Origin of the sequence: Tomitella cavernea (genome assembly GCF_016599145.1) — a bacterium.
Taxonomy (GTDB): Bacteria; Actinomycetota; Actinomycetes; order Mycobacteriales; family Mycobacteriaceae; genus Tomitella; species Tomitella cavernae.
In genome coordinates this window covers 166,684-273,029 of sequence record NZ_JAENKO010000001.1, presented here as the reverse complement: position 1 = coordinate 273,029, position 106,346 = coordinate 166,684, and the positions used below count along the sequence as shown (strand labels likewise).

The following is a 106,346-nucleotide window of genomic DNA, read 5'->3' as shown; positions in this document are numbered from 1 at the left end:
CGGTGCGGGCGCTGCGGTTGCGCACGGGCGCACGCGATTCGGTGGGCCTCGGTGCGGCCGCCCGGCAGCGGAATCTGGCGGGTCGCGTGACGGTGCGGCGGGGCGCCGTCGAGCGCTTGGCAGGGGCGCCGGGAGGCGGCCCGCCCGACGCAGCGCCGCGCGTGCCCGCGGTCGTGTTCGTCGACGACGTCGTCACGACCGGGGCCACCGCCGCGGAGTCCGTGCGGGTGCTTGCGAACGTCGGTATCAGGGTGCGTGCGGTGCTCGTCCTGGGGCACGCGTGAACGACCGCGAAGACCGGCGCGCGGGTGTGCCGAAAGGTGTGGCACAACCGGCCGCGGAGCGATAGCGTCGCAGGTAGCACCGGGTGAAAACGCTGGTGCACGGTAAGTCCATGCGGGTTGTCGACGCAGCAGGCTCCGCGTATCCGTCGCGGACGCGCACCATCCCAGGGGTGGGCGTGGACGGGCACCGCGCGAGGCGCACGCGCGGGGCACGCTGGGTCGTCCGGTCCGTGAAGCTGCTGCCGCTGCCACACCGAGCGGCAGCCGAAGCTGGGAGGTAAGACGTGTCCACCGGTTCAGAAGCAGCCATGGAGTACTTGCCCGATGAACGCGACGCGTCCGAGGAGGGCGGCCTGTCCGCGGACCTCGTCATCAAGGGGCGCAACGTCACGGTCCCCGACCACTTCCGGGTGCATGTGGCGGACAAGCTCGCCCGTCTCGAGCGCTTCGATCTGAAGGTCCAGCTCTTCGACGTCGAACTCCAGCACGAGCGCAACCGTCGGCAGTCCAAGTCCGCCAGCCGCGTCGAGATCACCGCGCGGGGGAAGGGGCCGGTGGTGCGCGCCGAGGCACGCGGCGACAGCTTCTATGCGGCACTCGAATCCGCCATCGACAAGCTCGAGAGCCGCCTGCGCAAATCGAAGGACCGCCGCACGGTCAGCTACGGCGAGAAGACGCCGATGTCGGTGGCCAGCGCAACGGCGGAACTGGCCCGCAACGCGGACTTCGGCATCCCCCCGGGCTCGCTCGAGGAGGACGACTACCCGGTGGGTCCGGGCCAGATCGTCCGCACCAAGGAGCACTCGTCCACGCCCATGTCGGTCGACGACGCCCTCTACGAGATGGAACTGGTGGGACACGATTTCTACCTGTTCCAGGATGCCGCCACCGACAGGCCGTCCGTCGTCTATCGGCGCCACGCATTCGACTACGGATTGATCCGGCTCGCCTGAACCGGCCCGGTTGCGCATACCATGGTTCCGGTCGGGGCGTTTGCGCCCCGGCCGGAACCGGCGTTTGCGCGTCGACCGGCCGGGAACCTGGACCGCGGACCGCCGCGGGCCGCCCCGGGACATGAGCTCACACAGGATTGAGGAAACGAACGCCCGTGCTGTCGAAACTGCTGCGTATCGGCGAAGGCCGCAAGGTCAAGCAACTCAAGAAGGTCGCAGACCACATCATGGCGCTGGAGGGGGACTACGAGGGCCTCACGGACGCGCAGCTGCGGGCGAAGACCGACGAGTTCAAGAAGCGCTTCGAGCAAGGCGAGTCGCTGGACGACCTGCTTCCGGAGGCGTTCTCCGTGGCGCGCGAGGCCTCGTTCCGCGTCCTGGGGCAGAAGCACTACCCGGTGCAGATCATGGGCGGTGCGGCCCTGCACTTCGGCAACATCGCCGAAATGAAGACCGGTGAGGGCAAGACGCTCACCTGCGTGCTCCCTGCGTACCTCAACGCCATCTCCGGCAAGGGCGTGCACGTGGTCACGGTCAACGACTACCTGGCCAAGCGCGACGCGGAGTGGATGGGCCGGGTGCACCACTTCCTGGGGCTCGAGGTGGGCTCGATCCTCAGCGGGCTCACCCCGGAGCAGCGACGCGCCGCATACGGGGCCGACATCACCTACGGGACCAACAACGAGTTCGGGTTCGACTACCTGCGCGACAACATGACGCACAACCTCGACGACCTGGTGCAGCGCGGGCACGCGTACGCCATCGTCGACGAGGTCGATTCGATCCTCATCGACGAGGCCCGCACGCCGCTGATCATCTCCGGCCCCGCGGACGGCTCGTCCAACTGGTACACCGAGTTCGCACGCATCGCCCCGCTGCTCACGCTCGACGAGCACTACGAGATCGACATCAAGAAGCGCACGGTGGGCGTGCACGAGGCCGGCGTCGAGTTCGTCGAGGACCAGCTGGGCATCGAGAATCTCTACGAGGCTGCGAACTCGCCGCTGGTGAGCTATCTCAACAATGCGATCAAGGCCAAGGAGCTCTACACGCGCGACAAGGACTACATCGTGCGTAACGGTGAGGTCATCATCGTCGACGAGTTCACGGGCCGCGTGCTGCACGGCCGCCGCTACAACGAGGGCATGCACCAGGCGATCGAGGCGAAGGAAGGCGTCGAGATCAAGGCCGAGAACCAGACGCTGGCCACGATCACACTGCAGAACTACTTCCGCCTCTACGACAAGCTCGCGGGGATGACCGGCACCGCCGAGACCGAGGCCGCCGAGCTGCACGAGATCTACAAGCTCGGCGTCATCCCGATCCCCACCAACAAGCCGATGATCCGCGCGGACGAGCGCGACCTGATCTACAAGACCGAGATCGCCAAGTTCGACGCTGTCGTCGACGACATCGCCGAGCGGCACGACAAGGGCCAGCCGGTGCTCATCGGCACCACCAGCGTGGAGCGGTCCGAGTACCTGTCCAAGGAACTCACCAAGCGCGGCGTGCCGCACAACGTCCTCAACGCCAAGCACCATGAGCAGGAGGCCACGATCATCGCCCAGGCCGGGCGCAAGGGGGCCATCACCGTGGCCACCAACATGGCCGGCCGCGGCACCGACATCGTCCTGGGAGGCAACCCGGACATCATCGCCGACCTTGAAATCCGTGCGACGGGCCTGGACCCGGTCGAATCCCCTGAGGACTACGAGAAGGCCTGGGACGACGCGATCGTCCGCGTGAAGGACGACGTCCGCGGGGAGGCGGAGAAGGTCAAGGAAGCGGGCGGTCTCTACGTGCTCGGCACGGAGCGCCACGAGTCGCGGCGTATCGACAACCAGCTTCGCGGTCGCTCGGGCCGTCAGGGCGACCCCGGCGAGTCGCGGTTCTACCTGTCGCTCGGTGACGAGCTGATGCGGCGCTTCAACAGCGCGGCCGTCGAATCGATCATGACCCGGCTGAACATGCCCGAGGACATGCCGTTGGACTCGAGCATGGTGGCCAAGGCGGTGCAGACGGCGCAGACGCAGGTCGAACAACAGAACTTCGAGATGCGCAAGAACGTCCTCAAGTACGACGAGGTCATGAATCAGCAGCGCACGGTGATCTACGAGGAGCGCCGCCGCATCCTCGAAGGAGAGGACCTCGAGGGGCAGATCGAGCACATGATCAGCGACGTGGTGTCGGCCTACGCGGACGGGGCCACCGCCGACGGATACGTCGAGGACTGGGACCTGGACGCGCTGTGGGCGGCGCTGAAATCCCTGTACCCGGTGGGCATCGACCACAAGGACCTCACCGGCGAGGCCACCGCCGGTGAGCGTGACGACCTGACGGCCAAGGAGCTCAAGGACGCGCTGCTGACCGACGCGCGGAACGCGTACAAGAACCGCGAGGCCGAGATCGAAGCGATGGGCGGCGAGGGCGCCATGCGGCAGATCGAACGCAGCGTGCTGCTGCAGGTGCTGGACCGCAAGTGGCGCGAGCACCTCTACGAGATGGACTACTTGAAGGAGGGCATCGGCCTGCGCGCCATGGCGCAGCGCGACCCTCTCGTCGAGTACCAGCGCGAGGGCTTCGACATGTTCGGCGGGATGCTCGAGGGGCTCAAGGAGGAGTCCGTCGGCTTCCTGTTCAACGTCTCGGTGGAGCCGACGCAGTCGGCTTCGGTCGCCGCAGGCCAGGCCGCCGGGGCGCCGGCGGCGGTCCCGGCGGCCGCGGGCGCGGGCGCGGCCGGAGGGGCAGGTGCAGACGGGGAAACCGGTGTGGCCGGGGAGGCCGGTGCGGACGACGGGTCCGGTGCGCACAAGGAGCCCGCCAGGGCAGCGCAGGCGAAGGAACCGACGGTCCGCGCCAAGGGGCTGGGCGATGAGCAGGCCCAGGCGTTGAGCTACTCGGGCCCCTCGGAGTCCGGCGACGCCGAGGTCCAGCGTGCGAAGCCGGCCGGCGGAGCCCAACCCGCGAGCCGTCGCGAGCGCCGGGCCGAAGAACGCGCACAGGCCAAGAAGAAGGCGAAGGGCGCCAAGTCCAAGAAGTCCCGCCGTTGAGCCGGTCTGCCGCGCGCCGGTCGTGAGCACCCCGCCGGCGTACGGCGGCGCCGGCCGCTACGCGAGGTGCAGAGCGGTGCAGACCCAGGCGCCGCGTTTGCGCTCGAAGCGCCCGGCGATCGCCAGCGTGCGGCGGCCGCGGACGTAGGTGGCGCAGATCTCGGCGGCCCCGGCGCCGGCCGAGGTGATGTGGATGCGGCGCAGCACGGCGCTTCCCAGCTGCCGCCCCGGCGGGGACGTGCGGGCGAGCTTCCGGACCATGCCGAGCACCGACGCGTCGACGAACCCCTCCAGGTGCTCCGGCCGGCGCCGCAGGTCCAGGACCTCGAGCACCAGCCGCAGCGTCACCTCGACTCTGCGGCGGACCTCGACGGCGGCCGCGTCCCGGGTGCCCGGTGCGCGGGTGCGCACCGGCGCGGTGGCCCTGTTCGAGGAGACGTCCTGTGCCGACGACGGCGCCTGGGCCGTCGCGGTCGGCGGGACGTCGGCCGCCGGGACCGGCCGGTTCGGCGGGCGGGAAAGGTAGCGCATCGTCGAATCGAGAACGGGCACGGCGCCGTACTCGACGAACGGCGGGTTGTGCAGGCTCGCGTGCCGGGGGGTTTCCGTCGGCGCCGCCACCGGGGGAAGTGCGACTGCGCGCCGGGCAGCGGGTGTCGTAGCAGCGCCGCCGGGCGGTGCTTCCGCGGGCGTGTCGTCGACGGTGATTTTGTGCGCGCAGCTTGGCATGTGCCCCCCTGACTCGACCCGGGGCGCGCCGACCGGCCCGTCCCGTGGGTGTGTTCTTGTCGAGTCCGCGGGGGAGGCGCGGACGAAAACCATCATGGCAGAATGTGTCTGCGGCCACCACCGGGGGTGGGCACGTCGAAAGCACGTGTACGCGGGCTGCCTGAGCAAAGGTGGGGAAACGCGCAGATGGTCACACGCCTCAGCAGTCAGGACGCCGCGTTCTTCTACATGGAGGAGGCGGCGGTCCCGTCGCATCTGTGCACGATGGCGGTGTTCGACCGCGCGGACGCCCGTCTGGGGTACGAGCAGGTACTGGAGAAGGTCGAGCAGCAGCTGCAGCGCGTCCCGCGGTATCGGCAGCGTGTCCGCGAGGTCGCCGGCGGTTTCATGCGCCCGGTATGGGTGGACGACGCCGATTTCGACATCACTTATCACGTGCGGCGTTCGGCGTTGCCGCGTCCGGGCACCCGGGACCAGCTCAACGATCTGCTGGCCCGCCTGGTCTCCCGCCCGCTCGATCTGGGCCGCCCGCTATGGGAGCTCTACGTCATCGAGGGGATCGAAGGCGACCGGTTCGCGGTGTTCACCAAGTCGCACCGCGCCATGGTCGATCCGCGCGGCGGTGCCCTCGACATCTGGCAGGTGATCCTCGACGACTCACCCGAGCCGCCGCTGCCGCGGGAGGACCTCTGGATGCCGCGTCCGGAGCCGGGGCGGCTGGGCGTGATGGTCGAGGGCCTCGCGGGCGTGGTCTCGCGTCCGGCGTCCGGGGTGGACTTGATCAAGTACGCCTTCGGCGACGTGGCCGACGTCGCCGGAAAGGTGGGCAGGACCGTCGCGGACGTCGCGTCGATAGTGCGGGGCGCCACCACGAACGGCACTGTCGATCCGCTCAGCGGCGGCCGGTCGGCCACCCGGAGATTCTGTGTGGCACAGGCCGAGCTCGCGCACTTCAAGAAGGTGCGTTCCCGCTTCGGCGGGACGATCAACGACGTGGCGTTGGCCGCCGTCGCCGGCGTCCTGCGCAGCTGGCTCGTCTCACGCGGACACCCGGTGGCGGCGTCCACCACGGTCCGCGCCCTCGTGCCGCTGTCGGTGTACCCGGGCGACCGCGCGGCGCCGGGCTCCCCGCCCGCGGTGGGCGTCAAGGAGCCGTCGTCGGACACGTATCCCGTGGGGCCCACATACGGCGAGACCACGGTGGAGCTGGCGTTGGTGGACCTGCCGGTGGGCGAGCCCAACGCCATCGTGCGGCTCTCGCAGATCTCGCACGCCATGACCGCGCGGCCCGGCGCGGCACGCGCGGTGGCCGCGCGCAACCTCATGCGCCTGTCGGGCTTCACGCCGCCTACGCTGCACGCGATGGGGTCGAGGGTGACGGGCTCGATTTCCCGGCGGGCGTTCCACCTGGTCGTGGCCAACGCGCCGGGGCCGCAGACGCCGATGTACTTCGCGGGGGCGCGGATGCGGGAAATGTACCCGGTGCTGCCGCTGGTGCCCGGCCAGGCGTTGAGCATCGGCATCACGTCGTACGACGGGATGCTGTTCTTCGGATTCGACGTGGAGCGCGACGCGGTGCCGGACGTGGACGTGTTCCCGGCGCTTGTCCGCGAGGCCGTCGATGAACTGCTCGAATCGCTGTGACAACCGACCGGATGGAGTGTGCAGATGCGGGTATACGTCCCGATGACCGTGCCGATGCTGGAACAGCTTTCCCAGGACAGGCTGTTCATGCCGCTGAGCGGGACGGTGTTCACGGTCACGCCGGCGCTGCGCGAGGCGTACACGGCGGACGGCGACGACGAGCTCGCCGAGGTGGCGATGGCGGAGGCGGCGCGGGCCTCGCTGCGTCTGCTGTCGGCGCAGCCCGGCGCCCGGACGCGCAGGGTCGTCGTCAGCGCGGATGTCGCCGCGGCCGAGCACCGTCCGGACCTCGACGCGGCGGTCGCGCGCGTGCACGAGCCGATCACGCTCAAGCAGGTCGCGTCCGTGCACGTCGATCTCGAGGATGCGGAGGAAGACGTCCGGCGTGCGGCGGAAGTGGTGGACGCGGCGGATCTCGGTGACGAGGACGCGGAGTTCGCGCTGGGCGACGCGGAGGACCATTCCCTGGCCTGGTACGCCACCCAGGAGTTGCCGTTCCTCCTCGAACTCATGTGACGGTGCGGTCGGACTTCATGGACCGGCGCCGGCGGGGGCGGCCCGGTCCGTCGGAAGGCGCGTTTCCCTGGCGCCGCGCATGCGGTAACCTACGGTAGCGTAGGTTACGTGGCGGAGTGGATTGCCGGACGAGACGGATTGCGGGACGAGGGGACGGGCTGTGGGATTCGAGCTGGGACACAGGGTCGCGCAGATGCGGCAATGGCTGGAGGAGCCGGCCAAGGACGTTGCGACCACCGGGTCACCGCGGAGGAACATGCTGCGCGGTGCGGTCGCGCGTGTGACGACGCCGCTGCTGCCGGACGACTACCTGCACCTGGTCAACCCACTCTGGTCGGCTCGCGAGCTGCGGGGGCGGATTGTCGAGGTCCGTCCCGAGACGGCCGACTCGGCCACCCTGGTGATCAAGCCGGGCTGGGGCTTCCGCTTCGACTACCGCCCCGGGCAGTACATCGGTATCGGGCTGCTCGTGGACGGTCGCTGGCACTGGCGCTCGTACTCGCTGACGTCGAGCCCCGTCGTCGGCGCCCGGCTCATCACGATCACCGTCAAGGCCATGCCGGAAGGATTCCTGTCCTCGCACATCGTCGGCGGCGTGGAGCCCGGCACCGTGGTCCGGTTGGCCGCGCCGCAGGGGAACTTCGCGCTGCCGGAGCCGCTGCCGGACCGGATGCTCTTCGTCACCGCGGGCAGCGGCGTCACGCCGATCATGTCGATGCTGCGCACCATGGACCGCCGTGGGCGCGTGCCCGACATCGTCCACATCCATTCCGCTCCCACCGAGGACTCCGCGATGTTCCGCGGGGAGTTGGCCGCGTTGGCGGACGCGCACGAGGGGCTGCAGTTGCACCTGCAGCTCACGCGTTCGATGGGCCAGTTCGACCTTGCCCGGCTGGACGAGTTGTGCCCGGACTGGCGCGAGCGTCAGGCATGGGCCTGCGGTCCGGCCGGGATGCTGGCGGCCGCGGAGGAGCGGTGGCGGGTGGCGGGGCTCGAGGACAACCTGCACCTGGAGCGGTTCGCGGTGGACCGTACCGGGCAGGACGGCGACGGCGGCACCGTGACCTTCGCCCGGTCCGGAAATAGCCTGGAGATCGACGGCGCGACAACGCTGCTCGAAGCCGGGGAGAAGTCGGGCGTCCAGATGCCGTTCGGCTGCCGGATGGGCATCTGCCAGACCTGTGTGGTGCCGCTCGAGGCCGGTGCCGTGAGAGATCTACGCAACGGTAAGGTCCATGAGGAAGGGAGCCGGATTCAGACGTGCATCAGCACCGCGGCCGGCGACTGCACGCTCGACCTCTGACCGGGCCGTCATGACCGGGGGCCGGTGCCGCACAGGCCGTCGGAGCGGGTGTAGCAGACCTGGGAGGCGGATCGTTCCCGGTACGGGGCGGGAGGTACCGGGGGCGAGCCGCTCGTCAACGAGAATTGCAGGTGACAAGCATGGCGATCACAGACGTCGGCGTCTACGCCCATCTCACGGCCGACGACATCGAGAGCCTGCGCATAGAGTTGGACGGGATCCGTGAGGACGTCGAACGCGCGCGCGGCGTCCGGGATGCCCGCTACGTGCGGCGCACCATCCTCGGCCAGCGAGTCCTCGAAGTCGCGGCGCGTGCCGTGATCGTCGGCGCACGGACGCGGCCCGGGCTGTATCTGGGGGTGCTGGGGCTCGGGGTTGCCAAGAGCATCGAGAACATGGAGCTGGGCCACAACGTCAGCCACGGCCAGTGGGACTGGATGAACGAGCCGGAGATCCACTCCACCACCTGGGAGTGGGACATGGCTTGCGTCTCCGCCCAGTGGAAGCACTACCACAACTATTTGCACCACAAGTACACCAACGTCCTGGGCATGGATGACGACATCGGCTTCGGCATCATGCGCGTGTCCCGGGATCAGCAGTGGCGCCCCATCTACCTGATCCAGCCGGTGCAGAACCTACTGCTGGCGATCGGTTTCGAGTGGGGGATCGGCATGCACGACATCAAGCTGGGCAGGCTCCGCGGCACCCCGGAGGAGCGTGCGCACACTCAGTCCCAGCTCCGCGCCTTCGGCCGCAAGATCCGCCGCCAGGTGGTCAAGGACTACGTCCTGCTGCCGTCGCTGAGCGGCCCGCGCTGGCGGCGCACCCTCGCGGCGAACGCCGCTGCGAACGTGCTGCGCAACCTCTGGGCCTACCTGGTCATCTTCTGCGGGCACTTTCCGGACGGCGCAGAGAAGTTCCATCCCGACGACATCGCCGACGAGACGCGCGGCGAGTGGTATCTGCGTCAGATGCTCGGCACCGCCAACTTCGACGCGGGCCCGGTACTGGCGTTCATGTCCGGCAACCTGTGCTACCAGATCGAACACCACCTGTATCCCGACCTGCCCAGCAACCGCTACGCGGAGATCGCCGAGCGGGTGCGGGCCGTCTGCGACAAGTACGACCTGCCCTACACCACCGGTCCGCTGGCCAAGCAGTATCTGCTGACCCTGCGGACCATCGTCAAGCTCTCGGTGCCGGACCGGTATCTGCGGGGCACTGCGGACGACGCCCCGGAGACGGGGTCGGAGCGGCGGTTCACCGCGCCCATGGTCTCCACGATCAGCCCGCTGACGGGGCGCCGCAGGGGCCTGCGCACCGCGCTGCGGGACCTGCGTTCGTCGCGGCGCCGGGCGGGCCGCGGCGCAGCGGCCGCCGGCGGGGGCGGCGCGGGGCATTCGGCGTACGCGCGCACGGCATGAGCGCGCCCGTACTCACGGTCGCGCCGGCGGGTGTCGAGATCGCGTACCGCCGCACCCGGTCCGGAACGTCTCCGAGTGCGGATCCGGTGCTGTTCATCCACGGGATGGGTGGCGATGGCCGGACGTGGGACGCGGCGGCCCGCACCGTCCGGTCCGCCGGGCGCGACGTGCTCACGGTGGACCTGCGCGGCCACGGGCGCAGCGCGCGGGCGTCGTCGTACCGATTCGTCGACATCGCGCAGGACGTCATCGGGGTGTGCGACCACCTGGGGCTCCGGCGCGTCGACATCGTCGGGCATTCGCTGGGCGCGCTCACCGCGACGCTGATGGCCCAGCGCCGGCCGGGCCTGGCGCGCAGGCTCGTGCTCGAGGAGATGCCGATGCCGCTGCGCGCCGGCGATCCCGCGCCGCAGGTGCCCGCGCACCGTCCCAGGCCCGCCGAGCTGTGGCATGCGCTGGGCGCGATGGTCCGCAGTCCCCGCGGCCTCGTGGCCTTCGACCGGGGGCTGACGGAGCCGGCGATGACCCAGTTCCGGGCGCCCAACCCCGGGTGGTGGGCCGCGCTGCCCGCGCTGCGCGGCGTGCCGGTGCTGTTCCTGCGGGGCACCCGCCCCGGCAGCATGGTCGACCCGGCTCTGCTGGCCGAGATGGCGCGGGCGCTGCCGGGGATGGACGTGTGTGGGGTGCCGTGCGGGCACAGCATCCACCGGGACCGGAAGGCCCGGTTCGACGCCGCGGTGATGCCGTTCCTCGGCGCGCCGGTGGAGCCGCCGGACGGGGGGAAGGTCGGGCGGTCGGTGCGGCAGGACTAGGCTTCTCCCGTTCGATCACTGAATTCCACGCCGGACGGGAGCGTGGAGGCTGGAGGTAACGTGGCAGGCCGGGGGCAACCGCCGCGCGATTTGCGACATCTCGCGGACTTCACGGCGCATCGCCGGATCCTGCTGATCACCGCGCTGGCGGTGCCGGTCGGACTGCTGGGCGCCTGCGCGGCGTGGGTGCTGCTCAAGCTGATCGGGCTCATCACCAACCTGGTGTTCTACCAGCGCGTCGCCACGGAGCTGGTGGCTCCGGGCGCAGGTGACCACAGCCCCTTCCTCATCATCGGGGCGCCGGTGGCCGGCGGACTCATCGTAGGCCTGATGGCACGGTACGGTTCGGAGAAGATCCGCGGCCACGGCATGCCGGAGGCGATCGAGTCGATCCTGCTGGGCGGCAGCAAGATCCAACCGCGTGTGGCCGTGCTCAAGCCCACCTCCTCAGCAGTGGCCATCGGCACGGGTGGGCCGTTCGGAGCCGAGGGGCCCATCATCATGACCGGCGGCGCGCTGGGATCGCTGCTGGCCCAATTCCTGCAGCTCACCGCCGACGAACGCAAGACGCTGCTGGTCGCCGGCTCGGCGGCGGGTATGGCAGCCACGTTCAACACGCCGTTCGCCGCCATCATCCTGGCTGTCGAACTGCTGCTGTTCGAATGGCGCCCGCGCAGCTTCATCCCAGTGGTCGCCGCGGTCACCGTCGCGACGCTTCTGCGTCACGTGATCCTGGGGACCGGCCCACTGTTCCCCAGCACCGGGGAGTTCCACATGAGCGCGGTGGCCTGGGTGCTGTGCGCGGTCACCGGCGTGGTCTCGGGCCTGCTGGCGGTGGTGGCGACGACGCTCGTTTACGCCTCGGAGGACCTGTTCCGCAAACTGCCCGTGCACTGGATGTGGTGGCCGGCGATCGGCGGCGTGATCATCGGCGTCGGCGGGCTGTTCGTACCCCAGGCGCTGGGCGTGGGGTACGACGTGATCGGCGCGGAACTCGACGGTTCCATCGGCCTGAGCCTCGTCGTAGGGATCCTCGTCGTCAAGACCCTCATCTGGTCGCTGTCGCTCGGTTCAGGGACCTCCGGCGGCGTCCTGGCGCCGATGTTCATGATCGGCGGCGCGCTGGGTGCACTGGAAGCCCAGGTGTTTCCGGACGTGGGGCCCGGGTTCTGGGCGCTGGTGGCGCTGGCCGGGGTGGTCGGCGGCGTGATGCGCTCGCCGATCACCGGTGTGGTGTTCGCCGCCGAGCTCACCCACCGCTTCGACGCGCTGCTGCCGCTGGTCATCGGGGCGACGGCGGCTTATGCGGTGTCGGTGCTCACGCTCAAACGCTCGGTGCTCACCGAGAAGATCGCCCGCCGCGGATTCCACGTCTCCCGCGAATACGACGTGGACCCCCTCGAGATCCTCTTCGTCGGGGAGGTCATGAACAGCACCATCGTGAGCTTCGCCCACGACATCACCGTCGACGACGCCTCCGCCACGATCTCCGGCAACGATCCGGCGACCCGCGCGGACCGGCGCCAGATGCTCTACCCGGTGGTCGACGGGCGCGACAACCTGGTCGGCGTGGTCACCTCCGGCATGCTGGAGAACGCGGCGTACCGGGGCGAGTCGGATGAGCTGCTCTCGGAGCTGGCGGTCACGCCCATCGTCACCTACCCGGAAGAGACCCTGCGGTCGGCGGCGATGAGCATGACCGAGCACGAGGTGACCAGGATGCCGGTGGTCGACCGGGAGCGGCCGCAGCGGGTGCTGGGCATCGTGACCCTGCCGATGCTGCTCGCCGGCCGGCAGAAGGACCTCGACGAGGCGCGCACCACCGAGCGGGTGCTGCGGATCCGGGTGGTGCGGCCGAGGTGGCTCGGCGGGCCGGACGGTGGCGGGAACACCGACGCCGGGAGCGACACCGGCAGCGGGAGCGCGGGGGACGGCGGGAGCGCGGGGGACCAGGCGGCCGGGGCGGCGATGGGCACCGGTTCCGCCGGCTGACAGCCGCTCGTCCGTGGACGCGTTCGGTGGACTTCCGGCCGGATTCCCACCGGAAAACGACCAGAAGTCCACCGAACGCGCAGTGGCGTATGGGGTGCGTATGGGGTTGGGGCCTGGGGCCGCGCGACGGCTATTCGGCCGGGCGCGCCGTCTTCATCGCGCGGTCGAGCTCCCAGAACGCGCGCAGCGACTGCAGGTCGCCGGCGCCGTCGACGCGGTAGATGAACACGCCCTCCGCGTCGATCACGTGGCCGCCCATCGTGGTGCGGATGCGCCCGATGTTGGCTACCTCGTCGCCGCATGCCACCGAGTCGTCGATGAGGAACTCGATCGAGTCGGTCTTGGCGATGGCCATGTCCCAGAAGCGGCCGATGGCCTCCCGGCCGTGATGTCCGGCGCCCTCGGGATCGAAGCCCGACTTGCCGACGGGGTCCTCCACCCACCCGTCGTCGGCGAAGATGCCCAGCCAGGCCTGCTTGTCCTTGGCGCGCACGGCCGCCATCGACCGCCGCGACGCCGTGCGGGCAGGGTGTTCGTTCTCTGCGGCAGCGGGGCCGCCGGCTTCAGGGGTGTCCGTTGTGTTCATGCCGCTGTCTTTCCGGTGGGCTTCGCGTCGCCCACCACCCACATCGAGAAGTACTGGGATCCGCCGCCGTAGGCGTGGCCGAGCGCCTTGTGCGCGCCCTGTACCTGGTGGGAGCCGCCCTTGCCGGTGACCTGGATGGCGGCCTCGGCGAACCGGATCATGCCCGATGCCCCGATCGGGTTGGACGAGAGCACGCCGCCGGACGCGTTGACGGGCAGCTTGCCGTCGAGCGCCGTCGCACCCGATTCGGTGAGCTTCCAACCCTGGCCCTCCTCGGCGAACCCGAGGTTCTCCAACCACATCGGCTCGAACCAGGAGAACGGCACGTAGATCTCCGCCGCGTCGATCTCCTCGAGGGGGTTCGTGATGCCCGCCTGCTTCCACAGCGCTGCCGCCGCGTCCCGCCCTGCCTGCGGCGAGACCTGGTTGCGCCCGGAGAACCATGTGGGCTCGGTGCGCATCGCGGTGGCGTGGATCCAGGCGACGGGGCGTCCCGCCGCGGCGGACGCGTCGGCGCTCGCCTCGTCGCCGATCACCATCGCGCAGGCTCCGTCGGAGGACGGGCAGGTCTCGTCGTAGCGGATCGGATCCCACAGCATCTGCGACTTCTGCACGGATTCGACCGTCATGTCCGGCTGGTGCAGGTGGGCGAGCGGATTGAGCGCGCCGTTGCGCCGGTCCTTCGCGGCCACGATTGCCCCGACGTGCTCGGGGGCGCCGGATTCGCGGATGTAGGAGCGCACGTGCGGGGCGAAGTACCCGCCCGCGCCGGCGCCGACGGGCTTGTTGAACGGGATGGGGATCGACAGCGCCCACATCGCGTTGGACTCGGACTGCTTCTCCCACGCCACCACCAGGACCCTGCGGTGGATCCCGGACTGCACCATCTTGGCGCCGACGATGGACGTGGACCCGCCGACGGATCCGGCGGTGTGCACGCGGAAGAGCGGTTTGCCCACGGCACCGAGCGCGTCGGCGGTGGGAAGTTCCGGCATCATGACGCCCTCGAACAGGTCGGGGGCCTTGCCGATGACGATGGCGTCGATCTCGTCGAGGGTGACGGAGGCGTCGGCCAGCGCGCGGTCGATGGCCTCGCGGCACAGCGCCCCCATCGTCACGTCGTGGCGCTTGGCGACGTACTTGGTCTGCCCGGTGCCGAGCACTGCGGCCAGGTTTTTACTCATGGTGTGGTTCTCCTCCTGGCTGGTCAGCGTCGTCCGTCGAGGACGCACACGAGGTTCTGCTGCAGCAGCGGTCCGCTGGTGGCGTGCCCCAGTGCACGCTCGGCGCCGCCGTCGATCACGGTCCGTGCGGCGTTGCCGATGCGCTGCAGACCGGCCGCGAACATCGGGTTGCCGGTGAGCGGGCCGCCGGACGGGTTGATCGCGATCGTGTCTGCCGAACCCGTGAGGCCCAGGGCGGAACGCAGGATCAGCTCCTGGTGGGTGAACGGCGCGTGCAGCTCGGCCACCGTGATGCCCGCGGTGTCGCCGCCTGTCGCGTGCTCGCCCGCCGTGGCGGCGGACGGTGCGGTCGTCAGGTCGCGCCCGCCCAGCTCGGCCGAGTCGATGATGTGCTCGAATCCGGTGATCCACGCGGGGTTGTCGCACAGCTCGAAGGCCCTGCGCCCGCTGGCCAGGATGATGGCCGCCGCGCCGTCGGTGACCGGGGCGATGTCGTGCCGCCGCAGCGGGTCGGCGAGCATCGGCTGCGCCAGGAGCTGCTCGGCGGTGACGTCTTTCGCGACGTTGCCGTCCGCGCCGCGGAATCCGGAGAACTGCGCCGCCGGGTTGCCTGCCGCGTCGCGCCGCGAACGCGCCGCCACCTCGGCCATCGCCGCCTCGTCCCACAGACCGGCGTCGAGGCACAGGCGGGCCTGCATGCCGGCGAGGGCGAGCGAATCCGGCCACAGCGGTGCGACCACGTACGGGTCGGTCTGCAGGGCCAGGGTGCGGCGCAGGTTCCCGGCGGACGACTTGCCGAAGCCGTAGGCCAGGGCGGTGTCGGTCTCCCCGGTCTTGAGCTTGACGTAGGCCTCGTACATGGCCCACGCGCCGTCCATCTCCACGTGGGACTCGTCGATGGGCGGCACGGCGCCGATCGCGTCCACCGAGGAGATGAACGAGAACGCGCGGCCGGACATGTAGTCCGACGAGCCGGAGCACCAGAAGCCGATGTCGCGGCGGGTGATGCCCAGGTCCTTGTAGAGCTGCTGGAAGATCGGCACCAGCATCTCGGTGCCGTTGGTGGTGCTGTAGCTGCGGCGCACCGACGGCGACTGGCAGAAGCCGACCACGGCGACGTCGTCGTCGGTGACGGTCTCGGGTGTCAGCGCGCCCGGCCGGGCGGCGGTCTGCGGTGATGTCATGTGTGCGTGCTCCCCGTTCACAGGTGCTCGGCGTAGTACTCGTACGGCGCGTCGGGCTCACCGGTGGGCGCGAAGTGCTCGATGTTGCCCGTCGACGGGACCCATTCCTCGCGCGGTTTCCACACCGCCCGCACGCGCATGCCCATGCGCACCTCGGACGGGTCGCAGCCCAGGACCAGGTGCAGCAGCGGGATGTCCGCGCCGTCGAGGAGGATGTAGGCGCCCACGTAGGGGGGCTTGATCTTCTGCCCGATGAACGGCACGTTGACGATGCAGAAGGTCGTCACGGTGCCCGTGTCGGACACCTCGACCTCCTCGTTGGTGGGCACGCCGTGGGTGGGGCTCGCGCCGCGCGGCGGCACGTACACCTTGCCGGTCTCGGGGCACCGCTGTCCCACCACGCGGCCCTCGGCGATGGCGCGCAGGTAGCTGCTCTCCTCCACCGAGGCCGAGTGCTGCACCGTCATCTCGAACGGGGTGACGAGGATCTGCAGCGGGTCCTGGTCGAGGAACGCGGTGAGCGCCGCGCCGGCGAGCGGCTCCGGATCCGTGCCGTTTCCGGCGTCCGCGCCGGTCTCCGGCACGAAATGGACGATGTCCCCGATGGCGGCCGTCGTGGTCTCCGCCCACACGGCGCGGACGCGCATGCCGGTGGACATCTGAGCGGGTCCGTCGACCTTGACCGCGTGCACCATGGCGGTGTCGGCGCCGTCGAGGCGGATGAGAGCGAAGGCGAACGGCTCGGTCAGCGGATTGCCGTCCACCGGGTCTGCCACCCACGACCAGGTGACGACCTGGCCGGACCGGCCAACTTCGACGAAATCCTCGAGCGGATCGGCGGTGTCCGGGTCGAACTCGACGGGGGGCACATGCACCCGGCCGTCGGAGCCGCGGACGCCGACTATGCGCCGGCGGGCTAGGGCTCCGAGGAATCGGCCGATCACCGGTCCGACGGAGCGTGTGTAATCGAACTGCAGCTCGATCGGCGCACTCAGCGGCTCGAGATCGGGGATAGGCATTGCCACAATAGAGGTTTGCGTGCTCACATGGTGAAGTAGAACACGTTCCTGTTTGTGGGGCAAGGGTTTTTGACAGATTGACTGAAACCAGGTGGAGAGGGGATCGCACATGAAGCTCGGCCTGCAACTGGGGTACTGGGGCGCGCGGCCGCCGGAGGGCGTCGCCACGCTGCTCGCCGTCGCGGAGGAGTGCGGATTCGACTCGGCGTTCACCGCCGAGTCCTGGGGATCCGACGCGCTGACGCCGCTCGCGTGGTGGGGGTCGAACACCCGTCGGCTGCGGCTCGGCACGTCGGTGGCGCAGCTCTCCGCGCGCACGCCGACCGCCGCCGCGATGGCCGCACTCACCATGGACCACCTCACCGGGGGCCGGTTCATCCTGGGGCTCGGCGTTTCCGGGCCCCAGGTGGTGGAGGGATGGTACGGGCAGCCCTTCGCCAAGCCTCTCGCCCGCACGCGCGAATACGTGCAGGTTATCCGGGACGTGCTGGCGCGCGAGGCGCCAGTGACGCAGGACGGCACGCACTACCCGCTCCCGTACGCGGGGGAGGCGGCGACGGGTCTGGGCAAGCCGCTCAAGCCCATCACCCACCCGCTGCGCGCCGACGTGCCGATCTGGCTGGGCGCCGAGGGTCCCAAGAACGTGGCCCAGACGGCTGAGATCGCGGACGGGTGGCTGGCCATCTACTACTCGCCGCGCCTGGCGCCGATGTACGACGAGTGGCTGGACGAGGGGTTCGCCCGGCCGGGCGCGCGGCGCAGCCGGGAGGACTTCGAGATCGCGGCCACGTGCCAGATCACCGTCACCGACGACCCGGGCGCGGTGCGCGACGGCGTGCGGCCCACGGTGGCGCTCTACGTGGGCGGCATGGGCGCGCCCGAGCTCAACTTCCACGCGCAGGTCTACCGCCGGATGGGCTACGGCGCGGTGGTCGACGAGGTGACGGCGCTGTTCCGGTCCGGGCGCAAGGACGAGGCCGCGGCCGCGATCCCCGACGAGATGATCGACGAGACCATGATCATCGGGAACGCGGAGCACGTGCGCCGCGAGGTGGCCCGGTGGGAGGCGGCGGGCGTCACCACGATGCTCGTGACCTGCCGCGACGAGGACCAGGTGCGCAGCCTCGCCGAGGTGGTGCTGCAGGGGGCGTGATCGCGGTGGTTCGGTGTGCAGGGCCGGTCCCGCGGCTGGGTAAGGTGAGATGACACTCGCCCGCATCGGCGTGAAGGGGCCCGCGCTTGTTGGATTCGATCAACGACTTCATCATCAGTGAGTCGGACGCGCTGTGGCTCTATCCGCTGTTGTTCTCGGTGTGCATCATCGACGGCTTCTTCCCGCCGGTGCCCAGCGAGACGGTGCTCGTCACCCTCGGGTCGCTGGGCGGGGCCACCGGCGAGCCGTACCTGTGGGCGGTGATCCCGGTGGCGGCCCTGGGTGCGGTGATCGGCGACAACATCGCCTACTCCATCGGCAAGCTAGTCGGCACCGATCGGTGGGCGTGGATGCGCAAACCGAAGACGGCCGCGGCCTTCGCCTGGGCCCGTCGCGCGCTGGACGAGCGCGGGCCGGTGATCATCGTGACGGCGCGCTTCATCCCGGTGGGGCGCATCGCCGTGAACATCACCGCCGGGGCCACCGGATACCCGCGGCGCGTGTTCTTCCCGCTGACCGTCGTCGCCGGGCTCATCTGGGCGTCGTACTCGGCGCTGATGGGGCACTTCGTCGGCAGCTGGTTCGAGTCGCAGCCGCTGCTGGGAGCGGTCATCTCGATCTGCGTCGCCGTGGTCGTGGGCTTCATCGTGGACAAGCTCATGCAGCGGTTCCAGGCGCGCAAGCGGCCGGCCGCCGACGCCGATGCGCAGTCGGAGGAATCGACGCACTGAGCGGGGATCCCGGCCAGCGTCCGTTCTCAACCTGGGTGCCTGGCCGTCGGGCTCACACGCGGCGCTTGCGCCAGGCCCACGCCGACAGCACCGCGCCCACTGCCGCAGCCGCCGGCAGCACCCGTCGCAGCCGGCGCTGGTCCTGCATCTGCTGGAACTGCTCGTTGCTGAGGAACTGCTGTCCCTCGGGCGCCGACGTGAACGCGTCCCAGAAGAAGCGCGCCGAGCCGCCGAGGTTGCCGACCCAGCCGATAGACGCGCCCACCCACCAGGCGGCGACGAGGCAGGTCGCCGGGAACACAAGCCAGAACCACGGCAGCCCCTTCGGCGTGAACCGGGCGCGCCGGGGCAGGACTGCGCCGGCCACCGCCGCGACGACGGCGCACGCTGCGAGCATTGACCAGATCATGGGGGCAGCGTACGAGGTCGCGGGGGTGACGCGGGCTTCTGGTCGAGGTATCCCCTGGGCCACCGGGCGTGAGCGCCGGATGCGTCGGTGGGCGGGGATAGGGTGATCGGCGTGATCACAGGGCAGCTCAAGAGCAAGATCGACCGCGTGTGGGATGCGTTCTGGTCGGGAGGCATCTCCAATCCCCTCGAGGTGATCGAGCAGATCACCAACCTGCTGTTCCTGCGCAGGCTGGACGAGTTGCAGACGCTCGCCGAGCGCAAGGCACGCGTCACCGGGAAGGGGATCGAGGATCCGAAGTTCCTGCCCGGCCAGGAGCACCTGCGCTGGAGCCGGTTCCGCAATGACGACCCGGAGACGATGTACGCCACTGTCTCGCGCGAGGTGTTCCCGTTCCTGCAGCAGTACGGCGCGCAGGCGGGCGGGGAGGATTCCACGCTGGCCGAGCACATGCGGGACGTGCGCTTCACCATCCCCACGCCCGCGCTACTGAGCAAGGTCGTCGACATGCTCGACGACATCCCCATGGATGACCGTGACACCAACGGGGACCTGTACGAGTACATGCTCGGCAAGATCGCCTCGGCCGGCACCAACGGCCAGTTCCGCACGCCGCGGCACATCATCGCGGCGATGGTGGCGATGATGGCCCCGGGACCAGAGGACGAGATCTGCGACCCGGCATGCGGCACCGCGGGGTTCCTGGTGGCGGCGTCGGAGCACATCCGCAGCGAGCACCCCTCCGCGCTGACCAACGCGACGCAGAGGGCGCACTTCCACCGGTCGATGTTCCACGGGTTCGACTTCGATTCCACCATGCTGCGCATAGGCAGCATGAACATGCTGTTGCACGGCGTGGAAGCGCCGGATATCCAGTACCGCGACTCTCTTTCCGAGGGGGCGTCGGGGGACGGTTCGCGGTATTCGCTGATCCTGGCGAACCCGCCGTTCGCCGGCTCGCTCGACTACGAGGCCACCGCCAAGGACCTGCAGCGCGTGGTGAAGACGAAGAAAACCGAGCTGCTGTTCCTGGCCCTGTTTCTCAAGCTGCTCAAGCCCGGTGGGCGGGCGGCGGTGATCGTGCCCGACGGGGTGCTGTTCGGCTCGACCAAGGCGCATAAGGCGCTGCGCGAGGCGCTGGTGGAGGACCAGAAGCTCGACGGGGTGGTGAAGCTGCCCTCCGGCGTGTTCAAGCCGTACGCGGGGGTGTCGACGGCGATCCTGCTGTTCACCAAGACCGACTCGGGCGGCACTGACGACGTGTGGTTCTACGACGTGCGCGCCGACGGGTTCTCGCTGGACGACAAGCGGAACCCGATTGACGACAACGACCTGCCCGATGCTGTGACGCGCTGGGCGGAGCGCGCGGGCAGCGAGCGGGAGCGCGCGCGGACGGAGCAGTCGTTCTGCGTGCCCAAGGACGAGATCGCGGCGCAGGGCTACGACCTGTCGATCAACCGCTACAAGGAGATCGTCTTCGAGGAGGAGGAACACCGCCCGCCGCTGGAGATCATCGCCGAGATCGAGGAGCTGGGCGAGGAGATCGCGACGGGTATCGCTGAGCTGAAGGGGATGCTCGGGTGAAGATGGCGCGGGTTCCCTTTTTCGATGCCGTCCAGGACGTTTCGGCCGGAAATGTCAAAATTCCACAATCAGCGTTTCAGCCCTCCGGCGCATTGGCAATAGTCGATCAGGGCCAGCAACTCGTCGCGGGTTACACCGACGACACCACAACAGCGGTCAAAGCTGAATCTCCTGTCATCGTCTTCGGCGATCACACCCGAGCCCTGAAGTTCGTGGACTTTCCGTTCGCGATGGGCGCCGATGGTGTCAAGGTGTTGCAGACACGTGATAGTTTCGACGCGAAATTCGTCTACTGGTATCTGCGTTCACGGCCGATTTCTAGCGTCGGATATTCACGTCACTTCAAGTTTCTTAAAGAGACTCAGATCCCGGTCCCTCCCCTTGACGAGCAGCGCCGCATCTCCGCGATCCTCGGCCAGGCCGATGCGATCCGCGCGAAGCGCCGCCTGATGCTCGATCACCTCGACGCGCTAACGCAGTCGGTATTCCGTGACATGTTTGAAAGCGGGGGGTGCTCGCGTGTCCGGATTGGGGCGTTCGCGGAAGTGAAGTCCGGATCGACTCCATCGCGAAAGATTATCGAGAATTATGGCGGGGGAATTCCTTGGGTCAAGACTGGCGAGGTTTCTGGCAAGATTACTGAAACTTCCGAATCGGTATCACAGCTTGGCGTGCGGTCTGCACGCCTTCGAATCTTTCCGGTTGGCTCGATAATTATTGCGATGTACGGGCAGGGCGCGACTCGCGGCCGGTCTGCAATACTTGGCGTTGAGGCAACGGTCAATCAAGCTTGTGCCGTAATTGTGCCAAATGGTTTTTTCGATTCAACGTTTATGGACGTCCAGTTGAAGCTTAACTACGATCGATTGCGGAATTATGCCGAAGGTGGGAGTCAGCCAAACTTGAGCTTGGACCGTGTAGCGAAGTTTGAAGTCTATAACCCTCCGATAGATTTTCAGAGAGAGTTCGCCTATTACGTGAAAGGCGTGACTCGGATAAGGGACCGTGTCGAACGCGCTCTCGCTGCAGGCGACGAATTGTTCGCCTCGCTGCAGTACCGCGCGTTCCGGGGTGAGCTCTGATGGCGATGCCCACGTGGGACGAGACGATGGCGCCGGTGCTCCGCGAGCTGGTCGGCGGTGAAACGGTGCGGGCGCGCGACATGTACGTACGGGTGGCCGACGCCGTCGGGCTCACCGACGAGGAGCGGATGGAGGCACTCGCCTCCGGTCAGCTCCGCCTGCACAACCGTGTCGGCTGGGCCACGTCCTACCTCGCGCGCGTCGGTGCGGTCGAGCGCCCCGTGCGCGGCGCATACGCGATCACCGACGTCGGCCGGAAGCTGCTCGCCGACCATCCCGACGGCATCACCGAGAAGGATCTGCGGGTTCTCGCCGGCGATGCGAACGCGCCTCACACGTACTACGCGCTCAAAGCGATGGAGCAGGGCGGGTCGAGCGCGGAAGCCAATGGAGCCTCAGTGAGCACGGGCGGAGGGGAAGCAGCGGTGCCTCCAGTGGCGCCGGCGCAACTCGATCCGGTCGAACAGGTCGAGGACGGCGTCGCGCGCCTTCACGCCGACGTCGCCGCAGACCTGCTCACCCGCCTGCACGCCAGCGACCCGGCGTTCTTCGAACAGGCGGTGCTCGACCTCATCGTGGCGATGGGCTACGGCGGCGCCGAGGGCACGGCCACCCGCACTCAACTGTCCAACGACGGCGGCATCGACGGCATCGTCGACCAGGACGCGCTCGGTCTCAGCCGCATCTACGTGCAGGCCAAGCGGTATGCGCTGGACGGCACGGTTGGCCGTCCTGAGATCCAGGCGTTCGTCGGCGCGCTGCACGGCAACCAGGCGAACCAGGGCGTCTTCATCACCACGGCCTCGTACTCCAAGGGCGCGCGCGAGTATGCCGGGTCCGTCCCCACCCGCGTCGTGCTCATCGACGGGCGGCGCATGGCAGCGCTGATGATCCGCTACGGAGTCGGTGTGCAGGCCAAGCGCACCGTGCAGATCGTCGAGGTGGACGAGGACTTCTTCGAGTAGCCGGCCCCGTCGCCGCCCCGTCGCGGCGGAAACATGTCGGTGCGTAGGGGCATACTCCGGCAGCGACGCGACGGGAACGGCCCGCGAGGCGGCGATCGTCGCCAAGGCAGCAGTTACGACAAGGGGGAGGGGTTATGAGCACCACCGACGAGGAGCCGGACGAGCGCAAGGGGCTCGACGCTCTATGGGAATCCGCCCTTGCACACGGCCGCGCGCCGCTTTCCGCCGACCTGCTCCAATTCGTGCGCGGGATGCCGTCCATCGCGCCCTACAACGCCGCCCTGATCGGTGTCCAGCGCCCCGGCAGCAGATTCGTGCTCACAGCGCGGGCCTGGCGCAAGAGGTTCGGACGACGGGTCGCCCCCGGAGCCAATCCGCTGGTGATCCTCAAGCCCTTCGGCCCGGTGCAGTTCGTCTATGACGTAGCCGACGTCGAAGGCGAACCGCTGCCCGACGAGATCATCAGCCCCTTTGCCGCCAGCGGTCCAGTCACCGAGGACGGGTTCGCGCGGTTCACCCGCGCACTGCCCTCCGCCGGCATCGCCTACGCGGAATCGCAGCACGGACCCGCCTCCGCGGGCGCGCTCGCGCGGCTAGGGACGCCCCGTCGGCGGCGGGTGGGCGATACAGACACGGAGCTGGCCTACGAGATGGTGGTCAACCGCGCTCTTGACGTCAACGCGAAGTTCGCGACAGTCGCCCACGAGCTCGGCCACCTGTATTGCGGCCATCTCGGAGCCGTCGCGCCACCCGTCACGGTCGACCGCCGCGGCATCCGGACCCGCCCCAAGGACGTGGTCAAGGACAGGTCTCACCTGGGGCATGCCGCCATGGAATACGAGGCCGAGAGCGTCTCGTGGCTCGTGTGCGGGCGGGTGGGTGTCGATACCCCGTCAGCGGAGTATCTCGGCGGGCTGCCGCAGGACGGTTCGGAATCGAAGGTGTCGCTCGAGGCGATCCTGGGTGCCGTGCACCGGGTGGAATCGCTGGGCGGGGGAGCGGAGAAGCTCGGTGCGATGATCCGTGTGGACGCCCCGGCTCTGTTTTCGGCACTGGCCACCGAGGTTCGGTGAAAGCATAGAGCCGGTTCTGTTATCAATCGCTGTGGGCGGCATGAACGAGCCGTTGGTAGCGCACAATCCGGTGGGAGAGTGAGTCCCCTGTGGTGGTGTGAATCGGGTCCTGGATCGTTCGGCGTATCGAAGCCGGAGGTGCAGTGGCCGCCGCGTGATGTTCTGTGCGCGAACCGCTGGACCTGGCGTGATCATCCTCGACACCAATGTGCTGTCCGAGCCGCTGCGCCGCTCACCGGACGCGAACATGGTCCGGTGACTCGATGCGCAGTCGGTGGCGGCCGCGTCACGTGCTGCGGGGGCTGCCGTCAGCGACGTGGACCCGATGATCGCCGCCGTCGCCGTAACTCGGTCCGCCTCGTCCGCCACACGGGACACCGCGCCGTTCCTGGCCGGCGGCATTCCGCATCGAGAGCGGGGAGCCGCTCGAGTTTTTGTCGGTGCCGTGCGGCAGAGTGGACCCGTTGGACTCGCCGGAATGTGTGCATGCTCGGTGACCGTGAGGCAGACTTGAGCCGTAGCCAGGGAGGCATGAGATGACCACCGCCACACCTTCGCGACGCATGGTGCGGACGCTCACCATGGACGAGGCCCACGCCGAGATCACGAAGCTTCTCGATGAGGCTGGCATGACGCGCGAGGAGCTGCAGCGTCTGGGCGACGAGTGGGAGCTCGACGCCGGTCATCGCGGGATCCTGTCCGAGATCGAGGGGCTGGAGTTTCTTCTCGACCGCGCAGCGCGTTGAGCCGTTCACTCGAACAGCAGGCTCAAGGTTTCGCAGAGAATCTCACACGGACCGTGCAGGCCGTGGTGGGCGACGATTGTCCCAGGTTCTGCGCCTCCACACTAGAAGGCGGCGACGCGTGCGTTGTGCGGCAAGAACCGCGCGACGGCGTCATTCTGCAGATCAACGGCGCTCCTGCGTTCAGGCTGGAAGTCGAGTTCACCTGCGTCCTTGACGGACATGCCGACTATCTGGCCGTGCAGAAGTCGTCGATCAAGGTGTTCGTGGCTCCCGCGGGCAAGCAGCCGCTGTTTCGGTACGAGTACGAACGGACAGTCAGGTCGGCCATTGCCGGGGCCCACATCCAGTTCCACGGTCAGCATCCGGAGCTGGAATCCGCAATGCAGAACACGGGGAGCAGTACCACTCGCTCGCGAAGACGGGCGGACGGGAAGAAGCCGATGGAGCTCAGCGCGCTTCACTTCCCCGTTGGCGGCCCCCGGTTCCGGCCGTGCCTCGAGGACGTCATGGAGATGCTCATCGACGAGTTCGGGGTTCAACCCGTCGGTTCCATCAGCGCCGCGAGGGCGACACTGGCTTCCGGCAGGGAAACCTGGCGGCGAAAGCAAGTTGCGACGGTGGTTCGTGACGCGCCGGATGTGGCGGTTCAGGCGCTGAAGAAGCTCGGGTTCCACGTTGAGCCTCCTGCAGGAGGTCATCCGCCAGGGAAGTCCGTTGTACTGCAGTCGCTCTGACTCTGCGGCGGATAGGATGGCTGTCGATGGGGAATTCATGGGAGGCGCGAATGTCCGCCATCACGATCCGAGACCTGTCTGCAGAGACGCACCGCGCGCTCAAAGCTCGCGCCGCATTGCATAATCGAAGCACAGAGGCGGAGGTGCGTGCGATTCTGGATGCGGCAGTGCTGCCCGAGGACCGTGTCCGGCTCGGCAGCCTCCTCGCGGGAATCGGCGGCGAGGTGGGTGGTGCGGATCTGGACAGCGAGCGGGATCGTTCCGCGCGCGAACCGGTGGACCTGGCGTGATCATCCGCGACGCCATTGTGCAGTCGGAGCCGCTGCTTCGCTCACCCGACGCGACGTGGTCCGATGGCTCGATGCGCAGTCGGTGAGGGCCGTGTCACGTGCTGCGGGGGCTGCCGTCGGCGACCTGGACGCGATGATCGCAGCCATCGCCGTCACACGGTCCGCCTCGATCGCCACCCGGGACACCGCGCCGTTCCTGGCTGCCGGCATTCCGGTGACCGATCCGTTTGTCGCTGTGGATTGATAGATTCCGGACGAGGCTCGGGAACAGTCCCGACGGACGGAATCCAGTGGAGGTCACGGCGTGGGCAACTTCGACTTCCTCGCCGCGCCGTGGCCCGCGATCCACGAGGATTGCGCCCGCGCCGAGTCGTACCTGACCACCGACCCGCGGTCCGCCTGCATCTACAGCCGCCGTGCCGCGGAACTCCTCGTCGGATACCTGTACGACCTGCGCGGACTCGCCGCGCCCTACAAGGACGACCTGGCGGCCCGCATCAACCAGCCGGAGTTCAAGGCGCTCACCGGCAACGGCATCAACCAGAAGCTCAACCTGCTCCGCAAACTCGGCAACACGGCCGTGCACGCGGAGACGCCCATACCGCCCCGCGCCGCCGCGCACGCGCTCACCGAGCTGCACCACGTGATGGTGTGGGCAGCGTTTCGAAACACCACCGACCCGCAGTCGGTGCCCACCGGATCGCGGTTCGACCCCGCGCTCGCGGCGCGCTCCGCGCCGCTGAGCCGCGCGCAGGCCGCCGCCCTCGTCGCCGAATTCCGGGCCCGCGACGAGGCGCACGCGCAGGCGCTCGCCGCCAAGGACGAGACTCTGGCCGCGCACGAGGCCGAGATCGCGCGCCTGCGTGGCCAGATCGAGGCCGCTCAGGCCGCCGCCACCGCGGCGGACGACCACGACTATTCCGAGGCGGACACCCGCGACGCCTTCATCGACGTGCTCCTGCGCGAGGCCGGCTGGCCGCTGACGGGGCCCGACGACCTGGAGTACCCCGTCACCGGCATGCCCAATGGCGCCGGCGTCGGCTACGTCGACTATGTGCTGTGGGGCGAGGACGGGCTACCGCTGGCCGTGGTCGAGGCCAAACGCACCCGTACGAGCCCGATGGTCGGCCAGCAGCAGGCCAAGCTGTACGCGGACTGCCTTGAAGACAAGTTCGGACGCCGGCCCATCGTCTTCTGCACCAACGGCTACGAGCACTGGCTGTGGGACGACGCGGCCGGGTACCCGCCGCGCGAGGTCCAGGGCTTCTACACCCGCGACGAGCTCGAGCTGCTCATCCAGCGCCGCACCACGCGTCGGCTGCTCGCGGAGGCCGCCGTCGACTCGGCGATCGCCGGCCGGCCGTACCAGGTGCGCGCCATCAAGGCCGTCGGCGACGTCTTCGACCGCAAACAACGTGAGGCGCTGCTGGTGATGGCCACCGGCGCGGGAAAGACCCGCACGGTCATCGCGCTGGTGGATCAGTTGATGAAGGCGCACTGGGCCAAGCGTGTGCTGTTCCTGGCCGACCGCACCGCCCTGGTGAACCAGGCCGTGGGCGCCTTCAAAGCGCATCTACCGGCGGCGACCACCGTGAATCTGCTGACCGACAAGAACGCCGAGGGGCGCGTCTACGCGTCCACCTACCCGACGATGATGGGGCTCATCAACGACGCCGGGGAATCCGGCCGCCGATTCGGCGTCGGCCACTTCGACCTCGTCGTCATCGACGAGGCGCACCGTTCCGTCTACGCCAAGTACGGGGCCATCTTCGACTACTTCGACGCGATGCTGGTGGGCCTCACCGCCACTCCCAAGGACGAGGTCGACCACAACACCTACCGTCTGTTCCACCTGGAAGACGGCGTGCCCACCGACTCCTACGGGCTCGACGAGGCCGTGCGGGACGGCTGGCTGGTGCCGCCGAAGGGGGTGTCCGTCGGAACGAAGTTCCTGCGCGGCGGTATCCGCTACGACGACCTCTCCGCCGAGGAGAGGGACCAGTGGGACGCTCTCGACTGGGGCGAGGACGACCCGCCGGACGAGGTCGGCGCCGAGGAGATCAACCGGTTCCTGTTCAACGAGGACACCGTCGACAAGGTCCTCGGCACGCTGATGGCCGACGGCATCACGGTCGATGACGGCGAACGTCTGGGCAAATCGATCATCTTCGCGAAGAACCAGGACCATGCCGACTTCATCGCCCGGCGCTTCGACATCGGCTGGCCCCAGTACGGCGGGCACTTCGCCCGCGTCATCACGCACGCCACGCCGTACGCGCAGAGCCTCATCGACGACTTCTCCGTGCCGGACAAGCCCCCGCACATCGCGATCAGCGTCGACATGCTCGACACGGGCATCGACGTGCCGGAGATCGTCAACCTCGTCTTCTTCAAAGCCGTCCGGTCCAAGTCCAAGTTCTGGCAGATGATCGGCCGGGGCACCCGGCTGCGGCCGGACCTGTTCGGGCCCGGGCGCGACAAGACGCACTTCTCCGTGTTCGACTTCTGCGGCAACCTCGAGTACTTCGGCCAGGACCTGCCCGGGGCCGAAGGATCACTGCAGAAGTCGATGACCCAGCGGATCTACGAGACCCGGCTGGGCCTGGTCACCGCCCTCGACAGCGGGCCGGACGCAGACGTCGACGGCCGCGACCTGCGCGCCGCCGCGGCGCAGTGGCTGCACGAACAGGTCGCCGGCATGACACTCGACAACGTGCTGGTGCGCCCGCACCGCCGCGCCGTGGAGCGCTTCGCCGAGCCCGCGGCCTGGAACGCCCTCACCGAGTCCGACGCCGCGGACGCCGCCACGCTCGCGGGCCTGCCCAGCGCGGCCACGCACTCCGACCCACTGCACAAGGACGTCGACGCCAAGCGGTTCGACCTGCTCATGCTGCGCCGGCAACTCGCGCAGCTGCAGGGCGACGCCGCGACGTGCGAGCGGGTGCGTGAAACGGTGCAGGCCATCGCCGCCGACCTTCTGGGCCGCACCGCCATCCCCACGGTGGCGGAACAGGCCGTGCTGCTGGAGTCCGTCGCCGGGGACGAGTGGTGGACCGACGTCACGCTGGCGATGCTCGAGACGGCGCGTCTGCGCATCCGCGGACTGGCCCGGTTCGTCCAGCGCACCCGGCGTGCGCCGGTGTACACCGACTTCGAAGACGCGCTCGGTGAGGCTGCCGCGGTGGACCTGCCGCACATCACCCCCGGCACCGACCGCGAGAGGTTCCGCGCCAAGGCCGTCGCCTATCTGCGCCGCCACGAGGACAACATCGTCCTGCAACGCTTGCGCCGCAACAAGCAGCTCACCGGCGACGACCTGGACGCGCTCGAGGCGATGCTGCGCGAGTCGGGCTCGCAGCGAGCCGACATCGTCTGGGCCACCGAGAGCAGCGGCGGGCTGGGCCTGTTCGTCCGGTCGCTCGTGGGCCTCGACAGGGCCGCGGCGGTGGAAGCGTTCGCCGACTACCTCGACGACGCCCGCTTCAACGTCGCCCAGATCCGGTTCGTCGAGCTCATCATCGACGAACTCACCGCCAACGGGGTGGTCGAGCCGTCGCGACTGTTCGAATCGCCCTACACCGACCACGCACCCACGGGACCTGACGACGTCTTCACCAGCACCGACGTCGACGGCATCGTCTCGGTGCTCGGCCGCATCAGGGCGCGCGCCGAGGCGGTGGGCGCGGCCTGAGCGCCCCTCATACCCCGCAGTAGCAGGTGTACCCGTACCGCTCGCTGCACCAGAAAAACCCTGGTCGCGGTCGGCGTTAGTTGTCGGACCGCCGGGGCACTATGTGGTCGTGCCCACTACGATCAACGCACTCGTGATCCTCGTCGTCTCGGTGTTGCCGGGCATCCTGTTCACGCTGGGGTATGAACGCGAGTACACACGTATCGCGTCCATCGGCTTCCACGAGCGAGCAGCGATCTTCGTAGGCATGTCGGCGCTTTTCGGCGTGGTCTCGCTCCCGGCGATCTACCAGGGGTACCGCGTATACGTGCACACCGGGGAAGTGCGCAATGGAGCGCCGTTGCCCTGGTGGCTGTGGTTCGTCGTCATCGGATACGTGTTCGTTCCGTTGGCTGCCGGCTTCGGAATGGGGGTGGCGGCAAGTCGGCAGTCGAGATTGGCGCGGCCCCTCACCGGGCCGCATCCGCACCCACGCGCCTGGGACGCGCTCTTCCAAGGGGCTCATACCGGGGGGTACCTCAAGCTGTTGCTCAAAGACCCTGCGCTCGAGAACAGGTGGGTGATGGGCGCCTGGGCGTTGAAGCCTCGGAACGGCGGTCGGGGAGCGCGATCGGGAAGTTACGCGGCCGCGTACCCGTACGAGTAAGATCTCTACCTCTCCGAGACCTACCTGATCGACGCTGATGGCATTCACTGGGAGGATGAAGGCAACCCAGGTGTTCCCATTCCACGCGGAAACGCGCTCCTGATCAGGTGGGATGAGGTCCTGTACGCTGAGTTCATCGAAGCATGAGGAGCAGCCATGGCGTCGACGCACACTGCGAAGCCCAAGAGGGCTCGCGGCACACGTGCGGGCGGGGGGAACTTCGGCTACACCCCCGGCAAGGCATTGGACGAACTGCGTCCTATCCCGTCGTCTGTCCGCTCACACACGCGCTCCACGCAGCCCGATGGTGAAGCGCACGAGCGGTCGAGCAAAGGCGGATCGGAGCCCTGCTCCACCCGGTGACCGCAGCCTCAGCGGCATGCGCGAGGCTGACTGGAGCAGGCCGCGTGCCTACGCGCCCCTCACGCCCCGCAGTAGCGGGTGTAGCCGTACCTGTCGCTGCACCAGAAGAAGCCCTGGTCGCGGTCGCCCATGTCCTCGCCAGGCCGCACAAAGTGCAGGGCGGTGACCTCCCCGTCGGGCCGCATCAGCGCGCCGGTGAACGTGTACCCCTGCGTCAGATCGCCGAGCCCGCCGCCTGTGGATTCGAGCTGGTCGACCAGGGTGACGGTGATCGTGTCTCCCGCCGGGTCCCAGTGCACCGACCACGTCTCACCGGTGCAGCAGCCGCTGAACAGCGAGATCATGCCGGTGCCGTCGGCGGCGAGATCCATCGAGCGGGTGTGTCCGGCCCACTCGCCGGCGACGGCCGCGGCGATGCCCGAGCCGCTGCTGGGCGTGGTGGCCGGGGCGGCGACCGTGGAGCTCGTGGTGGTGGGCACGGTGGTGACCGCTGGGGGAGCGATGCTCGTCGTCGCGCTGGTGTCAGCTGACGTGGAGGAGACGGTGGTGACGGCGGGCGCGGGCGTGGTGGTGACAGCGGGAAGCGCGTCGCCGCCGGTGGACGACGAGCACGCGGCCAGAGCCAGTGCGGCGGCGGCGAGCACCGTTGAGAGGCGTGCACCACGATGAAGTGCCGTCATGTGCTGAGGTTAACGCCGATGGACACTGTCCACCGGGCGATGGCGCCCGTGCATGCAGGCCACGAACGGCAGTCGTGTAGCACTTCTGGTGCTACCGTGGGTGTGTGAAGGTCATCGGCGTGCGTGAACTGCGGTAGTACGCGTCGCGATACATCGCCGAGGTGGCAGCGGGGGAGGAGATCACGGTGACCAACCGGGGGCGGGTAGTGGCGAGGATCGTGCCGGTGTCGGGGGCGGAGCAGGTTCGGGCCGACATGATCAAGTCGGGCACGGTGATACCGGCGCGTGCGGCGGGCGGAATCGCGGAGATCGGGCTCGAGGAGCTGCCCCGCGCCGATATGCCCGCCGTCCTCGAAGAGGAGCGTGCCGACCGGTCATCCACCTCGACACCTCGGCATTGGTCAAGCTCGTGGTGTTCGAGCCGGAAACGGAGGCCCTGTTCGCGTGGTTGCGCGACCGGCGGAAGATCCCGCCGGCATCGAGTTCCCTGGCGCGGGTGGAACTCATGCGTACGGCCCGGCGCATGGCAGTGCCCAGGCTGATCGACCGGACATCGAGTGTGCTTGCAGCGATGGACACGATGCCGATCTCCGACAAGGTCATCGACGGTGCGTGCTCACTCGGGCAGTCGGCGTTGCGTTCATTGGACGCGATTCATCTGGCATCGGCGCTGCAGCTGGCCGGAGCGCTCACAGCTTTCGTGGCGTATGACCTGCGCTTGCCCGACGCCGCGGAATCCGTGGGGCTCGAGGTGGCCGCACCGGCCTGACGGTGCGATCGGCGGCCGGCACCCAGCGGAAAGGGGCCGCTAGCGGCCCGTGAACTCCGGCTTCTGCTTCTGCGCGAACGCCCGCGGCCCGATCTTCGCATCGTCGCTGCGGAACACCGCGACGCCGATCTTCGACTCGATGCGGAACGCGTCCTCCTCGTGCATTCCCTCGGTCTCGCGGAGGGTGCGCAGGATCGCTTGCACCGCGACGGGGCCATTGCCGGCGATGGTCTCCGCCAGCTTGAGGGCCTTGTCCAGCGCGGCGCCGTCGTCCACCACGTAGCCGATCAGCCCGTACTCGCGGGCCTCGTCGGCGTTGATGAGCCGCCCGGTGAGCAGCAGGTCCGCGGCGAGGGTGTACGGGATCTGGCGGGCCAGGCGCACCGCCGAGCCGCCCAGCGGGAACAAACCCCACTTGGCTTCCGCGACGCCGAACCGGGCGCTGCGCCCGGCCACGCGGATGTCGGTGCCCTGCAGGATCTCGGTGCCCCCGGCCACGGCCGCCCCCTCGACGGCCGCGATCAGGGGTTTGGTCAGCCGGCGGCCCTTGAGCAGGGCCGGCAGCCGCGTGACGTCCAGACCGCCCGAGGACGAGGACCCTGCGCCCCCGCCTTCCTCGTGGCCTGAGCGCATCGACTCGCCGGGGGGAGTGCTGTTCATCGCTTTGAGGTCCATGCCCGCGCAGAACGCGCCGCCCGCCCCGGTGAGGATCGCGACGCGGATGTCCGGGTCCTCGTCGACGAGGTCCCACGCGGCCTGCATCGTCGCCATCATGTCCGCGGACAGCGCGTTGCGGGCCTCGGGGCGGTGCATGGTGACGATGAGCGTGTGTCCGCGCTTGTCGACCAGGCAGTGCTCGCTGCTGATGTCCATCCGTTCTGCGGTGTCGGTCATCTGTCCTCCGGGTCGGTGCTGCGGATGGTGATGGGCGCCCCGCGACTCCCGCGAAACCAGGGTCGTGTGTGGCGCACGGCGGCATCGCTGCTGCTCGTGACGTGGATCTCGGAAAGCTCTTGCCTTGAACCGTAACACGTTCTAGTTTGGGTCGTGTGGCCCTGAATATCGCTGACCTCATCGAGCACTGTGTAGACCTCGTGCCGGATCGGATCGCCATCGAGTCCGGCGACCGCAGCCGCACCTACGCGCAGATGGACGAGCGCGCCAACCGGCTCGCGCACCATCTCATCGCGCAGGGTGTGCGGCCGGGCGACCGCGTCGGGCTCTACAGCCGGAACACCATCGAATGCATCGAAGCCATGATCGCCATCTTCAAGGCGCGCGCGGTCATGGTGAACGTGAACTTCCGGTACGTGGAGAAGGAGCTCACCCACATTCTCGACGACTCCGATGCGGTGGCGCTGATCTACGAGCGCCAGTACTCGGACAAGGTCGCAGCGATCCTGCCGGGCCTGCCGAAGATCACCGCCACGGTGGTCATCGAGGACGGCACGGACGCCCAGTACGGCGCCCATGGCGCCGCGCTGTACGAGGACGCACTGGCCGCGCAGCCGGGCGAGCGGAACTTCGGCGAGCGTTCCGGCGACGACCTCTACTTCCTCTACACCGGCGGCACCACCGGCATGCCCAAGGGTGTGATGTGGCGCCAGGAGGACGTGTGGCGTGTGCTCGGCGGCGGCATCAACTTCGTCACCGGCGAGTACGTGGCCGACGAGTGGCAGCTGGCCAACGAGGGCGCCGGCAACCCGCAGATGGTGCGCTACCCCATCCCGCCGTTCATTCACGGCGGATCGCAGTGGGCGGTGTTCCAGAGCCTGTTCACCGCGGGCAAGGCCGTCGTCTACCCGGAGTTCGACGGCGACTTCGCCTGGCAGGTCATCGAGAAGCACGGGGTCAACGTGTTGTTCATCGTCGGTGACGCGATGGCCCGGCCCATGATCGACGGGCTGCTGTCCGGCAAGCACGACACCTCCACGCTCTACGCCATCGCCTCGAGCGCCGCGTTGTTCTCGCCGTCGGTCAAGCGCCAGTACCTGGACGCGCTGCCGAACACCGTGCTCACCGACTCGATCGGGTCATCGGAGACGGGGTTCTCCGGCATGGGCCTGATCACCAAGGACACGAAGCTGGACTCGGGTCCGCGCGTGAAGATCGACGAGTCCACGAAAGTTCTCGGCGAGGACGGCGAACCGGTCGAGCCGGGCTCGGGCCAGGTGGGCCTGCTCGCTCGGTGCGGCATCCTGCCAATCGGCTACCACAAGGACGAGGCGAAGACGGCCAAGACGTTCCAGACGATCAACGGCGTCCGTTACTCGATCCCCGGCGACTACGCGACCGTCGACGCCGACGGCACCGTGACGATGCTGGGCCGCGGCTCGGTGTCGATCAACACCGGCGGCGAGAAGGTCTTCCCCGAGGAGGTTGAGGGCGCGCTCAAGGCGCACCCGGACGTCTTCGACGCGCTCGTGGTCGGCATCCCCGACGACAGGATGGGCAGCGCCGTCGCCGCGGTGGTCGCCGTGCGCGACGACGCGGTGCCGAGCTTCGACTCGGTCGACGCCGCCGCTCGCGAGCACATCGCCGGGTACAAGACGCCGCGCGCGCTGTGGTTCGTCGACGAGATCAAGCGTTCGCCCGCCGGCAAGCCCGACTACAAGTGGGCCGCATCCATCACCGAATCCCGCCCCGCAGACGCCCGCAAGGCCGCTGCGGCCACCAACTCCTGAGGACACACATGCGCACCCCTCTCTGCGAGAAGCTCGGCATCGAACGGCCGGTCTTCGGCTTCACCCCTTCCGAGCACGTCGCCGCCGCCATCAGCCGGGCGGGCGGCCTGGGCGTTCTCGGCTGCGTCCGGTTCAACGACCCCGACGAGCTCGAGGCCACGCTCGCCTGGATGGACGAGAACACCGACGGCAAGCCGTACGGCGTCGACGTGGTCATGCCGGCGAAGGTGCCCACCGAGGGCGGGCAGACCGACCTCGAGTCGATGATCCCGCCGGAGCACCGCGCCTTCGTCGACCGCACCCTCGACGACCTGGGCGTGCCGCCGCTGGACACGTCCGACGAGCACGCGGCGGGCGTGCTCGGCTGGCTGCACTCGGTGGCCCGCGCGCAGGTGGACGTCGCGCTGAAGCACCGCCCGGCCCTCATCGCCAACGCGCTCGGCTCGCCGCCGGCCGACATCATCGGCGAGGCCCACGAGCACGGCGTCCCGGTCGCGGCCCTCGCCGGCGCGGTGTCGCACGCGCTGCACCACGTGGACAGCGGCGTGGACATCGTCATCGCCCAGGGCTACGAGGCGGGCGGGCACACCGGGGAGATCGCGTCGATGGTCCTCGTCCCCGAGATCGTCGACGCGGTGCAGGCCGCCGCGGGCGACCGGGTCTCGGTGCTCGCGGCGGGCGGCATCGGCAGCGGGCGGCAGATCGCGGCGGCGCTGGCGCTCGGCGCGTCGGGCGTGTGGATGGGCTCGTACTGGCTCACCGCCGCCGAATACAAGCTGGGCAGCGCATCGGGGGAGGGGCCGTCGACGATCCAGCGTGCGTTGCTCTCCGCCACGTCATCGGACACGGTGCGCAGCCGCATCTACTCGGGCAAGCCGGCCCGGCTGCTCAAGACCAAATGGACCGAGGCGTGGGCCGCGCCCGGCGCGCCGGACCCGCTGCCGATGCCGTTGCAGAACATCCTGGTCAGCGAGGCCCACCAGCGGATCTCCGCCGCGGACGACCCGGATGTGGTGGCGATGCCCGCCGGGCAGATAGTCGGCCGGATGAACGAGATCCGCCCGGTGGCCGAAAGTATGGAACAGCTCGTCGGCGACTACGAGCAGGCCGTCGCACGGCTCGCGTCGCTGTAGCCAGAGGTGGGCCCGGGTGCGGCGCCCCCGCGCGCCGGGACAGGGGGCCGGGCCCCGGCGTCGCCATCGCGCACCTCCGCGCTCGGTACGTTCTTCGGTGCGACCCGGTCCGATTGCACCGAGGAACGTACCGAGCGGCAGGGCGTCAGGTGGCCTCGCCCGGGTCCGTCGCGGGTGGCACCCACGGGTGCGTCGGCGACGGCCACTGATCCACCGGCGCGCCGGACCGCCAGAGCGCATCGCGGATCAGCCGCATCGTCGCACCCCGCTCGTCCGGGTCGAGCGTCCCGTTCTTGACGCGGATGACCTGCCAACCGTGGTCCTGCAGCGTATTCCAGCGCGCGCAGTCGCGGTCGAACTGGCTGCCGGCGCGATGCCCGTCGCCCTCGTACTCCACGATCACCCGCCACCGCGGCCACAGCATGTCGACACGTCCGATCGCCGCACCGTCCGATCGCAGGACGTACTTCTGGGTGTCCGGCCGGGGGAGCCCGTCACGGATGATCGCCAGCCGCGTGCGCGTCTCCTGCGGCGATTCACCGCCCTCGTCGGAGAGCTCGATGGCCTCGCGCAGCCGTCGGATGTGTGCGCTCCCCGGATGTCTGCGCGCGTAATCGGCAAGTTGCTGCTTGCTCACGCGCTTCGTCTGGTACATCGCGTCGAGAACGGCCACGGCGTCGTCGAGCTCCAGCCGCCGGCCCAGGTCGAAGGCGGTGCGCACGGGCGTGGTCAGCGCGATGCCGTGCCGGACGGTGACGTCGCACTCCGTCAGCACGTCGCGGTACACGTCCACTCCTTCGGGCGCGGGCAGGCGGCGCGGGCAATTGCACGCAGCGGGCCTGTCGGCGTCGATCCACTTCGTGCCCCACAGCACGGCCGCCGAGAATCCCGCGAGCACCGCCCGGCCCCGGAGCCACAGCGCCAGGGCTCTCGCCTGGCGCGCGGCGGTGTACTCGACGTCTCTGCGCAGGTGGATGCCGGGCATGAGCCTGCGGCATCGGGTGCGCACGCGATGATCCGTGATGCGTTTGGCGGCTATGGCGTCCTTGGCCCGAAAAGGTTCTGTCGGTTCCCCCACACCGCGAGCATGGCATCCACGGGCCCCTGCAACGTCGATCCGCGGGGCAGCCTGTGGATAACTCGGGCCCGTGCGCGTCGCCGCTCGGTGCGCTTTTCGGTGAACTGCGACGGGGAATCACCGAAGAACGTACCGAGCGCGGGGTCAGCCGGCCGGCAGGCTCAGTCCGTCACCCGGATGATGCCGTGCGCGCCGCGCTCGGCATCCACCATCGCATGGTCGACGAACGGGTAGTGCCCGGCCTCGGGGAAGACGAGCTCGACGAAGCCGCCCTGTGCAGGTCCCAGGTCCAGGGCCTGACTGCCGCCCTGCGAGGAATTCCCCGGGCGCAGCAGGTAGGCGCCCTCCTTCCACACGGTGTCGAACTGCCCGCCGATCACGTGGAACGTGGTGCCGTCGTTGGGCCCGGCGGCCAGCACCCAGATCCGTACCCGCTCGCCCACCTTCGCGGTGAGCGGGTCGTGGTCGTACTGGTTCGGGTAACCGTTGAACACCACGAGGTCGGGCCTCTCCGCGTTGATCTTCGCCTGGTCCGCGATGCCGCCGTCGGCGCCCAGGTACTCCTCGGACTGGACCAGCACGTATTCCCTGTCCACCGGGGGCAGGTCCGGCGGGTCGATGATGACCGCGCCGAACATGCCGTTGGCGATGTGCAGCGACATCGGCATCGTGGAGCAGTGGTATAGCCAGATGCCGGACTTCGTCGCGGTGAACGTGTAGGTCAGCGATTCGCCCGGCGCGATGCTGCGCATCGGGCGGTCGGGGGCCAGGCTGCCCGCGTGGAAGTCGATCGAGTGGTCCATGGTGGCGTCGTTGCGGAGCGTGATCTCGAACGTGTCGCCCACCTTGCCGCGCAGCACGGGCCCGGGCACGGTGCCGGCCTGCCCGTCGATGCCGTACGGCCACAGCGTCTGCGTGAATCCGGGCGCCACCTCGATCTTCTCGTCAGTGACGTCCAAGGTGAGCTTGTGCACCGTCTCATCCGACGCGGGGGCGAGCGCGGCGTCGCGTGCCTGGAAGCCGGGGCCCGGGTCGGCGAGCAGATCCGGCAGCGAGGGCACGGCCGAGAGGCCGCCCTTCGCGGACCGCTCATGGTCCATCATCCCACCGTGCACCATGCCTGACCGCGCGGCCGGGCCGGTTCCGGAATCCGTTCCGCCCCCGTCGGCTCCCTCCCCGTCCGCTCGGTCCCCGCCTACGGCGTCGATGCGCAGCACCATGCCCATCTGCCGGTGGCCGGCGATGTCGCACCACCCGTCGACGTCCCCGTCGATGACGCCCGCGTCGATCCGCGCCGATTGCCCCACCGCCAGCCGCGGCGAGCGCGCACCGTTGGCGAGTACGAGGTCGTGGCGCTGGTCGCCGGTGTTCGTCAGTTCGATGACCAGCTTGTCGCCGCGCGGGACCTCGATCGGGGTGCCGGCGCCGAGGGTGCGGCCGTCGGCGTCGACGAACCGCATGCCCTGCACATGCAGCGACACCGTCGTCGTCTCGCCGGTCGACTGCGCGGCAGGACCCGCGGCCTGCGCGGCCGCGCCGGAGTCGAAGCCCGCCGCGGCGGGGTCCACCGCGACCCCGGCCGCCGCGACCAGCACCGCCACGCCGAGGCCGGCGAGCGCGTGACCGAGACGCCGGCCCTTGTAAGGGTCGACGCGCGCACCGCGATCGGGCGGGGTCATCGGACCGTTCCCGACCTTGCGCGCCACCAGCCACGCGCGCGCCAGGAGCAGGACGAACACGGCGAGCCCGGCGACCACGACGATCCACGAGAACTGCTGCACCCGGGGCGGCGTCGGCAGCACGGCGAGCAGCAGCGCCGCGTTGACCATGGCGATCCGGGCGACGGCGAGGGTGTCGAGGACTTTCGTCGCCTGCTGCGTGGCCGACGGCCGCGAGCCGAGGACCACCGGCATGAGGTATGAGAGTGCGCCCAGCAGCACCTGCGCGAGGAACCCGGCGACGAGGGCCGGGACGACGTCGCGCAGGGCGTTCTCGGCCGACGACCACGCCGCGGGGCCTCCGTGCGAGGCGGCCACCGCCAGGCCCGCCGTCAGAGCGACGAGGGATCCGGCCAGCCAGGCGGCCCCGGCGAGCACCGACAGCGGGGGGAAGTGGATCGGCTTCTTGCGGCGCGCCTCGTCGACGTGCGGCCACAGCACGTATCCAACGGCGACGGTATAGGCGGCGACGCCGGCGGCGGCGAGCCAGGCGAGCCCGCCCAGCGCCCCGCCTACGGCGACGGTGAGCGCCGCGACGAGGGCGGGCAGGCCCCGTTTGGCCGCGTCTTCCACACCGGAGCCGATGCGGGTGCGCAGTATCGTCGCCCAGAGCGTGACGAGAGTGCCGAGGACGGTGAGGCCGATCCACCCGAGCACGTTGAGCATCGCGTGCGCGACGATGAACCGGGAATACCAGTCGCCCGGCAGCCGGCCCCAGGCCATCGCGGCGCCCAGCCCCGCGCCGACGGGCAGCATCAGCCCGGCGGCGGCGTAGAAGCGGACCATCGGCCCGAAGCGCGAGGGCAATGCGTGCCGCAGCCGGTGGGCCATGGCGGCCCCGTGCCACAGGGCCACGACGCCCACCAGGATTGCGCCGGCCGCGGTGACGGGCCAGGCGTCGGCGAGGACGCCGGCGACGACGGTGACGGCACCGGCGTTGAGCCCGGCCAACCTGGTGGTCTGGGTGCGCCGGCCCTGGTCGCGACCCAGCTTGAGCATGGCCTCGGTGAAGTACCAGCTCCAGATGAGGATGGCGTTGGTGGCCGCACCCAGGCCCAGCAGGTGCACGAGCAGCCACGGCGACTGCGGGATCTGCTCGTGGGCCGCGGCCACGACGACGAGCGCGACCAGCCACGCGGCCACCACCGAACCGGTGCGCAGATGCCAAGTGCTCAGCTTCACGGTGTCGCCGCCTTCTGGTGATCGGCCCCCGGGTCGGCGTCGTCCGAAGCAGGTGTGCGGGACCGCATGCCGGGCCGGGAACCGCGCAGCGCGGAGCCCACGGCCACCACGACGAAGGCCAGCAACGCGACGATGTTGAGCACCCCGCCCCACTGGAGCAGCCCGTCGACGCCGCGGGCGTCGCCGCCGACGATGCGCAGGGCCAGCGACGCGTGCAGCAGGACCGCCGGAGCGTACATGACCGGGTGGTAGGGGAGCGGGCGGCGCAGAACCGCGGGGAAGATGATCGGCGCGTGCGCCATGATCATCGAGATCACGAAGCCCAGCAGCACGGCGTGCGTGGACGCGTCGTAGAGCGGGCCTGAGCGCACGGGCCCGGCGATGATCCAGATCAGCGCGGTCACGGTGAGCCAGGCGTACCCCGCGAGCAGGCAGGCGGCCGAGAACCGCGGTAGCCCGGTGGCCCGGACGGTCTTGACAGCGATGTCGTAGCGCAGCAGCCAGGCGACGAGAGCGGCGAGCGCGAGCCCCAGCAGCGGGTAGCCGGCCTCGGGCCAGAGCAGCGCGGCGAGCGTGCCGACGACGACGGCGCCGGCGATGCCCAGAGCGATCGGTTGCGCACGCGGATCGGTGAGCGCCACGTGCGCCAACTCCAGTCGCTCGCCGGCGATGGTCAGGACGAGGAACCCCACCAGCCACGGCAGCAACCATGGGACGTCGACGCCGCCGAGCCATAGCCCGGTGCCGCCCAGAGCGAGAGCGCCGCCGGCCGCCTGCACCAGCACCGCGGGCTGCGTATTGCGGCGCCACAGCGGGATGTAGACGGCGACGAGTGCGGCGGTACCGATGACGAAGAGCCCCGCCCCTGCGTCGCGGGGCGCCGGGGTCAACAGCAGGATGCCGCCGGCGCCGAGCGCGGCGGGCGCCAGGAAGCCCCACGCGCGGCCGAGCGCCACCGCGCGTTCGAGGGCGACGACCGTGCCGACGAAGCCGAGGGCCATGAGGACCCCGTGCAGCGAAATGAGCGACAGGTCCCGGACCGGGGCGCCCACCCCCAGCAGCAGAAGCGCGGCGTCGAGCCCGGCGAGCAAGGCGATGCCGCCGGGGGCCAGCAACAGCAGACGGATCCGCCGGGTCGCCAGGAGGCCGGTGGCGTTCACGCCCGGTCCCGCGGTGCGCCCGCGGGGGCGGTCCCGCCACAGCCCGTGTCGCCACAGTTGCCGGGCGCGCCTTGCTCGCCGCGGGAGCGGACGGGGGTGATCTCCAGTCGGCACGCGTCCGGCTCGGCGAAGGCGGTGAGGGTGCTCGCATCCGGGTCGCCGCCGAACTCGGCGAGCGCGCCGCGCACGATTCCGCGATGCACCGTGCACACCACGTCCGGGTAGGTGCGTGCGGCGTCGATGAGCGGGCACTGGCGCAGCGAGACGCCGTCGCCGCGGAGCGTTGGGGCGAAGCCGAGCTCGGTGAGCAGTTGCACGAGTCGCTCCTCGGGGGTGCCGGATCCGCGGTGCTCCCGGGCGAGGTTGCGGCCCCATTCGACGCCCGCGGCGAGCCCATCGCGCTCCACGTCCGAACTGACGCGCCGCAGTATCGACGCCAGCGACATCGCGAGCCCGGCGTAGTCGCGCAGCCGCGGGTCGGCATGCGGGGTGTCCACGCCGGCATGGACCTGGGCGGTGTAGATCCACGCGGGGCGGCCGCGGCCCTGCGGTGCCGACCGGCCGCGTTCGACGAAACCGGCCGCGGCCAGCGCGTCGAGATGTTCGCGCAGGGTGTTGGCGTGCAGGCCGGATTCCTGGGCGAGTTCGGCGATGCGCGCACCGTCGGGGTGGCGCCGTAGTCGGTCCAGGACGGCGGCGCGCTGGTCGGACAGGTGGGCGACGGGCGGGGGGGCGGAGCGGGGCCCGCGGTGACGGGCGGCGGCGCCGCGGCCGGGCACGCCGGCGCACCCGTCCGGAGCGGCGTTATTAATCACGGAATCCACTGTAGTAAATTGTCGGGCGGGAGGCCACAATGGCCTTGGAACCCGTACGGCGAGAGGACCCGAACACGATGACGACCAACGACGTGGTCATGGCGACCAGCGCAGACGATGCCCGCGCGGTGGACGGGCTGCGCGTGCAGCATGCGGAGATCATCGGTCGGCTCGCCGGAGTGGCCGATGCGCTGCGTGGCGCCGCGGGGTCGGCCGGGCCGGAGTTCGACCAGGCGTTCCTGGCGGCCCGTGAGTTCCTCGGCGGCGGCCTGAGCGGATACATCGACGCGGCGGACGCGTCGGTCTACCCGGCGGCCCGCTCGGCGGCGGCGACGCGCCTGCTCGCCGAGGCGCATCGCGTGTGCGCGCCGGGGATCCACGATCAGATCCGCAGGCTGGTCGACGCCACCGAGCGTCCCGAGGCGATCGCCGCCGCGGACTCGGCGGCTGCGCTGGTGCGTGCGCGCCTGACGGTGGAGGACGAGGTGCTGCTGCCGGCACTCGCGGGGGAGCGGGACGTGGACCTGGCCGCCCTGGCGGAGCGGCTTCCGGACCCGTTCGCGGGCAGCACCCCGCCTGCGGCGGGCGGGGCCGGCGGGCACGTCGGCTGCGCGTGCGGCGAACACGACGAGCCCGAGGCGCCCGAGCTCGATGTGCGTGAGATCCCGCATGCGATCCGGCATGCGACGGTTTTCGGTGCCTTCGACGCGGTTCCCGCGGGCGGTTCCATGGTGCTCATCGCTCCGCACGACCCGGTCCCGCTGCTGCACCAGCTCAGTGAGCGGGCACAGGGGCGTCTCAAGGTGTCCTACGAGGAGCGGGGTCCAGAGGCCTGGCGCCTGCGCCTGGCGCGGATCTGATCGACCCCTGGGGCCGGGGCCGACCGCCATCGGCCCCGCGCCGGCTCTGCTCTCATCCGGCGCCGCCGGAATCGGCGGTGTCAGCCTGCGAGCCGCGCGCCGATCCGGGTCAGTTGCGCGGTGGCCGACCCCAGGCGGAACTCCCCGGTCTTCGCGGCGAGGAAGTAGCGGTGCACCGGGTGGTCCCGGTCGAGCCCCACGCCGCCGTGCACGTGGACGGTCGTGTGCGCGACGCGATGACCGGCGTCCGCAGCCCAGAACTTGGCGATGCGCACGGCGTCGTCCGCGTCGAGCCCCTCGGACAGCCGCCAGGCCGCCTGCTCGAAGGTGAGCCGTGCGGCCTTGACGTCGATGAACGCGTCCGCCAACCGTTGCGCCACGGCCTGGAAGCTGCCGATGGGGCGGTCGAACTGCTCGCGTTCCCGCGCGTATTCGGCCGTCAGCTCGAGGGAGCGTTCGAGGACGCCGAACTGCTGCGCGCACAGCCCCACGGTGCCGCGCTGGAGCACGTGTGCGAGCACGGCCCGTCCGTCGGCGCCGGGCTCCGGACCGTCCGCCGCGCCCAGCCTTGCGGCGTCGGGCACCCGGACGTCGTCCAGTCCGACGGCGGCCGCGCTGCCGCAGTCCGTCGTGTCCTGACGGGAGGTCCGCACCTCCGCCGCGGGCACGACGAAGACGCCGACCGCCCCCAGGCGCGGGTCCGCGCCGACGAGCGTGGCCGGGACGAGCATCGCCGCGCACTCGTCGGCGTAGGGCACGGCGGTCTTGCCGCCGCTGAGCACCCAGTGCCCGCCGTCTGCGGTCTGAGTGGCGGTGGTCGCGGGTGCGGACGGGTCCGCAGTGAGGGGCTCTTCGAGCGCCGCGGTGAGGATCACCTCGCCGTCGGCGGCGCGGCGGGCCAGGTCCACCTGGGCCGGCGAGCCGAACGTCGCCAGGGCGTCCGCCGCCATGACGATCGACGGGAGATACGGGACGCCCGCGAGTGCGCGACCCAGCTCGCGCAGCACCGCGGTCTGCTCGAGGGTCGAGTAGCCGCCGCCGGCCGGGGCGGGCACCGCCGCGGAGAGGACCCCCGCGTCGGCGAGGGCGGCGTACAGCTCCGCATCGACGCGGCCCGGCACCGCGTCGAGTTCCTGCTGGCGGTCGGCGGTGGCGAGCTTGTCGCAGATGTCGCGGGTGAGGCCGGCGAGGTCGCCCTGTGCCTCCGTGCGGGTGAAGTCCATGTGTGATCCCTGTGGTCGGGCGCCGGGGGCGGCGCCAGGTGGTCCGTGCGCCGGAGGTCAGCGGCGGGAGGCGGGCTGGCCGAGCGCGGTCATCGCGATGATGTCGCGCTGGACCTCGTTGGTGCCGCCGCCGAAGGTGAGGATGAGCGACGAGCGGTGCATACGCTCGAGCCGGCCCCGCAACCGCGCCCCGGGGGAGTCCTGGCGCAGGCACGCGTCGGGGCCGAGGACCTCCATGAGCAGCCGGTACGCCTCGGTGGCGAACTCTGTACCGAACACCTTGCATGCCGAGGCGTCGCCGGGGCTCGGTGCGTGCTCGGCGCTCCACGCGATCTCCCAGTTCATCAACTTCAGGTACTCGACCTTGGCGTGGACGCGCGCCAGGTTCAGTTGCACCCACTCCTGATCGATCACTCGACGGCCGTCGGTGAGCCGGGTGGACAGCGCCCACTCGATGGTGGTCTCGAGCGCCCCGACGATGGGGGCTGCGGAGGTGAGGGCGACGCGTTCGTGGTTGAGCTGGTTGGTCATGAGCTTCCAGCCGCCGCCGGCCTCGCCGACGACGTTCGCCGCCGGGACCCGCACGTCCTGGTAGTAGGTCGCGGACGTGTCGGGGCCGGCCATGGTGTGCACCGGGGTGTAGGAGAACCCCGGGGTGTCGGTGGGGACGATCATCATCGTGATCCCCCGGTGCTTCTTGGCCTGGCGGTCGGTACGGGCCGCCAGCCATACGTAGTCGGCGTACGCGATGAGGCTCGTCCACATCTTCTGCCCGTTGACGATCCAGTCGCCGGAGGCGTCGTCCTGCACCGCGGACGTGCGCAGGCTGGCGAGGTCGGTGCCGGAGCCCGGTTCGGAGTATCCGATGGAGAAATGCACCTCGCCCGCGGCGATCCGGGGCAGGTAGAACGCCTTCTGCTCGGGAGTGCCGAAATGCATGATCGTCGGGGCCACCGAGTTGATGGTGAGGAACGGGACCGGCGCGCCGGCGATCGCCGCCTCGTCGGTGAAGATGAGCTGGTCGATGGTGGACCGGTTCTGGCCGCCGAACTCCTCCGGCCAGCCCAGCGCCAGCCATCCGTCCTCGCCCATCTGGCGGACGACATCCCGGTAGGCGGTGCCCTCGCCGTATTCGCCGCTTTGCACGGAGAGCGCCTCGCGCCGCTCCGGCGTGATCAGGCGGGAGAAGTACTCACGAAGCTCGGCGCGCAGCGCCTCCTGCTCCGGGCTGTAGGCGATGTGCATGTGACCTCCGTTTGCGGGAAGGATGCCCCGGCGGGCCGTTCACAGGGCGCCGGCTGCTGTGCGGTGCCTCACGGTCGATCATTGCACATGGTTGGAACACGTTCTAGTGTGTGGTGCACGCCGTCTCGGCGGAGGCGGTACGGATCTCAGGAGGAGTGAGCCGATGAGGGTGAAGGTGGACCTGAACCTGTGTGAGGCCAACGCGATCTGCTGCGGGCTCGCACCCAAGGTTTTCGAGCTCGATGACGAGGACATCCTGCACGTCAAGGTGGACGAGGTCCCCGAGGAGCTGCAGAAGCGCGTGCAGATGGCCGTCGACCGCTGCCCCAAGGCTGCGCTGAGCAAATACTGACGGTCCGCGATGCCGCGGGCGCGGCATCGCGGACGGATGGTCGAGGATGTGCGCCGGCCGGGATGTCCGGCCGGCGCAATGCTGCCGTGGGAATGTGCCGCGCGGACCGCAGTGTCGTCCGTTCGGCGTAATCGGACGGGCGCCCGGTGAGGCGGATCACAGGTGCTGTACGGTGCATACTGCAACACGTTCTCGTTGACGGCGGAGCGGTGCGTGCGGGAGTGAAGTCCGTGCTGCACGCAGTGGGCGGGGCGGCGGTGCCGCCGGCGGCTCGGGCCGCCGTTCCGCTTGGCGACGGGTGACACGGATTCGGCGGGGTCACGGATCCGGAGCGCGTACTGGTGGATACTGTGTCCGCGCCGTACGGATAGGACGCAGATCACGTGGCGGGTCAAAGGGTCGCAGCTTCGTACGAACGAGTACTCAGGGAGGAGGTCCGGTGAACAAGGTCTTGGAAGGCCCCGTCAAAGGCATCGGCGGGTTCTTTGCGATGACGCTGGACTCCTTCCGCTACACGTTCTCGCGGCCCGTCCAGTGGCGGGAGTTCATCGAACAGGCGTGGTTCATCGCCCGCGTATCGATGATCCCCACGATCCTCGTCGCGGTGCCGTTCACGGTGCTCGTCAGCTTCACGCTGAACATCCTGCTGCGGGAGATCGGCGCATCGGACCTCAGTGGCGCGGGCGCCGCGTTCGGCACGATCAGCCAGGTCGGCCCCATGGTGACGGTCCTCATCGTCGCCGGCGCAGGGGCCACGGCCATCTGTGCCGACCTCGGCGCGCGCACCATCCGCGAAGAGATCGCGGCCATGGAGGTGCTCGGCATCGACCCGGTCAAACGGCTGGTGATCCCGAGGATGTGGGCGTCGATGCTCGTGGCGATCCTGCTCAACGCAATGGTGTCCACCATCGGTATCTTCGGCGGGTTCGTGTTCTCCGTGTTCCTGCAGGATGTCAACCCTGGCGCCTTCGTCAACGGCATCCCGGTCCTGACCGACCTGGGCGACCTGGTGATCTCGGAGGTGAAGGCGGGTGTCTTCGGTGTCGTCGCGGGCCTGGTCGCCTGTTACCGGGGGCTCACGGTCAAGGGCGGCCCCAAGAGCGTGGGGGACGCCGTCAACGAGACCGTCGTCTACGCCTTCATGGCGCTGTTCGTGGCCAACGTCATCATCACCGCTGTCGGCGTGAAGATCGCGGGGTGACGGCATGGCAGTGATCACCGGGAGGTTCCCGCGCACGCGCAGGCAGGTGGGCCGCGCGTCGGACAGCGTGGACGACTTCGGCAGGCAGGCCTACTTCTATTGGCAGGCCATCATCAACATCCCCTTCGCGCTGCGCAAGTACAAGAAGGAGACGCTGCGGCTGATCGCGGAGATCAGCATGGGCACCGGCGCGCTCGCGATGATCGGCGGCACCGTCGTCATCGTCGGGTTCCTTACTCTGATGGCCGGCGGCACCATCGCCACACAGGGATTCGCCTCGCTCGGCGACATCGGCGTCGAGGCGCTGACGGGCTTCTTCGCCGCGTTCATCAACGTGCGCATCGCCGCTCCGGTGGTGGCGGGGATCGGCCTGGCGGCCACCATCGGAGCCGGCTCCACCGCACAGCTCGGCGCCATGCGGGTCAGCGAGGAGATCGACGCCCTCGAGGCCATGGCCATCTCGTCGGTGCCGTACCTGGTCAGCACGCGGGTGGTCGCCGGAATGATCGCGGTCATCCCGCTGTATTCGCTGGCGGTGATCGCCTCGTTCATCGCCAGCCGCTTCTCCACGGTGGTCCTGTTCGGTCAGTCCGCGGGCATCTACGACCACTACTTCACGACGTTCCTGCAGCCGTTGGACATCCTGTGGTCGTTCTTCCAGGCGATAGCGATGGCGATCGTGGTGATGCTCGTCCACACCTACCACGGCTACAACGCCTCCGGCGGTCCCGCCGGCGTGGGCGTGGCCGTGGGCAACGCCGTGCGCACGTCGCTGATCTGCGTCGTCACCGTGACCCTGCTCATCTCCCTGGCGATCTACGGAACGTCCGGCAACTTCCACCTGTCGGGTTAGGGGGCAGCAGACGATGAGTACACGCCCCGGAGCCCCGGTCAACTACAAGCTGTTCGCGTTCGTTCTCGCAGCGGTGCTGGTGGGCCTGATCGCCATCGCCGTCACGTCGTTCCTCGGAGGATTCCAGTCCAAGGAGCACGTGACACTGCGCGCGGACCGTGCCGGGCTGGTCATGGAGCCGGACGCCAAGGTCAAGATGCGCGGCGTGCAGGTCGGCTTCGTCGAGTCGATCGAGCACGAGCTCGGTGGAGCGGTGCTGGACCTGGCCATTTACCCGGACCAGATGGATCTGATACCCGCGAACGTGCGCGCCGACATCCGTTCCACGACGGTGTTCGGCGCCAAGTACGTCAATTTCGAAGAGCCGGCCGACCCGTCGGCCGAGCACCTGCAGCCGGGCGACATCATCGAATCGCAGAACGTCACGGTCGAGTTCAACACGCTCTTCCAGCACCTGACGGACGTGCTCAACACGGTGCAGCCGCAGAAGATCAACGCGACGCTGGGCGCCGTGGCGACGGCGCTCGACGGCCAAGGGGCGGCGCTGGGGGAGACGCTCGTGGGCGTCGACGACTACCTCGAGAAGATGAACCCGAGCCTGCCGGACCTGCGCAACGTGCTGCAGAAGTCCGCGCCCGTCACCGACATCTACGCGCAAGCCACGCCGGACCTCATGTCGCTGCTCGACAACACGACCGCCGTGGGCGGGACCATCGTGGACAAGTCGGAACAGTTGGCGGAGAGCCTCGCCGGCGCCAAGTCGATGGCGGACACCGGAAAAGCGGTGCTGGATTCCGCGGGAGACGACTTCATCACCTCGGCGGATCTGCTGCAGCCCACGGTGGGCCTGACACGCGAGTACTCGCCGGTGCTCACGTGCTTCATCGTCGGCATCGCCAACGCCAAGGACGCCGGCGAGGCCGCGTTCGGCGGGGCGCAGCCCGGGCTGTCGCTCACCTCCGGGTTCCTGCCGGGTGCGCCGTCGTACCAGTATCCGGAGAACCTGCCCAAGGTGAACGCGAAGAACCCGCCGAGCTGCTACGGCCTGCCGTGGCTGGGCGAGGGCGTGCACGCGCCCTACGTGGTCACCGACTCGGGCGTGAACCCCACCGTCACCGAGCAGCAGCGGGCCAACCCGCAATCGCTGTGGGCGTTCCTGCTCGGCCCGCCGCCGCCCGGATGGACGTGGTGACCCGATGAACAAGACACCCCTGAAATTCACCGCCCTCAAACTGGGCGTGTTCACGCTGGTGATGCTGCTGATCCTGGCCGGACTGGTCGTGGTGTTCAGCCAGTACCGCACCGGTACCACGGAGGACTACCATGCCGTGTTCGAGAACGCGTCGAGCCTGGAAAGCGGGGACAAGGTCGCCATCGCCGGCGTGACCGTGGGCACTGTGACCGGAGTGCACATCACCGACGACAATCTGGCGATGGTCGACTTCAACGTGGACGACATGTACGAGCTCTCCACGACCACCGAGGTGGCGGTGCGGTACAAGGACCTCGTCGGCAACCGCTACGTGGAGTTGATCAAGGGCGCCGAGCCGGGTACGCCGTTGGGCGTGGGCGCGACGATCCCGACGGAGCGTACCGAGTCCGCGCTCGACCTGGACACACTGCTGGGCGGGTTCAAGCCGCTATTCAAGGCGCTGGACCCGGAGCAGGTCAACATGCTGGCGAAGTCGCTCATCGACGTGTTCCAAGGGCAGGGGCAGCAGCTGGTGAGCCTGTTGGGCAGCACCAGCTCGTTCTCGAAGACGCTCGCGGACCGCGATCAGCTGATCGGCGACGTGATCGACAATCTCAACGCAGTGCTGGGGACGATGGACCAGCACAAGCAGGAGTTCAGCGGCATCGTCGACAACGTCCAGAAGGTCGTGAGCACCCTTTCGGCCAGCCGCGACGCGGTGGTGGGCGGAATCAGCAGCATCAACGACGCCTCCGGCACGATGGCGTCGCTTCTGGAGGACACCCGCCCCGACCTCAAGAGCGATGTGGCCGAGCTGGATCGGCTCATGGGGCTTCTGTCCACCGACGAGGCGACCTCGGAGTTCGACTGGGTGCTGTCGAACATGCCCGCCGCATTCCGGCAGGTGGTCCGCGTGGGCACCTACGGGGCCTTCTTCAACTTCTACCTGTGCGGCGTGACGTTCAAGGTGGGCGACGAGAACAATCCCATCTACATTCCGCTCAAGAACCAGACGACGGGAAGGTGTGCGCCCGTTGATGATTAAGCGATCCCGACGGAGCCCCGCAACCGGGGGCGCCCGGAGGAAGCCAGGGCTGTGGACGCGGCTGCGGTCGCTGCCGCGGTTCCGCGACATGAACCCGATCCCGATCGCCATCATCGGATTGGTCCTCACCGCCGCCGTGGTGCTCGGCGCGCTGCAGTACGACAAGCTGCCGTTCATCAACTCGGCCACCGGCTACCAGGCGCAGGTGGCGGATGCGGCGGGACTCAAGTCCGGCGACGACGTGTTCGTGGCGGGGCTCAAGGTCGGCAAGGTGGGCTCCATCGGCCTGCAGGGCGATCACGTGGTGGTCGACTTCACCGTCGACAGCGACATCCGGCTCGGTAAGGACACCGTCGCGGCGATCTCCACCGAGTCGATGCTGGGCAAGCGCGGGCTGCAGGTGCGGCCCGTGGGCGCCGGCGATCTCGGCGAGGGGGGAGTGATCCCGTTGTCCCACACCTCGACCCCGTACGCGCTCACCGAGGCCCTGGGCGACCTGGCGACCAACGTGGGGGAGATCGACACGGATGCGGTCACCGAGGCGCTCGAGTCCTTCTCCGACAGCTTCGCCGACGCGCCGGAAGAGCTGCGGGGGGCGCTCGACGGCGTGACCCGGCTGTCGAAGAGCATCAGTTCTCGTGATCAGCAGCTTCAGGACCTGTTGAAGAAGACGAACGGCGTCACCGGCGTGCTCAAGGACCGCAGCGAGCAGCTCAACGCCCTCGTGGTGGACGCGAATTCGCTGATGGCCAAGCTGGACGAGCGCAAGCAGATGCTGAATCAGCTGATCGTGCACATCGGCGCGGTGTCCACCCAGCTCACCGGATTCGTCGAGGACAACGAGCAGCAGCTCAAGCCCGCGCTCGACAACCTGCACACGGTGATGCAGGTGATGGAGAAGAACTACGCCAACATCTCCGATTCGCTCGACGGCGTCACCAAGTACATGTATGCGCTGGGCGATTCCGTCGCGAATGGTCCATACTTCCTGGCCTACATCCAGAACTTCCTCAATGCCATGGACTACCCCGGTGGTGTCCAGACCACTGACATGCTCAAGCCGCTGCTCGCTCAAATGGCGCAGCAGACGCCGGCTGCGGCGCAGCTGTTCGACGCGGCGAAGAAGCAAGCGGGGGCGCCCGCGCCCGGTGCCGGCGCATCGCAGGACGGTGCCGGCGGCGGGCCACAGAACACCGACGGGGGTGGACGATGACCGCTTACAAGGGCTACCTCCGCTCAGTGATCGCGGTCGTGCTGGTGCTGCTGGTCTGCGTGAGCGCTTGGCTGGTGTGGCCGGGCAACCAGCGGTACACCGTCACCGCGTACTTCACCTCGGCGACGGGGATCTACGAGGGAGACTCGGTCCGCGTGCTGGGCGTGCCGGTGGGCGAGGTCACTTCGATCACCCCCGACGGGACTCGCAGCAAGTTCGAGCTCTCCATCGACAAGGGCGTGGACATCCCCGCCCAGGCCAGCGCGATCATCGTCGCGCAGAGCCTGGTGACGTCGCGGTTCGTGCAGCTCACCCCGGTGTACACCGGTGGCGACAAGCTCGAAGACGACGCCGTGATCCCCATCAGTCGCACCGCGGTGCCGGTCGAATGGGATGAGATCAAAAAGGAGCTGTCGAAGCTCACCGAGGCGTTGGGACCGCAGGGCGACGAGCCCGGAGCACTCACCGATTTCCTCAACGTCACCGGCGACACGCTCGACGGCAACGGCCAGCGGATCCACGACACGATCAAAGAACTCGCGGCCGCGATGAACACTTTCTCCGACGGCAGCGACGACCTGTTCGGCACCATCAAGAACCTGCAGGTGTTCGTCAACGCCCTTGCGGACAGCAACCAGCAGATCGTCTCGGTCAGCGGGCACCTGGCCCGAGTGTCCGACGTGCTCGCCGACAGCAACCAGCAGCTGGACTCGTCGCTCAAGAGCCTCGACACGGCGGTGCAGGACGTCCAGGGCTTCCTCACCGACAACCGCTCCGAGCTGAGCCGGTCGATCAAGGAGCTCTCCGAGTTCACGAGCGTGATCGCGGACAAGAAGGATCGGCTGGCGCAGCTTCTGCATGTGGGGCCCACCGGGCTGGTGAATTTCTACAACATCTACCAGCCGTACCAGGGCACCTTCACCGGCGCGATCGCGCTCAACAACACCAGCAACCTGGTGGACATGGTGTGCGGTGCCATGGGCGGATCCGACGGTACCGGGCCGAACCCCGACGTCGACACCTGCATCAAGGCGCTGGCACCGGTGATCGGTTCCATCGCAATGAACTATCCGCCCGCGGGATCGAACCCCATCACAGGGATCACGGCCACACCGGATCAGGTCGTCTACACCGATCCGAGCTTGCGGAACGTGCCCAAGCTCGAGCCCCCGCGCCTGCTGCCCAATGCGACCCCGCTGAGCGACGTGGACATCCGGCGCACCGATGGCGGGGACGGCAAGACCGACGCGGATGCGACGCCCGGTAGCGGCCTCGGCGGTCTGCTCAATCCCGTGCTGCCGCAAGGAGGCGGTGACTGATGCGCAACAGGCACTTCGCCGGACGGCGGCTGATCGCCGCCACGGCACTAGGATGCGCCGCCCTGCTTGCGAGCGGTTGCACGTGGAACGGGCTCAACTCACTGCCGCTCCCGGGCACCGTCGGGACGGGCGATGATGCCTACCAGATCACCGCTGTCGTGCCCAATGTGGGCACATTGACGCAGAACTCGCCGGTGATGATCGACGATGTCACCGTCGGCAGTATCCGCAAGATCACCGCGGACGAGAATTGGAATGCGCGCGTGACGATCGGGCTGGAGGCGGGCACGAAGGTGCCGCGCGGAACGCGCGCGATGGTGGGCCAGGCGAGCCTGCTGGGCTCGCAGTACCTCGAGCTCGATCCGCCTGAGGGAGGCGGGGCGGGAAGCGGGTACCTCGGTGCGGGGGACGTGATCCCGCTGCAGCGGGGCGGCCGATTCCCGAGTACGGAGCAGACACTGTCGACGCTGTCAGTGGTGCTCAACGGAGGCGGCCTGGCGCAGCTGCAGGACATCACCACGGAGCTCAACGCCGCGCTGGGCGGCAACGAGAACAGCCTGCACGATCTCATCCCCAGGCTCAACGACCTCGTGTCGACGCTCGACGAGCAGCGCGGCGACATCGTCGCTGCGATGGACGGCGTCGACCGCCTCAGCGCCACCGTCAACGAGCAGAACGACGTGCTGGCGGACGCGCTGACCGGGCTCGAGCCGGCCACCAGGGTGCTGGCCGACCAGAAGGATACGCTCACCGACGCGATCGTGGCGCTGGGCAACTTCAGCGCCAAGGCGGACACGGTGCTGACCGAGAGCGGGTCCGACCTGCGATCGCTCACCGCGGACCTCAAACCGATTCTCGGCGCGTTGGCGGACGCGGGAAAGAAGCTGCCGGAGACGCTGTCGCTGCTGTTCACTTTCCCCTTCCCGATGGAAACGTTGTTCAACGCGATGCGAGGCGACTACACCAACCTGTGGGACGAGGTCGACCTGACCGGGCAGCGCATCCAGCGCTCGCTGCTCGTCGGCAGCCCCGCCCAGCCGTGGTCGGACACCGACTGGGCGAAGAAGATGGCGGACGCCGGCGGCGACATCGGCGATCCGTTCAATCCGCGGATGCCCGACCCGGCGGCGGTGGAGGCCCCGGGGGGCGCCCCGGCGAAGGGTGGGGAGGGTTCCGTCGCCGCGCCGGCGCCGCAGGAGGCACCGGCACAGTCCTCGACCGCGCAGGTTCCGAACGTAGAGGTTCCGAACGTACAGGTTCCGAACGAGCCGGCCCCGACGCCGGGCGGCGACGGACAAGGCGCAGGTGCTGCGCCGCCCGTGGAACCTGAGCCGGTGTTCGACGCCCCGGTCGCAGAGCTCTTCGGCCCGCCGGCGACAGGAGAAGACAAATGATGCTCAGCCGGTTCGTCCGGATCCAGCTGGTGATCTTCCTGATCCTCTCAGTCATCGGCGTCACGGTGATGGCCACGCAGTACATGCGCGTAGGTGACCTGCTGGGGATCGGGCAGGACGCGATCACCGTCGATCTGCCGAGCAGCGGCGGGCTGTATGAGAACGCGAACGTGACCTACCGCGGTAGCAACGTCGGAAGAGTCAAGTCGGTCGATCTGACCGCTGACGGGGTGAAGGCACGCCTGTCCGTCGACGGCGACGCGCGCATCCCCGTCGACACCGAGGTGGCGGTCCGCAGCGTGTCGGCGATCGGCGAACAGTACGTGGAGTTCCTGCCGCGCACCGACAAGGGGCCGTACCTCGATGACGGGGCGGAGATCCCCGAAGACCGGGTGAGCATGCCGGTCGACATCGGGCCGATCCTCGACAAGGCCGATGCGCTGCTGTCGACGGTGCCGCGCGACAAGCTCACCAGCCTGGTCGACGAGACCTTCACCGCGTTCGAGGGGGTGGGGCCGGACCTGCGTCGTCTCATCGAGTCGAGCAAAACCCTGATCCAGGATGCGCAGGACAGCTCCGATGCGACCAAGAGCCTGCTCGCGGAGTTGGGGCCGTTGCTGGACACTCAGGTGATCTCCGGGGACGACCTGAAGTCGTGGGTGCACGATCTGGCGGCGTTCACCGGGCAGGTCAGGGCTGACGATCCGCAGGTGCGCTCCGTGCTGGACAACGCGCCGGGCACGCTGCGTGAGGCACAGCAGACCTTCCAAGACGTCGAGAAGTCGCTGCCACTGTTGATGGCCAACGCTGTCACACTCGGCAAGGTCACGTACACCTACAACGATTCGATCCAGCAGATGCTGGTCGTATACCCGGCGCTGATGGCCGCTCTGCAGACCATCACCACCTACGCGTCGAATCATGGGGACAAGCTGCCGCTCGATTTCCATCTGCAGCTCAACGAGCCGCCGGCGTGCACGGTCGGATATCTGGCTCCGGACCAGCGCCGTCCGCCCAACGAGGTGTCGGTGCCGGTGACGCCGGACGGAATCTACTGCCAGGTACCGCAGGACTCGCCCATCGCGGTGCGCGGCGCGCGGAACGCACCGTGCCCGAATCAACCGGGCAAGCGCGCCCCCACGCCGGCGCTGTGCAAGGATCCGCGCGGGTTTGTACCCTTGGGCGAGAATCCGACACCGTTCGGCCCGCCGCAGCCTGACGTGCCCGGCATTCCCCCCGGCACCTATGAGGGGCTGGGAGATCAGCGCAACAGTGCGCAGCCGAGCAGCGCCGAACAGGGCGAGGGGCAGATCGGCACCGCCTCCTACGACCCCGGCACGGGCCGGTATGTGGCGCCGGACGGCACTGTGACCGTGGACAAGAGCCTGACAGGGACGGACGGCGAGACCGTGGCGGGCGAAGATTCGTGGCAGGCCCTGCTCACTGCGCCGGGTGCGTGAGAGCAGGCGCTGCCGCGCCGATAGCACTGAGGACGGGTAAGTGAGAGGACTGCGTAGACGCGCGCGCGGCGAGGACCGCACGCCCGTAGGCGACGGTGCCGATGAGCGTGCGCAGGACGATGCCGTCGCACAGGACGACTCTGCTGCACAAGACGGACCCGACACTGACGGCCACGTCCCGGCATCGGGAACGGTCGGCACGCCGGATGCCGCGCCGCCGGAGCGGAAGCCTCGCGCCTGGCTATTCCCCGTCGTGTCGGGGGTGGTCATCGTGGCCCTCCTGGTCGCGATGAGCCTGCTTCTGTGGCAGCGCTACGGCGTCTCGGGTCCGGAGTCCGCCGCGGGCGGAACGCAGGGCGCGCTGCAGTCGCCCGCCATCGACGTCGCGGAGAAGGTGGTGCTGGGAGTCACCAACGTCAACCCCGACACGGTGGATGCGAACGCGGACGAGGTGCTCGCGAACAGCACCGGATCCTTCCACGACGACTACCAGGCGGCGCAGGGGCAGTTCGCCACCCTCGTGGGCAAGGCGGACGCGACGTCTGCGGGTACGATCGTCCGATCCGGGCTCGAGTCCCTCCAGGGTGATACCGCGACAGTGCTGGTGGTCGTGTCGACGGACGTGCAGAACAAGGCGCTGCCCGAGGCGTCGCAGCGCGGATTTCGCCTCCGGGTGACATTGGAGAAGGAGGGGAACACCTACAAGGTGTCGAATCTGGAGCAGGTGCCGTGACGGCGGACGACGACTCGACCGGCGCAGACGCGACCGGCGCAGACGCGACCGGCGCAGACGCGACGAGCAGCGACTCCGGGAAGCCGGGTCGGGGCCGCGCGCGGCTGTTCGTGCGGGCCGTGACCGTGGCGGTCATCGTGGTGCTGGCCGCGGTAGTGGGCTGGCTGGCCTGGGGCTACCTCTCCGAGGACTCGGCGCACACCGAGGCGGCCGCGGCGATCGGACAGACCCCCGAAGGCGACGGCGACCCGGCCTCCAACGGGGCGGGCGCACCCGTCGTGTGGGGCCGCGGGACCGGGCCGGCGACCGCGGCGGTGCGCGCCGCGGTCAGCGGCACGGAGTCCATCTTCGGCTACACCTACGACAAGGCGGAGCAGCAGCTCGACGACGCCTCGAACGCGTTGACCGGCGACTTCCAGGACGAGTTCCGCAAGTACGTGTCCACGCAGCTCGTCCCGGCGGCCAAGGACAAGAAGGCGTCGGTGGCGGCCACCGTCGTGGGCGCCGCGCCCGTTCGGTTCTCGGGCGATGCGGCGCAGGTGCTGGTCTTCCTCGACCAGGTGGCCAAGACGGAGGGTGCCACGCAGACGGCGTTCACGCCCAGTCAGTTGATGGTTTCTCTGGACTATGCCGATGGGAAATGGCTGATCAGCGACGTGCAGCGCATCGCCTACTGACCGGCCGCGAGTCTACTGCGGTTCCTGCGCGGAGGTCGACCGGAGCACGTCGAGGAACATCCGGGCCCACCGGTCCACGTCGTGCGCCAGCACCTGCCTACGCAGCGCCCGCATCCGGCGGCGGCCCGTCTCGCGATCCTGGGAGACCGCGGCCGTCATCGCGTTCTTCACTCCGTCGATATCGTGCGGGTTGACCAGGTAGGCCTGCTTGAGCTCGGACGCGGCGCCGGCGAACTCGCTGAGCACCAGGGCCCCGTCCAGGCGCACCTTGCTCGCCACATACTCCTTCGCCACCAGGTTCATGCCGTCGCGCAGCGGCGTCACCAGCATGACGTCGGCGGCCACGAAGAACGCGGTGAGCTCCTCGCGGCCCACCGGGCGGTGCATGTAGTGCACCATCGTGCTGCCGACCTCGCCATATTCGCCGTTGATGCGGCCGACCTGCTCTTCGATGGACCTCCGCATGATGGCGTACTGTTCGACCCGTTCGCGGCTGGGCGTCGCCAACTGCACCATCACGGTGTCGGACGGGTCCAGGCGTCCCTCCTCGAGGAGCTCGCCGATCGCACGCAGACGCATGTCGATGCCCTTGGTGTAATCCAGGCGATCCACGCCCAGCATGATCACACCCGGGTCACCGAGCTGCCGGCGAATCTCGGCGGCCCTGTCACGTACGGCCCGGCTGCGAGCGAGGCGGTCGATCCTGGACGAGTCGATGGAGATGGGGAAGGCGCCGACGCGCACGGTGCGCCCCTCGTGGGTGATCGAACCGTGGCGAGCGAGCGGGCGGATGTATCCGCGGCTCGTCGGCAGGCCCAGAAGTTTGCGCGCGAGGATCATGAAATTGTCCGCGCCCCCGGGGAGTTGGAACCCGATCAGATCTGCTCCCAGCATCCCCTCGACCACTGCGCGCCGCCACGGAAGCTGCATGAACAGCTCCACGGGCGGGAAGGGGATGTGGAGGAAGAAGCCGATGGTCAGGTCTGGGCGCAGCGTGCGGAGCATGCGGGGAACGAGTTGCAGCTGGTAGTCCTGCACCCAGACGGTTCCACCGGTGGCGGCCGTCTTCGCCGTGGCCTCCGCGAAACGCCTGTTGACGTCCACGTAACTTTCCCACCACTCGCGGTGGTACTCGGGTTTGACGGCCAGGTCATGGTAGAGCGGCCACAGCGTGCCGTTGGAGAAACCCTCGTAGTAGCGCTCGTAGTCGTCGGAGTCGAGAGGCACCGGGTGCAGCTCCAGGCCGTCCTCGACGAACGGCGCGACGTCGGTATCGGCCTGCCCGGGCCAGCCCACCCAACCGCCGGAGTTGTTCCGCAGGACGGGTTCGAGGGCGCTGACAAGCCCACCGGGGGAGCGGCGCCACTCCGGCTCGCCGTCCTCGCCGGTCACCATGTCCACCGGGAGCCGGTTGGCCACGACGACGAAGTCCGAACCGACGTCCTGTTCGCTCACGCACGCCTCCACACCATCACCAGCGCCGACCGCCGGGCGGCGGCCGGATCAACACCGATGGTGCCAGGTCAATCCGCGCGGGGCTGCGGGTCGATCCCGAGCATCGACAGGAACATGCGGCATTCCTCCGCATCCGCGGCGAACGCGGCGACGACGCGCTGTGCCTGATGCGTGGTCTCGTCCGCCAGTGGTGCGAGGTCCTCGTCGAGGTCCTGCGCAGCATTGCCGCCGGTGGTACTGGCCGCCATCGGTTCCTCCATATTAGGGCTCGTGCGGTGTGATTGGTTGTCTCGGTAAAGGCCGCGTGAGGCGGCGCTGTGTCTGCAGGTACCGCCCCGTGGATCGTGTGCGCCCGGTCATGGCCGTCCGGTCCACGGAGAAGTACGTCTGCATGCCGGGGCCGCGCACTCGCGGCGTCACACAGGCGCAGGCCGGCTGCGGATCATTACGACTCTAGGAGACGATTCGCCTGTTCCGCCACTTCGATTCCGTGTGTTCTCGGCCATGCCCGCTGTCGCGGCTGATGCGGCGGACGATGGGCTTCGGCAACGCCGCGGCGCGCACGATGCGCGGCCGGCGGATCGTGCGGGCGGCCCATTCGCCGAGCACCACCCCGGCGGCGAGGGAACTTCCGATGCCGAACACGGTCGCGAGGGCGCTGAAGCCCGAGAGCGGCTCGTTGGATAGGAAAGAGTACAGGCTGCGGTACATGGACAGGCCGGGGAGCAGCGGCGTGATGCCCGCTATGCCGACGATGATCGGCGGGGTCAGCGCGCGTCGGGCGAGGAGGCCGCCCGCCACGCCCACGACGGTGGCGGCGGTGCCCGCTGCGATGATGGGGCCCGCCGCCCAGTACTGGAGCACCGTGTAGACGAGGCTTCCGACGGCGCCGGAGGCCGCGGCCACGCTGACCGCGCGCGCCTCCGCATAGCAGGCCAGGGCGAAAAACCCGGCGGCGAAAGCGCCCGCGATCACTTGGACCGGAATGCGCGTGAGGTCCCCGGAATACTGTGCGGCGCTGATCGGCGGGAGGGTGAGGCCCACCGCGTCGGCCACGCGCAGGCCGATCGCCACGCCGACGATGATGCCGGCCGTCATCATGAGGACCTCGAAGAACCGGGCCGACGCGGTGATCGGTGCACCCGTGATGGCGTCCTGGACCGACCCGACCACGGAGAGGCCGGACAGCAGCACCACGATGCCCGAGGCGATGACCAGCGACGGGCGCAGGTCGAGACCCAGTGACTCGCGCGCGGTGTAGAGCCCCGCAGCCGGGATCGTCGCGATGAATCCGCCGACGATCTGCTGGAAGAAGTACGGCAGCCCGATCCTGTTGAGCACCAGGTTGGTCTGGTAGATCACCATGGTGCACAGCAGCGCCACCGACGCGACGATCACACCCGCGCCGAGCAGCACCGCGATCGCGCCGGCCATCCCGGCCCACGCCACCGTCGACACCCATCGGGGGTACGGATGCGGCGAGTTGGTGATCGACTCGAGCTCGTTGCGGGCCTCGACGGGGCTGACCGCACCGACGCGGATGCGTCGCACCAGCCGGTCGATCGCGGCCAGCCTGCTGAAGTCGTGCGAGCGGTGCTCGACGATACGGATCGACCCGGCCGGCGGCAGCGTCGACCCGCGGCGGGCGCTGATCGCGATGGAGTTGAAGGTGACGTCCACGTCGCATTCCGACAGGCCGTAGGCCGCGGCGACTTGACGGACCTGGACCTGCGTGTCGATGGCGCCGGTGCCCGACGCCATGAGGACCTCGCCCACCCAGATCGCCAGGCGGAGCACCTCGGTGACTGCGGTGTCGTCGGTGAGGTCGATCGGCTGCAGCGGCGACGGCGGCGGTGTCGTCGTGTCGACGGTGGCGCGACGCACCTTGCGTGGGCGTCGTAGATCCCCGCGTCCGGTCAGGCGCTGCGCAAGCGACCGCCGCGGCGGCTTCGCGGCCGCAGGCTCGGCGGCAGGAGGTTCGGCGGCAGGAGGTTCGGCGGGCGTGGCGACGGCGGCGTCCGCAGGCGCCGGATCGGGCGGATCCGTCGGGCGGACGCCGGCGGGGTCGGCGGCTCCGGCCTTGTCAGTCTTCGACAAAGTCCCCGTCCCCGAGTCCTGTCGCGGCGAAGGCGCTGGCGAGGTCGGGGTGTACGAACACCGATCCGACCTGGTCGCCGGAGATCTGGAAGACCACGGCGACGCTGCGGGAGTCGGTGGCCTGGCCCGGCGTCGCCGAGCCGCTGGCGACGCTCTCGGTCACCACCAGATCACCGCGCTCGTACACGCGCTGCGGGGTCATGGTCGTGCGGGATTCGGAAGCCCACGCGTTGAGCACGGCGAGGCCCTGTCCGCCGCCGTGGTCGCCGGCGATCTCGATGCCGTCGCCGGAGAGCTCCAGAAGCGTGTCGATGTCCCCGGAAGTGAGGGCTTCCTGCCAGGCGAGGGCTGTGGCGTAGGCGGTTGTGCTCATACGGTCAACCGTAGTGGGTCCGGGGGCCGCGCACACTCCTTCCCGGCGGCGATCCGCAGACTTCCGACGGCGATTCCACGCCCGGCGGCCCGGCGGCTACGATGTGATGCGGCCCGGGGAACCGGGCCCGTGCTGGAGTGGCGCAATTGGTAGCGCACCCGACTTGTAATCGGGCGGTTGCGAGTTCAAGTCTCGTCTCCAGCTCCGCCGAAACGCCGGGCCGGCATGATTGCCGACCCGGCGTTTCGCGGTGTTCGGGTGGTGCCTCTCGAGGAGGGGGCGGTCAGGACTCGACGTGGGTGGACAGGTAGAGCGGCTCGCCGAGCTGATTGATGAGGTCGAGCTGCCGGTCGAGGTAGTCGATGTGCTCTTCCTCGTCCTCGAGGATCGCTTCGAAGAGCCGCGCGGACGTGACGTCGCCCACCGAGCGCATGTACTCGATGCCGCGCTGGAGGCGGTCCACAGCGGCCACCTCGATCTGCTTGTCCGCCTCGAACATCTCGGTCACCGTCTGGCCGATGGCGATCACGCCCAGCCGCTGGTAATTGGGCAGGCCGTCGAGGAACAGGATCCGGTCGGTGAGGATCTCCGCGTGCTTCATCTCGTCGATCGACTCGGCCCGTGTGTGCGAGGCCAGGCGTGCCCAGCCCCGGTCCTCCTGCATCTTGGAGTGCAGGAAGTACTGGTTGATGGCGGTGAGCTCCGCGGTGAGCTGCTCGTTCAGAAAGTCGATGACCTGCTTGTCGCCCTGCATCGTGTCCTCCTCGTCGGGGTGGGATGACACGTGTCGCCGACAGCGAGGCAAAGCTGCCCGCGACACCGAGTCCAGTACTGGAACAGTACAAGAGTTCGGGGCGCGGAGGTGCGTTTGCGTGGGGCCGGCCCGTCAGCCCGCGATTTTCAGTTCCATCGTTCCACCCTCGGCGGGCTTGGACCGCAGAATCGCCTGGATCTTCTTCACGCAGGCGCCGCAGTCGCGGCCGGCGCCGCAGCTGCGGCCGATCTTGTTGACGGAGGTGTGGCCGTACGCGATCTGCGCCCGGATGTCCTCGTCCGTGAAGGCGTGGCACATGCACACATACATCGGAATCCTCCACGGTCGGCGGGTGAAGGCTGCCGACGCGGGGTCGGCGGCCGAGGGCTGTGACTGACAGAATCAGGTTAGCCTGCCCATACTTTAACAAGTATGGGCCCGCCCAACGTGTGATGTGCATCTCAGTGCCGCCCGTCGGGGGGTGGCCCGCAGGCACGGGCCCGTACGCCGATCAGTGGGGGTCGTGCTCGATCTCGGTGTAGACGTCGCGCCCGGACCGCCGCCGGCGCCCGCCCGGAATCCTGTTGACGAGTTCGGTCAGCGGCTCGACGGCCGCGTTGAGAGTGATGACGGCGTCGTGCAGCCGGTCGATGGTGTCGCCCAGGTCGACGAGCTGGTCGAGGGTGCCGCCCTCGGCGGTGAGCTTCTCCACGAAACCCTCCTCCGCCAGCAGACGCTCGGCCAGTCCGTCCGCGCCGAGGATGCGGTCGAGCACGCCGCCCTCCGCGGTGATGCGGTCGAGCGCGCCGCCGTCGGAGAGCAGGCGGTCGATGGGGCCGTCTGCTGCGACGAGATGATCCAGCCCGCCGCCTTCACGCAGGAAGCGGTCGACGGGACTGCCGGGCCGGGCGAGCCGCTGCACCGGCCCCTCCTCGGACAGGATCCGGTCGAGCGCGCCGCCCGGCGCCATCGCCTGACCGAGTGGGCGGTCGTTCGCGGTGACCTCTGCCAGGCGCTGCAGCAGCGCGATGGGGCCGTTCGGATCCGTGAGCAGCTTGTTGATCTGCTCGGCAAGCCCGCCGGGCCCCACCACGGCCGAGAACTGGTCCGCATAGCCGCCGGGGCGGCGCAGCGGGCCGTCGGGCGCCACGAGCTGACCCATGCCGAGGGTCGCCTGCGTCGCCGCCACGGCGACCTTCGCCGGAAGAGTGATCAGGTCCACGAATCCCATGCGGAAACATTAACCGAGTCGGATGCGCGCCACGCCCCGGCGGCGCGGGCGGCCGTGACGGGACGGCGAGAGGCGGCGGCCGGGCGGCGTCAGGCGTCCGCGACGTGCGCGCCGTGACCGTGGGCCTTGAGCTCCGCCCGGATCCGCTCCGCAGCGTCGTCCATCTGCTCGGGCGGGGTCTGCGCGTCGGCCAGCGACAGGTCGAATCCCGACATGTCGGCCGCCGGGAAGACGTGCAGGTGCAGGTGCGGCACCTCGAATCCGGCGATGAGCATACCCGCGCGCGGGGCGTCGAATGCGCTGCACACGGCCTTGCCGATGTGCTGGGCCACGGTGGAGCAGTGGGCGAACAGCGTGGGGTCGACGTCCTGCCAGTTGTCGACCTCGTCGCGCGGCACGATGAGCGTATGGCCCGGCGCGACCGGGGCGATGGTGAGGAAGGCGACCACGCGGTCGTCCGACCATACGAATCGGCCAGGGATCTCGCCGGCGATGATCTTGCTGAATACGGTTGCCATGGGTATGAGCATCGCCGACTACGGTCCCTCCCGCCACCGCACCCGCCGCCGGTGGGTGGGCCGGCTTCGGCCCACGTATTCTGTCCGAGTGCGCGTACTCGTGATCGGCTCCGGAGCCCGTGAACATGCCCTCGTGTCGGCGCTCGCCGACGACCCCGCCGTCGAGGCCGTGGTCTGCGCCCCCGGCAATGCCGGCATCGCCGCCCGGGCGCAGGTGGTGCCGGTGGACGCGGCGTCGGGGGACGCCGTCGTGGCGCTTGCGCGGGACACCGTCGCGGACCTGGTCGTCATCGGCCCCGAGGTGCCGCTGGTGCTCGGCGTCGCGGACGCCGTGCGGGAGGCGGGGATCGCCTGCTTCGGGCCGTCGGCCGCCGCCGCTCGGATCGAGGGGTCCAAGGCGTTCGCCAAGGAGGTCATGGCGGCGGCCGGGGTGCGCACCGCGCGCGCCGAATCCGTGGACAACCCGGGCGATCTGGACGCCGCTCTCGGCCGCTTCGGCCCCACCTGGGTGGTCAAGGACGACGGCCTGGCAGCCGGCAAGGGCGTCGTCGTCACCGCCGACCGCGAGCAGGCCCGCGCGCACGCCGCCGCCGTGCTCGACAGCGGGCACCCGGTGCTGCTGGAGTCCTTCCTGTCGGGGCCCGAGGTCTCGCTGTTCTGCCTGGTGCACGGCCGCGCGGTGGTACCGCTGCTTCCCGCGCAGGACCACAAGCGCGCGGGCGACGGCGACGCCGGCCCCAACACCGGCGGCATGGGCGCCTACGCGCCGCTGCCATGGCTGCCGCAGGAGATGACCGATCGGATCGTCGACGAGGTCGTGGTCCCCGTGGCCGCGGAGATGGCCGACCGCGGCTGCCCCTACACCGGACTGCTGTACGCGGGGCTCGCGATCGACTCCGAGGGGCCCGCGGTGGTGGAGTTCAACTGCCGGTTCGGCGACCCGGAGACGCAGGCGATCCTGCCGCTGCTGCGCACGCCGCTGGGTGCGGTGCTCGCGGCGACGGCCGACGGAACGCTGGACGCCCTGCCGCCGCTGGAATGGCGTGAGGGCGCCGCGGTCACGGTGGTGCTCGCCGCGCAGAACTACCCGGGCACCCCGCGCATCGGCGACGCCATCACCGGGCTCGGACTCACCGAAGGGCCGGACGGGACGGCCGTGCTGCACGCGGGCACCGCGCGGACCGAGGACGGTCGGCTGGTCTCGGCGGGCGGCCGCATCCTCAACGTCACCGGCACCGGCAAGGACCTTGCGGGAGCGCGGGCGGCGGCCTACGCGCGTCTGGCGCAGATAGGCCTCCCTGGTGCGCACCATCGCACGGATATCGGCGTCGCCGCGGAGCAGGGGCGCATCAGCATCTGAAAGGCCGGGCGGCGGGGCGGTCGGGCAGGATGCCAGATGGCGCACGCTAGTGTCGTGTCGTGGTCACACAGTCGCGGCGATCAGGCATCGAGCCATTCCACGTCATGGACGTGCTCAAGGCGGCAGGGCAACGGTCCCGCACGCACGGGGACCTTGTGAGCCTGGCCGCGGGACAGCCGTCCACACCCGCGCCCGCGCCGGTGCTCGCGGCGGCGCGGCAGGCGCTGGGCTCGCACCTGCTCGGATACACCGAGGCGCTCGGCATCCCCGAGCTGCGCGAGGCGATAGCCCGGTACCATCATGAGCGTTCCGGCGTGGCCGTGGACGCCGACGATGTCATCGTCACCACCGGGTCCTCGGGCGGATTCACGCTGATCTTCCTCGCGGCGTTCGACGCCGGCGACACGGTGGTGATGGCCCGGCCCGGATACCCCGCCTACCGCAACACGCTGGTCGCCCTCGGCTGCCACGTGGTGGAGATCGACTGCGGGGCGGACACGCGGTTCCAGCCCACCGTGGAGATGCTCGAGGAGCACACGCGCCGGACGGGGGCGGCGCCCGCGGGGCTCATCGTCGCGAGCCCCGCCAACCCCACGGGCACCGTGATCGACCCCGCCGGCCTTTCCGCACTGGCGCGCTGGTGCGAGGAGCACGGCACTCTGCTCATCTCCGACGAGATCTACCACGGCATCGAATTCTCCTCCGGATCGGTCGCGGACGGCGCGGGGAATGACAACGCCGGCGCCGGCGCGCCGGTCACCAGCAGCGCTTGGGAGACCTCCCGCGAGGCCGTCGTCATGGGATCGGTGTCCAAATACTTCTCGATGACGGGGTGGCGCCTGGGCTGGATGCTCGTGCCGCGGGGGCTGCGGCGCGCAGTCGACAGACTCACCGGCAACATGAACATCTGTGCGCCGGCCCTCTCCCAGGTCGCGGGCGTCGCCGCGTTCTCGCCGGAGTCACGCGCCGAACTCGACGCCCACGTGCGCCGGTACGCCCGCAACAGGACACTGATGCTGGAGGGCCTGCCGGCGATCGGCATCGACGATCTGGCGCCCGCGGACGGCGCCTTCTACGTCTACGCCGACATCGGGCATCTGACCGGCGATTCGTTGCAGTGGTGCACCGGTCTGCTGCGCGACACGGGCGTGGCCGTCACACCGGGTGTGGACTTCGACACCCGGCGCGGCGGCCGCACCGTGCGCATGAGCTTCGCCGGGGCCGAGGACGAGATCGCGGAAGCGCTGGACAGGATGGGCAGCCACCTGCCCGGTCGCGGCTGAGAGCGCCGCCGGGCAAGCATGCGGAAGCCGCCGTCGAGGGGCACCGGGCACGGCGTCGGCTTGGGCGGAGCGGGGCATGGACGGCCGCCGATTATGACACGATTGCGCCATGCCGACCGCATCCACGAGCAAGGGGGAGCTGCGGCGCCGATGCCTCGTCGACGCCGCAGTGGAACTGCTGCGCGAGGGCGGAATCAGCGCCATCCGGCACCGGGCGGTGGCCGAGCGGGCCGGCGTGCCGCTTTCCGCCACCACCTACTACTTCAAATCGATCGACGACCTGGTGGCCAGCGCCATCGAGCACTGCTCGCTGCACGAACACGAACGCATGCAGGGCCTCGTCGATCACATCACGGTGCGGCGGCGGGGCGGACGCGCCACGGCGGAGCTGCTGGCCGACCTCTACGCCGCCCCGGGCGGGCGAGTGGAGCGTGACATGCTCATCGCGCGCTACGAGCGTCTCACCGGATCGGCACGCGTGTCCGACCTGCGTGAGCTGCAACGCGGCCTGGCGCGTCCGTACGGGTGGATGCTCGCCGAGGTGCTCCGCAAGTGCCGCCGCCGCGCGGACCCTGCCGGGATGGCGGGCATCACCGCGATCATCAACGGCACGATCCTGGCGGGGCTGCTGGATACTGAGACAGACCTGCGCGCGACTACCCGCGACGCACTCCTCCCGGTGCTCGACGTCTACGCCCCGCCGCTCGCGGACGGGGAGGTGCGAGGCGCCGCCGCCGATCCAGCATAATGGGCGGCGTGGCCGATTCGACGCACGCAAACCCCCCTTCCACCGCAGCCCCTTCCACCGCAGCCGCTCCGGTGATCGCCGACGTCCTCGCCCAGCGGTACGCGAGCGGCGAGCTGGTCCGGCTGTGGTCGGCGGAAAGCAAGATCATCGCCGAGCGCCGGCTCTGGCTGGCGGTGCTGCGCGCGCAAGCCGAGCTGGGCATCGAGGTTCCTGCGCATGCATTCGACGACTACGAGCGGGCCGTCGGGCAGGTGGACCTGGCGTCGATCGCGGAGCGGGAACGCGTGACCCGCCACGACGTCAAGGCCCGCATCGAGGAGTTCAACGCTCTCGCCGGACACGAGCACATCCACAAGGGTATGACCAGCCGCGATCTGACCGAGAACGTGGAGCAGCTGCAGGTGCGCGACTCACTTGAGCATGTCTACCGGCGCGGTATCGCGGTGGCCGCGCGCCTGGGCGAGCGGGCGGCGCAGTACTCGACGCTGGTGATGGCCGGCCGCAGCCACAATGTTGCGGCGCAGGCGACCACGCTGGGCAAACGGTTCGCCTCGGCGGCCGATGAACTTCTGCTTGCGTTGACCCGTCTGCGCGAGCTCATCGACCGCTATCCGTTGCGCGGAATCAAGGGCCCCATGGGCACTGCGCAGGACATGCTGGACCTGCTCGGCGGCGACGAGGACAAGCTGGTGCGTCTCGAACAGAGCGTGGCCGGGCATCTCGGCTTCCCGCACGTATTCACGAGCGTCGGCCAGGTGTACCCGCGCTCCCTCGACCACGACGCGCTCTCCGCGCTCGTCCAGGTGGCGGCGGGGCCGTCGTCGCTGGCGCACACGATCCGGCTGATGGCCGGAAACGAGTTGGTCACCGAGGGGTTCCAGCCCGGTCAGGTCGGTTCGTCGGCGATGCCGCACAAGATGAACACGCGCTCATGCGAGCGTGTCAACGGCCTGCAGGTGGTGCTGCGGGGCTACGCGTCGATGGCGTCGGAGCTCGCGGGCGCGCAGTGGAACGAGGGCGACGTGTTCTGCTCCGTCGTGCGGCGGGTAGCGCTTCCGGACGCGTTCTTCGCCATCGACGGGCTGTTCGAGACTTTCCTTACGGTACTCGGCGAGTTCGGCGCCTACCCCGCGGTGATCGCCAAGGAACTCGACCGGTACCTGCCGTTCCTCGCCACGACGAAGATCCTCATGGCGGCGGTGCGCGCGGGCGTGGGGCGCGAGACCGCCCACGAGGTCATCAAGGAGCACGCGGTGGCCGTGGCCCTGGCGATGCGCGAGGAGGGGATCGAACCGGATCTGCTCGCCCGGCTCGCGGCGGATCCGCGCCTGCCGCTGGACCGGGAGGGGCTCGAAGCGGCGCTGGCGGACAAGGCGGCGTTCATCGGTGCTGCCGACGCGCAGACCGCCGCGGTGGTCTCCCACGTGCAGGAATTGGTCGATTCCAACCCGTCGGCGGCCGCCTATACTCCGGGGACCATCCTCTAGCGGATAGGATGTACTACCGTGCGTCCTACACTGTCTGACTACAAGCACTTGAGCACCGGCAAGGTCCGGGAGCTCTACGAGATCGACGAGAAGACCCTGCTCATGGTCGCCTCGGATCGGATCTCGGCGTACGACCACATCCTGAGCACCCCCATCCCCGACAAGGGCAAGGTGCTCACCGCGATGAGCGTCTACTTCTTCGACCAGATCTCGGTGCCGAACCACCTCGCCGGGGACGCCGAGGACGAGCGGATCCCCGAGGAGGTCCTGGGCCGTGCACTCGTGGTGCACAAGCTTGAGATGATCCCCGTCGAATGCGTGGCGCGCGGATTCCTCACCGGCTCCGGGCTGGCCGACTACCGGGCGACGGGCGCGGTGTGCGGCGTCGCGCTGCCGGACGGCCTGGTGGAGGCGAGCCGGTTGCCGGAGCCGGTCTTCACGCCGGCCCGCAAGGCCGCGGTGGGGGACCACGACGAGAACATCACCTTCGCCCAGGTGGTGGACATGATCGGCACGGACCTCGCCGTCAAGTTGCGCGACGATACCATCGACATCTACTCGCGCGCCTCGATGCTCGCCTTCGACAAAGGCATCCTGCTGGCCGACACCAAGTTCGAGTTCGGAATGGATCCGGGCGGCAACCTGGTGCTGGCCGACGAGGTGCTCACAGCCGACTCCTCCCGGTTCTGGCCGGTGGACGGATACGCCGAAGGCAGCGTGCAGCCCAGCTTCGACAAGCAGTTCGTGCGCGACTGGCTCACCTCGGGGGAATCCGGGTGGGACCGCGCATCGGACACGCCGCCCCCGCCGCTGCCGCAGAGCGTCGTCGACGCCACCCGGCAGCGCTACGTGGAGGCCTATGAGCGGCTCAGCGGCCGCTCGTTCGACGACTGGCCGGGCGGAGAGTGACGGCCCCGCAGCGCCCTCCCGCCGCGCCACGCCGCCCGCACCGGCGTACCCACCACGGGGACGTGTTCGTCGACGACTACGAGTGGTTGCGGGACAAGGACGCGCCGGAGGTGCGCGCCCACCTCGAAGCGGAGAACGGCTACACCGACGGGCGGACCGTCGCGCTGTCACCGCTGCGCGACGCGGTGTTCGACGAAATCCGTTCCCGCGTGCAGGAGACCGACCTCTCGGTGCCGGTGCGCGAGGGGCACTGGTGGTACTACAGCCGCACCGTGGAGGGCCGGCAGTACGCGCTGTACTGCCGGGCGCCCGCGGCCGCAGGCGATTGGACGCCGCCGGAGCTCTCGCCCGGGGTCGCCGTGCCCGGTGAACAGGTGTTGCTCGACGGAAACGCCGAGGCCGAGGGCCACGAGTTCTTCGCGCTCGGCAGCTTCGTCGTCTCCGACGACGGCTCGCTGCTGGCGTTCGCCGTCGACACCGCGGGCGACGAGCGATACACGCTGCGGATCAAGGATCTGCGCTCGGGGGAACTGCTGGGCGACGAGATCCCAGGCACCTTCCCCGGTGCCGTGTTCTCGCCGGACGGCCGCTACGTGTTCTATCCGACCGTCGATGATGCGTGGCGTCCCGACACCGTCTGGCGGCACCGTGTCGGCACGGGGCGTGACGACGACGTGCAGGTGTTCACCGAACCGGATGAACGCTACTGGCTCGGTATCGGGGTGACACGCAGCCGCCGGTACCTGGTGATCGAGCTGGGATCCAAGATCACGTCCGAGTCGTGGATTCTGGGCGCGGACGACCCCGCCGGCGAGTTCCGGGTGGTCCTGCCGCGCAGGGAGGGCGTCGAGTACGAGATCGACCATGCCGTGGTGCACGGCGACGACAGCCTGCTCATCCTCCACAACGCCGACGGCGCGCAGAACTTCACGCTGGCCTGGGCGCCGGTGGACGACCCTGCGCGGATGACGGACGTGCTCGCGCACCGCGAGGATGTGCGTCTGGAACAGGTCGACGCCTTCGCCGGGCACGTGGCGGTGGGGTACCGCAGCGGCGCCATCCCGCGCATCGGGGTGATGGCGGTGACCGAAGCCGGGTTCGGCGGCCTGCGGGAGATCGACTTCGGCGAGGAGCTGTACTCCGCGGGCCTGGGCGCCACGTCCGAGTGGGGGTCGCCGCTGCTGCGCGTCGGCCAGACCTCGTTCATCACCCCTGCGCGGGTGTACGACTACGAGTTCGCCACGGGCACGCTGCATCTGCGCAAACAGCAGCCGGTGCTGCCGGACCCGTCGGGGCGCGCGTTCGATCCGGCCGACTACGAGCAGAAGCGCGAGTGGGCGACCGCCCCGGACGGCACACGTATCCCCGTCTCCGTCATCCGACGCCTGCCCGCGCCCGGCGCGGCCGTGGATCCCGCGCCGACGCTGCTGTACGGCTACGGCTCCTATGAGATCAGCGTGGACCCGGAGTTCTCGATCGCGCGGCTCTCGCTGCTCGACCGGGGCATGGTCTACGCCGTGGCGCACGTCCGCGGCGGTGGCGAGATGGGTCGCCGCTGGTACGACGACGGCAAGCAACTGGCCAAGCGGAACACGTTCACCGACTTCGTCGCTTGCGCACAACACCTGGTGGACACCGGGCGCACCACCCCCGCGCAGCTAGTGGCGGAGGGCGGCAGTGCGGGCGGACTGCTGATGGGCGCGGTGGCGAACATGGCGCCGGAGTTGTTCGCGGGGATCCTTGCGGTGGTTCCGTTCGTGGACCCGCTGACGTCCATCCTCGACCCGTCGCTGCCGCTGACCGTCATCGAATGGGACGAATGGGGCGATCCGCTGCACGATCCCGAGGTCTACCGGTACATGAAGACGTACTCGCCGTACGAGAACGTCGAGGCCCGGCAGTACCCGGCGATACTCGCGGTCACCAGCATCAACGACACGCGGGTGCTGTACGTGGAACCGGCCAAGTGGGTGGCCCGCCTGCGCGCCGTCGTCGCCCCGGTGGTCTCGGAGAAGATCCTGCTCAAGACGGAAATGGCCGCGGGCCACGGAGGGGTCAGCGGTCGCTACGACAAGTGGCGGCAGGTGGCGTTCGAGTTCGCCTGGGTACTGGCCACGGCGGGCGCGGCGTAGGCCGCGTCCACTCCCGCAGTCCGAGCACCGTCCGAGCAGGCCGAGCGCCTGATCGCGCGTCTCCTGCAGGAAACGGTGCGCGAGGTTGGGCGGGCGGTGCGAGTGCGCGCTGCGATCAGCGGAATCCGGCGTCGTGCAGGATCCGCTGCCCCCGCTCGCCGGTGACGAGCCCGACGAAGTCGCGCGCGGCTCCCGTCCGGTCGCCCGCACCGCCGAGAACCGCGATGGGGTAGTGGTTCACCGCATGCTCGGACTCCGGAAAGCCGATGGTCTCGACCCGGTCTCCGGCGGACTCGGCGTCGGTGACGTAGACGAGTCCGGCGTCGGCCTGGCCTGCGATGACCTTGCCGAGCACATCGGTGACGTTGTTCTCCTCGCTGACCGGGCTCAGTTGCACACCCGCACCGTCCTCGATGCGCACGGCCGCATCGCCGCAGGGAACCTGGGGGGCGCACACCACCACGGAGATTCCGGGCCGGGCCAGGTCGGCGAACGTGGCGATGCCGGCCGGGTTGCCGGGCGGGGTCACGATGGTGAGCACGTTGGAAGTGAACGTCGTGGGTGCCCCCTCGGTGAGCCCGTCCGCGGCGGCGTCGTTCATGACCGCTTCGTTGGCCGAGGCGAACACGTCCGCGTCGGCGCCGCTCGCGATCTGCTGCTCGAGCGTGTTGGAGCCGCCGAAGGAGAACTCCACGTTGCGCTCGGGGTACTGCTGCTCGTAGACGCCGCCGATCTGCGTGAAGGTGTCCTTGAGCGAGGCTGCCGCGTAAACGGTGAGCGTGTCGGACGCGCCGGACCCGCATGCGGAAGCGGTGACGACGGTGAGACACGCGACCGCGGCGATGACGCACGCCCGGAGGACGGCCGGCCGTGTGCGCCGCGGCGGGACCACTGTCATCGCGGACCGTCGGCGGGTGCGGTCGGCGTCTCGACGATGACGTTGGTGGACTTGACCACGGCGACCGCGAGTGCCCCGGGGGCGAGCCCCAGTTCGCGGGCCGAATCGGCGCTGATGAGCGAGACCATCGAGTGCGGGCCGGCCTGGATCTCCACCTGGGCCATCACGCCGTCCGTCTTGACTTCGGTCACGAGCCCCACCAGCCGATTGCGTGCGGAACGGCCCACGGAGGAGGGGTCGTTCGCAGCGTCGGCGTGTGCGCGGGCGTGGCGTGCGAGGGCGGCGCCGTCGATCATCGTCACCCCGCCGGAGCGGCTCGTGGCGGGCAGTGCGCCGGTGTCGATGAGGCGGCGCACGGTGTCCGTGCTGACGCCGAGAAGGTTGGCGGCGTGACGGACACGATACTCAGACATGCAACCATTCAAGCGTATTTTCGTCGCAAATGCCACAGGAATCGCGAATAATCTCGCGATTGCGTGGGGTCTGGAACTCCGCGGCCGGGAGGAGACCCTCCCGGGGCGGACGCGGCGGTGGGTAGCGTGAGGGTATGAGCGCAGACGACCTGATGAACCTGTCCATCAACACGCTGGCCGGCGAACCGACGACGATCGCGCAGACAGCGGGATCCGGCCCGGTGCTGGCCGTGAACGTGGCCTCCAAGTGCGGGCTCACACCGCAGTACACCGCGCTGGAGAAGCTGGCGGAGGACTACGCCGGGCGCGGCCTCGCGGTGGTGGGGTTCCCCTGCAACCAGTTCATGGGGCAGGAGCCCGGCACCGCCGAGGAGATCGCCGAATTCTGCTCGGCCACTTACGGGGTCACGTTCCCGCTGATGGAGAAGATCGAGGTGAACGGCGAGGGCCGGCACCCCGTCTACGGCGTGCTCACCGAGAAGGCCGACGACGCGGGCGAGGCCGGCGACGTGCAGTGGAACTTCGAGAAGTTCCTCATCGGCGCCGACGGCACGGTGCTGCGGCGCTTCCGGCCGACGACGACGCCCGATGATCCGGCCGTCATCGAGGCCGTAGAAGCGGCGCTGGGCTGAGCGGCGCTGGGCTGAGCGGCGCTGGGCTGAGCGGCGCTGGGCTGAGCGGCGCTGGGCTGAGCGGCGCTGGGCCGGGCAGCCGGTTAGGGGAGGGGGATCTCCACGGCCTCCTCGCGCGGCGGCGTGAGGAACCGGGTGCCGGAGGGGCCGAGGTTCTGCAGCTGGCCCAGGTAGATCCCCAGCCCGGGTTCGGACACGATGGCGGTGTGGATCGGGATCGCGACGCGAGGCGCGACGGCGCGGAAGTAGTCGACGGTCTCCTGCAGCTTGGACCACGGCGCGGTGGCGGGCAGTGCGAGGACGTCGACCGGCTGGTCCGGGATGAACAACGCGTCCCCGGGATGCAGGAACACGCCCGCGTGCTGCGACGTGGAGAACAGGAAGGACGCGTTGTCCACCAGCGGGATGTCCGGGTGGATCGTCGCGTGGGTGCCGCCGGCCACGTCCACGCGCACATCGGCGATGCGGAACGAGTCGCCTGTGTGCGCGGCGGTGAATCGTGAACCCCATGCCTCGCCCGCCCACAGCCGGGCGCTCTGCGGGTCGCAGTACGCCGCGGCCTGCGGGTTGGCCGCAAGCAGGGCGGGCAGGCGCGCGATGTCGCCGTGGTCCGGGTGCTGATGGGTCACGAGGATCGCGTCGAGGCCGGTGAGCTGTTCGAAGCCGGCGGACAGGTTCCCGGGGTCGATGAGGATGCGTGCGCCTCCGAGCTCCACGAGCACGCACGAGTGGCCGAAGTGAGTCAGTCGCATGGCACCAGTATGCGACGGAACCGGACCGGTAGACTGCCGGGTGGCCGGCGGGTGTCGGCCGGGTGCCTCAGACGGGGTTCCCGCAATCCGTTCCGGATCCGGCGCCGGGTCCGGCCTTTCGTATCGACTTCGAGGAGCGACGCGTGGCCCGTGTAGTGGTGGACGTCATGCCCAAGGAAGAGATCCTGGACCCGCAGGGGCAGGCCATCGCCGGGGCGCTCGGCCGGCTCGGGTACGCCGGGGTGTCGGAGGTGCGGCAGGGCAAGCGTTTCGAGCTCGAGGTCGACGGTTCCGTCTCGGATGCGGACTTGGCCAAGATCGCCGAGGATCTGCTGGCCAACACGGTCATCGAGGGCTGGAACGTCACCCGGGTGCAGCAGTCATGAGCGCGCGTATCGGCGTCATCACCTTTCCCGGCACTCTCGACGACGTCGACGCGGCCCGCGCGGTGCGGGCGTCCGGCGCGGAGGCGGTGAGCCTGTGGCACGGCGATGCGGACCTCAAGAGCGTCGACGCGGTGGTCGTCCCCGGCGGCTTCTCTTATGGTGATTACCTGCGCTGCGGCGCGATCGCGCGATTCTCGCCGGTGATGGGCGAGGTGGTCGCAGCGGCCGGCAAGGGCATGCCGGTCCTGGGTATCTGCAACGGCTTCCAGGTGCTGTGCGAGGCCGGCCTGCTGCCGGGCGCCCTCACCCGCAATGAGGACCTCCTGTTCCTCTGCCGAGACCAGTGGCTGCGTGTGGAGTCCGACGCCACCGCGTGGACAGCGCGGTACGACGCGGGCGCGGAGATCCTCATCCCGCTCAAGTCGGGCGAGGGTCGCTACCAGGCCCCGGCCGGCCTGCTCGAGCGGCTCGAGGGCGAGGGCCGGGTGGTGTTCCGTTACGTCGGCGACAACCCCAACGGATCGCAGAACGCTATCGCCGGCGTGGCCTCCGAGAACGGCCGGGTAGTGGGCCTGATGCCACACCCGGAGCACGCCACCGAGGCGCTCACCGGCCCCAGCGACGACGGTCTGGGCATGTTCCTCTCAGTGCTCGACGGCGTTCTGGCCGGCGCCTGACCGGTCGGGCTTGCTATACAGAAGTCCGGGTCACGCTCACGAGCGTGGGCGTGACCCGGACTTCTGTATCAGCGGTGGGCGGCGCCGCCGGGCGGGCCTAGGCGCCCAGCGTCACCGCGGCCTCGTCGGAGTACACGGCGAAGGTGAACGACTCGGTCAGGTACAGCTCGATGTTCTCGGCGTCGTGCGCGGTGTATCCGATCGACAGGTCCTGGCCGATGTGCAGTGCGAAGTCGCCGCCGCGGGTGGTGAGCACCACGGCGCCCTCCAGCCCCGGCGCCCACACGATCTCGCCGTCGATGAGCCGCTTGAGGTGTTCTTTGATGGGGTAGCCGTGATCGGTGGTCTCCGAGACGGCGGTGAACGCCTCCGCGTCCATGAGGATGGAGTACGGGCCGTCCACGCCGTCGAGGCGCAGAATGCTCAGCGCCTGGGCGAGCGCGATGGGCGCCTGCAGGGGGTCGCTCGGGAGCGCCATCGGCTCGTGGGAGGCGGCCTGCTTGATTCCGGTGATGTGCGCAGCCGCGTAGCCTTCGAAGATGGCGCGGTCCTCGTGCAGGGCGATGGTCTTGGCGGCCTCCTTGACCGGATCCCAGTCCGAGTCCTGTGAACCGCGTTCCACGTCGTCGACGGCGGCCCGGGTCACCGAGAACGGCACCCGCAGCTCGACGACGGGCCTGGCCGTGCGCAGCCGGGCCTGGACGCCGCCGCCGGGTGCGTCGATCGTCTCGGTGTGGCCGGTGCCCACGGCGGCCAGGTCGAGACCGACGGGGCCGACGACGTCGACGACGCGGCGCCCGGCGATGTTGCGTTTGAAGGTGCGCCGGGCCTCCTCCTCGATCTCGGCCCAGGCGCCGTCGGTGATCGGGGCGAGTTCACGGTGCAGATTGCTCATCATGCGTCACTCCTACTTGAGGCTGCCGATTCCGAGGGAACCGTCGGTGTCGGGGGCGGGGGCGTCGCCGGTGTCCTCCGCCGCGGCGCCGCCCGCGACCGGAGCCGCGGGCAAATCGCCGAGGAAGGACTGGGACGGAACGAAGTACAGATTGCCGGTCTGCGGCGTGGAGAAGTCGAGGAGCCTGTCGTAGTTGCCCGGCGGATCGCCCAGGAACATGTTGCGCAGCATGCGCTCGAGTGTGTCCGCGCGCTTGGCGTATCCGATGAAGTAGGTGCCGTGCAGGTCCTCGGTGGGGGCGCCGAAGGGCATGTTGGCGCGGTAGATCGACAGGTCGTTGCCGTCGTCGTCGGCGATGTCGGTGAGCGCCACGTGAGAGTTCGCAGGCTGGTCGTCGCCCAGCTCGATGTCATCGAGCTTGGTGCGGCCCACGACGCGCTGCTGCTCCTCGACGGAGACGGCGTTCCATCCGTCCATGTCGTGGTGGTACTTCTGCACGATGGCGTAGCTGCCGGCGGCGAAGGGGTCGTCGGCGTCGATGTACGCGGCGTCGGCCGCCTCCACACCCTCCGGGTTCTCCGTGCCGTCGACGAAGCCGAGCAGGTTGCGGCGGTCGAAATACTGGAATCCGTGCACCTCGTCGACCGGGCTGACGGCGCCGCGCAGCCCGCCCATGATCTGGTCGGCCAACGCGAAGCACGCACCGGGCGACTCGGCCTGGATGTGGAAGAGCAGGTCGCCGGGGGTGGAGGGTGCACGATGCCGGCCGCCGTCGAGCTCGACGAACGGATGCAGCTCCGGCGGCGGATCCGCGGCGAACAGCCGGGGCCAGGCGTCGGCGCCGATGCCGATGACGACCTCCGGTGCGGTCTCGGGTCTGCGGAACGCGACCGCCCTGCGCAGGCCGGCGACGTCAGGTAGCAGAGCACGCACCGTGTCCTCGCCGCCGGCGTCGATGGTGAACGTCAGGAAGATCGCGGCGGATGTCAGCGGCGTCGCGACCGACTGGGGTTCGGCGGGCGGCATGCTCGCTCCGCCGGAGCGGTTCTCGGGCCCCTCGGTCATCGATGGTCTCCTGTCCGTGGTCGGCCCCCCACGGGAGGCGGCGGTCCGCGCATCGGCCGGGGGCCGGCCGATGCTGCACCCGGTCGGGTGCTCTTGCGCGCTACTCGAACATGCGCTTCCACCGTAATGGAACGTCTGTCTTGCGGCACCCGGTCGGCGGAGAAACCGCCGTCGGCAGCGCCTGCCATGATGGCCTCATGGCCACCGCTGACACGCGCCGTCCTGACGGACCCGACTGCCCTGACTCTTTCAGCCCAAGCGGTACCCGTACTCTCTCCACCTCCGCCGACGCCGCGGGCCTGTGCCGGTTCGTCGACGACTCGCCGTCCCCGTTCCACGCATGCGACACGACGTCGGCGCGCCTGCGGGCAGCCGGCTTCATCGAACTCGACGAGGCTGATGCGTGGCCGGTGGAGCCCGGGCGGTACTTCCTGGTACGCGGCGGCTCGCTCATCGCCTGGCGGTCCCGCACCCACAGCACGGACACGACCGTCCCGGCCCGGTACGCGGCGCGGCCGTTCCGCATCATCGGAGCGCATACCGACAGCCCCAACCTTCGCGTCAAGCAGCACCCGGACATCGACTCGGCGGGCTGGCGGATGGTGGGCCTGGAGCCGTACGGGGGCGCCTGGCTCAACTCCTGGCTGGACCGCGACCTGGGCGTGTCCGGCCGCCTGGCGGTGGCGTCGACTTCCGGGGGAGGGGTGGAGCACAGGCTGGTGCGCGTGGACGAGCCGCTGCTGCGCGTGCCGCAGCTCGCGATCCACCTGTCCGAGGACCGCAAGGGTGTGCAGCTCGACCCGCAGCGCCACGTCAACGCGGTGTACGGACTGGGCTCGTGGGAGGACGACGGGACTGCGGGCGGGTTCCTCGGACTGCTCGCGGCGCGCGCGGGCGTCCCGGCGGAGTCGGTGCTGGGGTGGGAGCTCATGACTCACGACCTCGCTCCCAGCGCCGTCACCGGGGTGGACGGCGAGTTGGTCAGCGCGCCGCGGCTGGACAACCTCGCCACCTGCTACGCCGGTCTGAGCGCACTGCTGGACACGGTGGGACCGGAGGAGCCCGCGGACGGCTCCGCGGCGGACCCGGGAGTGGCAGACCCGGTGCTGGTGTTGTTCGACCACGAGGAGGTCGGGAGCATGTCCGCACGCGGCGCTTTCTCCGACCTGCTCGGGTCGGTGCTCGAGCGGATCGTGCTGGCGCGTGGCGGCGGGCGCGACGACTACCTGCGCGCGATCGCCGGATCGGTGTGCGTCTCCGGTGACATGGCGCACGCCACCCACCCCAACTACCCGGAACGTCACGAGCCCCGGCACCCGATCCGCGCCGGGGGCGGCCCCGTCCTCAAGGTCAATCAGAACCTCCGCTATGCGTCCGACGCGACCGGCACCGCGGAGTTCGCCCTGGCCTGCGAGCGGGCCGGGGTGCCGATGCAGCGGTACGTGCACCGCGCGGACCTGCCGTGCGGCTCCACCATCGGGCCCATCACCGCCTCGCGCACCGGGATCACCACCGTGGACGTGGGCGCGCCGCAACTGGCCATGCACTCGGCGCGGGAGTTGATGGCCGCCTCGGACGTCGAGGCGTACGCGGCGGCGCTGGCGGCGTTCCTGGCCGGCTGAACGCCGCCGTGGCCGGGGACCCGTGCGCCGACGGCCGCCGGGGCCACCTGCCAGCACGGGAGGAACCCGCACGGATAGACTGGCCACGCCATCGCCGTGGGCATTCCGCTGCACCGAAAGGACCCCTCCACCCGTGTCAGCACAGTCACCCGTGTCAGCACAGCCGCCCGTCGTCGCGGAGCAGGCCGTGGACACGGTCTCGCATGCCGCCACCACCCCGGACCTCGAGCAGCCGTTCCACGAGCTGGGCTTGAAGGACGACGAGTACGCACGCGTCCGCGAGATCCTGGGCCGCCGCCCCACGGACGCCGAGCTGGCCATGTACTCGGTGATGTGGAGTGAGCATTGCTCCTACAAGTCGTCCAAGGTGCACCTGAAGTACTTCGGCGAGACCACCACCGAGGAGATGCGCGCGCAGATGCTCGCCGGCATCGGCGAGAACGCCGGCGTGGTCGACATCGGCGACGGCTGGGCGGTCACCTTCAAGGTCGAGAGCCACAACCATCCGTCGTATGTGGAGCCGTATCAGGGCGCAGCCACCGGCGTGGGCGGCATCGTGCGCGACATCATGGCGATGGGCGCCCGGCCGATCGCCGTCATGGATCAGCTGCGGTTCGGCGACGTCGGGCACGCCGACACGCGGCGTGTGGTCGACGGGGTCGTCGCCGGAGTCGGCGGCTACGGCAACTGCCTGGGCCTGCCCAACATCGGCGGGGAGACCGTCTTCGACTCCTCTTATCAGGGCAACCCCCTCGTCAACGCGCTGTGCGCGGGCGTGATGCGCAAGGAGGACCTGCACCTGGCGCACGCGTCGGGCACCGGCAACCGGATCATCCTGTTCGGCGCACGCACGGGCCTCGACGGCATCGGCGGAGTCTCGGTGCTGGCGTCGGAGACCTTCGACGAGTCGCAGGGCCGCCGCAAGCTCCCGGCCGTGCAGGTGGGCGACCCGTTCACGGAGAAGGTCCTCATCGAGTGCTGCCTGGAGCTCTACGCGGCGGAGCTCGTCGTGGGGATCCAGGACCTCGGCGGCGCGGGACTGGCCTGCGCCACCTCGGAGCTCGCCGCGGCCGGCGACGGCGGCATGCGCGTGCACCTGGACCGGGTGCCGCTGCGCGCCGAGGGCATGACCCCGGCGGAGGTGCTCTCCAGCGAGTCGCAGGAGCGCATGTGCGCGGTGGTCGCGCCGGAGAACATCGACGCGTTCATGGCCGTCTGCGCCAAGTGGGACGTGCTCGCCACCGACATCGGCGAGGTCACCGACGGCGACAACCTCGTCATCGAATGGCACGGGCAGACGGTGGTGGATGCACCGCCGTCGAGTCTCGCCGACGAGGGGCCGGTGTACCACCGTCCGGTGGCGCGTCCCGATTCCCAGGACGCGCTGATCGGCGACACCACGGCGTCGTTGACGCGCCCGCAGTCCTCCGAGGAGCTGCGTGCCACGCTGCTGCGAATGATCGCATCGCCGCAGTTGTGCAGCCGCAAGTGGATCACCGAGCAGTACGACCGCTACGTCCGCGGCAACACCGTGCTGGCGGAGAACGCCGACTCGGGTGTGATCCGCATCGACGAGGAGACCGGCCGCGGCATCGCCCTGGCCACCGACGCCTCCGGCCGGTACACGGCGCTCGACCCCTACACCGGTGCGCAGCTGGCGTTGGCCGAGGCTTACCGCAGCGTGTCCGTCAGCGGCGCTGTGCCCACGGCGGTGACGAACTGCCTCAACTTCGGTTCGCCCGAGGATCCAGGCGTGATGTGGCAGTTCCAGCAGGCCGTGCGCGGGCTGGCGGACGGCTGCGCACAGCTGGGCATCCCCGTGACCGGCGGCAACGTCAGCTTCTACAACCAGACCGGCGACGAGCCGATCCTGCCCACCCCCGTCGCCGGGGTGCTGGGGGTGTTCGACGACGTCCACCGGCGCCTGCCGACGGGGCTGGGGCGCGAGCCGGGGGAGACGCTCATCCTGCTCGGCGAGACGGGCGACGAGTTCGACGGTTCCGCATGGTCGCAGGTGGAGCACGACCACCTCGGCGGCGTGCCCCCGCGCGTCGACCTGGAGCGAGAGCGGCTGCTCTCGGAGATCCTCGTCGCCGGCAGCCGCGACGGCCTGCTCAGTGCGGCGCACGACCTGTCGGAGGGCGGGCTGGCCCAGGCGGTCGTGGAGTCGGCGCTGGCCGGCGAGACCGGCTGCCGCATCATCATTCCGGAGGGCGCCGACCCGTTCGTGACGCTGTTCTCCGAGTCGGCCGGCCGGGCTCTGGTGGCCGTGCCGCGCACCGAGGAGAGCCGGTTCGTCGCGATGTGCGACGCGCGCGGGCTGCCGTGGGTGCGCATCGGTGTCGTCGACCAGGGCTCCGACTCCGTCGAGGTGCAGGACCACTTCCAGGTGACCCTCGACGAGCTGCGCGAGGAGCATGAATCGACGCTGCCGAGGTTGTTCGGCTGAGTCGCGGCACGGAGTCCCCGGGCAGGGGCGACGGTCAGGCGGGGACGACGGTCAGGCTGGGACAACGCTGTCGAGCCAGTCGAAGACGACTTCGTTGCGGCGGGCCGGTGCCATCGGGGCGCAGTGGTACTGCGCCCCGTCGGCGGCGGTGAGCGTGACCATCTTCGCATCGGCGGTGAGCAGCGACAGGAACTCGGCGGGCTGGCCGGGATAGAAGCTTTCGCCCTCGTAGTCCAGCACCAGTGTGGGGCAGCGGATCTGCGGCGCGGCGTCGGTGACGGTGAATTTCTTCATCTGCGCCGCGACGGCGGCGAAGTCCCGGGTGGGGTGTCCACCGAGCGCTGCGTCGTGCGCCTCCGGGGTGTAGATCTCCATGCGTTTGGCCACGGTGAAACGCTGCTCCGGCGTCATCCCGGGGACGATGGTCTCGTTCCAGATCAGGTTCGTCCGGAAGGGGTCGCCGGGGTCGACGATCTTTCGCACCTGGTCGGGGAGCGTCCGCCACATGTCCACGGCGGGCGGATCGGCGACCAGCGCGACGAGGCGATGCTCGTAGGCCGCCGCGCGCGCCACCAGTTCGCCGCCCATGCTCCACCCGGTGAGCGCGATCGCGTTCGGATCGACGTCGTCGCGCCCGGAGAGCAGGTCGACGACCGGCGTGATCACCGCCTCCCAGTCGGGGCGGAAGGGTATGCCGCGTTCGAACAGCATCGCGCCCTGGCCCGGCCCCTCGAAAACGAGGGCGTTCCAGTCCCGGTCCAGCGCCGCGCGCACCCCGTAGGCGATGAGCTCGACGCCCTGCGCGTCGCTGCCGTTGTTGATGATCACGGTGCGCCGGGCCGACCCGGAGTCGTCGGGCCGGAACAGCCACGCGCGCAGGCCGCCGTCGCCGTACGGGATGTCCAGGACCTCGGCGGCGGGGCGCGCCCCGATGGCCAGGCCGGCGCCGGCGATGCCGCGATCCCAGGCCCTGCGGTACTCCGCGTAAAGGGGCATCTCCGCGGGGGGAGCGGCGGTGCCGAGGACAAAGAACAGCGCGCGCGTGTAGTACGAGGCGGCGCGCAGCGCGGTATCGCGGGCGGTGACGTGGTCGCCGGCCGCGGTCGCGGCGTCGGAGGCGGTGGCGACGCGGTCGCCCATGGCGCGGAACGCGGTGACGTAGCCGTCGTAGTCCGCGCCGGCGGCGTTCGCCTGGTTCACCGCGGTGATGACTTCGCCCGCCTCGGAGATCCCGTAGGTCGATTCGCCGAGGCCGAACAGCGCGTCGAAGTTCATCGACTCGTCGGTGAAGAGCCGGAACGACGGAAACGGGGTGGCGCCAGACCCGGGTGTTCCGGCGGGAGACGGCGCGACGGTGATCGACGGTGCGATCGGGCCGCCGGCCGCGGGCGCGGTGCCGTCGGCCGCATTCGACCCGCATGCCGTGAACCCCAGGGCGGCGCCGACACCGAGGGCGCCGGTGAGGAAGCCACGTCGGGTGGCGGCGGCTGGTGCCATGGTCTCCGACCTCCTTGTGCAGGCCTGCTGTCGGATCTGTGGATTGGTCCGCGTGATATTTCATGCTAGAGAGTTCAATGCGGTCGGGGCCGCTTCCGGGGAAACCCGTCGGCGCGGACGGCGCGCCGCGGGGCGGCGGTTCCGACATAGGGACAGACGACGTCCGCGCGGGTAATAGCATGAGCATGTCCGTCCTGGGACGACGAAGCGGGAGGAGGCATCCGGTGTCCGTTCCGGTGTTCATGTCTCCGCCGGCTCCATCGTCCGGTTTCGACCGCGCACGCCGCCGTGCTCGTTAGGCCCGGGGACGCGGGGCGCGGCACCGGCACCGCCGTCGACAGTGCCGCCGTCGACAGTGCCGCCGGCGATTCCGATGGGCAGGGCGGCGAGGCGGTCGGATCCGTCGTTGCGGGGCGACGCCCGCGCCTGCGACGGGCCGGCCGATGGGCTGCGGGCCTGGCGAAGTTCGACATCACGGGCGTCTTCTTCGCGACCCTCTTCCTTTGCTGGTCGCTGACCCCGTCGCTGTTGCCGCGCGGGTGGCTGTTCCAGGGGCTCATCGGCGGCATCAGCGCGGCGCTCGGCTACGGTACCGGTCTGCTCGTCGGCTGGGCGGTGCGGCGCATCTACCTGGACCGGCGCACCTGGTGGCCGTTGCCGCGCAGGCGACTGCACGTGGTGCGCGTCGCGGTGGTCGCGGTGTGCGTGGCCGCCACGCTGGGGATGCTGGTTCTGTCGTCGATGTGGCAGCGCGAACTCGCGGCGCTGATGGGCATGGAAGGGGCGAGCACCGGCGGCTACATCCGGGCCGGTCTGGTCACGGTCGGCGTGCTCGCGGCCGTGGTCACCCTCGTGCGCCTGCTACGCGACGCTGCGCTGTGGACCGGCGGAGCGCTGGCCCGCCGCACCGGCATGCCACGGGCCGCGGCCGTAGTGGTGGGCGCGTTCGCGGTCGCCGCCATGGCCCTGGTCCTGGTCGACGAGGTGCTGCTGCGCGTCACCGAGGGCGTCACCAACCGCATTTTCAGCGCCAACAACGAGGCCACGCCGCCCGGGATCGAGCAGCCGTTGCAGCCGGAGCGTTCCGGCAGTGCGGCGTCGCTGATCCCCTGGGACACGCTCGGCTATGAGGGCCGGTACTTCGTGGCGCGGGGTTGGCGTCAGGACGAGTTGCAGCGGCAGACGGGCGCACCCGCGCGCCAGCCGATCCGCCTGTACGTCGGGCTCGACTCGGCGCCCACCCCGCAGGACCGCATGCGACTGTTGCGCGACGAGATGGCGCGCACCCGCGCATTCGACCGCGAGGCCGTCGTCGTCGTCCCCACCACGGGCACCGGATGGGTCAATCCCACCGCGGCCGAGGCCTTTGAGCTGATGTACGGCGGGGACACCGCGATCATCGCCTCCCAGTACTCCTACAAACCCAGCGCGGTGTCCTTCTTGACCGACCGCGACGCGGCCGCGGCGGCCGGACGGCGCCTGATCGATACGGTGCACGGCGCGTACGAGGAGGCCGTCGCGGGACGGCCGGAGGGCGACAGGCCGAAGCTGTACGTCTACGGCGAGAGTCTGGGGGTCACGGCGGGCGAGGGCGCATTCGATTCGCTGACGGACATCAGGGAAACGGTGGACGGTGTGTTGTGGGTGGGGCCTCCCAACAGCAGTCGGCTGTGGCGCAGCATCGTCACGCGCCGCGATCCCGGCACCGACGAGGTCGAGCCCACCTACGCAGGGGGCCTGGTGGCGCGGTTCGCGAACGACGCCCAAGACATGCGTGCCGACGAACGCGAGGCGGCGGACGGTGAGAGCATGTGGCTGCGGCCCCGTGTGCTCTATATCCAGCACCCGTCCGATCCCGTGGTGTGGTGGTCGACAGATCTGCTGGTGCACCGCCCTGCGTGGCTGTCCGAGAAGCCGGGGTACGACCGCCTGGCAGCGATGCGGTGGTTCCCGCTGGTCACCTTCTGGCAGGTGAGCGCCGACCTGGCGATGGCGGCGGACGTCCCCGACGGCCACGGCCACAACTACGGCACCCAGGTGCTCGACGGGTGGGCGGCGGTCGCCGCGCCGTCCGACTGGACCGACGCCGACACCGAGCGGACACGCGTGCTGCTGCGACGAGCGCGCGAACATCAGGGACCGGAGAAGTGAGAGCCTGACAGGTTGGCGCCCGGCCGGCGGATCAGCGGAAGGAATCGAACAGGTGGCTGCAGCGGGACGGACATCGGCGGACCCGGCGCGCACGCGGGCGGCCATGCTCGCAGTGCGGGCATGGCTGGATGCGGCCGACGACAGCGACGACAGCGACGCCGGCGGCGTCGACGGTGGGGGACGGGACGGGACAGCGGCGACGAAGCCCCAGCGGGTCGTCGTCGCGGAGGCGGTGCGCCGGAGCGCGCGCACGCTGGAATCGGTGGCGCCCGGGCACAGTGTGGAGGTGAGGGTGCCGCCGTTCGTGGCCGTGCAGTGCGTCGAAGGGCCCCGGCACACGCGTGGAACACCGCCGAACGTGGTCGAGACCGATGCGCTGACCTGGTTGCGGCTGGCGGCCGGGCGGTGGTCGTGGGAGCGTGCGATGGCGGCCGGCTCGGTGGCGGCGTCGGGGTCGCGTGCGGCGGAGATCGCGCGCTGGTTGCCGATCGTGCCGCTGTGAGCGGGTGTGACCGACCGCGCCCGGTGGTGCGGCGGCCGTGGCCGTAGAATGGACCGTGCATCGCCCAGCCGCGCAAGGGAGCACTCAGTGGTGACCGACGTCGACCCGACGAGCACCGACAGCACACCCCACGTAACTCCGCCGGAGGCGGACGAGCCGGAACCGCGGGAGGAATGCGGGGTGTTCGGTGTCTGGGCACCGGGCGAGGACGTCGCCAAGATGACCTACTACGGTCTTTACGCCCTGCAGCACCGCGGGCAGGAGGCAGCCGGGATCGCCGCGGCGGACGGCGCGCAGATCCTGGTGTTCAAGGACCTGGGGCTCGTCTCCCAGGTTTTCGACGAGCAGACACTCGGCTCGATGCGCGGACACATCGCCATCGGGCACACCCGCTATTCCACTACCGGGGCCACCACCTGGGAGAACGCGCAGCCGATCTTCCGCACCACCACCGCGGGCACCGGAATCGCGCTCGGGCACAACGGCAACCTCGTCAACACCGCCGAACTCGCGGCGGAGGCGTCGGAGAAGGGACTGCTGGGCCGGAGCCGCGGCAGCGGGCGGGGAAGCTCCGACTCGGACCTCATCGGCGCGCTGCTCGCGCATGCGGCCGCGGACAGCACCATCGAACAGGCGGCGATCGAGCTCCTCCCTCGGCTGCGTGGCGCGTTCTGCCTGACGTTCATGGACGAGAACACGCTCTACGCCGCGCGTGACCCGCACGGTGTGCGGCCGCTGTGCCTGGGGCGGCTCGAACGCGGCTGGGTGGTCGCCAGCGAGACGTCCGCCCTCGACATCGTCGGCGCGTCGTTCGTCCGTGACATCGAACCCGGCGAGCTGCTCGCGATCGATGCGGACGGGGTGCGTTCGTCGCGTTTCGCCGAGCCCACTGTCAAGTCGTGCGTGTTCGAGTACGTGTACCTGGCCCGGCCGGACAGCGTGATCGACGGTCGCTCGGTGCACGCCACGCGGGTGGAGATCGGCCGGCGGCTGGCGGGGGAGTGTCCTGCGCCGGACGGCGAACTCGTCATCCCGGTGCCGGAGTCGGGGACGCCGGCGGCCATCGGGTACGCGCAGGGCTCGGGCATCGCGTACGGGCAGGGCCTGGTCAAGAATGCGTACGTGGGCCGCACCTTCATCCAGCCCAGTCAGACCATCCGCCAGCTGGGCATCAGGCTCAAGCTCAACCCGCTGCGCGAGGTGATCCGCGGCAAGAGGCTCGTCGTGGTCGACGATTCGATCGTGCGCGGCAACACCCAGCGGGCGCTCGTCCGGATGCTGCGCGAAGCCGGCGCCGCGGAGGTGCACGTGCGCATCGCCTCGCCGCCGGTGCGCTGGCCCTGCTTCTACGGCATCGACTTTGCCTCCCCGGCCGAGCTGATCGCCAACAACACCGGTAGCGGCAGCGGTCGTGTGCCCGTCGCGGACGGCGACATGCCGGATCAGGACCACGTGGCGGACTTGGTCGAGGGCGTGCGGCAGAGCATCGACGCGGACTCCCTCGGCTACATCTCCACGGGCGGGATGGTCGCGGCCACCCAGCAGCCGTCTTCGCGGTTGTGCGCGGCCTGTTTCGACGGGACGTACCCCATCGCGCTTCCCGCAGAGGAATCGCTGGGCAAGAACGTCCTGGAGCCGATGTTCGAGCGTGCAAAAGAGGACGGACGCGGCGGCAGCGGCGACGAGCGCACCGGCGCCGTGGACGAACGCAACGGCAACGTGGACATGCGCAACGGCAACGTGGACGCGCTGCGCAGGCCCTGACGGGTACGGGAAAGCGCAGAGAGCCAGGTACGGCGCGGGCGGTCCCCGGACGCGGGTGACGGCGACCGCTCGCGGAACCGGCCCGGTTGCGGCAGGGATGCGGTCGCGGTCCGGTATCGTGGGCGTGCAAGTCCGCTCGTGTGCGGGCGCTGGGCTTGCGTGACCGTCCCCACCGAGCCGAGTGTTCCCGCGATCCCGCCCGTGATCCGGCTCTGCTCGAGACCCTTCACAGCTGTCGGAGCCGTTACCTGATGACCGAGAATTCCCAGTCCGAGGACACACCGGCGCAGTCCAGCCCGGGCGCTTCCTACGCCGCCGCCGGTGTGGACATCGCCGCCGGCGAGCGCGCCGTCGAACTGTTCGCAGACCACGTTTCCAAGGCCACGCGGCCCGAGGTGGTCGGCGGCATCGGCGGCTTCGCCGGGCTGTTCGCGCTCAAGGGCGGGTACCGGGAGCCGCTGCTTGCCGCCTCCTCGGACGGAGTCGGCACCAAGATCGCGGTGGCGCAGGCCATGGACAAGCACGACACCGTGGGGCAGGATCTCGTGGCCATGGTCGTGGACGATCTCGTCGTCTGCGGCGCGGAACCGTTGTTCCTGCAGGACTACATCGCGGTGGGCAAAGTGGTCCCGGAACGCGTGGCGGAGATCGTTGGCGGCATCGCCGACGGGTGCGCCATCGCCGGCTGCGCCCTGCTGGGCGGTGAGACGGCGGAACACCCAGGGCTCATGGAGCCGGGCGTGTACGACCTGTCCGCCACCGGAGTCGGCGTGGTCGAGGCCGAGAATGTCCTGGGCCCGGACCGGGTCCGGCCCGGCGACGTCGTCATCGGCATGCGGGCGTCCGGGCTGCACTCCAACGGCTACTCCCTGGCCCGCAAGGTGCTCCTCGATATCGCGCGCCTGCCGTTGGACGGCTATGTGGAGGAGTTCGACCGCACGTTGGGCGAGGAGATGCTCGAGCCCACCCGCATCTACGCCAAGGACTGCCTGGCGTTGATCGCGGAGACGGAGGTGCGCACGTTCTGCCACATCACGGGGGGTGGGCTTGCATCGAACCTGGCCCGCGTCATCCCGCAGGGGCTCGTCGCCGAGATCGACCGGGGCTCGTGGACCCCGGCGGCGGTGTTCGCCCTGATCGCCCAGCGCGGCCGCGTCGAGCGCGCCGAGATGGAACAGACCTTCAACATGGGTGTGGGCATGGTGGCGGTGGTGGCGCCGGAGGACGTGGACCGCGCGCTCGCCGTTCTCACGGCCCGCCACGTGGATTCGTGGGTTCTGGGTAATATCCGCAAGCCCGGCGAGGGTGAGGCGGAGCGGGCGACGCTGGTGGGCGATCACCCGCGGTTCTGACCGAACGCCGGCTTCTGACCGAACGCCGGCGAAGGGCCCAAAATCCGCGGATGCGCTTGGAGGCCGGGCCCGTGCCGTCTGCGGGCATCGGCCGTCAGTGGGCGTCGGTTGCGGTGCGCCGGCTGGAAGCGCTGAACGCGAAAAAACGGTACGACGCGGGACCGGGATGTCCTGCGTCGTACCGTGTTTTCAAGGCCAGGCGAGCGGCCGCGGCTGGCGGCGCACTCGCGTGCTCGGCGGTGAGGCTCCTCAGCGACGCCACTCGTCGTGGTCGTCGCCCCACGCAGACCCCGCGTCCTGCTCGGAGCGGTCGTCCTCCAGGAGGTCGCCCCCGGAGGGCGACGAGGTCGACAGCTCCTGCTGCAGGCTCTCGAAGTCGGTCGTCGGGGAGGAGTACTTCAGCTTCCGAGCAACCTTGGTCTGCTTTGCCTTCGCCCGGCCGCGGCCCATGGCTGCCCCCTTCGCGCAATGACGGGGCGGCCTGGGGAAACGTGGCGGCCCCGTACAACTGAGTATCTTTTCCTGCCCCTACTCTAGCCTGCCCGCGCGAAAAGTGCCGCCACCGCCCACCCACGGTGTCGCAAAATACACGCCCTTGGCACTACGACCAGCAACGGAACGTTTCGGTGGGTATCGGGGGCACTCTACTGTCACCGTCAGGTCAGCGCCCCCTCAAGCGGTCGATCGCGGCGCGGCCGGCCTGCACACGGTCGTCGTGGGGGACGGAGTCGGGGTCGATGGACGCGGCGAGGCCGCCGGCGGTGAGCGCGGTCTCCGGCGAGACCGAGCGCTTGACCAGAGCGAGCGCGACGGGGCCGAGCTCGAAGTGGTCGATCACCGTGCCGACGCGGCCCACCGTGCGGCCGTCCGCGGTGACGGCGTCGCCAGGGGCGGGGCGCTGATCGTCGCTCCCGTCGAGGTGCAGCAGCACCAGGTTGCGCGGAGGCCGGCCCAGGTTGTGCACGCGGGCCACCGTCTCCTGCCCGCGGTAGCAGCCCTTGTCCAAGTGCACTGCCCCCGCCGCGTCCGGCCCGCCGATCCAGCGGACCTCGTGGGGGATGGCGCGGTCGTCGGTGTCGACGGACAACCGGGGCCGCAGGGATTCGACGCGCAGCGCCTCGTACGCCCACGTGCCGGCCGGTCGCGCTCCCGCCTCCGTGAGTCGTTCCCACCAGCCCGCCAACTCGGTGCGCGGCACGACGAGGTCCAGCGCGCCCCGCCCGGGCCACGGCATGCGTCGGACGAATCCGCCGCCGGGCAGCGGCGAGGAGGAGTACGGCTGGTGGTCCGGCACCGGTACCACCGCCGCGAACTCCGGGTGCTGCCGTGCATCCGCCAGTAGGCCGTCGCCGAGCACCGTGAGGACCGCGTGATCGTCGGCGGCCTGCGGCTCCGCCTTCGCCCAGAACACCATCGAGGTCAGGTAGTGGAGCAGCGAGTGGCCGTGGCCGGGCTCCGTGTCCAACCACAGGGCGTCGTCCATGTCGGTGAGCACGAAGTGCTCCTGGATGCGGCCCGCGATGTCGAGGACGAGGTCCTCGGCGCCGTCGCCGGGGGAAAGGGACTCGAGGTGCTGACTGGTGAGCGAGTGCAACCAGGTGAGGCGCTCCGGTCCGGGCAAGCGGATCACGGGCCGGTGCGAGCGGTCCACCACGGCGATGCCGCGGGCGGCCGCGCGTTGCTCGCCGAACGGGTCGCCGAAATGCCATGCCACGCCGTCATCGGAAACCACGCCCGCACCCGGCGGTGCGGGGACGGCGCCGGACACCGACATGGACGGACCGGCGGGAGCGGGAGTGTTGACTTGGTGGGACGTGTCGTCACGTGAAGCCGAAACCACGACCCCATCCTACGTCCGCCCGGGCGCGGCACGCTGTACGTGATTGCGCGGGCGCGGGCGGGTGTCCGCATTAGGCTGGTCCCATGACTGATTCGGGCGTGAAGGATGGTCCTGGCGGCACTGGCGGCGGGCAGGTCGTGATGACCCTCGACGGTACGGCGCACGCGTCCGGCGCCCCGCTGCTCTACGCGGACGACCTGGCGGTGCTCCGCGGCGACGGGGTGTTCGAGACGGTGCTGGTGCGCGGGGGCACCCCGCGGTTGCTGGACGCGCACATCGAGCGTCTGGCCAGGTCGGCACGCATGCTGGAGTTGCCTTCGCCGGACAAGGGGGCGTGGCGGCGGATGGCGGAGGCCGCCGCGGCGCGCTGGGGGCCGAAGGGTGAGGGCGTGATGCGTCTCGTCCTGAGCCGCGGGCGCGAGTCGGGGGGCGGTCCGACCGGTTTCGCGCTGGTCTCGCCGTTGCCCGCCCGGAGTGTGCGGGTGCGCAAGGACGGCGTCGCGGTCATCACGATGGACTGCGGGCGGTCGGTGGAGACGGCGGGTTCGTCGCCGTGGGAGTTGGCGGGGGCGAAGTCCATTTCGTACGCGTCGAACATGGCGGCCCTGCGGTATGCCGAGCGGCAGGGTGCCGGGGACGTGATCCTGATCAGTTCCGAGGGCTACGTGCTGGAAGGCCCGCGGTCGACGGTGGTGATCGCGCGGGACGGCGGGCTCGTCAGCCCGCCGGTGGAGCATGGAATCCTGCCGGGCACCACACAGCATGCGCTGTTCGAGGCGGCCCGCGAACGCCGGATCAGCTGCCGGCACGCACCGCTGCGGCCGGCGGATCTCATCGCCGCGGAGGGAGTGTGGTTACTGTCGTCCACCACGCTGGTGGCGACGGTGAGCATGGTCAACGGGGTCGACATCGGCCGGTCGGAGCTGGACGGCGCCGTACGGTCCATGGTGGAGGCGGCGGTCGGCGGCGGTCCGGACTCCGGTTCCCGCTCCGGCGCCGAGCCGCGGAAGGGCGACGCCCCGCAGAAGCCCGGCACCTCGGGCAAGTCCGCTTCCGCTGACGCTGCGCACGGCTAGCCGGCCGCCCCGGGGGGCCGGAACGGCCTCGCGGTCAGGTTTCCGTTTCAGGGGTCCACCCCGCGGCGAGGATCTTGTCGAGCCGGCCGCGGCGGCGGGGCGGGACCAGCCCGGACAGCAGCACCTGCAGCATCTCGTGGATGCGCTGGGGCAGATCGGCCCGGTGGGTCTGAAACTGGGAGAACAGCTGGACGCCGGTGAATGCGGAGACGATGAAGTGCCCCAGCGCCTCGGCGTCGACATCTTCGCGTAGATCGCCCTCGTCGATTGCGCGGTGCGCGAGGCGTACGCAGCCGGTGATCCAGTTCTCATACGGGTGATGCGGGCTGTCCGTGAGGCTCAATTCGAGGGTGATCCGCATACCGGCCCGGACTATCGAGTCTTCCAGGATCTGCCGTGCCATCTCATGGCAGACCATGACGATCTGCTCCAGTGCAGTGGCGTCCGACGCCTCGATGGTCTCGACGGCGGCGGCGGACTGCCGCTGCTGTGCGGTGATGACCTCGCGGGCGAGGGACTCCTTGGTCTTGAAGTGGAAGTACAGCGCGCCCTTCGTGGTGCCGGCGGCCTCGACGACCTCGTTCAGGCTGGCCCCGTCGTATCCGTACCGCTCGAAGGCGATGGCGGCGCCCTTGATGATGAGGGCGCGCGTGGTGAAGGCGCGGGCCTGTTTGACCATCGCACTAACCTCCAGGGCCTGGGCCGGGCCGCGCCACGGCATGTCGACGGGGATCATCGATGCGGTGCGCGACGTCATCGAATGGCGGACCGGTCACCGCATGCCAGGGTGCGGGTGCGGACGACGATCGATTCGGCGCGAGTAGAACGTGTCACATATTAAATTACCATCAGAAGAATTGTAGGGCGACACGATCGCTGGACTCACTGCGCATGGGCGCTGGGATAGACGCGTCGGGGTCCGTGACCGGGTGATGCGGGGTCTGATGGCGGGCCGGAAGACGCCGTTGACGAGGGTGCCGACGCAGGGGAGTCGACGGCGCGTGCCGCTGCGGCAGGTGCCGTCGGTCGCGAGGGGTGCGTGATGGCGCGCGCAGTGCCGGGGGTGTGCGCAGTGCCGGAGGTGTGCGGCCCCGGGCCCGCCACACGTCCTCGGCGGACCGGAAGCGGGACGGACGGTCAGCCGGCGTAGCGGCTGAGTCGCGCCGACATGTGCGGGCGGGGCTCGCCGTCGGCGAAGGAACGCTCCTCGACGTACGCGAGGTCGCCGCCTTCGACGATCCCGTAGATGCGGGTGGCGCCGCCATAGTGGGGGCCGGTGGCGCTGCGGATGACGACATCGGTCGCCAACTCCCAGGAGGACTGATTGCGCGGCGCGCCGTAGAACATTTCGATCACGCCGGAACTGTGGGTGAGCATGAACTCGATGACGTCGTCGTCGGTGATGCGCCAGAAACCCGCTTCACGGAGGGTGGGGCGGACATAGGCGCCTTCATCGTCGAGCAGCCACGTGCGCGCCTCCCAGGCGAGGTATGCGCCGCCGTCGTGGGTGACGGTGATCTGCTGGCCGAAGCGGTGCCCGCCCAGCTCGGGGGAGTCTCCCTCGCCCTCGCCGCGCCACACTCCCACCAGCGGCAGCAGCGCCAGCAGCGCAGGGTTGAGGTCCGGCCCTTGCCGCAGGTTGGCGGTGTCGTCCGGCAGCGGCAGGCCCGCGAGGTTGCCCACATTGCGGTCGGACGTGCCGGTGGCGGCGGCCCGCTCGGCAGCCTCGGAGACGGCCCGGTTGGCGGAACCCGCGACGGGCGGCTGCCCGCCGGCGCCGTCCCCGGCCGGGGCGTCGCTCGACGGCCCCGACATCACTGTTCGGGGGACTCGTTCGTGATCGTGCGCATCACCGTGTAGACGGCGAACCACGCGATGGCGATGCTGCACAGGACCAGGAGGATCGTAAAGAAGAGTTCCACGTCGGTCATCCTATCGTGATCGGGCTCGGGCGAAGGCGCGCAGGGCCGCAGGGCGGGCAGGCCGCATGCGTGAGGGCCCGGCACCAGGCGGTACCGGGCCCTCACGCCCCGGTCACGGCCGGGGCGTGTGTCAGCAGCAGTTACGCGGCGAGGGTGATGGTCGTCTCGTGGATTCCCGGCCCGGACGGCGCGACGGTCGTATCGCCGTTGCCGGCCGACGACAGCGCGCGGACGGTCCAGCTGCCCGGTCCGGCGAAGAACCGGAAGTCGCCGGTGGCGGACGCCACCACCTCGGCGGTGAACTCGCCCGACGAGTCGAGCAGCCGGACGAATGCGCCGCCCACCGGCTGGCCGTCTTTGCCCACGACCCGTCCGGTGATGACGGTTTCGGTCTCGGCGTCGACCCCTGCGGGGAGGGTCTGACTCTGCACTGGTGCTCCGCACATGGTGTTCTCCCTAGTGTGTTCCGGTGCGCCCTCAGGCGCCCTGCTCGATGGGGGCGCCGACGAGCGAGCCGTACTCGACCCAGCTGCCGTCGTAGTTCTTGACGTTCTTCTTGCCGAGGATCTCCTGCAGGACGAACCAGGTGTGGCTGGAACGCTCGCCGATGCGGCAGTAGGCGATGGTCTCTTTGGCGTCGTCGAACCCCTTGGCGCCGTAGAGGGCGGTGAGCTCCTCGTCGGACTTGAAGGTGCCGTCCTCGTTGGCGGCCTGGCTCCAGGGCACGTTGAGCGCGCCGGGGACGTGTCCGCGGCCCTGCGCCTGCTCCTGCGGCAGGTGTGCCGGAGCGGCCAGCTCGCCGGAGAACTCGCCGGGCGAGCGGACGTCGACCAGGTTCTGGTTCCCGATGGCGGCGATGACGTCGTCGCGGTAGGCGCGGATCGACGCGTCGGGCTCCTGCGCCGCGTATTCGGTGGCGGGGCGGCTCACCTCATCGGTGGACAGCGGGCGGGCGTCGAGCTCCCACTTCTTGCGGCCGCCGTCGATGAGCTTGACGTCCGTGTGGCCGTAGTACTTCAGGTACCAGTAGGCGTAGGCGGCGAACCAGTTGTTGTTGCCGCCGTAGAGGACGATGGTGTCGTCGTTGGCGATGCCCCGCTCGGAGAGGAGGCGGCTGAAACCCTCGCGGTCGAGGAAATCGCGGCGGACGGCGTCCTGCAGGTCCGCGCGCCAGTCCAGGCGCACGGCGCCCTCGATGTGTCCGGTCTCGTACGCGCTGGTGTCTTCGTCGACCTCGACGAAGACGATGCCGTCCGCGCCGATGTTCTTTTGTGCCCAGTCGGTGCTGACCAGGACGTCGGAGCGTGCCATGAGGTTCCTTCCTCGCTGTGCCACCGCAGCAGGCGGTGACGCTGTGTGTGACTCTCGATCAGTGGATGCGAAAATCGTTCCCCGGCAATGTGATGCCGGAAGAGTCTGGATGAAGGCCGCGCGGGAGCGGCCGGGGTTCCGAAAGGGCGCGGCCGCCAGTGCGACGCGCCGCCCGCCGGCGGGGCACCGGATCCGGGCGCCGGCGGCGCCGCGGGGAGGCGGCGTCTCCGGCGGAGCGGAATCCGGTCATGACATTCGCAGGTAGGCGAGCATCGGGTACATCCTGCAGCCCAGACAGACGCCGAAGGCGGCGTTCAACAGTGCTGCGAACAGCGCGAACGCGGTGGCGATGGCGCCGAGCAACGGCACGCCCGCCGTGTATCCGGCGAGGCCGACGACCGCGAAGGCGAGGCCCACCGTCTGCGCAAAACGCAGCGGCGCCACCGGTTCCCGCTCCGCCGGAGGCGTGAGGCGGGGAGCGACGAAGCGGGCGAAGAGCCACCCGTACGGGCTGCGGCGCGGGCCGAAGGCGGCGCCGGCGGCGAACACCAGGGCCTGAACGGCCAGCAGCCACCACGCACCGGTGAGCAGCACGACCGCGAGAACCGCGGTCGTGACGGCGGCGGCGAAGCGGGGACCGCGGACGTCCACGCCGACGCCCGGCGATGCGGGGGCCGGACGCGCGGCGTCGCGTTCGGTGGATTCCAGAGGCATCGGGTGCGTGCTCCTTGGGCTGCTGAGGATGCCGCGCGACGTGATGACGACTGCGGCTGCCGGTGGCCGGCGGGGGAATGCGTGGGCGGCGTGCGAGGTTTCGGCGATCTGGACCATGCCTCGAAGGGCGATGAATCTCGAAGTCCGTGGTGGGGGATCCCCGCCGGAACCGTGGCGGCGCTATCGGTGGAAGCGACCTTTGCCTTGCCCGTTGATCAGCAACAGGAACAGCAACAGCCCCCGAGGCGGCACAGGTCGACTGCGCGGCGTCGGGTGAGCATCATTCGCTCGTGGCTTGTCTGCACATGATGAGGCTACCGTGCCGCGTGCGGTCTGCGCCACTCCGGGGTGCGGCGCGCGGGCGCCGGGGCGCGGCCGGTGCGCCGTGCAGGTACGCCGCATCGGCGGTTCAGCGCAGGGAGCGCAGCGCGTCTGCCAGTGCCGACGCATCCGGCACGCCGCTGATCCGCCCGTGCCGTGAGCCGTCGCGTCTGTAGAGGAAAGTCGTGGGCAGCGACATCACGTGCAGGCGGCGGGCCAGCGCGGTGTGCTCGTCCAGGTCGAGCTCGAGGTCCTGCACGGGCGCGCCTGCGGGATCCTCCTCCGCGAGCCGTCCCACGGTGCCGGCCACCACGCGGCGCACCGCCGCGCACGGTCCGCACCACGAGGCGGAGAAGTGCACGACCGCCGGTCCGTCGCCGTGGAGTCCCGCGGCGCGCAGCAGCGCCAGATCGTCGTCCGGCCGGCCCGCCCCGCCCGGGGCGTCCGTGGCCGGAGGCGGACCTTCGGTCTGCCCACCACCGGACGGGCGCACCTTCCCGGAGCGGGCACGCAACGCCAGCCCGACGGCCACGGCGAGGACGATCACGACCACGAGGATCACCGCTTTTATCATCCGACCCCCTCCGGGCTCGTCGTGTCCGTCGCGGTGACGAGTTCGGTCAGGCGGACCTGCACGTCGGCGGCGTCGCCCTGCACGATGATGTTGGTCCCCGCGGAAAGCACGCGGGTGGCGTCGAGGCCGTATGGAAGCGCGCGGGCATCGATGGTGATGGCGAATTGCGGGCCGACGACCTCGATCGACGGCACGGGCTCGGGATCGATCCCCGGCGCGCCGGGACGCGGCCACACCGCGCTCGGGACGATCGACAGAATGCCCTTGTCCAATACCAGGTAGGCGACGACGGAGACCGGGCTGCGCACGGGGCCGGACTCGTCCGCGGACGTCTGCACCGTGCCGGTCAGCAGCACGCGGTGGGCGCTCAGCGGGGGGCCGTAGGTGAGCGCTCCCGCATGGGGGGCGTCCTCGGCGGCAGGCGGTTCGGACACCTCGAGATCCGGCACACCGAGCAGCCGCCCGAGAGTGGTCTGGCCGATCACCCAGCTCGCGGTGGCATGCTCCGCGTGGATGGTCGTGCGGGGGTCGGAGATGATGCCGTCGTCCGGGAATCCGACACCGGTGAAGCGGGCTTGGACCGTGGTGCGATAGGCGATCGGGGTGGGCACGTCCTGTGCGCTGACGGTGATGGCGGAGGCGTGGCCGCGAGGCACCGACCACAGGAACGGGAACGCGGAGATGGAGACCTCGGGGTCGCTGCCGAGTGCAGCGGTGTCGCGCACCGCCCGCGAGACGCGGTACTCGGTCGCGATCGCGGCGCCGAAGTCGACGACGACGAGCAGCGCCAGCAGCGCCGCCACTCCCAGGACGAGTTTCCGCACCGGGCCATTGTCGCCGATCCCGCAGGGCGCGCTTCGAGCGGAGGGGCCTGCCGATAGAATCGGCGCAAAGCCATGGATCCGCTGTGCGCATGGGGGGCCGGTTTCCGCGGTCCTGCCCGGGGCACAGTGTTCGGGCCGGGACGGCCGGGGCCGCCGGGGGATCCATGGCCTCCGAGAGGGAGTCCGGGTGGACCTGCTGTTGTTGTCGGCGGCGAACGACGCGGCCGCAGTGCTGCCGCCACTCGGCTTGCTCGCACACGGGGTCGAGGTCGTCTCCACGCTCGCCGACGCCCCGGAGAAGGCGGTGCGCGCGGACGTGATCGTCGTCGACGCGCTGGCGGATCTTCCGCGGGCGCGCGCCGCCTCGGCCTCGCTGGCGGCCGCGGCGCCGGGGGTGCCGGTGCTGGTCGTCGTCACCGAGGGCGACGCGATCGCGTTGAACGCCGAATGGGGGCTCGCGGACTTCGTACTGTCCTCCGCAGGCCCGGCGGAGGTCGACGCGCGCCTGCGCTTGCTCGGGGCGCACGCGGCCCGGGGCGGGGGAGCACGTGAGCCGGACGGCGCTGCAGCGTCGACGGTCACGCTGGGGGAGCTGGTGATCGACGAGCACACGTACACCGCGCGGCTTCGCGGCCGTCCGGTGGATCTGACCTACAAGGAATTCGAGCTGCTGAAGTTCCTCTGTCACAGCCCGGGGCGCGTGTACACCCGTGCGCAGCTGCTGCACGAAGTGTGGGGGTACGACTACTTCGGGGGCACGAGGACGGTGGACGTGCATGTCCGCCGCCTGCGCGCGAAACTCGGCAGCGAGTACGAGTCGATGATCGGTACCGTTCGGAATGTGGGGTACAAGTCGGTTCCGCAGCCGGGTTCACGCGAACCGGGCGATTGACGCCGCAGGGGCCGGCGCCGGTCGCACCCACGCCGTTGGATGCGTGCCGCGCGGAAGACCCGCCGCGGCACCTGTGCGAGGAGGTCGGGAGAATGTCTGGTCCACAGGATCACACCGGAGACGCCGCGGGACGGGGCGGTGCGGGGGGCGGCCACCAGCTGCGGCGCACGCAGCAGCTGACGCAGCAGGAGGCCGACGCGGTGCGCTCGGCGGTCGCCGTGACGACTCGAGTGGACGGGGCGGAACCGATCGGCGACGGCCCGATGCGCAGCCTCGCCGGCGGTGACGGGGTGCTGCATCTGCTGGTGCGTGATGCGGCCGGGCGGCTGTTGGCCTACGCGAACATCGAGGCGCCGAAGACCCCGCGTGCGATGGTCGAGGCGTTCGTGGTGCCGGACGCACGGGGCACGGGCATCGCGTCGGCGTTGCTGCAGACCGCCACGGCGGAGGCCGGCTCGCAGGGGTGTATCTGGGCGCACGGTGACGGGGCCGCGGCGCGCGCGGTGGCCGAGCGCATGGACATGGACGTCCGGCGGGAACTGTTGCAGCTCGCGCGTCCGCTGACGGACCCGGCCCTGCCGCCACTGCGCGTACCGGACGGAGTCACGGTCCGCAGTTTCCGAGGCGGCGACGAGGCGGAGCTGTTGCGCGTCAACAACGCAGCCTTCAGCTGGCATCCGGAACAGGGCGGCTGGACCGGCGACGACTTCGCCGAGCACCGCACACAGCCCTGGTTCACCCCCGACGGCATCTTCCTCGCGTTCGACGAGACGGATCCCGACACGCTCCTGGGCTTCCACTGGACGAAGGTCCACCCGGCGAGTGGTGATGCACCGCCGCTCGGCGAGGTCTACGTGCTGGGCGTGGACCCTGCCGCGCAGGGGCGCGGGCTGGGTTCGGTGCTCACGCTCATCGGCCTCGAGCACCTGCGCGACCTGGGACTGGAGACGGTGATGCTCTATGTGGAGGGCGACAACACCGCCGCCGTCAACACCTATTCGCGGCTGGGCTTCACCCGTTCGCGCGTCGACGTGGCCTACGGCTGGTCGAGCTGACGGCGGACCGGCGGCGATAGTCATCCACAGTTCCGCGTGCGTTCACTTTTGCGCTGTGACGCGGTAATCCCCGGCTCTTAGCGTTCGCATCGACGGCAGGGCGCCGTCGATGCGAACCGAGGGGAACGAGTGCAGACACCACAGCTGCAGAACGGCCGCGCGACGCGACGGGGCCGCCGAGCGAATCGTCGGACCGCCGCGGCGGGGCGGACGATCGGAACACTGGGACTCGCCGCCGCGACGGTGATGACGGTCGCGGCATGCGGAAGCGACAACAACAGTGCCGCCGCCGCGGCCGGCACCGGGGCGGCCGCCGCCGCACAGGACTTCCAGGTCGATTGCGCCGACGCCCGCGCGCTGTCCGCGGCCGGCTCGTCGGCGCAGAAGAACGCGATGGACCAGTTCACGGCCGCCTACATCGCGGCGTGCGGCGACCAGGGCGCCAACCTCGCCTACACGGCGAGCGGCTCCGGCGACGGCCGCAAGCAGTTCATCGCGGACCAGGTCGACTTCGCCGGCTCGGACTCGGCGATCACGGGCGAACAGCAGCAGCAGGCGATGGCCCGCTGCGGCGGCGGCGAGGTGTGGAACCTCCCGATGGTGTTCGGCCCCGTGGCGCTGGCCTACAACCTGCCCGGAGTGGACGGGCTGGTGCTGGACGGGCCCACAGCGGCCAAGATCTTCTCCGGCCAGGTCACCACGTGGAATGATCCGGCCATCGCCGCGCTGAACCCGGACGCCGCGCTGCCCGCGACGCCGATCGGCGTGGTCTACCGTTCCGACTCGTCCGGCACCACCGACAACTTCCAGACCTACCTGGAGACCGCGTCGGACGGCGTGTGGACGCAGGGCGCGGGTTCCGACTTCGTCGGCGGCGTGGGCAACGGGTCGAAGGGTTCGGCAGGAGTGGCGCAGGCCGTCTCCTCCGCGGAAGGGTCGATCACCTACGTGGAGGCGTCGTTCGCCACCCAGTCCGGGCTGCAGACCGCGCGGATCGACAGCGGCGCCGGGCCCGTGGAACTGACCCCCGAGACCGCGGCGACCGCGATCTCGCAGGTCGAGTTCGTCAACCCGGGCAGCAACGACCTCGCGATGGACCTGACGTCGATCTACGGCACCGAGGAACCCGGCGCGTACCCGCTGGTGCTGGCCACCTACGAGATCGTCTGCGGCAGCGGCTACGACGAGCAGACGGCAGGCGCGGTCAAAGCGTTCCTGAACGTCGCCGCCGGGCCGGGGCAGAAGGGGCTCGCGGACATCGGCTACGTTCCGCTGCCCGACGACCTGCGCTCCACGCTGACCGATGCGATCGACTCGATCACGGCCGGTTGATCAGGAGATGACGACGATGCTTCGGCAGCCCGGAACCGTGGGTACGCGGACGCGCCCCCACGGTTCCGGCGGGGCGGACGGCGGAGATCCAGGCAGCGGCGGGCGGTTCGACCGGCGCCGGACGCGGGCCGAGTCGACGGGACGCACCGGCGACCGCGTGCTGCGATCGGCGACGACGGCGGCCGCGGTCGGCGTCTCCGCGATGGTGGCCGCGATCGGGATCTTCCTGGCCTGGCGCGCGGTGCCCGCACTGCAGCGCAATGAGGCCAACTTCCTCACCTCGCACGAATGGTCCACGACGGACATCCAGCACCTCGCGTTCGGCATCGCCGACCTGCTCGCGCTCACCGTCTTCGTCTCGGCGTTCGCGTTGATGATGGCGATGCCGGTGTCGTTCGGGATCGCGGTGTTCGTGACGCGCTACGCGCCGCGCCGTCTCGCCCGGCCGATCTCCTACATCGTGGACCTGCTGGCCGCCGTCCCGTCCGTCGTCTACGGCTTGTGGGGGCTGCTGGTGCTCGCGCCGGCGTTGGAACCGGTGGCGACGTGGTTGAACAGCACCTTCGGCTGGTTCCCGCTGTTCGCCACCGGGTCCGGATCCGTCGCCGGCGGCGGCACCGTGTTCACCGCGGGCATCGTCCTCGCCGTGATGATCATCCCCATCATCGCCGGGGTGACCCGCGAAGTGTTCACGCAGACCCCGCGCGAGCACGTGGAGGCGGCGCTCGCACTGGGGGCGACCCGTTGGGAGGTGGTGCGGCTCGCGGTGCTGCCGTTCGGCCGCAGCGGGTTCATCGGAGCGTCGATGCTGGGGCTGGGCCGCGCGCTCGGCGAGACGATGGCGCTGTACATGGTGCTGCAGACGACGTCTGCGGCGTTCGGCTGGTCGCTCTTCGACAGCGGCGCCTCGATCGCGTCGAAGATCGCCCTCGGCTATGCGGAATTCAACAACGCACTGCAGGCGGGCGCCTACATCGCCGCCGGGCTGGTGCTGTTCGCGCTCACGTTCGTCGTGGGCGCGGGGGCCCGGCTGATCGCGGCGCGCGGGAACGGAGGCAGGTCATGACCGTCGATTCCGAAGTACGGGCCGCAGGACCGTCCGCGTCGTTCATCCCGACCTCCCTCCGGCGCCGCACCGTCGACGGCGCGGCGGGCGTACTGGTGTGGGCGAGTGTGGCCGCGGCGCTGGTTCCGCTGGCCTGGATCCTGTGGACGGTCGTCGCCAAAGGGCTGCCGGCGGTCACCTCGTCGACGTGGTTCACCCACTCGCTCAGCGGGTTGTCCTCGACCACCGCCGGCGGAGGCGTCTACCACGCCATCATCGGCACGCTTCTGCAAGGCCTGGTGTGCTCTGCGATCGCTATCCCGGTGGGGATCCTCGTGGCCGTGTACCTGGTCGAGTACGCCGGCCCGTCGCGGCTCGGCCGGGTGACGACCTTCATGGTCGACGTCCTCGCGGGGGTGCCGTCGATCGTCGCGGCCCTGTTCATCTACGCGTTGTGGGTGGTGACCTTCGGCTTCGACAGGTCGGGCATCGCGGTGTCGCTGGCGTTGGTGCTGCTGATGGTGCCGATGGTGGTGCGGTCGACCGAGGAGATGCTGCGGATCGTCCCGGGCGACCTGCGTGAAGCGTCGTACGCGCTGGGCGTCCCGCAGTGGAAGACGATCGCCAGGGTGGTGCTGCCCACGGCGCTGCCGGGCATCGTCACCGGAACGATGCTCGCCGTTGCGCGGGTGCTCGGCGAGACTGCGCCTCTGCTGATCCTCGTCGGGTACGCGCCGTTCATCAATTTCGATCTGGGGTCGGGGGAGATGGGGACGCTGCCCGGCCTGATCGTCGACCAGATGAACAACCCCAGCGCAGTCGGCGCGGATCGCATGTGGGGCTCGGCGCTCACACTCATCGGCATGGTCGCCGTCCTCAGCATAGCGGCGACGCTGCTGGCGCGGCGGTCCACGGTGCGCGGCGGCGACAGGTGAATCCGACGGCAGGGCCGGCGGGCCCCGCCGCAATCCGTACCGGGGAGCGTTCCCCGGATCCACATCTCGAGAAGGAGTGCCCGCGATGACCAGGCGCGTGGACCTGCAGAACGTCGACATCCACTACGGGGATTTCCACGCCGTGGCCGACGTCGACCTGACGATGCCGGCGAACAGCGTCACCGCGCTGATCGGGCCATCGGGCTGCGGCAAATCGACCGTGCTCCGGTCGATCAACCGTATGCACGAGGTGATCCCCGGTGCTCGCGTGGAGGGCAGCATCCGGCTCGACGACGAGGACATCTACGGCGCGGGCGTGGACCCGGTGGCGGTGCGCCGCACGATCGGGATGGTGTTCCAGCGTCCTAATCCCTTTCCCACCATGTCGATCCGCGAGAACGTCGTCGCCGGTCTGCGGCTGCAGGGGATGCGCGACAAGTCCGCTCTGGCCGAGATCACCGAGCAGGCATTGCGCGGGGCGAATCTGTGGGGCGAAGTGAAGGACCGGCTCGGTGCGCCGGGCGGCGGACTCTCGGGCGGGCAGCAGCAGCGGCTGTGCATCGCACGCGCGATCGCGGTATCGCCGCAGGTGCTTCTCATGGACGAGCCGTGCTCGTCCCTCGACCCCATCTCGACGCTCGCGATCGAGGAGCTCATCGACGAGTTGAAGGAGGAGTACACGGTGGTCATCGTCACCCATAACATGCAGCAGGCCGCGCGGGTGAGCGATCGGACCGCCTTCTTCAACCTTGCGGGTGTGGGTCTACCCGGCCGGCTGGTAGAGGTGGACGATACCGAGACGATCTTCTCCAACCCGGCCCAGCAGGCCACCGAGGACTACATCTCGGGCCGCTTCGGCTGATGTGCGGCCGGCTCCGCCGGGAAGGCGGGCGGAGAGCAGGCATGGATGGCGGTCGGGGAAGCCGGGGGAGACAGGAAAGCGCCGCCACGGCAGGGTGCCGTGGCGGCGCTGCGCGTCACAGCAGTTCGTGGTCGACTATCTGGTCCGGCATTTCGCCCGTCGCCAGGAACACCACCCGGCGGGCCACCTGCACTGCGTGGTCGGCGAACCGCTCGTAGAACCGGCCGAGCAGCGTCACGTCCACTGCCGTGCCCACGCCGTGCCGCCATTCCCGGTCCATCAGCACCGTGAGCAGGTGGCGGTCCAGGTCGTCCATCGCGTCATCCTCGGCCTGGAGTCCGCGCGCACGGTGCGGGTCATGCGTGACGAGGACTTCGCGCGCCGCGTCGGCGAGGGCCACCGCGATGCGGCCCATCTCCGCGACGTGGCCGCCGACCTCCTCCGGTAGCGCATGCTCCGGGTGGTTCCGCTCGGCGACCTTCGCGATGTGCGCCGCCAGCGCGCCCATGCGCTTGAGGTCGGCGACGATCTGGATGCCGCTGACGATCTGGCGCAGGTCCCCGGCCACCGGAGCCTGCAGTGCGAGAAGGGCGAACGCCTGCTCCTCGCACTGCGCGGCCAGCCCGTCGAATACGGGCCGCGTGGACTGCACTCGCCGGGCGAGCGGCAGGTCTGCCTGGAGCAGCGCCTCGGTGGCCTGGTCCATGGCGTCTTCCGCGAGCCCGCACATCTCCGCCAGGCCGGTGGAGAGCTGATCGAGTTGCTCGGTATACAAGGTTCGCACGGACCCAAGCCTAGGCGGCCAAGCCGACGGGACGGTTCGGTCGGCGTGAATTCGAGGTGAACGTCCGGTCCGCTGTGCGGGACATCTGGCGGGAGACCTCCGGTCGCGTCGCGGTCAGCCGCAGCTGACGTCGCCCGCATTGACGACGCTGACATCCAGCGGCACCGACCCCGCCTCCGTACTGTCACCGGCGAGCACCGGGTCGAGCACCGAGCCGGGGGCGTCCGGGCTGACGATGGACTGCGGGGAACTGTCGCTGAGCAGTACCTCGACGATCGACCCCAACCCGGTGGTGCGCTGCAGCTTCGCCCCCGGGAACGCCGAGGCCACAGTGGCCGCCGCCGCCAGGTTGTCCCCGGAGAACTGGATGATCGTTCCGGGTACGTCGGACGTGTGGTTGCCGATGCTGTAGATCTGGAAGCCCTCGGCACCGAGGTCGTCGGCGGTCGCCGAGGCGAATCCGTTGATACTCGACGCATTGCTGACCTGCACCGAGATCGTCCCCGGCGACATGGCATGAACCTGGGGGGCATCCGCGCCGTTCCCGGTGCCGGGGCCCGCAGGGGCGCCGGTGGGAACGGGAGCCTTGCTGGTGGCCGCCGCCGCCTTCGCGTCCTCGCGTTGCTCTCCGGGCAGCGGCTCATCGTCGATGATCGCGTCGAAAATGTTCCGGATGTCGGTGAGCCGCGGCGTCTCGTTGCCCCAGGCGTCGGTGCCGTCGGTGGGGGCGGTGAGGAAGGTGACCTGATCGGCGTCGACGTTCTGCAGCGAGCGGCCGAGCGTGATGAGCGCCTGCGTGTCGAGGTTGTCCCCGAAGGAGGCCTTGATGAACTCGTTGATGAACGAATTCAGTTTGCCCGGGTCCAGCAGGACATTGTGCGACAAGGCCTTGCGCAGCAGCGAGGACAGGAACATCTGCTGGCGTTTGATCCGCCCGTAGTCGCCGTTCCCCTCCGCCTCGACCTTGCGGGCCCGGACGTACTCCAGGGCGGTGGTGCCGCTGATGGTCTGCGGGCCCGGCTCCGGCAGGATCGTGCCCAGTTCATCGTCCACCAGCGGCCTGGTGGTGCAGACCTCGACGCCGCCGACGGTGTCGACCATCGCCTCGAAGCCGGCGAAGTCCATGCCCAGGAAGTGGTTGACCTTGATCCCCGAGAGCTTCTGAATCACCTGGACGAGGCACCGGGGCCCCCCGAAGGCGTACGCGCTGTTGAGCTTGACGTCGTCCTCCGCCGGCACGATCTCGTCGGTGTAGGTGCCGGACGAGTTGTCCCAGCGCTCGCAGGATGGACGGTCGATGTTGAGATCGCGCGGGAACGAAACACCCACGACGCGGCTGCGGTCGGCCGGGATGTTGACCAGCATGATCGTGTCCGACCTTGCGCCCTCGACCTGCGTGGCGCTGCCGGCGCCCACGTCGGAGTTCGCGCCGGCGCGGGTGTCGGTGCCGATGATGAGGTAGTTCTCGTCGCCGTACTGCCCGGCGGGGTTGCGCACATCGTCGGAGTTCTGGTCCAGCGCGGAGACCTGGGTGTACTGGCTGTCGGTGATGCGCAGGTAACTCCACACTGCGCCGGTCACCACCAGGGAGAGCACCGACACCAAGGCGACAGCGACGTGGCTGAGGCGTAGCCAATAGTTGGGGTGGCGGCCGTTGTCGGCGCGGTTGTGTTGGAGACGTCCCGGGATGTTCAGCGGCAGCGCGGAACGGATCCACGAGGCGGCCTCCGGCGCGGAACGAGGTTCTTCGTCGTCCTGGTCCTTGTGCGGCAGGCCGGTGCGCGCGAGGCCGTCGCCGTCAAGTGCCGGGCCGTGCTGTGTCAGGTCATCCTGTGCCAGGCCGTCCTGCTCGGGGCCGTCCTGCGGCGTTCCGTCCGTCGGTCGCCCGCTCCTCGGCGGTGCCGCGGCATCCGGCGGCGAGGCGGCATCCGGCGGCGCGGCGGCATCCGGCGGCGCGGCCGGCGATTCTGGACCAGTCCCGACAGGCCCGCCCGCAATCCCGGACCCGCCCGCAATCCCGGACGCCGTGCCCTCCGGGGCCTGCGGTGCCGGATTCCCGGGGTCCTGCGGCACCGAATCCTCGGGGGCGGAAGGGGCCTGGCCCGGGTGGCCGATGCGCGCGATGAGGTCGGCGACGGTGACGCGGCCATGCGGATGCGCACCGGCCGAGCCGAGTCTGCGCCGCCCGCCGTCGTCGCCCCGGCCCCGGGCGGCTTGGTCGTCGGGCTCCCGGCCTTCGGGGGACTGGTCTCCGGGGCCCCGGTCGGAACCGGCGGAAGCGTCCGCCGGCACGGACTCCTCGCCGCGGATGCGCGATAGGGGCCGCTCCCAGGGGGCGGTGAAACGGTGATCGTCTGTCACTTCCCGCCCTTCATGCTCGTCGACCCGTCGGCCGTCCACGACGGCCCGGTGCCACCGGTGTGTGCGTGTCGCCTTGCCGCCGTTCGCGGCAGCCGGCAGCCCCGCCCGCTGCCTGCGCCCGGTGCTTCCCTGACAGTGGCGCCGGGTCGATCACTCATCGTACTTATCGGCCCGTCACGGTGCCGTGACGCCCACCCGGGATCAGCCGCCAGAGTTCATCACGTCCGCGCCGAACGGCACCGTCGCGTCGTCCGGGTCGTCCAGCCAGCCCTCGGGCAGGACGACCTTCCCCGGCGATCCCTGCCGCCCGCGTGGCTGGTAGCCGTCGGCAGGGAAGGGCACGTCCGGGTCGAGGCGTCCCAGGAGATCCTCGAACTCGGCCATGCCGGTGACCCGGGCCAACTGCACCCGCAGATCCGAACCGGCCGGGAAGCCGTGCATGTACCAGGCGATGTGCTTGCGGATCTCGCGGCAGCCCTTGAGCTCACCGTGGTGGGCGATGAGCAGTTCCAGATGCCGCCGCATGATCCGTGCCACCTCGCCGAGCGTGGGTGGGACCGGCATCTCGCGGCCGCTCAGATGCGCGTCCAGCTCGGCGAACAACCACGGCCGGCCCAGGCAGCCGCGGCCGACGACCACGCCGTCGCAACCGGTCTCCGCCATCATCCGCGAGGCGTCCTGCGCGGTGAAAATGTCGCCGTTGCCCAGGACCGGGATGTCGGTGACGTGCTCGACGAGCCGGGCGATCTGCGACCAGTCCGAGTGTCCCGAATACCGCTGCTCGGCCGTGCGCGCGTGCAGGGCCAGCGCCACCGCGCCCTCCTCGGCGGCGATGCGCCCGGCGTCCAGGTGGGTGTGGTGCTCGTCGTCGATGCCCACGCGGAACTTCACCGTCACCGGCACGCCGCTGCCTTCGGTGGCGCGGACGGCGGCCGCAACGATCTGCCGGAACAAGGCCCG

97 protein-coding genes, 1 tRNA gene and 2 pseudogenes (1 of these 100 running past the window's edge) are annotated in these 106,346 nt (G+C 69.9%); 59 read left to right on the top strand and 41 right to left on the bottom strand.

Annotated elements, in window-relative coordinates; genetic code table 11:
- The 3 genes and pseudogenes from JJ683_RS01380 to secA form a co-directional block, all read left to right on the top strand.
- Positions 1–284, top strand: a pseudogene (locus JJ683_RS01380) (hypothetical protein); the annotation flags it as partial.
- Positions 285–592: 308 nt separating this feature from the next.
- On the top strand, positions 593–1,237 hold the full coding sequence (gene hpf, locus JJ683_RS01375; protein WP_200170899.1) for a ribosome hibernation-promoting factor, HPF/YfiA family: 645 nt from the start codon (positions 593–595) through the stop codon (positions 1,235–1,237).
- 155 nt (positions 1,238–1,392) lie between these two features.
- The gene (gene secA, locus JJ683_RS01370) at positions 1,393–4,287 is read left to right on the top strand and encodes a preprotein translocase subunit SecA (RefSeq protein WP_200170860.1); all 2,895 of its coding nucleotides are present in this window, start codon (positions 1,393–1,395) and stop codon (positions 4,285–4,287) included.
- A gap of 57 nt (positions 4,288–4,344) precedes the next feature.
- Here secA and JJ683_RS01365 read toward each other — a convergent pair whose 3' ends face one another.
- Positions 4,345–4,908 carry an Rv3235 family protein gene (locus JJ683_RS01365; RefSeq protein ID WP_200170859.1) on the bottom strand — a complete coding sequence of 188 codons (564 nt, stop codon included), beginning with the start codon at positions 4,906–4,908 and terminating at the stop codon, positions 4,345–4,347.
- A gap of 294 nt (positions 4,909–5,202) precedes the next feature.
- On the opposite strand from JJ683_RS01365, the gene JJ683_RS01360 reads away from it, so the two are divergent.
- The 6 genes from JJ683_RS01360 (at position 5,203) to JJ683_RS01335 (ending at position 12,710) form a co-directional block, all read left to right on the top strand.
- Positions 5,203–6,660 (top strand): WS/DGAT/MGAT family O-acyltransferase, encoded by a 1,458-nt coding sequence (locus JJ683_RS01360; RefSeq protein ID WP_200170858.1) that lies wholly within the window; start codon positions 5,203–5,205, stop codon positions 6,658–6,660.
- A gap of 24 nt (positions 6,661–6,684) precedes the next feature.
- On the top strand, positions 6,685–7,176 hold the full coding sequence (locus tag JJ683_RS01355; RefSeq protein WP_200170857.1) for a DUF6912 family protein: 492 nt from the start codon (positions 6,685–6,687) through the stop codon (positions 7,174–7,176).
- Positions 7,177–7,369: 193 nt separating this feature from the next.
- On the top strand, positions 7,370–8,479 hold the full coding sequence (locus JJ683_RS01350; RefSeq protein WP_200170898.1) for a ferredoxin reductase: 1,110 nt from the start codon (positions 7,370–7,372) through the stop codon (positions 8,477–8,479).
- A 140-nt stretch (positions 8,480–8,619) separates the two neighbouring features.
- Positions 8,620–9,906: a fatty acid desaturase family protein gene (locus tag JJ683_RS01345; RefSeq protein WP_200170856.1), complete on the top strand. Its 1,287-nt coding sequence runs from the start codon at positions 8,620–8,622 to the stop codon at positions 9,904–9,906.
- A complete protein-coding gene (locus JJ683_RS01340) occupies positions 9,903–10,718 on the top strand; it encodes an alpha/beta fold hydrolase (RefSeq protein ID WP_200170855.1) in 816 nt (271 codons plus the stop codon). The genes JJ683_RS01345 and JJ683_RS01340 overlap by 4 nt, the downstream gene beginning before the upstream one ends.
- Before the next feature lie 60 nt (positions 10,719–10,778).
- Positions 10,779–12,710 (top strand): chloride channel protein, encoded by a 1,932-nt coding sequence (locus tag JJ683_RS01335; RefSeq protein WP_200170854.1) that lies wholly within the window; start codon positions 10,779–10,781, stop codon positions 12,708–12,710.
- 130 nt (positions 12,711–12,840) lie between these two features.
- Here JJ683_RS01335 and JJ683_RS01330 read toward each other — a convergent pair whose 3' ends face one another.
- From JJ683_RS01330 to JJ683_RS01315, 4 genes are read right to left on the bottom strand one after another with little or no spacing between them, the layout of a single operon-like run.
- Positions 12,841–13,296: a nuclear transport factor 2 family protein gene (locus JJ683_RS01330; RefSeq protein WP_200170853.1), complete on the bottom strand. Its 456-nt coding sequence runs from the start codon at positions 13,294–13,296 to the stop codon at positions 12,841–12,843.
- Positions 13,293–14,480, bottom strand: coding sequence for a thiolase family protein (locus JJ683_RS01325; RefSeq protein ID WP_200170852.1), 1,188 nt, complete (start codon positions 14,478–14,480; stop codon positions 13,293–13,295). Before JJ683_RS01325 ends, JJ683_RS01330 begins: the two co-directional genes overlap by 4 nt.
- 23 nt (positions 14,481–14,503) lie before the next feature.
- Positions 14,504–15,664 (bottom strand): thiolase family protein, encoded by a 1,161-nt coding sequence (locus tag JJ683_RS01320; RefSeq protein WP_200170851.1) that lies wholly within the window; start codon positions 15,662–15,664, stop codon positions 14,504–14,506.
- Between the two features lie 17 nt (positions 15,665–15,681).
- On the bottom strand, positions 15,682–16,683 hold the full coding sequence (locus JJ683_RS01315; protein ID WP_200170850.1) for a Zn-ribbon domain-containing OB-fold protein: 1,002 nt from the start codon (positions 16,681–16,683) through the stop codon (positions 15,682–15,684).
- 109 nt (positions 16,684–16,792) lie between these two features.
- On the opposite strand from JJ683_RS01315, the gene JJ683_RS01310 reads away from it, so the two are divergent.
- A complete protein-coding gene (locus JJ683_RS01310) occupies positions 16,793–17,836 on the top strand; it encodes an LLM class F420-dependent oxidoreductase (RefSeq protein WP_200170849.1) in 1,044 nt (347 codons plus the stop codon).
- Between the two features lie 86 nt (positions 17,837–17,922).
- Positions 17,923–18,567: a DedA family protein gene (locus tag JJ683_RS01305; protein ID WP_242474281.1), complete on the top strand. Its 645-nt coding sequence runs from the start codon at positions 17,923–17,925 to the stop codon at positions 18,565–18,567.
- Between the two features lie 52 nt (positions 18,568–18,619).
- On the opposite strand, the gene JJ683_RS01300 is transcribed toward JJ683_RS01305, so the two are convergent.
- Positions 18,620–18,976 carry an amino acid permease gene (locus JJ683_RS01300; protein ID WP_200170848.1) on the bottom strand — a complete coding sequence of 119 codons (357 nt, stop codon included), beginning with the start codon at positions 18,974–18,976 and terminating at the stop codon, positions 18,620–18,622.
- A gap of 111 nt (positions 18,977–19,087) precedes the next feature.
- Between JJ683_RS01300 and JJ683_RS01295 the strand changes: the two genes are divergently transcribed.
- From JJ683_RS01295 to JJ683_RS01255, 9 genes are all read left to right on the top strand, one after another.
- Positions 19,088–20,560, top strand: coding sequence for a type I restriction-modification system subunit M (locus JJ683_RS01295; protein ID WP_200170847.1), 1,473 nt, complete (start codon positions 19,088–19,090; stop codon positions 20,558–20,560).
- Between the two features lie 2 nt (positions 20,561–20,562).
- Positions 20,563–21,642 (top strand): restriction endonuclease subunit S, encoded by a 1,080-nt coding sequence (locus JJ683_RS01290; RefSeq protein ID WP_242474306.1) that lies wholly within the window; start codon positions 20,563–20,565, stop codon positions 21,640–21,642.
- Complete coding sequence (locus tag JJ683_RS01285; RefSeq protein WP_242474280.1) at positions 21,642–22,607, top strand: restriction endonuclease; 966 nt, start codon at positions 21,642–21,644, stop codon at positions 22,605–22,607. The genes JJ683_RS01290 and JJ683_RS01285 overlap by 1 nt, the downstream gene beginning before the upstream one ends.
- 134 nt (positions 22,608–22,741) lie before the next feature.
- Positions 22,742–23,680, top strand: a complete 939-nt coding sequence (locus JJ683_RS01280) for a hypothetical protein (RefSeq protein ID WP_200170845.1) — start codon at positions 22,742–22,744, stop codon at positions 23,678–23,680.
- Positions 23,681–24,216: 536 nt separating this feature from the next.
- Positions 24,217–24,426 carry a hypothetical protein gene (locus JJ683_RS01275; protein ID WP_200170844.1) on the top strand — a complete coding sequence of 70 codons (210 nt, stop codon included), beginning with the start codon at positions 24,217–24,219 and terminating at the stop codon, positions 24,424–24,426.
- A gap of 62 nt (positions 24,427–24,488) precedes the next feature.
- Positions 24,489–25,160: a hypothetical protein gene (locus tag JJ683_RS01270; RefSeq protein ID WP_200170843.1), complete on the top strand. Its 672-nt coding sequence runs from the start codon at positions 24,489–24,491 to the stop codon at positions 25,158–25,160.
- A 50-nt stretch (positions 25,161–25,210) separates the two neighbouring features.
- Positions 25,211–25,450 (top strand): FitA-like ribbon-helix-helix domain-containing protein, encoded by a 240-nt coding sequence (locus JJ683_RS01265; protein ID WP_200170842.1) that lies wholly within the window; start codon positions 25,211–25,213, stop codon positions 25,448–25,450.
- Positions 25,451–25,754: 304 nt separating this feature from the next.
- Entirely contained in the window at positions 25,755–29,141 is a 3,387-nt protein-coding gene (locus JJ683_RS01260) for a DEAD/DEAH box helicase family protein (protein WP_200170841.1), read from the top strand.
- Positions 29,142–29,250: 109 nt separating this feature from the next.
- On the top strand, positions 29,251–29,787 hold the full coding sequence (locus JJ683_RS01255) for a DUF6338 family protein (protein WP_200170840.1): 537 nt from the start codon (positions 29,251–29,253) through the stop codon (positions 29,785–29,787).
- Between the two features lie 422 nt (positions 29,788–30,209).
- Here the strand turns inward: JJ683_RS01255 and JJ683_RS01250 are convergent, their stop codons facing one another.
- Positions 30,210–30,830 (bottom strand): hypothetical protein, encoded by a 621-nt coding sequence (locus JJ683_RS01250; RefSeq protein ID WP_200170839.1) that lies wholly within the window; start codon positions 30,828–30,830, stop codon positions 30,210–30,212.
- 152 nt (positions 30,831–30,982) lie between these two features.
- Here JJ683_RS01250 and JJ683_RS19545 point away from each other — a divergent pair.
- Both JJ683_RS19545 and JJ683_RS01240 read left to right on the top strand, forming a co-directional pair.
- Positions 30,983–31,048, top strand: a pseudogene (locus JJ683_RS19545) (hypothetical protein); the annotation flags it as partial.
- A gap of 158 nt (positions 31,049–31,206) precedes the next feature.
- The gene (locus JJ683_RS01240) at positions 31,207–31,599 is read left to right on the top strand and encodes a type II toxin-antitoxin system VapC family toxin (RefSeq protein ID WP_200170895.1); all 393 of its coding nucleotides are present in this window, start codon (positions 31,207–31,209) and stop codon (positions 31,597–31,599) included.
- 39 nt (positions 31,600–31,638) lie between these two features.
- Here the strand turns inward: JJ683_RS01240 and JJ683_RS01235 are convergent, their stop codons facing one another.
- Positions 31,639–32,493 carry a crotonase/enoyl-CoA hydratase family protein gene (locus JJ683_RS01235; RefSeq protein ID WP_200170838.1) on the bottom strand — a complete coding sequence of 285 codons (855 nt, stop codon included), beginning with the start codon at positions 32,491–32,493 and terminating at the stop codon, positions 31,639–31,641.
- A gap of 155 nt (positions 32,494–32,648) precedes the next feature.
- On the opposite strand from JJ683_RS01235, the gene JJ683_RS01230 reads away from it, so the two are divergent.
- Positions 32,649–34,283 (top strand): acyl-CoA synthetase, encoded by a 1,635-nt coding sequence (locus JJ683_RS01230; protein ID WP_200170837.1) that lies wholly within the window; start codon positions 32,649–32,651, stop codon positions 34,281–34,283.
- 8 nt (positions 34,284–34,291) lie between these two features.
- Positions 34,292–35,416 carry an NAD(P)H-dependent flavin oxidoreductase gene (locus JJ683_RS01225; RefSeq protein WP_200170836.1) on the top strand — a complete coding sequence of 375 codons (1,125 nt, stop codon included), beginning with the start codon at positions 34,292–34,294 and terminating at the stop codon, positions 35,414–35,416.
- Positions 35,417–35,561: 145 nt separating this feature from the next.
- Here the strand turns inward: JJ683_RS01225 and JJ683_RS19540 are convergent, their stop codons facing one another.
- From JJ683_RS19540 to JJ683_RS01205, 4 genes are all read right to left on the bottom strand, one after another.
- Positions 35,562–36,494: an endonuclease domain-containing protein gene (locus tag JJ683_RS19540; RefSeq protein ID WP_200170835.1), complete on the bottom strand. Its 933-nt coding sequence runs from the start codon at positions 36,492–36,494 to the stop codon at positions 35,562–35,564.
- A 161-nt stretch (positions 36,495–36,655) separates the two neighbouring features.
- On the bottom strand, positions 36,656–39,394 hold the full coding sequence (locus tag JJ683_RS01215; RefSeq protein ID WP_200170834.1) for a multicopper oxidase domain-containing protein: 2,739 nt from the start codon (positions 39,392–39,394) through the stop codon (positions 36,656–36,658).
- Positions 39,391–40,554, bottom strand: coding sequence for a DUF8744 domain-containing protein (locus JJ683_RS01210; protein WP_307810617.1), 1,164 nt, complete (start codon positions 40,552–40,554; stop codon positions 39,391–39,393). Before JJ683_RS01210 ends, JJ683_RS01215 begins: the two co-directional genes overlap by 4 nt.
- Positions 40,551–41,369, bottom strand: coding sequence for a helix-turn-helix transcriptional regulator (locus JJ683_RS01205; RefSeq protein WP_307810616.1), 819 nt, complete (start codon positions 41,367–41,369; stop codon positions 40,551–40,553). The genes JJ683_RS01210 and JJ683_RS01205 overlap by 4 nt, the downstream gene beginning before the upstream one ends.
- A gap of 77 nt (positions 41,370–41,446) precedes the next feature.
- On the opposite strand from JJ683_RS01205, the gene JJ683_RS01200 reads away from it, so the two are divergent.
- A complete protein-coding gene (locus tag JJ683_RS01200; protein ID WP_200170833.1) occupies positions 41,447–42,229 on the top strand; it encodes a DUF2249 domain-containing protein in 783 nt (260 codons plus the stop codon).
- A gap of 80 nt (positions 42,230–42,309) precedes the next feature.
- Here the strand turns inward: JJ683_RS01200 and JJ683_RS01195 are convergent, their stop codons facing one another.
- Together JJ683_RS01195 and JJ683_RS01190 are read right to left on the bottom strand one after the other, a co-directional pair.
- Positions 42,310–43,452, bottom strand: a complete 1,143-nt coding sequence (locus tag JJ683_RS01195; protein ID WP_200170832.1) for an acyl-CoA dehydrogenase family protein — start codon at positions 43,450–43,452, stop codon at positions 42,310–42,312.
- 57 nt (positions 43,453–43,509) lie between these two features.
- Positions 43,510–44,697, bottom strand: a complete 1,188-nt coding sequence (locus JJ683_RS01190; protein WP_200170831.1) for an acyl-CoA dehydrogenase family protein — start codon at positions 44,695–44,697, stop codon at positions 43,510–43,512.
- Positions 44,698–44,860: 163 nt separating this feature from the next.
- On the opposite strand from JJ683_RS01190, the gene JJ683_RS01185 reads away from it, so the two are divergent.
- From JJ683_RS01185 to JJ683_RS01135, 11 genes are all read left to right on the top strand, one after another.
- Entirely contained in the window at positions 44,861–45,049 is a 189-nt protein-coding gene (locus tag JJ683_RS01185) for a ferredoxin (RefSeq protein ID WP_182346015.1), read from the top strand.
- A 490-nt stretch (positions 45,050–45,539) separates the two neighbouring features.
- Positions 45,540–46,250 (top strand): MlaE family ABC transporter permease, encoded by a 711-nt coding sequence (locus JJ683_RS01180; RefSeq protein WP_207279857.1) that lies wholly within the window; start codon positions 45,540–45,542, stop codon positions 46,248–46,250.
- Positions 46,251–46,254: 4 nt separating this feature from the next.
- Positions 46,255–47,103: an MlaE family ABC transporter permease gene (locus tag JJ683_RS01175; protein ID WP_200170829.1), complete on the top strand. Its 849-nt coding sequence runs from the start codon at positions 46,255–46,257 to the stop codon at positions 47,101–47,103.
- 13 nt (positions 47,104–47,116) lie between these two features.
- Positions 47,117–48,295 (top strand): MCE family protein, encoded by a 1,179-nt coding sequence (locus tag JJ683_RS01170; RefSeq protein ID WP_200170828.1) that lies wholly within the window; start codon positions 47,117–47,119, stop codon positions 48,293–48,295.
- A gap of 4 nt (positions 48,296–48,299) precedes the next feature.
- Positions 48,300–49,340, top strand: coding sequence for an MCE family protein (locus JJ683_RS01165; protein WP_200170827.1), 1,041 nt, complete (start codon positions 48,300–48,302; stop codon positions 49,338–49,340).
- A gap of 88 nt (positions 49,341–49,428) precedes the next feature.
- On the top strand, positions 49,429–50,553 hold the full coding sequence (locus JJ683_RS01160; protein WP_200170826.1) for an MCE family protein: 1,125 nt from the start codon (positions 49,429–49,431) through the stop codon (positions 50,551–50,553).
- Entirely contained in the window at positions 50,550–51,872 is a 1,323-nt protein-coding gene (locus tag JJ683_RS01155) for an MCE family protein (protein ID WP_200170825.1), read from the top strand. The genes JJ683_RS01160 and JJ683_RS01155 overlap by 4 nt, the downstream gene beginning before the upstream one ends.
- Positions 51,872–53,266 (top strand): MCE family protein, encoded by a 1,395-nt coding sequence (locus JJ683_RS01150; RefSeq protein WP_200170824.1) that lies wholly within the window; start codon positions 51,872–51,874, stop codon positions 53,264–53,266. Before JJ683_RS01155 ends, JJ683_RS01150 begins: the two co-directional genes overlap by 1 nt.
- Positions 53,263–54,726 (top strand): MCE family protein, encoded by a 1,464-nt coding sequence (locus tag JJ683_RS01145; RefSeq protein WP_200170823.1) that lies wholly within the window; start codon positions 53,263–53,265, stop codon positions 54,724–54,726. Before JJ683_RS01150 ends, JJ683_RS01145 begins: the two co-directional genes overlap by 4 nt.
- Positions 54,727–54,766: 40 nt before the next feature.
- Positions 54,767–55,459, top strand: coding sequence for an Rv1363c family protein (locus JJ683_RS01140; protein ID WP_200170822.1), 693 nt, complete (start codon positions 54,767–54,769; stop codon positions 55,457–55,459).
- Positions 55,456–56,136 (top strand): hypothetical protein, encoded by a 681-nt coding sequence (locus JJ683_RS01135; protein ID WP_200170821.1) that lies wholly within the window; start codon positions 55,456–55,458, stop codon positions 56,134–56,136. Before JJ683_RS01140 ends, JJ683_RS01135 begins: the two co-directional genes overlap by 4 nt.
- A 12-nt stretch (positions 56,137–56,148) precedes the next feature.
- Here the strand turns inward: JJ683_RS01135 and JJ683_RS01130 are convergent, their stop codons facing one another.
- From JJ683_RS01130 to JJ683_RS01115, 4 genes are all read right to left on the bottom strand, one after another.
- A complete protein-coding gene (locus JJ683_RS01130) occupies positions 56,149–57,603 on the bottom strand; it encodes an alpha,alpha-trehalose-phosphate synthase (UDP-forming) (protein WP_307810615.1) in 1,455 nt (484 codons plus the stop codon).
- 56 nt (positions 57,604–57,659) lie between these two features.
- Complete coding sequence (locus tag JJ683_RS01125) at positions 57,660–57,839, bottom strand: hypothetical protein (protein WP_200170820.1); 180 nt, start codon at positions 57,837–57,839, stop codon at positions 57,660–57,662.
- 205 nt (positions 57,840–58,044) lie between these two features.
- Positions 58,045–59,511: a threonine/serine exporter family protein gene (locus JJ683_RS01120; protein WP_200170892.1), complete on the bottom strand. Its 1,467-nt coding sequence runs from the start codon at positions 59,509–59,511 to the stop codon at positions 58,045–58,047.
- A 163-nt stretch (positions 59,512–59,674) separates the two neighbouring features.
- Positions 59,675–60,061 carry a nuclear transport factor 2-like protein gene (locus JJ683_RS01115; protein WP_200170819.1) on the bottom strand — a complete coding sequence of 129 codons (387 nt, stop codon included), beginning with the start codon at positions 60,059–60,061 and terminating at the stop codon, positions 59,675–59,677.
- Between the two features lie 131 nt (positions 60,062–60,192).
- Here JJ683_RS01115 and JJ683_RS01110 point away from each other — a divergent pair.
- Positions 60,193–60,265: transfer RNA gene (locus JJ683_RS01110), tRNA-Thr, on the top strand.
- Between the two features lie 79 nt (positions 60,266–60,344).
- On the opposite strand, the gene bfr is transcribed toward JJ683_RS01110, so the two are convergent.
- From bfr to JJ683_RS01090, 4 genes are all read right to left on the bottom strand, one after another.
- Entirely contained in the window at positions 60,345–60,815 is a 471-nt protein-coding gene (gene bfr, locus JJ683_RS01105) for a bacterioferritin (protein ID WP_200170818.1), read from the bottom strand.
- 132 nt (positions 60,816–60,947) lie between these two features.
- Positions 60,948–61,145: a (2Fe-2S)-binding protein gene (locus JJ683_RS01100; protein ID WP_200170817.1), complete on the bottom strand. Its 198-nt coding sequence runs from the start codon at positions 61,143–61,145 to the stop codon at positions 60,948–60,950.
- A gap of 181 nt (positions 61,146–61,326) precedes the next feature.
- Positions 61,327–62,046: a hypothetical protein gene (locus JJ683_RS01095; RefSeq protein WP_200170816.1), complete on the bottom strand. Its 720-nt coding sequence runs from the start codon at positions 62,044–62,046 to the stop codon at positions 61,327–61,329.
- Between the two features lie 89 nt (positions 62,047–62,135).
- Complete coding sequence (locus tag JJ683_RS01090; RefSeq protein ID WP_200170815.1) at positions 62,136–62,564, bottom strand: HIT family protein; 429 nt, start codon at positions 62,562–62,564, stop codon at positions 62,136–62,138.
- Positions 62,565–62,652: 88 nt separating this feature from the next.
- On the opposite strand from JJ683_RS01090, the gene purD reads away from it, so the two are divergent.
- The 6 genes from purD (at position 62,653) to JJ683_RS01060 (ending at position 70,483) form a co-directional block, all read left to right on the top strand.
- On the top strand, positions 62,653–63,924 hold the full coding sequence (purD, locus tag JJ683_RS01085) for a phosphoribosylamine--glycine ligase (RefSeq protein WP_200170814.1): 1,272 nt from the start codon (positions 62,653–62,655) through the stop codon (positions 63,922–63,924).
- A gap of 104 nt (positions 63,925–64,028) precedes the next feature.
- Positions 64,029–65,207: a pyridoxal phosphate-dependent aminotransferase gene (locus tag JJ683_RS01080; RefSeq protein WP_200170891.1), complete on the top strand. Its 1,179-nt coding sequence runs from the start codon at positions 64,029–64,031 to the stop codon at positions 65,205–65,207.
- Positions 65,208–65,316: 109 nt separating this feature from the next.
- A complete protein-coding gene (locus tag JJ683_RS01075; RefSeq protein ID WP_200170813.1) occupies positions 65,317–65,955 on the top strand; it encodes a TetR/AcrR family transcriptional regulator in 639 nt (212 codons plus the stop codon).
- Between the two features lie 71 nt (positions 65,956–66,026).
- Positions 66,027–67,442, top strand: coding sequence for an adenylosuccinate lyase (gene purB / locus JJ683_RS01070; RefSeq protein ID WP_307810619.1), 1,416 nt, complete (start codon positions 66,027–66,029; stop codon positions 67,440–67,442).
- 18 nt (positions 67,443–67,460) lie between these two features.
- On the top strand, positions 67,461–68,351 hold the full coding sequence (locus JJ683_RS01065; protein WP_200170811.1) for a phosphoribosylaminoimidazolesuccinocarboxamide synthase: 891 nt from the start codon (positions 67,461–67,463) through the stop codon (positions 68,349–68,351).
- Positions 68,348–70,483: a S9 family peptidase gene (locus JJ683_RS01060; protein WP_200170810.1), complete on the top strand. Its 2,136-nt coding sequence runs from the start codon at positions 68,348–68,350 to the stop codon at positions 70,481–70,483. Before JJ683_RS01065 ends, JJ683_RS01060 begins: the two co-directional genes overlap by 4 nt.
- 115 nt (positions 70,484–70,598) lie before the next feature.
- Here JJ683_RS01060 and modA read toward each other — a convergent pair whose 3' ends face one another.
- Both modA and JJ683_RS01050 read right to left on the bottom strand, forming a co-directional pair.
- On the bottom strand, positions 70,599–71,381 hold the full coding sequence (modA, locus tag JJ683_RS01055) for a molybdate ABC transporter substrate-binding protein (protein WP_200170809.1): 783 nt from the start codon (positions 71,379–71,381) through the stop codon (positions 70,599–70,601).
- The gene (locus JJ683_RS01050) at positions 71,378–71,794 is read right to left on the bottom strand and encodes a TOBE domain-containing protein (protein WP_200170808.1); all 417 of its coding nucleotides are present in this window, start codon (positions 71,792–71,794) and stop codon (positions 71,378–71,380) included. The genes modA and JJ683_RS01050 overlap by 4 nt, the downstream gene beginning before the upstream one ends.
- A 134-nt stretch (positions 71,795–71,928) precedes the next feature.
- Between JJ683_RS01050 and JJ683_RS01045 the strand changes: the two genes are divergently transcribed.
- Entirely contained in the window at positions 71,929–72,426 is a 498-nt protein-coding gene (locus JJ683_RS01045) for a glutathione peroxidase (protein ID WP_200170807.1), read from the top strand.
- A gap of 83 nt (positions 72,427–72,509) precedes the next feature.
- Here JJ683_RS01045 and JJ683_RS01040 read toward each other — a convergent pair whose 3' ends face one another.
- Positions 72,510–73,178: an MBL fold metallo-hydrolase gene (locus JJ683_RS01040; protein ID WP_200170806.1), complete on the bottom strand. Its 669-nt coding sequence runs from the start codon at positions 73,176–73,178 to the stop codon at positions 72,510–72,512.
- Between the two features lie 143 nt (positions 73,179–73,321).
- On the opposite strand from JJ683_RS01040, the gene purS reads away from it, so the two are divergent.
- Both purS and purQ read left to right on the top strand, forming a co-directional pair.
- On the top strand, positions 73,322–73,564 hold the full coding sequence (gene purS / locus JJ683_RS01035; protein WP_200170805.1) for a phosphoribosylformylglycinamidine synthase subunit PurS: 243 nt from the start codon (positions 73,322–73,324) through the stop codon (positions 73,562–73,564).
- Positions 73,561–74,241 carry a phosphoribosylformylglycinamidine synthase subunit PurQ gene (gene purQ / locus JJ683_RS01030; RefSeq protein WP_200170804.1) on the top strand — a complete coding sequence of 227 codons (681 nt, stop codon included), beginning with the start codon at positions 73,561–73,563 and terminating at the stop codon, positions 74,239–74,241. Before purS ends, purQ begins: the two co-directional genes overlap by 4 nt.
- Before the next feature lie 97 nt (positions 74,242–74,338).
- On the opposite strand, the gene JJ683_RS01025 is transcribed toward purQ, so the two are convergent.
- Both JJ683_RS01025 and JJ683_RS01020 read right to left on the bottom strand, forming a co-directional pair.
- Positions 74,339–75,136, bottom strand: a complete 798-nt coding sequence (locus JJ683_RS01025) for a family 1 encapsulin nanocompartment shell protein (protein WP_200170890.1) — start codon at positions 75,134–75,136, stop codon at positions 74,339–74,341.
- 12 nt (positions 75,137–75,148) lie between these two features.
- On the bottom strand, positions 75,149–76,162 hold the full coding sequence (locus JJ683_RS01020; RefSeq protein WP_200170889.1) for a Dyp-type peroxidase: 1,014 nt from the start codon (positions 76,160–76,162) through the stop codon (positions 75,149–75,151).
- A gap of 236 nt (positions 76,163–76,398) precedes the next feature.
- Here JJ683_RS01020 and JJ683_RS01015 point away from each other — a divergent pair, with 236 nt between their 5' ends.
- Together JJ683_RS01015 and purL are read left to right on the top strand one after the other, a co-directional pair.
- Positions 76,399–77,823, top strand: coding sequence for a M18 family aminopeptidase (locus JJ683_RS01015; RefSeq protein WP_200170803.1), 1,425 nt, complete (start codon positions 76,399–76,401; stop codon positions 77,821–77,823).
- Positions 77,824–78,010: 187 nt separating this feature from the next.
- On the top strand, positions 78,011–80,272 hold the full coding sequence (gene purL / locus JJ683_RS01010) for a phosphoribosylformylglycinamidine synthase subunit PurL (RefSeq protein ID WP_372435214.1): 2,262 nt from the start codon (positions 78,011–78,013) through the stop codon (positions 80,270–80,272).
- A gap of 51 nt (positions 80,273–80,323) precedes the next feature.
- Here purL and JJ683_RS01005 read toward each other — a convergent pair whose 3' ends face one another.
- Positions 80,324–81,769 carry an acetylxylan esterase family protein gene (locus JJ683_RS01005; protein ID WP_200170802.1) on the bottom strand — a complete coding sequence of 482 codons (1,446 nt, stop codon included), beginning with the start codon at positions 81,767–81,769 and terminating at the stop codon, positions 80,324–80,326.
- A gap of 288 nt (positions 81,770–82,057) precedes the next feature.
- On the opposite strand from JJ683_RS01005, the gene JJ683_RS01000 reads away from it, so the two are divergent.
- From JJ683_RS01000 to purM, 4 genes are all read left to right on the top strand, one after another.
- A complete protein-coding gene (locus JJ683_RS01000) occupies positions 82,058–83,920 on the top strand; it encodes an alpha/beta hydrolase (RefSeq protein WP_307810614.1) in 1,863 nt (620 codons plus the stop codon).
- A gap of 103 nt (positions 83,921–84,023) precedes the next feature.
- The gene (locus JJ683_RS00995) at positions 84,024–84,422 is read left to right on the top strand and encodes a sterol carrier family protein (protein ID WP_200170886.1); all 399 of its coding nucleotides are present in this window, start codon (positions 84,024–84,026) and stop codon (positions 84,420–84,422) included.
- Positions 84,423–84,512: 90 nt separating this feature from the next.
- Positions 84,513–86,186, top strand: a complete 1,674-nt coding sequence (gene purF / locus JJ683_RS00990) for an amidophosphoribosyltransferase (RefSeq protein WP_307810613.1) — start codon at positions 84,513–84,515, stop codon at positions 86,184–86,186.
- 251 nt (positions 86,187–86,437) lie between these two features.
- Entirely contained in the window at positions 86,438–87,538 is a 1,101-nt protein-coding gene (gene purM, locus JJ683_RS00985) for a phosphoribosylformylglycinamidine cyclo-ligase (RefSeq protein WP_200170800.1), read from the top strand.
- A 249-nt stretch (positions 87,539–87,787) separates the two neighbouring features.
- Here the strand turns inward: purM and JJ683_RS00980 are convergent, their stop codons facing one another.
- Both JJ683_RS00980 and ygfZ read right to left on the bottom strand, forming a co-directional pair.
- A complete protein-coding gene (locus tag JJ683_RS00980) occupies positions 87,788–87,988 on the bottom strand; it encodes a DUF3073 domain-containing protein (RefSeq protein ID WP_200170799.1) in 201 nt (66 codons plus the stop codon).
- A gap of 211 nt (positions 87,989–88,199) precedes the next feature.
- Complete coding sequence (ygfZ, locus tag JJ683_RS00975; protein ID WP_200170885.1) at positions 88,200–89,312, bottom strand: CAF17-like 4Fe-4S cluster assembly/insertion protein YgfZ; 1,113 nt, start codon at positions 89,310–89,312, stop codon at positions 88,200–88,202.
- 149 nt (positions 89,313–89,461) lie between these two features.
- Between ygfZ and JJ683_RS00970 the strand changes: the two genes are divergently transcribed.
- On the top strand, positions 89,462–90,454 hold the full coding sequence (locus JJ683_RS00970) for an aminodeoxychorismate lyase (protein ID WP_200170798.1): 993 nt from the start codon (positions 89,462–89,464) through the stop codon (positions 90,452–90,454).
- 34 nt (positions 90,455–90,488) lie between these two features.
- Here JJ683_RS00970 and JJ683_RS00965 read toward each other — a convergent pair whose 3' ends face one another.
- The 8 genes from JJ683_RS00965 to JJ683_RS18800 all read right to left on the bottom strand — a co-directional run bounded on the left by JJ683_RS00965 (position 90,489) and on the right by JJ683_RS18800 (position 96,120).
- Positions 90,489–91,133, bottom strand: a complete 645-nt coding sequence (locus tag JJ683_RS00965; protein ID WP_200170884.1) for a ScbR family autoregulator-binding transcription factor — start codon at positions 91,131–91,133, stop codon at positions 90,489–90,491.
- Positions 91,134–91,591: 458 nt separating this feature from the next.
- The gene (locus JJ683_RS00960; protein ID WP_200170883.1) at positions 91,592–92,269 is read right to left on the bottom strand and encodes a heme-binding beta-barrel domain-containing protein; all 678 of its coding nucleotides are present in this window, start codon (positions 92,267–92,269) and stop codon (positions 91,592–91,594) included.
- Between the two features lie 247 nt (positions 92,270–92,516).
- Positions 92,517–92,822 carry a DUF1416 domain-containing protein gene (locus tag JJ683_RS00955; protein ID WP_200170797.1) on the bottom strand — a complete coding sequence of 102 codons (306 nt, stop codon included), beginning with the start codon at positions 92,820–92,822 and terminating at the stop codon, positions 92,517–92,519.
- Between the two features lie 31 nt (positions 92,823–92,853).
- On the bottom strand, positions 92,854–93,687 hold the full coding sequence (locus JJ683_RS00950) for a sulfurtransferase (protein ID WP_200170796.1): 834 nt from the start codon (positions 93,685–93,687) through the stop codon (positions 92,854–92,856).
- Between the two features lie 246 nt (positions 93,688–93,933).
- On the bottom strand, positions 93,934–94,401 hold the full coding sequence (locus tag JJ683_RS00945; protein WP_200170795.1) for a DUF4395 domain-containing protein: 468 nt from the start codon (positions 94,399–94,401) through the stop codon (positions 93,934–93,936).
- Positions 94,402–94,616: 215 nt separating this feature from the next.
- Entirely contained in the window at positions 94,617–94,685 is a 69-nt protein-coding gene (locus JJ683_RS19715) for a putative leader peptide (protein ID WP_372435213.1), read from the bottom strand.
- Positions 94,686–94,810: 125 nt separating this feature from the next.
- Positions 94,811–95,296 carry a thioredoxin family protein gene (locus JJ683_RS00940; protein WP_200170794.1) on the bottom strand — a complete coding sequence of 162 codons (486 nt, stop codon included), beginning with the start codon at positions 95,294–95,296 and terminating at the stop codon, positions 94,811–94,813.
- Positions 95,293–96,120: an LmeA family phospholipid-binding protein gene (locus tag JJ683_RS18800; protein WP_200170793.1), complete on the bottom strand. Its 828-nt coding sequence runs from the start codon at positions 96,118–96,120 to the stop codon at positions 95,293–95,295. The genes JJ683_RS00940 and JJ683_RS18800 overlap by 4 nt, the downstream gene beginning before the upstream one ends.
- A 187-nt stretch (positions 96,121–96,307) precedes the next feature.
- Here JJ683_RS18800 and JJ683_RS00930 point away from each other — a divergent pair, with 187 nt between their 5' ends.
- The 6 genes from JJ683_RS00930 (at position 96,308) to pstB (ending at position 102,241) form a co-directional block, all read left to right on the top strand.
- Positions 96,308–97,012, top strand: a complete 705-nt coding sequence (locus JJ683_RS00930) for a winged helix-turn-helix domain-containing protein (protein WP_200170792.1) — start codon at positions 96,308–96,310, stop codon at positions 97,010–97,012.
- 92 nt (positions 97,013–97,104) lie between these two features.
- Entirely contained in the window at positions 97,105–98,067 is a 963-nt protein-coding gene (gene mshD / locus JJ683_RS00925; RefSeq protein ID WP_200170791.1) for a mycothiol synthase, read from the top strand.
- Positions 98,068–98,313: 246 nt separating this feature from the next.
- Positions 98,314–99,399: a phosphate ABC transporter substrate-binding protein PstS gene (gene pstS / locus JJ683_RS00920; RefSeq protein WP_200170882.1), complete on the top strand. Its 1,086-nt coding sequence runs from the start codon at positions 98,314–98,316 to the stop codon at positions 99,397–99,399.
- A 7-nt stretch (positions 99,400–99,406) separates the two neighbouring features.
- Positions 99,407–100,465 carry a phosphate ABC transporter permease subunit PstC gene (pstC, locus tag JJ683_RS00915; protein WP_242474278.1) on the top strand — a complete coding sequence of 353 codons (1,059 nt, stop codon included), beginning with the start codon at positions 99,407–99,409 and terminating at the stop codon, positions 100,463–100,465.
- On the top strand, positions 100,462–101,379 hold the full coding sequence (gene pstA, locus JJ683_RS00910) for a phosphate ABC transporter permease PstA (RefSeq protein ID WP_200170790.1): 918 nt from the start codon (positions 100,462–100,464) through the stop codon (positions 101,377–101,379). The genes pstC and pstA overlap by 4 nt, the downstream gene beginning before the upstream one ends.
- An 85-nt stretch (positions 101,380–101,464) precedes the next feature.
- Positions 101,465–102,241, top strand: a complete 777-nt coding sequence (pstB, locus tag JJ683_RS00905; RefSeq protein WP_200170789.1) for a phosphate ABC transporter ATP-binding protein PstB — start codon at positions 101,465–101,467, stop codon at positions 102,239–102,241.
- A gap of 115 nt (positions 102,242–102,356) precedes the next feature.
- Here pstB and phoU read toward each other — a convergent pair whose 3' ends face one another.
- From phoU to dusB, 3 genes are all read right to left on the bottom strand, one after another.
- Positions 102,357–103,025: a phosphate signaling complex protein PhoU gene (phoU, locus tag JJ683_RS00900; RefSeq protein WP_200170788.1), complete on the bottom strand. Its 669-nt coding sequence runs from the start codon at positions 103,023–103,025 to the stop codon at positions 102,357–102,359.
- Between the two features lie 114 nt (positions 103,026–103,139).
- A complete protein-coding gene (locus JJ683_RS18795; protein ID WP_307810612.1) occupies positions 103,140–105,386 on the bottom strand; it encodes an LCP family protein in 2,247 nt (748 codons plus the stop codon).
- A gap of 201 nt (positions 105,387–105,587) precedes the next feature.
- A protein-coding gene (dusB, locus tag JJ683_RS00890) for a tRNA dihydrouridine synthase DusB (protein WP_307810611.1) crosses the window boundary here: on the bottom strand, positions 105,588–106,346 show its 3' portion. 405 nt of this gene lie beyond the right edge of the window; only the last 759 of its 1,164 coding nucleotides appear in the window; its start codon lies off the right edge, out of view — the gene reads right to left on this strand; the stop codon is at positions 105,588–105,590.

Bases quoted from the DNA above. Each gene is read 5' to 3' on its own strand.
- hpf (WP_200170899.1), top strand. From the start codon at position 593: ATGGAGTACTTGCCCGATGAACGCGACGCGTCCGAGGAGGGCGGCCTG.
- JJ683_RS01360 (WP_200170858.1), top strand. From the start codon at position 5,203: ATGGTCACACGCCTCAGCAGTCAGGACGCCGCGTTCTTCTACATGGAG.
- JJ683_RS01355 (WP_200170857.1), top strand. From the start codon at position 6,685: ATGCGGGTATACGTCCCGATGACCGTGCCGATGCTGGAACAGCTTTCC.
- JJ683_RS01350 (WP_200170898.1), top strand. From the start codon at position 7,370: ATGCGGCAATGGCTGGAGGAGCCGGCCAAGGACGTTGCGACCACCGGG.
- JJ683_RS01345 (WP_200170856.1), top strand. From the start codon at position 8,620: ATGGCGATCACAGACGTCGGCGTCTACGCCCATCTCACGGCCGACGAC.
- JJ683_RS01340 (WP_200170855.1), top strand. From the start codon at position 9,903: ATGAGCGCGCCCGTACTCACGGTCGCGCCGGCGGGTGTCGAGATCGCG.
- JJ683_RS01330 (WP_200170853.1), bottom strand. From the start codon at position 13,296: ATGAACACAACGGACACCCCTGAAGCCGGCGGCCCCGCTGCCGCAGAG.
- JJ683_RS01325 (WP_200170852.1), bottom strand. From the start codon at position 14,480: ATGAGTAAAAACCTGGCCGCAGTGCTCGGCACCGGGCAGACCAAGTAC.
- JJ683_RS01320 (WP_200170851.1), bottom strand. From the start codon at position 15,664: ATGACATCACCGCAGACCGCCGCCCGGCCGGGCGCGCTGACACCCGAG.
- JJ683_RS01315 (WP_200170850.1), bottom strand. From the start codon at position 16,683: ATGCCTATCCCCGATCTCGAGCCGCTGAGTGCGCCGATCGAGCTGCAG.
- JJ683_RS01310 (WP_200170849.1), top strand. From the start codon at position 16,793: ATGAAGCTCGGCCTGCAACTGGGGTACTGGGGCGCGCGGCCGCCGGAG.
- JJ683_RS01300 (WP_200170848.1), bottom strand. From the start codon at position 18,976: ATGATCTGGTCAATGCTCGCAGCGTGCGCCGTCGTCGCGGCGGTGGCC.
- JJ683_RS01290 (WP_242474306.1), top strand. From the start codon at position 20,563: ATGGCGCGGGTTCCCTTTTTCGATGCCGTCCAGGACGTTTCGGCCGGA.
- JJ683_RS01285 (WP_242474280.1), top strand. From the start codon at position 21,642: ATGGCGATGCCCACGTGGGACGAGACGATGGCGCCGGTGCTCCGCGAG.
- JJ683_RS01280 (WP_200170845.1), top strand. From the start codon at position 22,742: ATGAGCACCACCGACGAGGAGCCGGACGAGCGCAAGGGGCTCGACGCT.
- JJ683_RS01275 (WP_200170844.1), top strand. From the start codon at position 24,217: ATGACCACCGCCACACCTTCGCGACGCATGGTGCGGACGCTCACCATG.
- JJ683_RS01265 (WP_200170842.1), top strand. From the start codon at position 25,211: ATGTCCGCCATCACGATCCGAGACCTGTCTGCAGAGACGCACCGCGCG.
- JJ683_RS01250 (WP_200170839.1), bottom strand. From the start codon at position 30,830: ATGACGGCACTTCATCGTGGTGCACGCCTCTCAACGGTGCTCGCCGCC.
- JJ683_RS01235 (WP_200170838.1), bottom strand. From the start codon at position 32,493: ATGACCGACACCGCAGAACGGATGGACATCAGCAGCGAGCACTGCCTG.
- JJ683_RS01225 (WP_200170836.1), top strand. From the start codon at position 34,292: ATGCGCACCCCTCTCTGCGAGAAGCTCGGCATCGAACGGCCGGTCTTC.
- JJ683_RS01200 (WP_200170833.1), top strand. From the start codon at position 41,447: ATGACGACCAACGACGTGGTCATGGCGACCAGCGCAGACGATGCCCGC.
- JJ683_RS01195 (WP_200170832.1), bottom strand. From the start codon at position 43,452: ATGGACTTCACCCGCACGGAGGCACAGGGCGACCTCGCCGGCCTCACC.
- JJ683_RS01190 (WP_200170831.1), bottom strand. From the start codon at position 44,697: ATGCACATCGCCTACAGCCCGGAGCAGGAGGCGCTGCGCGCCGAGCTT.
- JJ683_RS01185 (WP_182346015.1), top strand. From the start codon at position 44,861: ATGAGGGTGAAGGTGGACCTGAACCTGTGTGAGGCCAACGCGATCTGC.
- JJ683_RS01180 (WP_207279857.1), top strand. From the start codon at position 45,540: ATGACGCTGGACTCCTTCCGCTACACGTTCTCGCGGCCCGTCCAGTGG.
- JJ683_RS01175 (WP_200170829.1), top strand. From the start codon at position 46,255: ATGGCAGTGATCACCGGGAGGTTCCCGCGCACGCGCAGGCAGGTGGGC.
- JJ683_RS01170 (WP_200170828.1), top strand. From the start codon at position 47,117: ATGAGTACACGCCCCGGAGCCCCGGTCAACTACAAGCTGTTCGCGTTC.
- JJ683_RS01165 (WP_200170827.1), top strand. From the start codon at position 48,300: ATGAACAAGACACCCCTGAAATTCACCGCCCTCAAACTGGGCGTGTTC.
- JJ683_RS01160 (WP_200170826.1), top strand. From the start codon at position 49,429: ATGAACCCGATCCCGATCGCCATCATCGGATTGGTCCTCACCGCCGCC.
- JJ683_RS01155 (WP_200170825.1), top strand. From the start codon at position 50,550: ATGACCGCTTACAAGGGCTACCTCCGCTCAGTGATCGCGGTCGTGCTG.
- JJ683_RS01150 (WP_200170824.1), top strand. From the start codon at position 51,872: ATGCGCAACAGGCACTTCGCCGGACGGCGGCTGATCGCCGCCACGGCA.
- JJ683_RS01145 (WP_200170823.1), top strand. From the start codon at position 53,263: ATGATGCTCAGCCGGTTCGTCCGGATCCAGCTGGTGATCTTCCTGATC.
- JJ683_RS01125 (WP_200170820.1), bottom strand. From the start codon at position 57,839: ATGGCGGCCAGTACCACCGGCGGCAATGCTGCGCAGGACCTCGACGAG.
- JJ683_RS01115 (WP_200170819.1), bottom strand. From the start codon at position 60,061: ATGAGCACAACCGCCTACGCCACAGCCCTCGCCTGGCAGGAAGCCCTC.
- bfr (WP_200170818.1), bottom strand. From the start codon at position 60,815: ATGCAGGGCGACAAGCAGGTCATCGACTTTCTGAACGAGCAGCTCACC.
- JJ683_RS01100 (WP_200170817.1), bottom strand. From the start codon at position 61,145: ATGTATGTGTGCATGTGCCACGCCTTCACGGACGAGGACATCCGGGCG.
- JJ683_RS01095 (WP_200170816.1), bottom strand. From the start codon at position 62,046: ATGGGATTCGTGGACCTGATCACTCTTCCGGCGAAGGTCGCCGTGGCG.
- JJ683_RS01090 (WP_200170815.1), bottom strand. From the start codon at position 62,564: ATGGCAACCGTATTCAGCAAGATCATCGCCGGCGAGATCCCTGGCCGA.
- JJ683_RS01080 (WP_200170891.1), top strand. From the start codon at position 64,029: ATGGACGTGCTCAAGGCGGCAGGGCAACGGTCCCGCACGCACGGGGAC.
- JJ683_RS01075 (WP_200170813.1), top strand. From the start codon at position 65,317: ATGCCGACCGCATCCACGAGCAAGGGGGAGCTGCGGCGCCGATGCCTC.
- modA (WP_200170809.1), bottom strand. From the start codon at position 71,381: ATGACAGTGGTCCCGCCGCGGCGCACACGGCCGGCCGTCCTCCGGGCG.
- JJ683_RS01050 (WP_200170808.1), bottom strand. From the start codon at position 71,794: ATGTCTGAGTATCGTGTCCGTCACGCCGCCAACCTTCTCGGCGTCAGC.
- JJ683_RS01045 (WP_200170807.1), top strand. From the start codon at position 71,929: ATGAGCGCAGACGACCTGATGAACCTGTCCATCAACACGCTGGCCGGC.
- JJ683_RS01040 (WP_200170806.1), bottom strand. From the start codon at position 73,178: ATGCGACTGACTCACTTCGGCCACTCGTGCGTGCTCGTGGAGCTCGGA.
- purQ (WP_200170804.1), top strand. From the start codon at position 73,561: ATGAGCGCGCGTATCGGCGTCATCACCTTTCCCGGCACTCTCGACGAC.
- JJ683_RS01025 (WP_200170890.1), bottom strand. From the start codon at position 75,136: ATGAGCAATCTGCACCGTGAACTCGCCCCGATCACCGACGGCGCCTGG.
- JJ683_RS01020 (WP_200170889.1), bottom strand. From the start codon at position 76,162: ATGCCGCCCGCCGAACCCCAGTCGGTCGCGACGCCGCTGACATCCGCC.
- JJ683_RS01015 (WP_200170803.1), top strand. From the start codon at position 76,399: ATGGCCACCGCTGACACGCGCCGTCCTGACGGACCCGACTGCCCTGAC.
- JJ683_RS01005 (WP_200170802.1), bottom strand. From the start codon at position 81,769: ATGGCACCAGCCGCCGCCACCCGACGTGGCTTCCTCACCGGCGCCCTC.
- JJ683_RS00995 (WP_200170886.1), top strand. From the start codon at position 84,024: ATGCTCGCAGTGCGGGCATGGCTGGATGCGGCCGACGACAGCGACGAC.
- purM (WP_200170800.1), top strand. From the start codon at position 86,438: ATGACCGAGAATTCCCAGTCCGAGGACACACCGGCGCAGTCCAGCCCG.
- JJ683_RS00980 (WP_200170799.1), bottom strand. From the start codon at position 87,988: ATGGGCCGCGGCCGGGCGAAGGCAAAGCAGACCAAGGTTGCTCGGAAG.
- ygfZ (WP_200170885.1), bottom strand. From the start codon at position 89,312: ATGTCGGTGTCCGGCGCCGTCCCCGCACCGCCGGGTGCGGGCGTGGTT.
- JJ683_RS00970 (WP_200170798.1), top strand. From the start codon at position 89,462: ATGACTGATTCGGGCGTGAAGGATGGTCCTGGCGGCACTGGCGGCGGG.
- JJ683_RS00965 (WP_200170884.1), bottom strand. From the start codon at position 91,133: ATGGTCAAACAGGCCCGCGCCTTCACCACGCGCGCCCTCATCATCAAG.
- JJ683_RS00960 (WP_200170883.1), bottom strand. From the start codon at position 92,269: ATGTCGGGGCCGTCGAGCGACGCCCCGGCCGGGGACGGCGCCGGCGGG.
- JJ683_RS00955 (WP_200170797.1), bottom strand. From the start codon at position 92,822: ATGTGCGGAGCACCAGTGCAGAGTCAGACCCTCCCCGCAGGGGTCGAC.
- JJ683_RS00950 (WP_200170796.1), bottom strand. From the start codon at position 93,687: ATGGCACGCTCCGACGTCCTGGTCAGCACCGACTGGGCACAAAAGAAC.
- JJ683_RS00945 (WP_200170795.1), bottom strand. From the start codon at position 94,401: ATGCCTCTGGAATCCACCGAACGCGACGCCGCGCGTCCGGCCCCCGCA.
- JJ683_RS00940 (WP_200170794.1), bottom strand. From the start codon at position 95,296: ATGATAAAAGCGGTGATCCTCGTGGTCGTGATCGTCCTCGCCGTGGCC.
- mshD (WP_200170791.1), top strand. From the start codon at position 97,105: ATGTCTGGTCCACAGGATCACACCGGAGACGCCGCGGGACGGGGCGGT.
- pstS (WP_200170882.1), top strand. From the start codon at position 98,314: ATGACGGTCGCGGCATGCGGAAGCGACAACAACAGTGCCGCCGCCGCG.
- pstC (WP_242474278.1), top strand. From the start codon at position 99,407: ATGACGACGATGCTTCGGCAGCCCGGAACCGTGGGTACGCGGACGCGC.
- pstA (WP_200170790.1), top strand. From the start codon at position 100,462: ATGACCGTCGATTCCGAAGTACGGGCCGCAGGACCGTCCGCGTCGTTC.
- pstB (WP_200170789.1), top strand. From the start codon at position 101,465: ATGACCAGGCGCGTGGACCTGCAGAACGTCGACATCCACTACGGGGAT.